Source organism: Halochromatium glycolicum (assembly GCF_016584085.1).
GTDB classification, from domain to species: Bacteria; Pseudomonadota; Gammaproteobacteria; order Chromatiales; family Chromatiaceae; genus Lamprobacter; species Lamprobacter glycolicus.
The window spans coordinates 57524-151127 of sequence record NZ_NRSJ01000007.1; the positions used below are offsets into that span (position 1 = coordinate 57524).

The 93604-nt window shown below is 65.8% G+C and carries 95 protein-coding genes and 2 tRNA genes; 59 read left to right on the forward strand and 38 right to left on the reverse strand.

Going from position 1 to position 93604, the window contains the following annotated elements; all coding sequences use genetic code 11:
* Nucleotides 1–511: 511 nt before the first annotated feature.
* The 8 genes from crcB (at nucleotide 512) to CKO40_RS05950 (ending at nucleotide 7790) form a co-directional block, all read left to right on the forward strand.
* Nucleotides 512–886, forward strand: a complete 375-nt coding sequence (gene crcB / locus CKO40_RS05915; RefSeq protein ID WP_200345276.1) for a fluoride efflux transporter CrcB — start codon at nucleotides 512–514, stop codon at nucleotides 884–886.
* Nucleotides 883–1284, forward strand: a complete 402-nt coding sequence (locus CKO40_RS05920) for a DUF190 domain-containing protein (RefSeq protein WP_200345277.1) — start codon at nucleotides 883–885, stop codon at nucleotides 1282–1284. Before crcB ends, CKO40_RS05920 begins: the two co-directional genes overlap by 4 nt.
* Before the next feature lie 144 nt (nucleotides 1285–1428).
* Nucleotides 1429–2718: a serine--tRNA ligase gene (serS, locus tag CKO40_RS05925; RefSeq protein WP_200345278.1), complete on the forward strand. Its 1290-nt coding sequence runs from the start codon at nucleotides 1429–1431 to the stop codon at nucleotides 2716–2718.
* A gap of 248 nt (nucleotides 2719–2966) precedes the next feature.
* Entirely contained in the window at nucleotides 2967–3320 is a 354-nt protein-coding gene (locus CKO40_RS05930; RefSeq protein ID WP_200345279.1) for a DUF4870 family protein, read from the forward strand.
* A 100-nt stretch (nucleotides 3321–3420) separates the two neighbouring features.
* Nucleotides 3421–4560, forward strand: a complete 1140-nt coding sequence (locus CKO40_RS05935; RefSeq protein WP_242476855.1) for an aminotransferase class I/II-fold pyridoxal phosphate-dependent enzyme — start codon at nucleotides 3421–3423, stop codon at nucleotides 4558–4560.
* A 74-nt stretch (nucleotides 4561–4634) separates the two neighbouring features.
* Nucleotides 4635–5366: a PD-(D/E)XK nuclease domain-containing protein gene (locus tag CKO40_RS25115; RefSeq protein WP_200345281.1), complete on the forward strand. Its 732-nt coding sequence runs from the start codon at nucleotides 4635–4637 to the stop codon at nucleotides 5364–5366.
* 192 nt (nucleotides 5367–5558) lie between these two features.
* A complete protein-coding gene (locus CKO40_RS05945) occupies nucleotides 5559–6032 on the forward strand; it encodes a Uma2 family endonuclease (RefSeq protein WP_200345282.1) in 474 nt (157 codons plus the stop codon).
* Nucleotides 6033–6230: 198 nt separating this feature from the next.
* Nucleotides 6231–7790 carry an ATP-binding protein gene (locus CKO40_RS05950; RefSeq protein ID WP_200345283.1) on the forward strand — a complete coding sequence of 520 codons (1560 nt, stop codon included), beginning with the start codon at nucleotides 6231–6233 and terminating at the stop codon, nucleotides 7788–7790.
* A 350-nt stretch (nucleotides 7791–8140) separates the two neighbouring features.
* Here the strand turns inward: CKO40_RS05950 and CKO40_RS05955 are convergent, their stop codons facing one another.
* The 4 genes from CKO40_RS05955 to CKO40_RS05970 all read right to left on the reverse strand — a co-directional run bounded on the left by CKO40_RS05955 (nucleotide 8141) and on the right by CKO40_RS05970 (nucleotide 11716).
* Nucleotides 8141–9469: a DUF72 domain-containing protein gene (locus CKO40_RS05955; protein ID WP_242476856.1), complete on the reverse strand. Its 1329-nt coding sequence runs from the start codon at nucleotides 9467–9469 to the stop codon at nucleotides 8141–8143.
* Between the two features lie 81 nt (nucleotides 9470–9550).
* Nucleotides 9551–10984 carry a DegQ family serine endoprotease gene (locus CKO40_RS05960; RefSeq protein ID WP_200345284.1) on the reverse strand — a complete coding sequence of 478 codons (1434 nt, stop codon included), beginning with the start codon at nucleotides 10982–10984 and terminating at the stop codon, nucleotides 9551–9553.
* Between the two features lie 21 nt (nucleotides 10985–11005).
* Nucleotides 11006–11224, reverse strand: coding sequence for a prevent-host-death protein (locus CKO40_RS05965; protein WP_200345285.1), 219 nt, complete (start codon nucleotides 11222–11224; stop codon nucleotides 11006–11008).
* A gap of 21 nt (nucleotides 11225–11245) precedes the next feature.
* Nucleotides 11246–11716 carry a type II toxin-antitoxin system VapC family toxin gene (locus tag CKO40_RS05970; protein WP_200345286.1) on the reverse strand — a complete coding sequence of 157 codons (471 nt, stop codon included), beginning with the start codon at nucleotides 11714–11716 and terminating at the stop codon, nucleotides 11246–11248.
* A gap of 165 nt (nucleotides 11717–11881) precedes the next feature.
* Between CKO40_RS05970 and CKO40_RS05975 the strand changes: the two genes are divergently transcribed.
* Nucleotides 11882–14149 (forward strand): polysaccharide deacetylase family protein, encoded by a 2268-nt coding sequence (locus CKO40_RS05975; RefSeq protein WP_200345287.1) that lies wholly within the window; start codon nucleotides 11882–11884, stop codon nucleotides 14147–14149.
* Between the two features lie 160 nt (nucleotides 14150–14309).
* On the opposite strand, the gene CKO40_RS05980 is transcribed toward CKO40_RS05975, so the two are convergent.
* Nucleotides 14310–14894, reverse strand: coding sequence for a Uma2 family endonuclease (locus CKO40_RS05980; RefSeq protein ID WP_338074129.1), 585 nt, complete (start codon nucleotides 14892–14894; stop codon nucleotides 14310–14312).
* Between the two features lie 396 nt (nucleotides 14895–15290).
* Here CKO40_RS05980 and CKO40_RS05985 point away from each other — a divergent pair, with 396 nt between their 5' ends.
* Both CKO40_RS05985 and CKO40_RS05990 read left to right on the forward strand, forming a co-directional pair.
* The gene (locus tag CKO40_RS05985) at nucleotides 15291–15539 is read left to right on the forward strand and encodes a UPF0175 family protein (RefSeq protein ID WP_242476857.1); all 249 of its coding nucleotides are present in this window, start codon (nucleotides 15291–15293) and stop codon (nucleotides 15537–15539) included.
* 8 nt (nucleotides 15540–15547) lie between these two features.
* Nucleotides 15548–16030, forward strand: coding sequence for a PIN domain-containing protein (locus tag CKO40_RS05990; protein ID WP_476702798.1), 483 nt, complete (start codon nucleotides 15548–15550; stop codon nucleotides 16028–16030).
* Between the two features lie 464 nt (nucleotides 16031–16494).
* Here CKO40_RS05990 and CKO40_RS05995 read toward each other — a convergent pair.
* From CKO40_RS05995 to rpsU, 5 genes are all read right to left on the reverse strand, one after another.
* A tRNA-Ile gene (locus tag CKO40_RS05995) sits at nucleotides 16495–16570 on the reverse strand.
* Between the two features lie 77 nt (nucleotides 16571–16647).
* The gene (rpoD, locus tag CKO40_RS06000; RefSeq protein ID WP_200345290.1) at nucleotides 16648–18453 is read right to left on the reverse strand and encodes an RNA polymerase sigma factor RpoD; all 1806 of its coding nucleotides are present in this window, start codon (nucleotides 18451–18453) and stop codon (nucleotides 16648–16650) included.
* Between the two features lie 225 nt (nucleotides 18454–18678).
* The gene (gene dnaG, locus CKO40_RS06005) at nucleotides 18679–20400 is read right to left on the reverse strand and encodes a DNA primase (RefSeq protein WP_200345291.1); all 1722 of its coding nucleotides are present in this window, start codon (nucleotides 20398–20400) and stop codon (nucleotides 18679–18681) included.
* Between the two features lie 42 nt (nucleotides 20401–20442).
* Complete coding sequence (locus tag CKO40_RS06010) at nucleotides 20443–20886, reverse strand: GatB/YqeY domain-containing protein (RefSeq protein WP_200345292.1); 444 nt, start codon at nucleotides 20884–20886, stop codon at nucleotides 20443–20445.
* Nucleotides 20887–20968: 82 nt separating this feature from the next.
* Nucleotides 20969–21184 carry a 30S ribosomal protein S21 gene (gene rpsU, locus CKO40_RS06015; RefSeq protein WP_200345293.1) on the reverse strand — a complete coding sequence of 72 codons (216 nt, stop codon included), beginning with the start codon at nucleotides 21182–21184 and terminating at the stop codon, nucleotides 20969–20971.
* Between the two features lie 304 nt (nucleotides 21185–21488).
* On the opposite strand from rpsU, the gene tsaD reads away from it, so the two are divergent.
* Nucleotides 21489–22550, forward strand: a complete 1062-nt coding sequence (tsaD, locus tag CKO40_RS06020) for a tRNA (adenosine(37)-N6)-threonylcarbamoyltransferase complex transferase subunit TsaD (RefSeq protein ID WP_200345367.1) — start codon at nucleotides 21489–21491, stop codon at nucleotides 22548–22550.
* A 118-nt stretch (nucleotides 22551–22668) separates the two neighbouring features.
* On the opposite strand, the gene plsY is transcribed toward tsaD, so the two are convergent.
* Nucleotides 22669–23361, reverse strand: coding sequence for a glycerol-3-phosphate 1-O-acyltransferase PlsY (plsY, locus tag CKO40_RS06025; protein WP_420827362.1), 693 nt, complete (start codon nucleotides 23359–23361; stop codon nucleotides 22669–22671).
* A 346-nt stretch (nucleotides 23362–23707) separates the two neighbouring features.
* On the opposite strand from plsY, the gene folB reads away from it, so the two are divergent.
* Complete coding sequence (folB, locus tag CKO40_RS06030; RefSeq protein ID WP_200345295.1) at nucleotides 23708–24073, forward strand: dihydroneopterin aldolase; 366 nt, start codon at nucleotides 23708–23710, stop codon at nucleotides 24071–24073.
* Between the two features lie 262 nt (nucleotides 24074–24335).
* Nucleotides 24336–24893 carry a 2-amino-4-hydroxy-6-hydroxymethyldihydropteridine diphosphokinase gene (gene folK, locus CKO40_RS06035; RefSeq protein ID WP_338074130.1) on the forward strand — a complete coding sequence of 186 codons (558 nt, stop codon included), beginning with the start codon at nucleotides 24336–24338 and terminating at the stop codon, nucleotides 24891–24893.
* Between the two features lie 195 nt (nucleotides 24894–25088).
* On the opposite strand, the gene CKO40_RS06040 is transcribed toward folK, so the two are convergent.
* From CKO40_RS06040 to trmB, 3 genes are all read right to left on the reverse strand, one after another.
* Nucleotides 25089–25886, reverse strand: a complete 798-nt coding sequence (locus CKO40_RS06040; protein WP_200345296.1) for an ABC transporter permease — start codon at nucleotides 25884–25886, stop codon at nucleotides 25089–25091.
* 184 nt (nucleotides 25887–26070) lie between these two features.
* The gene (locus tag CKO40_RS06045) at nucleotides 26071–26853 is read right to left on the reverse strand and encodes an ABC transporter ATP-binding protein (RefSeq protein WP_200345297.1); all 783 of its coding nucleotides are present in this window, start codon (nucleotides 26851–26853) and stop codon (nucleotides 26071–26073) included.
* Nucleotides 26853–27698 (reverse strand): tRNA (guanosine(46)-N7)-methyltransferase TrmB, encoded by an 846-nt coding sequence (gene trmB / locus CKO40_RS06050; protein WP_200345298.1) that lies wholly within the window; start codon nucleotides 27696–27698, stop codon nucleotides 26853–26855. Before trmB ends, CKO40_RS06045 begins: the two co-directional genes overlap by 1 nt.
* 128 nt (nucleotides 27699–27826) lie before the next feature.
* Between trmB and CKO40_RS06055 the strand changes: the two genes are divergently transcribed.
* Nucleotides 27827–28435 (forward strand): Uma2 family endonuclease, encoded by a 609-nt coding sequence (locus CKO40_RS06055; RefSeq protein WP_200345299.1) that lies wholly within the window; start codon nucleotides 27827–27829, stop codon nucleotides 28433–28435.
* 352 nt (nucleotides 28436–28787) lie between these two features.
* Here the strand turns inward: CKO40_RS06055 and CKO40_RS06060 are convergent, their stop codons facing one another.
* Together CKO40_RS06060 and thiS are read right to left on the reverse strand one after the other, a co-directional pair.
* Nucleotides 28788–29585, reverse strand: coding sequence for a thiazole synthase (locus CKO40_RS06060; protein WP_200345300.1), 798 nt, complete (start codon nucleotides 29583–29585; stop codon nucleotides 28788–28790).
* 692 nt (nucleotides 29586–30277) lie between these two features.
* Complete coding sequence (gene thiS / locus CKO40_RS06065; protein ID WP_200345369.1) at nucleotides 30278–30478, reverse strand: sulfur carrier protein ThiS; 201 nt, start codon at nucleotides 30476–30478, stop codon at nucleotides 30278–30280.
* A gap of 136 nt (nucleotides 30479–30614) precedes the next feature.
* On the opposite strand from thiS, the gene CKO40_RS06070 reads away from it, so the two are divergent.
* The 6 genes from CKO40_RS06070 (at nucleotide 30615) to CKO40_RS06095 (ending at nucleotide 37225) form a co-directional block, all read left to right on the forward strand.
* The gene (locus CKO40_RS06070) at nucleotides 30615–32435 is read left to right on the forward strand and encodes an AMP-binding protein (RefSeq protein ID WP_200345301.1); all 1821 of its coding nucleotides are present in this window, start codon (nucleotides 30615–30617) and stop codon (nucleotides 32433–32435) included.
* Nucleotides 32436–32595: 160 nt separating this feature from the next.
* Nucleotides 32596–32669: transfer RNA gene (locus CKO40_RS06075), tRNA-Gly, on the forward strand.
* A complete protein-coding gene (locus tag CKO40_RS06080) occupies nucleotides 32642–32995 on the forward strand; it encodes a putative signal transducing protein (protein WP_338074131.1) in 354 nt (117 codons plus the stop codon). The genes CKO40_RS06075 and CKO40_RS06080 overlap by 28 nt, the downstream gene beginning before the upstream one ends.
* Before the next feature lie 9 nt (nucleotides 32996–33004).
* The gene (locus CKO40_RS06085; protein ID WP_200345303.1) at nucleotides 33005–35569 is read left to right on the forward strand and encodes an AsmA-like C-terminal region-containing protein; all 2565 of its coding nucleotides are present in this window, start codon (nucleotides 33005–33007) and stop codon (nucleotides 35567–35569) included.
* A 251-nt stretch (nucleotides 35570–35820) separates the two neighbouring features.
* On the forward strand, nucleotides 35821–36948 hold the full coding sequence (mutY, locus tag CKO40_RS06090) for an A/G-specific adenine glycosylase (RefSeq protein WP_200345304.1): 1128 nt from the start codon (nucleotides 35821–35823) through the stop codon (nucleotides 36946–36948).
* Between the two features lie 4 nt (nucleotides 36949–36952).
* The gene (locus tag CKO40_RS06095; protein WP_200345305.1) at nucleotides 36953–37225 is read left to right on the forward strand and encodes an oxidative damage protection protein; all 273 of its coding nucleotides are present in this window, start codon (nucleotides 36953–36955) and stop codon (nucleotides 37223–37225) included.
* 160 nt (nucleotides 37226–37385) lie between these two features.
* On the opposite strand, the gene purU is transcribed toward CKO40_RS06095, so the two are convergent.
* Both purU and CKO40_RS06105 read right to left on the reverse strand, forming a co-directional pair.
* Nucleotides 37386–38240, reverse strand: coding sequence for a formyltetrahydrofolate deformylase (gene purU, locus CKO40_RS06100; protein WP_200345306.1), 855 nt, complete (start codon nucleotides 38238–38240; stop codon nucleotides 37386–37388).
* Nucleotides 38241–38300: 60 nt separating this feature from the next.
* Nucleotides 38301–38996: a lipocalin family protein gene (locus tag CKO40_RS06105; protein WP_200345307.1), complete on the reverse strand. Its 696-nt coding sequence runs from the start codon at nucleotides 38994–38996 to the stop codon at nucleotides 38301–38303.
* Nucleotides 38997–39499: 503 nt separating this feature from the next.
* On the opposite strand from CKO40_RS06105, the gene CKO40_RS06110 reads away from it, so the two are divergent.
* A complete protein-coding gene (locus CKO40_RS06110) occupies nucleotides 39500–40564 on the forward strand; it encodes a 3-deoxy-7-phosphoheptulonate synthase (RefSeq protein WP_200345308.1) in 1065 nt (354 codons plus the stop codon).
* 406 nt (nucleotides 40565–40970) lie between these two features.
* Here the strand turns inward: CKO40_RS06110 and CKO40_RS06115 are convergent, their stop codons facing one another.
* Both CKO40_RS06115 and CKO40_RS06120 read right to left on the reverse strand, forming a co-directional pair.
* Nucleotides 40971–41414: a tetratricopeptide repeat protein gene (locus tag CKO40_RS06115; protein WP_200345309.1), complete on the reverse strand. Its 444-nt coding sequence runs from the start codon at nucleotides 41412–41414 to the stop codon at nucleotides 40971–40973.
* A 44-nt stretch (nucleotides 41415–41458) separates the two neighbouring features.
* The gene (locus CKO40_RS06120) at nucleotides 41459–42283 is read right to left on the reverse strand and encodes an inositol monophosphatase family protein (protein WP_200345310.1); all 825 of its coding nucleotides are present in this window, start codon (nucleotides 42281–42283) and stop codon (nucleotides 41459–41461) included.
* 321 nt (nucleotides 42284–42604) lie between these two features.
* Between CKO40_RS06120 and CKO40_RS06125 the strand changes: the two genes are divergently transcribed.
* Both CKO40_RS06125 and CKO40_RS06130 read left to right on the forward strand, forming a co-directional pair.
* Nucleotides 42605–44578, forward strand: coding sequence for a transglycosylase SLT domain-containing protein (locus CKO40_RS06125; RefSeq protein WP_200345311.1), 1974 nt, complete (start codon nucleotides 42605–42607; stop codon nucleotides 44576–44578).
* Between the two features lie 96 nt (nucleotides 44579–44674).
* Entirely contained in the window at nucleotides 44675–45301 is a 627-nt protein-coding gene (locus CKO40_RS06130; protein WP_200345312.1) for a hypothetical protein, read from the forward strand.
* A 1-nt stretch (nucleotide 45302) separates the two neighbouring features.
* Here CKO40_RS06130 and CKO40_RS06135 read toward each other — a convergent pair whose 3' ends face one another.
* Entirely contained in the window at nucleotides 45303–46100 is a 798-nt protein-coding gene (locus tag CKO40_RS06135) for a sulfite exporter TauE/SafE family protein (protein WP_200345313.1), read from the reverse strand.
* Nucleotides 46101–46366: 266 nt separating this feature from the next.
* Between CKO40_RS06135 and CKO40_RS06140 the strand changes: the two genes are divergently transcribed.
* Complete coding sequence (locus tag CKO40_RS06140; protein WP_200345314.1) at nucleotides 46367–47269, forward strand: complex I NDUFA9 subunit family protein; 903 nt, start codon at nucleotides 46367–46369, stop codon at nucleotides 47267–47269.
* Here CKO40_RS06140 and CKO40_RS06145 read toward each other — a convergent pair.
* The gene (locus tag CKO40_RS06145; RefSeq protein ID WP_242476859.1) at nucleotides 47257–48480 is read right to left on the reverse strand and encodes a class I SAM-dependent methyltransferase; all 1224 of its coding nucleotides are present in this window, start codon (nucleotides 48478–48480) and stop codon (nucleotides 47257–47259) included. The genes CKO40_RS06140 and CKO40_RS06145 overlap by 13 nt on opposite strands.
* Nucleotides 48481–48631: 151 nt before the next feature.
* Here CKO40_RS06145 and CKO40_RS06150 point away from each other — a divergent pair, with 151 nt between their 5' ends.
* Nucleotides 48632–49414: a pteridine reductase gene (locus CKO40_RS06150; protein ID WP_242476860.1), complete on the forward strand. Its 783-nt coding sequence runs from the start codon at nucleotides 48632–48634 to the stop codon at nucleotides 49412–49414.
* A 41-nt stretch (nucleotides 49415–49455) separates the two neighbouring features.
* Nucleotides 49456–49944: a DUF2452 domain-containing protein gene (locus tag CKO40_RS06155; protein WP_200345316.1), complete on the forward strand. Its 489-nt coding sequence runs from the start codon at nucleotides 49456–49458 to the stop codon at nucleotides 49942–49944.
* A 549-nt stretch (nucleotides 49945–50493) separates the two neighbouring features.
* Here CKO40_RS06155 and CKO40_RS06160 read toward each other — a convergent pair.
* The gene (locus CKO40_RS06160) at nucleotides 50494–51171 is read right to left on the reverse strand and encodes a cysteine hydrolase family protein (protein WP_200345317.1); all 678 of its coding nucleotides are present in this window, start codon (nucleotides 51169–51171) and stop codon (nucleotides 50494–50496) included.
* Between the two features lie 194 nt (nucleotides 51172–51365).
* Here CKO40_RS06160 and CKO40_RS06165 point away from each other — a divergent pair, with 194 nt between their 5' ends.
* Both CKO40_RS06165 and CKO40_RS06170 read left to right on the forward strand, forming a co-directional pair.
* Nucleotides 51366–52337 (forward strand): SLAC1 anion channel family protein, encoded by a 972-nt coding sequence (locus tag CKO40_RS06165; RefSeq protein ID WP_200345318.1) that lies wholly within the window; start codon nucleotides 51366–51368, stop codon nucleotides 52335–52337.
* Nucleotides 52338–52454: 117 nt separating this feature from the next.
* Entirely contained in the window at nucleotides 52455–52865 is a 411-nt protein-coding gene (locus CKO40_RS06170) for a DUF6858 family protein (protein ID WP_200345319.1), read from the forward strand.
* A 288-nt stretch (nucleotides 52866–53153) separates the two neighbouring features.
* Here the strand turns inward: CKO40_RS06170 and CKO40_RS24200 are convergent, their stop codons facing one another.
* Nucleotides 53154–53624 (reverse strand): SprT family zinc-dependent metalloprotease, encoded by a 471-nt coding sequence (locus tag CKO40_RS24200; RefSeq protein ID WP_242476861.1) that lies wholly within the window; start codon nucleotides 53622–53624, stop codon nucleotides 53154–53156.
* A gap of 472 nt (nucleotides 53625–54096) precedes the next feature.
* Between CKO40_RS24200 and rimP the strand changes: the two genes are divergently transcribed.
* The 7 genes from rimP (at nucleotide 54097) to pnp (ending at nucleotide 63058) form a co-directional block, all read left to right on the forward strand.
* Nucleotides 54097–54582 (forward strand): ribosome maturation factor RimP, encoded by a 486-nt coding sequence (gene rimP, locus CKO40_RS06180; RefSeq protein ID WP_200345321.1) that lies wholly within the window; start codon nucleotides 54097–54099, stop codon nucleotides 54580–54582.
* Nucleotides 54583–54647: 65 nt separating this feature from the next.
* Entirely contained in the window at nucleotides 54648–56150 is a 1503-nt protein-coding gene (gene nusA, locus CKO40_RS06185; RefSeq protein WP_200345322.1) for a transcription termination factor NusA, read from the forward strand.
* Between the two features lie 15 nt (nucleotides 56151–56165).
* Entirely contained in the window at nucleotides 56166–58922 is a 2757-nt protein-coding gene (gene infB / locus CKO40_RS06190; protein WP_200345323.1) for a translation initiation factor IF-2, read from the forward strand.
* Nucleotides 58919–59371 (forward strand): 30S ribosome-binding factor RbfA, encoded by a 453-nt coding sequence (gene rbfA / locus CKO40_RS06195; protein WP_200345324.1) that lies wholly within the window; start codon nucleotides 58919–58921, stop codon nucleotides 59369–59371. The genes infB and rbfA overlap by 4 nt, the downstream gene beginning before the upstream one ends.
* A 23-nt stretch (nucleotides 59372–59394) precedes the next feature.
* Complete coding sequence (truB, locus tag CKO40_RS06200) at nucleotides 59395–60312, forward strand: tRNA pseudouridine(55) synthase TruB (protein ID WP_200345325.1); 918 nt, start codon at nucleotides 59395–59397, stop codon at nucleotides 60310–60312.
* Nucleotides 60313–60536: 224 nt separating this feature from the next.
* Nucleotides 60537–60806, forward strand: coding sequence for a 30S ribosomal protein S15 (rpsO, locus tag CKO40_RS06205; RefSeq protein ID WP_200345326.1), 270 nt, complete (start codon nucleotides 60537–60539; stop codon nucleotides 60804–60806).
* A gap of 149 nt (nucleotides 60807–60955) precedes the next feature.
* On the forward strand, nucleotides 60956–63058 hold the full coding sequence (gene pnp / locus CKO40_RS06210) for a polyribonucleotide nucleotidyltransferase (RefSeq protein WP_200345327.1): 2103 nt from the start codon (nucleotides 60956–60958) through the stop codon (nucleotides 63056–63058).
* A gap of 265 nt (nucleotides 63059–63323) precedes the next feature.
* Here pnp and CKO40_RS06215 read toward each other — a convergent pair whose 3' ends face one another.
* Entirely contained in the window at nucleotides 63324–63713 is a 390-nt protein-coding gene (locus CKO40_RS06215; protein ID WP_200345328.1) for a DUF3775 domain-containing protein, read from the reverse strand.
* 303 nt (nucleotides 63714–64016) lie between these two features.
* Between CKO40_RS06215 and CKO40_RS06220 the strand changes: the two genes are divergently transcribed.
* From CKO40_RS06220 to CKO40_RS06235, 4 genes are read left to right on the forward strand one after another with little or no spacing between them, the layout of a single operon-like run.
* Nucleotides 64017–64409, forward strand: coding sequence for a PepSY domain-containing protein (locus CKO40_RS06220; RefSeq protein ID WP_200345329.1), 393 nt, complete (start codon nucleotides 64017–64019; stop codon nucleotides 64407–64409).
* Complete coding sequence (locus CKO40_RS06225; RefSeq protein WP_200345330.1) at nucleotides 64409–65074, forward strand: response regulator; 666 nt, start codon at nucleotides 64409–64411, stop codon at nucleotides 65072–65074. Before CKO40_RS06220 ends, CKO40_RS06225 begins: the two co-directional genes overlap by 1 nt.
* A gap of 18 nt (nucleotides 65075–65092) precedes the next feature.
* A complete protein-coding gene (locus CKO40_RS06230; protein ID WP_200345331.1) occupies nucleotides 65093–65317 on the forward strand; it encodes a hypothetical protein in 225 nt (74 codons plus the stop codon).
* Nucleotides 65314–66795 carry a sensor histidine kinase gene (locus tag CKO40_RS06235; RefSeq protein WP_200345332.1) on the forward strand — a complete coding sequence of 494 codons (1482 nt, stop codon included), beginning with the start codon at nucleotides 65314–65316 and terminating at the stop codon, nucleotides 66793–66795. The genes CKO40_RS06230 and CKO40_RS06235 overlap by 4 nt, the downstream gene beginning before the upstream one ends.
* A 30-nt stretch (nucleotides 66796–66825) precedes the next feature.
* Here CKO40_RS06235 and CKO40_RS06240 read toward each other — a convergent pair whose 3' ends face one another.
* Complete coding sequence (locus tag CKO40_RS06240; RefSeq protein WP_200345333.1) at nucleotides 66826–67149, reverse strand: DMT family transporter; 324 nt, start codon at nucleotides 67147–67149, stop codon at nucleotides 66826–66828.
* A gap of 171 nt (nucleotides 67150–67320) precedes the next feature.
* Here CKO40_RS06240 and CKO40_RS06245 point away from each other — a divergent pair, with 171 nt between their 5' ends.
* The 6 genes from CKO40_RS06245 to CKO40_RS06270 all read left to right on the forward strand — a co-directional run bounded on the left by CKO40_RS06245 (nucleotide 67321) and on the right by CKO40_RS06270 (nucleotide 75249).
* A complete protein-coding gene (locus tag CKO40_RS06245) occupies nucleotides 67321–68106 on the forward strand; it encodes a cytochrome b/b6 domain-containing protein (protein ID WP_200345334.1) in 786 nt (261 codons plus the stop codon).
* Between the two features lie 269 nt (nucleotides 68107–68375).
* A complete protein-coding gene (locus CKO40_RS06250; RefSeq protein ID WP_200345335.1) occupies nucleotides 68376–69722 on the forward strand; it encodes a TolC family protein in 1347 nt (448 codons plus the stop codon).
* Between the two features lie 44 nt (nucleotides 69723–69766).
* Complete coding sequence (locus tag CKO40_RS06255; protein WP_242476863.1) at nucleotides 69767–71056, forward strand: efflux RND transporter periplasmic adaptor subunit; 1290 nt, start codon at nucleotides 69767–69769, stop codon at nucleotides 71054–71056.
* A complete protein-coding gene (locus CKO40_RS06260) occupies nucleotides 71056–74304 on the forward strand; it encodes an efflux RND transporter permease subunit (protein WP_200345337.1) in 3249 nt (1082 codons plus the stop codon). Before CKO40_RS06255 ends, CKO40_RS06260 begins: the two co-directional genes overlap by 1 nt.
* Before the next feature lie 182 nt (nucleotides 74305–74486).
* Nucleotides 74487–74789, forward strand: a complete 303-nt coding sequence (locus tag CKO40_RS06265) for a DUF3240 family protein (protein ID WP_200345338.1) — start codon at nucleotides 74487–74489, stop codon at nucleotides 74787–74789.
* Nucleotides 74790–74829: 40 nt separating this feature from the next.
* On the forward strand, nucleotides 74830–75249 hold the full coding sequence (locus tag CKO40_RS06270) for a hypothetical protein (protein WP_200345339.1): 420 nt from the start codon (nucleotides 74830–74832) through the stop codon (nucleotides 75247–75249).
* 72 nt (nucleotides 75250–75321) lie between these two features.
* Here the strand turns inward: CKO40_RS06270 and CKO40_RS25590 are convergent, their stop codons facing one another.
* From CKO40_RS25590 to CKO40_RS06290, 5 genes are all read right to left on the reverse strand, one after another.
* Nucleotides 75322–75588 (reverse strand): HVO_A0114 family putative DNA-binding protein, encoded by a 267-nt coding sequence (locus CKO40_RS25590; RefSeq protein ID WP_476702799.1) that lies wholly within the window; start codon nucleotides 75586–75588, stop codon nucleotides 75322–75324.
* Nucleotides 75506–75898: a type II toxin-antitoxin system VapC family toxin gene (locus CKO40_RS06275; protein ID WP_200345340.1), complete on the reverse strand. Its 393-nt coding sequence runs from the start codon at nucleotides 75896–75898 to the stop codon at nucleotides 75506–75508. Before CKO40_RS06275 ends, CKO40_RS25590 begins: the two co-directional genes overlap by 83 nt.
* 8 nt (nucleotides 75899–75906) lie before the next feature.
* Entirely contained in the window at nucleotides 75907–76161 is a 255-nt protein-coding gene (locus CKO40_RS06280) for a hypothetical protein (protein ID WP_200345341.1), read from the reverse strand.
* Between the two features lie 427 nt (nucleotides 76162–76588).
* Nucleotides 76589–77395, reverse strand: coding sequence for an HAD-IIA family hydrolase (locus CKO40_RS06285; RefSeq protein ID WP_200345342.1), 807 nt, complete (start codon nucleotides 77393–77395; stop codon nucleotides 76589–76591).
* A gap of 21 nt (nucleotides 77396–77416) precedes the next feature.
* Complete coding sequence (locus tag CKO40_RS06290) at nucleotides 77417–77848, reverse strand: hypothetical protein (protein WP_200345343.1); 432 nt, start codon at nucleotides 77846–77848, stop codon at nucleotides 77417–77419.
* Here CKO40_RS06290 and CKO40_RS06295 point away from each other — a divergent pair.
* Together CKO40_RS06295 and CKO40_RS06300 are read left to right on the forward strand one after the other, a co-directional pair.
* The gene (locus CKO40_RS06295) at nucleotides 77847–79658 is read left to right on the forward strand and encodes a sigma 54-interacting transcriptional regulator (RefSeq protein WP_200345344.1); all 1812 of its coding nucleotides are present in this window, start codon (nucleotides 77847–77849) and stop codon (nucleotides 79656–79658) included. The genes CKO40_RS06290 and CKO40_RS06295 overlap by 2 nt on opposite strands.
* Before the next feature lie 185 nt (nucleotides 79659–79843).
* A complete protein-coding gene (locus CKO40_RS06300; protein ID WP_200345345.1) occupies nucleotides 79844–80164 on the forward strand; it encodes an STAS domain-containing protein in 321 nt (106 codons plus the stop codon).
* A gap of 26 nt (nucleotides 80165–80190) precedes the next feature.
* On the opposite strand, the gene CKO40_RS06305 is transcribed toward CKO40_RS06300, so the two are convergent.
* Nucleotides 80191–80472: a DUF4242 domain-containing protein gene (locus CKO40_RS06305; protein ID WP_200345346.1), complete on the reverse strand. Its 282-nt coding sequence runs from the start codon at nucleotides 80470–80472 to the stop codon at nucleotides 80191–80193.
* Between the two features lie 533 nt (nucleotides 80473–81005).
* Here CKO40_RS06305 and CKO40_RS06310 point away from each other — a divergent pair.
* The 5 genes from CKO40_RS06310 (at nucleotide 81006) to CKO40_RS06330 (ending at nucleotide 84278) form a co-directional block, all read left to right on the forward strand.
* Nucleotides 81006–81731 (forward strand): PEP-CTERM sorting domain-containing protein, encoded by a 726-nt coding sequence (locus CKO40_RS06310; RefSeq protein WP_200345347.1) that lies wholly within the window; start codon nucleotides 81006–81008, stop codon nucleotides 81729–81731.
* Between the two features lie 129 nt (nucleotides 81732–81860).
* On the forward strand, nucleotides 81861–82991 hold the full coding sequence (locus CKO40_RS06315; protein WP_200345348.1) for a lactonase family protein: 1131 nt from the start codon (nucleotides 81861–81863) through the stop codon (nucleotides 82989–82991).
* A 333-nt stretch (nucleotides 82992–83324) separates the two neighbouring features.
* The gene (locus tag CKO40_RS06320) at nucleotides 83325–83645 is read left to right on the forward strand and encodes a type II toxin-antitoxin system RelE family toxin (protein ID WP_242476864.1); all 321 of its coding nucleotides are present in this window, start codon (nucleotides 83325–83327) and stop codon (nucleotides 83643–83645) included.
* Nucleotides 83587–84057 carry a PIN domain-containing protein gene (locus CKO40_RS06325; protein ID WP_200345349.1) on the forward strand — a complete coding sequence of 157 codons (471 nt, stop codon included), beginning with the start codon at nucleotides 83587–83589 and terminating at the stop codon, nucleotides 84055–84057. The genes CKO40_RS06320 and CKO40_RS06325 overlap by 59 nt, the downstream gene beginning before the upstream one ends.
* Before the next feature lie 2 nt (nucleotides 84058–84059).
* The gene (locus CKO40_RS06330; RefSeq protein WP_200345350.1) at nucleotides 84060–84278 is read left to right on the forward strand and encodes a hypothetical protein; all 219 of its coding nucleotides are present in this window, start codon (nucleotides 84060–84062) and stop codon (nucleotides 84276–84278) included.
* Nucleotides 84279–84427: 149 nt separating this feature from the next.
* Here the strand turns inward: CKO40_RS06330 and CKO40_RS06335 are convergent, their stop codons facing one another.
* Both CKO40_RS06335 and CKO40_RS06340 read right to left on the reverse strand, forming a co-directional pair.
* The gene (locus tag CKO40_RS06335) at nucleotides 84428–84814 is read right to left on the reverse strand and encodes a type II toxin-antitoxin system VapC family toxin (protein ID WP_200345351.1); all 387 of its coding nucleotides are present in this window, start codon (nucleotides 84812–84814) and stop codon (nucleotides 84428–84430) included.
* Nucleotides 84811–85266, reverse strand: a complete 456-nt coding sequence (locus CKO40_RS06340; RefSeq protein WP_207173433.1) for a ribbon-helix-helix domain-containing protein — start codon at nucleotides 85264–85266, stop codon at nucleotides 84811–84813. The genes CKO40_RS06335 and CKO40_RS06340 overlap by 4 nt, the downstream gene beginning before the upstream one ends.
* A gap of 274 nt (nucleotides 85267–85540) precedes the next feature.
* Between CKO40_RS06340 and relB the strand changes: the two genes are divergently transcribed.
* Entirely contained in the window at nucleotides 85541–85759 is a 219-nt protein-coding gene (relB, locus tag CKO40_RS06345) for a type II toxin-antitoxin system RelB family antitoxin (protein WP_200345353.1), read from the forward strand.
* 340 nt (nucleotides 85760–86099) lie between these two features.
* Entirely contained in the window at nucleotides 86100–86222 is a 123-nt protein-coding gene (locus CKO40_RS24860; RefSeq protein WP_276570787.1) for a hypothetical protein, read from the forward strand.
* Nucleotides 86223–86608: 386 nt separating this feature from the next.
* Here CKO40_RS24860 and CKO40_RS06350 read toward each other — a convergent pair whose 3' ends face one another.
* Nucleotides 86609–87037: an IS1096 element passenger TnpR family protein gene (locus CKO40_RS06350; RefSeq protein WP_200345354.1), complete on the reverse strand. Its 429-nt coding sequence runs from the start codon at nucleotides 87035–87037 to the stop codon at nucleotides 86609–86611.
* 399 nt (nucleotides 87038–87436) lie between these two features.
* Here CKO40_RS06350 and CKO40_RS06355 point away from each other — a divergent pair, with 399 nt between their 5' ends.
* The 4 genes from CKO40_RS06355 to CKO40_RS06370 all read left to right on the forward strand — a co-directional run bounded on the left by CKO40_RS06355 (nucleotide 87437) and on the right by CKO40_RS06370 (nucleotide 91081).
* Nucleotides 87437–89485, forward strand: coding sequence for a M3 family metallopeptidase (locus tag CKO40_RS06355; protein WP_200345355.1), 2049 nt, complete (start codon nucleotides 87437–87439; stop codon nucleotides 89483–89485).
* 163 nt (nucleotides 89486–89648) lie between these two features.
* Nucleotides 89649–89813, forward strand: a complete 165-nt coding sequence (locus tag CKO40_RS06360; RefSeq protein ID WP_200345356.1) for a hypothetical protein — start codon at nucleotides 89649–89651, stop codon at nucleotides 89811–89813.
* Nucleotides 89798–90730, forward strand: a complete 933-nt coding sequence (locus CKO40_RS06365; RefSeq protein WP_200345357.1) for a DMT family transporter — start codon at nucleotides 89798–89800, stop codon at nucleotides 90728–90730. Before CKO40_RS06360 ends, CKO40_RS06365 begins: the two co-directional genes overlap by 16 nt.
* 75 nt (nucleotides 90731–90805) lie before the next feature.
* On the forward strand, nucleotides 90806–91081 hold the full coding sequence (locus CKO40_RS06370) for a hypothetical protein (RefSeq protein WP_200345358.1): 276 nt from the start codon (nucleotides 90806–90808) through the stop codon (nucleotides 91079–91081).
* A 146-nt stretch (nucleotides 91082–91227) separates the two neighbouring features.
* On the opposite strand, the gene CKO40_RS06375 is transcribed toward CKO40_RS06370, so the two are convergent.
* From CKO40_RS06375 to CKO40_RS06385, 3 genes are all read right to left on the reverse strand, one after another.
* Nucleotides 91228–92235 carry an NAD(P)H-binding protein gene (locus CKO40_RS06375; RefSeq protein ID WP_242476865.1) on the reverse strand — a complete coding sequence of 336 codons (1008 nt, stop codon included), beginning with the start codon at nucleotides 92233–92235 and terminating at the stop codon, nucleotides 91228–91230.
* Nucleotides 92236–92327: 92 nt separating this feature from the next.
* Nucleotides 92328–92525 (reverse strand): hypothetical protein, encoded by a 198-nt coding sequence (locus CKO40_RS06380; RefSeq protein WP_200345360.1) that lies wholly within the window; start codon nucleotides 92523–92525, stop codon nucleotides 92328–92330.
* A gap of 396 nt (nucleotides 92526–92921) precedes the next feature.
* Nucleotides 92922–93604, reverse strand: a 683-nt coding sequence (locus CKO40_RS06385; protein ID WP_207173435.1) for an IS66 family transposase, incomplete at its 5' end; no start/stop codon positions are given.

Consider the following 93604-nt stretch of genomic DNA (forward strand, 5'->3'; position numbering starts at 1 on the left):
CGCATCGGGGGCACTTCTCAGAGAGCATGGACGGTTGAATCGAAGACAATGGACTTCGGAGCCACAGCTCCCGATAGCGGATAGGCTTCTAAGGACGGAACCAACAGCTGAGAGTAGCGATAGCGAACGGGGTGGTCAACGAAAAGCTCAGGCTGATCTTGGACGCTTTCATGGACAGGTTCTATCAGCGCGAGCCAACCCAGCAGGCGTCGAGACAGAGATTGAGCAATCATCATTGTTATACCCACCGCAAACCGATTGTCGGTTTTCCTCGACCGCTCCGGGTCGCGTCACGGCGCTGGGGGCAGTGATGGGGGGACGCCGTGAATCCCTCCCTTTAGGCTTGACGACGGCCTCCATGCCGCCGACACCCCCGCTCGCCGTCACCCGACCCTCCGCTCTGCCGTGCCGAGCATTGACGTGCTTTGGGTATATTTCGGCAGGAGGCTGGTCGGCGTCTCGAGCTCGGTTAAGATCCGATCAATCGTTGGGCAGACAGAGCGGAGCGGGGATGTTGCAGATCCTGGCAATCGCCGGGGGCGGTGCGCTTGGCGCGGTTGCGCGATTCGGGCTATCAAACGGCGTCTATCGCTGGCTCGGGCGCGACTTTCCTTGGGGCACCTTGACCGTGAATGCGCTGGGCTCTTTTATGATGGGCCTGCTGTTCGTGCTACTGCTCGAACGGGGGCCCTTGGCGCCAGAGCTGCGTGCAGCGGTGATCGTCGGTTTTCTCGGTGCGTTCACGACCTTTTCGACCTTTTCGCTCGAGACCCTGGTCCTGGTCGAGCAGGGCGAGCTCCTTCGGGCGTTGCTAAACATCCTTGCAAGCGTTCTGATCTGCCTGCTGGCTTGTTGGGGCGGCATCGTCATAGCGAGGCTGTTATGAGTGATCTTGACACGGGGCCCGCAGCAGAGACCGATCATGCGCAAACCGATCGTGAAAGGGGTAGCGAGAACAGGCTTGTTTGGGCGACGATGGTAAGGGTGTACCTCACCGAGTCGGACCGCGGCCTGAAGTCGCTGCTGAAATGCCTGCACGATGAGCTTGGCGTGCTGGGGGCAACGGTGACACGCGGCGTGGCGGGCTTTGGCGCGTCGGGGGTGGTCCATAGTGCTGGATTGATGGACCTCGCCACCGACCTTCCGCTCGTGCTCGAGTTCTTCGACCGGCCGGACCGGGCCCGGATCGCGATCGATCGCATCAAGGCGTTCGTTGAACCCAGCCACATCGTCTCCTGGAGCGTGAGCGTTGAATGCGATGATCCGGCTCGGGCTTCGCACTGATCAGGGGCAGAGGGCGCGCTGGCGCGGGCCTCGAGTGCGACGCCGGCGGCCGATGGTGAGCAGGACCTGTCGACCTTGCCCGGCGCCGGATGCGAGGTTGTCGGCGAATCGAGCCCCGGAAATCGACGAGTTGAAAACGACATCATGCTTGACCCGAAACTGCTCCGCGGCGATCTCGACCATGTGACCACGCAGCTCGCGCGCCGCGGGGTGACCCTCGATCGCGCCCGCATCGAGGCGCTCGAGTTGCGCCGCAAGGCGCTGCAGGGCGAGGTCCAGGAGCTGCAGAACCAGCGCAACGTCAAGTCGAAGGCGATCGGCAAGGCCAAGGCCGCCGGCGAGGACATCGAGCCGATCAAGGCCGAGGTCGCCGCCTTCGCCGATCGGCTGAAGGCGATGGACAGCGAGCTCGATCAGATCCAGCAGGAGCTGCGCGAGATCGCGCTCGGCATCCCGAATCTGCCCGATGCGAGCGTCCCGGACGGCGTCGACGAGCGCGCGAACCGGGTCGAGCGGACCTGGGGCGAGCCCCGCGCGTTCGATTTCGAGCCCAAGGATCACGTCGATCTCGGCGTGCCTGCGGGCTGGATCGACTTCGACGCGGCCGCGAAGCTCACCGCGTCGCGCTTCGCGGTGCTGAGTGGACCAGTGGCGCGGCTGCATCGCGCACTGATCCAATTCATGCTCGATCTGCACACCGGCGAGCACGGCTATACCGAGACCTACGTGCCCTATTTGGTCAATGCCGACAGCCTGCAGGGGACCGGGCAGCTGCCGAAGTTCGAAGAGGACCTGTTCCGGGTGCCCGGTCCGGAGCGCGACTTCTATCTGATCCCGACCGCTGAGGTCCCGGTGACCAATCTGGTGCGCGACCAGATCTGCGAGGCCGCGAGCCTGCCGCGCAAATGGGTCGCGCACACGCCCTGCTTCCGCAGCGAGGCCGGCTCCTACGGCAAGGATACCCGCGGCATGATCCGCCAGCACCAGTTCGAGAAGGTCGAGCTGGTGCAGGCGGTGCGCCCGGACGCCTCTTTCGACGCCCTGGAACAGCTGACCGGCCATGCCGAAACGGTCTTGCAGCGGCTCGGGCTGCCCTATCAAGTCGTTACCCTCTGCACCGGCGATCTCGGCTTCTCGGCGGTCAAGACCTATGATCTCGAGGTCTGGCTGCCCGGACAGCAGCGCTACCGCGAGATCTCGTCCTGCTCCTGCTTCGGCGACTTCCAGGCAAGGCGGATGCAGGCGCGCTGGCGCAACCCCGAGACCAATAAGCCCGAGCTGCTGCATACGCTGAACGGCTCCGGACTCGCGGTGGGGCGCACCCTGGTCGCGGTGCTCGAGAACTATCAGCAGGCCGATGGCAGCATCGCGGTGCCGGAGGTCCTGCAGCGCTACATGGGCGGGGCCAGCCGGCTGACGCCGGCAATTGGTTGACGGGCGGAGGCCGTGCGGATGCCGGGCGGAGGCCGGGCCGTTTGTGCGGCTCGGGCGCTCGGCGCCGAAAATTGATGGTCGTGCGCCCGGCTTGCGGACGCGATGAGTCCATCGGCGTCGATCGTTCAGGTAGGTTCCCTCTGGCGATCAGGTGGAACGGTGTCGCGGTTGGGAACTGGTGCGGGCTCTGATAGCCCAGCGGTCCGCAAACGCCGCGCAGTGCTCATCAACAGAACAGGAGCCAGACGATGAATCAGATCGAGCCGAGCACGTCCACGGCGTCCAATGCCAAGGTCGTCTACATCCTCTATCTGGTCAGCATCGTCGTCGGCCTGACCGGGCTGATCGGCGTGATCATGGCCTACGTCTACCGTCAGGATGCCGCCGACTGGCTGCGCAGCCATTATCGGTTCCAGATCCGGACCTTCTGGATCGGGCTGCTCTATGTGCTGGTTGGGATGCTGCTGAGCACGGTCTTCATCGGTTTTCTGATCCTGCTGTTCTGGGTGGTCTGGCTCATCATCCGGTGCGTCAAGGGCCTGCAGCAGCTCGAGCGCGGCGCGCCGGTCAGCGATGTCGAGACCTGGCTCTGGCCTAAATGACCCGAACGCAGCGGAGCGCGAGCCGGGTGAAAGCCACGGCCTGCGCAGGACTCGTTCCGCGCGGGGTGGCAGACTGATGCCGATGCCATTGGCTCAACGCATGGCCATGATCCAGCCCTTCCACGTGATGGAGGTGCTGGCCAAGGCCAAGGCGCTGGAGCAGGCCGGACACGACATCGTCCATCTGGAGATCGGTGAGCCGGATTTCCCGACCCCCGAGCCGATCGTCGCGCGCGCCCAGGCAGCGCTCGCCGCCGGCGAGACCCGCTATACCCCGGCGCAGGGCTTGCCCGAGCTGCGCGCGCTGATCGCCGAGCAGTATCCGCCCGCAGCCCGTCCGGCGCCGGCGCGCGTGGCGGTGGTGCCGGGCTCGTCGGCCGCCTTGCTGGTCGCCTTCGCGCTCCTGCTCGACCCGGGCGACGAGGTGCTGCTCGCCGATCCGGGGTATCCGTGCAACGCCAATTTCATCCATCTGTTCGGCGGCGTGCCGGTCGGCCTCCGGTGCGGGCCGGAGACCGGCTATCAGCCGACGCCGGCGATGATCCGGCAGCACTGGGGCGAGCGCACCCGGGCGTTGCTGCTCGGCTCGCCGGCCAATCCATCCGGCAGCGTCATCGCGCCGGAGGCGATGACCGCCATCGCCGCGGAGGTGCGCGCGCTCGGCGGGACCCTGGTGGTCGACGAGATCTACCACGGGCTGGTCTACGCTGCGCCGGTGCGCTCGGCGCTGCATGACGGCGACGACATCTTCGTCGTCAACAGCTTCTCGAAGTACTATGGCATGACCGGCTGGCGCCTCGGCTGGCTGGTGGCGCCGTCGGCCTATGAGGACGCGGTCGCCCGCCTGTGCCAGAACCTCTTCATCTCGGCGCCGACCGTCGCCCAGCATGCGGCCTTGGCCGCGTTCGAGCCCGCGACCCTGACTGAGCTGGAGCGCCGCCGCGAGGCCTTTCGCGCGCGCCGGGACTTCCTGGTGCCGGCGTTGCGTCAGCTCGGGTTTGATATTCCGATTCTGCCGGGCGGTGCCTTTTACCTCTATGCCGATGTGAGTCGTCTAACCGACGACAGCCAACGACTTGCCGCGGAGTTGCTCGCCGAGGCCGGGGTGGCGCTGACCCCAGGGCGCGATTTCGGCGCCTATCGCCAGGCTGAGCATCTGCGCTTCTCGTATGCGGCGCCGCTGGCGCGGCTGGAAGAGGGCGTCGATCGGCTGCGCCGCTGGCTCGAGCGGCGCGTTTGACGGCGTGCACAGACGCGCCCCGGTGAGCTGCGCATGTGTTTCCCGATCGCTGATTCTCGTATGTTCAACATGATGTGGCATCGCGGCGCCTGGATCGCACGAGCCAGGCTGGGATCATTCCCTGCCTCCGAGGCGAGGTTATCGTCATCCGCCCTGACTTCCTCCTGGCCATCGCCAGTGAAGAGCAGCTCTTCGGCGAGTTCCGTTACCGGCTGCGCTATCCGAGCCTCGAGTTCTACCAAAGCCTGAAGAACAGCCTGCTGCGGCGCTGGACCTCGGATGGGCAGCAGACCCTGGCCAACAAGACGCGGCTCGGCGAGTGCCTGCTAGCGAACGACTTCGCCGGCATGCAGGCGCTGTTCACCGCCTTCTTCGCCAGCATTCCGCACGACTGGTACCGCCACGACCCGATCGCCCAGTACGAGGGCTACTATGCCAGTGTCTTCTATGCCTATTTCGCCAGCCTCGGGCTGGACCTGACGCCAGAGGAAGCGAGCAACGCCGGGCGGCTGGATATGGCGCTGAGCTTCAACCTAGAAACCGCAGTTGGACTGCCGCCAGGGTGCGTTCCGCGTGGTGTCCAGCGAGGCACAACGAGGCGCAATAGTCATTCTATTGCGACGAGTTGTAACGACGCTGGGCGCCGCGCGGGGCGTGCACTGGTGGTCGTAGCGGCCATCACCCACGGGTGCGCCTCAAAAAAGCGCCAGAAGTCTTTTTACTTCAGAAGGTTGCGTGATTCGGGAAGCGGCCAACTGCGGTTTCTAGGTTCAACGGGCAGGTCTACCTGTTCGAGTTCGAGGTGATCGAGCTGCGCCGGAGGGTCGCGCGCTCGAGCAGCTCCAGGCGCGCGGCTATGTCGACGGCTCCTTGAGCGATTCCCGAGCGGACCATTCGAGGCTAGGATGAGGAGCTGATCGTCGACGCCAGTGGTTTCGCTATACTCGTCATCTTCGCACCAGGTAGCCACTTCGCAGCCTCTGCTGGATCTGTAAGCGATGCAATGGTCCGATGTCCTCAATGATCCAAGCCTGCGCGACCTTCCTTACAAGATCGAGCTCGACGCGCTGGGAAGGATCGTGATGAGTCCTGCCTCAAACCGTCACGGCATCCAGCAGGCCAAGCTCGTTCAACTGCTTTCGCGGACGTTCGCCGAGGGCGAGATCGCCACCGAATGTTCGATTGGCACCCACGTCGGGGTCAAGGTCGCGGATGTCGTTTGGATGTCCCCGGAATTCTCGCGGCAGCACGGTGATACCACGCCCTATCCCCAGGCCCCCGAGCTCTGCATCGAGATCCTGTCACCATCGAATTCGCCAACCGAGATCCAAGACAAGGTCCGCATCTACCTAGGCTATGGCGCCCAAGAGGTTTGGACTCTGGCTGAGGATGGCCGGATCAGCCTGTTCGGTCCAGAAGGGCAACGCCCAGCCTCCATCTTCCCGGGCGTGACGGGAGACTTGCGCCTCTAGCCAACCGGCCATCCATTCACCCAAGGGTGAGCATCTGCGGATCTCTTATGCGGCGCCGCTGGCGCGGCTGGAGGAGGGCGTCGATCGGCTGCACCGCTGGCCCGAGCGGCGCGGTTGACGGCGCGCTCCGCGGCGCTGCGAGCATCGCGGCGCAAAGGCTAGACTTGGGTCAACTGCAATCCACCGACTCAACGGATCATGCCCCGTCAGCGCCTGCCGATCGGTATCCAGACCTTCCGCGAGATCCGCGAAGGCGGCTACTACTATGTCGACAAGACCGGTTTCGCGCTGCGGCTGATCGACGAGGGCAAGTACTACTTCCTGTCGCGCCCGCGCCGCTTCGGCAAGAGCCTGTTCCTGGACACGCTCGCCGAGCTGTTCAGCGGCAGTCGGGAACTGTTCGCGGGGTTGGAGGCGGATGCGCGCTGGGATTGGTCACGCCGCTATCCGGTGATCCGCTTCAGCTTCGGCGGTGGCATCGTGCACGACCCTGCTGAACTCGAGGACAAGATCCGCGAGCAGCTCGCGATCAATCAGCAGGCGCTCGGCCTGCACTGCACCCAGACTAGCGTCGGCGGCTGCTTCGCCGAGCTCATCCGCACCGCCCACGCCGAGACCGGCGAGCGCGCGGTGGTGCTGGTCGACGAATACGACAAGCCGATCCTGGACAACCTGAACGAGCCCGACAGCGCCCGGGCGCTGCGCGACGGACTCCGCAACCTCTACTCGGTGATCAAGGATTCCGACGCCCACATCCGTTTTGCCTTCCTCACCGGGGTCTCGAAGTTCTCCAAGGTCAGCCTGTTCTCGGGGCTGAACAATCTCCAGGACATCACCGTCGATCCCCGCTACTCAGCGCTGTGCGGCTATACCGAGACCGATCTCGACTGCGTGTTCGGGGCCGAGCTCGACGGGCTGGATCGCGACCAGATCCGCGTCTGGTACAACGGCTACAACTGGACCGGCGAGGCGGTCTACAACCCATTCGACGTGCTGCTGTTGTTCGATCGGCGCCAGTTCCGCGCCTGGTGGTTCGAGACCGGCTCGCCGAGCTTCCTGATCGAGACCCTGACCCGGCGTGAGACCTGGCTGCCGCAGCTCGGGCAGCTCGAGACCGATGCGGCGCTGATGTCGGCCTTCGATGTCGAGCACATCAGCACTGAGGCGCTGCTGTGGCAGACCGGTTACCTGACCATCGCCGAAGAGGAATTGCTCGGCGCAAACTATTTCTACCGGCTGCGCTATCCGAACCAAGAGGTGTACCAGAGCCTCACCAACGCACTGCTCGAGGCCTGGACCGACAACGGCCAAGTGCCTAGCGCGGCGGTGCGCAACCGCCGATCGCTGTATCGACGACTGCTCGCCAACGACTTCGCCGGTCTCGAGCAGCTGTTCACCGCCTTCTTCGCCAGCATCCCGCACGACTGGTACCGCAACAACCCGATCGCCCAGTACGAGGGCTACTATGCCAGTGTCTTCTATGCCTATTTCGCCAGCCTCGGGCTCGATCTGACGCCAGAGGAAGCGAGCAACGCCGGGCGACTCGACCTGGCGCTGCGCTTCAATGGGCAGGTCTACCTGTTCGAGTTCAAGGTGGTCGAGCTGGCGCCGGAGGGTCGTGCGCTCGAGCAGCTCCAGGCCCGCGGCTATGCCGACAAGTACCGCGCCGCCGGCCAGCCGATGCACCTGATCGGCGTCGAGTTCAGCCGCGAGCAGCGGCTGGTGGTGGGCTTCGAGGTCGAGACGCTGGGTGGATGACGCGGCCGACCGACCAATGCAGGGCGCGAACCGATCCCCTGATGCGGTCGCGCTCGGAGCGAGCGCTTCGGCGTCGCGCAGGGCTCCGGCAACTCGTTCAAGACAGCGCAAATCCCGAGACCGATTGTCGCTGCCCGCAATGGTGGTGGTAGGCGCCGGCTTGCGGGCGCTCTTCGCTGCCGCAAGCGCGGCGTGGTCGTCCGCACAAGGGCTCCTACAGCGCTGAGAGCGCGTTGGCAGGGAAAGGGCCTCGGTATTTCTGACGCGATGTATTCTAGAAGCATGCGCCCTGACTTGCGGACAGGACGCGCCCTTCGGCACTGATCGTTTCGCTGCGTTCTGCTCAGCGGTCAGGCGGAATGGTTACGGACGTCCGCGAGCTGTCGGGCCAATTCGATCAACGTCAGCGGCGCCGAGCCCTCGGCCTTGTTGTTGGCGATGACGAACACCGGACGCCGCTCGCCGAGCGCTGCGATGACTGCATCGGCAAGGTCGTGCCGAGCGATCGGATCAGGCTCGCACAGGCGGTCGAACGGGGCATAGCGCTCGCGCGCCTCGGCGTAGCGACGGTTGCGACGCAGCAGCCAGCGCACCACCAGCGGGCCATCTGCGCGATAGGCGTCGAATAGGCTCAGCTGCGTCGGCAGTGGCGGCAGCCGCGGATGCAGTGCGAGGCTCGGCACCGCACCACCGTGGTGGAGGGCGGCCGCAAGATCAGGTGTGAGCAGCGGGCGGTCGCGCAGTTCGACCGCATAGGTCGGCCCCTTCGGCAGTCGCTTCAGGAAGCGATAGAGCGCCTCGGCGAAGCGCCTGGGCTCTGTACTCCCGTCGCGGCCGACCGGCGGAAACTGGAACAGCAGCACGCCGGCCTTGTCGCCGAGCCCCTCGAGAAAAGGGCCAACGGCGATGTCGAGCGCGTGCTCGGCATCGAGGAAGCTCGGGTTGGTCCCGGCCGGCCGGCCATGCGCGGCGCGCCGGAAACGGTCCGTGATCAGCGCCGGGGCCTTGACCAGGAAGCGGAATCCCGGCGGCACCTGGGCCGCCCATCGGGCCAGACGTGCGCTGTCCAAAGGGGCATAGAAGCCGCTGTCGACGCCGACGCTGCGCAGCAGCGGATGCTGCGCATAGGCCGGCAGGCCCTGCTGCGAGAGGTTGCTCTTGCCGCTCGGCTGCCCGTAGATCAACCCCGACCAGCCTGGGAAGGACCAGGACGAGGTGCCGAGGTAGAGCGCGTTCTCCAAGGCGTGGGCCAGCGACTGCGCAAGCGAGCGGACATCGGGGCTCGGCGTTGCTGCTAGGATCGAGGCGGGCAGGGTGCCCGGCGAGGTCTCGCTGTGAGACCGTTCAGACTCCGAAAGTCGGTCTGACGTCGAGCCTTGAACCAAGGTCTGTGTCGCAATGAAGTCCGCACCGTCGAGCAGGCTCTTCCGGCCCGAAGGACGCATAATGGCCTGCGCGAAGGGGCGATCGCCTGCGGCACTGGAGGCGACGCGGGATTGCGCATAGCCGCCATCCGTAGCGGCCCTGAGCCGCGAAGAGCCATCGGCTTCGGATAGTCCTGGCGGCGAGCCCGCAGCTGGCGCCTCACCCAGGGTAGGCCGCCCGTGCTCGCGCCGGGCGCTGTCGACCTTCGCTTCCTCTGGCTCGTCGCTGGTGTCGAACAGGCTCAGCTGGCGCATTGCGGGGCAGTCACTGGTCGCAGCCTGGATGCAGCATTCGGGCCATCAGTGGGCGATCGATTAGGTGCACCAATGGGCGCCTCAGCGCCTTGCGAGCAGCAGGAGCTGGCCCTCGCGAAAGACCTGGGCACTGTAGAGTCCGCCGGCGCTGCGCAGTGCGCCCTTCAGGTCGCTGAGCGTGGCGACCGGCTGGCGGTTGGCCTGCACGATCAGATCGCCCTCGCGCAGCCCGTTCTGCCAGGCGGGGCTGCCGGGGCGCAGCGGGCCGACGATCACCACCCGGGTTCGGCTGCGGTTCGAGCGGCGCACGCCCTCGCCGATGAGCGCGCCCTCGAGCGCTGGGCTCAGCGTCTCGCCATGGACGAAGTCGGCATAGGGGTCCTCGATCACCGCCTGCAGCTGCCGCTCCCTGCCGTTGCGGATGATCTCGAGCGCGATCTCGGTGCCCGGCTGCAGCAGCCCGATGCGCGAGCGCAGATCGCCGGCACTGGCGATGGCGCGGCCGTCGACCGCGGTGACGATATCGCCGGGCTTCAGGCCGGCCTCGGCGGCGGCCGAGTCCGGCTGAACGTCGGAGACCACGGCGCCGCGGAAGATCTCGACCCCGAGCGCGCCGGCGAGCTCCGGTGTCATGTCCTGGGCGCTGGCGCCGAAACGGCCGCGCCGCACGGTGCCGTGCTCGAGGATCTGCTCGACGACGATCTTGACCATGTTGGTCGGGATCGCGAAGCCGATGCCGACATTGCCGCCGCCCGGGGCGAGGATCGCGGTGTTCAGCCCGACCAGCTCGCCGCGCAGGTTGACCAGTGGCCCGCCGGAGTTGCCCGGATTGATCGATGCATCGGTCTGGATGAAGCTCTCGTAGCCCTCGATGCCGAGCCCGGTACGGCCAAGGGCGCTGACGATGCCCGAGGTGACCGTGTGCGCGAGGCCGAACGGGCTGCCGATCGCGACCACGAAATCGCCGACCTGCAGGGTGTCGGAATCGGCGAGCGGGACTTCGGTCAAGGGCACGTCCCGGTTCACGCGCAGCACCGCGATATCGGTCTCGGGGTCGGAGCCGACCAGCTCGGCGTCGAGCCGGCGGCCGTCGTCGAAGGTCACGCGGATCTGATCGGCGGCGCGCACCACATGGTGATTGGTCAGGATCAGCCCGCGCGCAGCATCGATCACGACCCCGGAGCCCAGGCTCTGGCTCTCGCGGCTGCGCTGGCGGCCCGGGATATCGAAGAAGCGGCGGAAGAACGGGTCGCGCAGCAGCGGGTGATCATCGGCTGCGACCTCGCTCACGGTCGAGACATTGACCACGCCGGGTACCGTCTTCTCGAGCATCGGCGCGAGCGACGGGAGCGGCTCGCCGTCGACCTCGGCTGGGAGGGCTGCGAGGCCCGGGGTCGGTATCTGGGCTGCAGCGATCGCGAAGGCAAAGGCGAGGAGGCGCCGTCGCCCGAACTGCCCGAGCACGCCAAACGGCTTGAATCGGCTCCTGGAGCGAAGATGACTGAATACCGACATCGGGATCAATGGGATGAATCTTCAACGGGTACGCGACTCGGCGACGGCATCGAGGATGTCCTGGGTCGTGGCCGCGGTGTCGATTCCGGGCACGTCGAACGGTGACCGCGTCGAGGGTTGCTTCACTGTCAGCGAGAAGATGGTACCATCCCGACGGCGAATCTCGACCTCCTCCTCGCGCGCGGGATCGAGCAGCTTGGCGAGGTGCTGGCGAGCTTCGGAATAGGTGAAGACCTTCATCGTTATTCGTTTGCGGTGTGATCAATCCATTAGCGGGATCGGCAACTCGGCTGTCACTTGGCGCATGCGCCCAGCCAATGTCAGGAGTGGAGCGGGCACGGACCGGGCGCACTGCAGAACGTAGGCATCGTAGGGGAAGAGTCCAAAGTCAGTTGCCGACTGCAGCGCGTCGGCGATGTCGACGCCGAGCAGCCTGACCGGAATCGAGCGCGCCGCCGCGAGAGCGGAGCAAGCTTGCGCGGCGCTCAAACGCTGCCGCTCGACCATCGCCGAGAGGGCGTTACCGATCTCGTAGGGCAGGAGCTCCGGCGCAAAGAGCTCGGCGCCAGCCGTCATCTTCAGGATACGCGGCTTCTTGGGCTCGTTCAGGGCAACCGCGAGAAAGACGTTGGTCTCTGCGACGACATGGATTTGTACAATTGTGCAGACGCGAGCCGTCCAAGCAAGTCGCTCAACCGAGTGGCCGACCAAGCGGCATGCCCGCTCTGGCATCCATCGACTGTTTTCGACGCACCCGGAGCTTCGGACAGCGTCCGCTTTGATCCAGTCCGTTGCGGAGCGTCAGCCTGGCCGGCAGGATGAAAGACTGTAGCGTTCTGGCGCTTAACTGCTCGCGCCAGCCGATGACCGATCACACCGATCGAAGGATCTCTGTCCATGCCCGTCTTCAGCCGTTTCCTCGCCATCGATTGCCCATCACAGCTCGAGGTCGCCGCGGATGGCGGCTATCCGGGGTTTCGCGTCGCGTTCAGCGCCGACGGCGAGATCCCGTTCCCGCAGGTCATCGTGCGCGCCTCGGGCCGGGAGACCCTGCTTAATGGCAACGCGATCCAAGTCATCGCGTCGGGTCCGGAACGCTGGGACTACCTCGCCGAGGTGCCGGCCGAGCGCAGCCCGTCCAACCGGCTCGAGGTCCAGATCGAGGGCTGCCGGCGCGCCGAGATCGACCAGGCCGGTGGCGGCGATTGGATCAAGGCGTTCCGCAGCATCGCCCTGCAGCGCCCCGCGGTTGGCGGTTCCGCCCGGCCCGGCGCGGCGGGCGCGCACGGTGAGCCGGTGCGCGCCGCTGGTCAGAACGGCGATCAGCACGGCGATCAGCAAGGCGGCCAGCCCAGCGTGCAACCCGGCCTTCAACCCGGCCTGCAACCCAGCGGGCGCCCGGCGCCGGTGCAGCCGGCCATCGCGAACGGGGCCGAGGTCAAGGTCTACTTCGGCATCCACAAGCACATGCACCAGCCCTACTACAACACCACCGATCCGGATGCCTGGGATGGCGAGAAGGATGACATCTTCGGCTCGCGCGGCGGCAACTACACCGATTTCGTCCCGGCCGCGGTGCGGCAGTACATCGACGGCGGCCTGCCGCACGCCGGGCTCTCGACCAGCTGGAGCGGGACCCTGATCGAGCAGCTCGAGCGCTGTGCCGAACTCGGCCGCTGCGGTGGGCGCTTCAGCGGCTGGAGCACGGCGCTGCGCGGCATGGCCGACGCCAAGACCGCGCTCGGCAACCCGCGGATCGCGTTCTCGGCCTTCGGCTTCTACCACCCGCTGATGCCGCTGATCCCGCACCGCGACATCGTGCGCAACATCGCGCGCCATCGCGCGCTGATCGAGCGGGTTTTCGGCGCCGAGCCCTCGCGGGTGCTGTTCCCGCCTGAGACGGCCTTCCATGTGCGGATGATCCCGGCGCTGCGCGAGGCCGGGGTCGAGGCGGTGATCTACGACTCGATCCACCGCTTCCGCGCCTGCAAAGACTATCCCTATGCCGGGATCGAGGAGGGCATGCTGCCGCCGAACCCGGCCGATCAGGTCAATCCGCCCGTCGATGATTGGCTGCAGCTGCACAACATCTGGGCGGCATCGAAGATCAGCCCGAGCCTGCTGCGGCCCGAGACGGTCGGCTACGAGGATGCCGACGGCGAGCTGCACACCATCATCGCGATCCCGGCCGAGCGCTACATCGGCAACGAGGACGCGCGCGGCGGCTTCGGCGCGCTGCAGTATCCGGACGTGCTCGGCCAGCTCTATCAGCAGATCGTCGAGACGGGGAATTTCGATCCGGCGCATCCGCCGTTCTTCCTGCTGCACTCCGACGGCGACAACCACGGCGGCGGCGCCGACAGCTACTACCATCACAACACCGGCCAGCTGGTCGAATGGCTGCAGCGCGATCCGCGCTTCGAGCTGACGACGGCCGAGGACTATCTGCAGCGCTTCCCGCCGGACCCGACGCAGATCGTCCATATCGAGCCCGGCTCCTGGGCCGGCGCCGACAACGGCGATCCGCAGTTCATGAAATGGTTCAGCCGCTACGACCAACCCTACTCGCCGGACCTGAACTCCTGGGCGGTGCTCACGGCCTTTCAGGACCTGGTGCACACGCTCGAGGATAGCGTCCCCGAGCATCCGGCCCTGCCCGAGGCGATCCGGCTGCTGCTGACCGCCGAGACCAGCTGCTACTGGTACTGGACCGGGCAGACGGTCTGGGACCAACAGGTCACCAATGCCGCCAATCTCGGCCACCAGCGCCTCAAGGGCGAGATCGATGCGCTGCTCGCTGCTGGCCGCGACCGCCGCGGGCCGACTATCTTCCCGCCCTGGATCGTGCCCGAGAATCCGGGCGGCAAGCGCTGGGGCCAGGGCTGCCTGCTCGACGCCCCGCGCGAGGCGGTGGTGCACAGCTTCGTCGCCGACTGCTCCGGGCTCAAGCGGGTCGAGCTGGTGCTGCGCAGCGACGCCGGCGAGCGGCGCCTGCCGATGACCGATCACGGCCCCTATCGGACGCAGACCGGTGCCACGCTGATCGCCAACTACTTCACCGCCCAGCTGCCGGTCGGCGCCGGCGATATCCGCTACTACATCGAGGCCGAGGACCAGCGCGGCAATCTCACCCGCGGGAGCCTGGAGCGGATCTTCTTGGCGTGATGGGCAAAGATCGTGCTCGAGACATTGCGCCCGAATACCCTCGGTCCCCGCGCCGCAAGCGCCAGGCACAAAGCGGGTTAGCAACTCCTGACGACGGACTCCCGCCAGGTCTTCGACGAGACGGCCGGTGCTCTGGGTCGCCTTGGCCTGAGGTTGGCGGTCACGTCTGCTCGAAGACGACCTTATCGTAGACCTCGTCCAGCGCGAGGCTGCAGCCGATACTCTCGAGCACGACCTGATCGGCCGAGTCCTCGAACGCACTGAGGACCCAGCGGCCGTCGCTGCCGCGGGTATAGAGCTCGACCAGTGGGCGATGCTGAGAGACCAGCAGATACTCCTGCAACGACGGGATGCGCCGGTAGAGCGCGAACTTCTCGCCGCGGTCGTAGCCCTCGGTCGAGTCGGAGGGGACCTCGCCGATCAGGCTCGGGTTGAGCAGCAGGTCGCGTCGCTCGTCATGGAACCGCTGCTCACCGCAGAGTGCCATCAGGTCCGGGTACTTGCCGGCATTGGCGTGCTCAATGTGGAGCCTCATCCGAGCCGTGTAGACCCAACCGGGGCGCCCCTTCATCTGCGTCCAGAGCTGGCCGCTGGTATTGGTGAGAATCGCATTGTGCTCGGCAGTGCCGCCGCTCATCGCGAACACCTGACCGGCCACATACTCGGTGCGCTCGTCGAGGCTGGCGCGCTCCCCCGCGAGCCAATCCTCGAAGCTGATCTCCGGCTCGGCTGCTGCTTGCGACATCATCGGCTCGTCTCATGCTGAGAAGATAGGCAGATCATAGACCAGCAGGGCCGTCTCCATGGCCCACGAGTCGCCAGGGTTCCATCATGATGAGCGGCGCTGTTGCCCTGAAGCTGATCGTCGTCGAAGACGGCTTGGCATCCAACGTCCCGCACATCCGCAAACCGGCGCGAACGCTTGAACACCAAAGACGAGAGCCACCATATCCAGAACTATGCAACCAAGGCAAGCTATCCTCAGGTCAAGCTGGATCTTGACGGCCGCATGACCCCCCTTCTTCTTCGCCCACGGTTTACGTTAATGATCGCGGCGAGGTTCTACCAGAGCTGGGAGGCTCGGAATCAGGCGAAGGTCCGGCAGCCATCGCGATCCAACACCTTGGGGGAGGAGTAAGCCATGAGCACCATGACCATCGACTACCCGGATTTCCTGCCGGCCCTGACGAATCAGTCAGTGGCGGAGTTTGAACAGGAGAGCCGGCTGGCGCTGGCGATGAAGATGTACGAACTGGGTCGCTGGTCCTCAGGGCAGGCAGCCCGCGTGGCCGGGATTCCGCGCGCCCGGTTTCTGCTGGAGTGCCCGCGCTTTAAGGTTTCGACCGTGAGTTGGGATGACGAGGAAATCGAGGCCGAGTTTGCTGACTGATCAGCGCCATGAGACGCGATGCCATTGTCGCGAATACCGGCCCCTTGATCGCCTTGGACGGGATTGGGCAGCTCGGTCTCTTGGTTCGCCTGTTCGATCGGGTCCTGGTGCCGAAGACCGTAGCCGAAGAACTGACGGCGAAGCAGGATAGCCAAGCCACGCGGTTGCCCAATGAGCTTGTGACCGTTGGACCGACGACTGCGCTCGATCCACTGCTGACCGAGATGCTGGACCCTGGCGAGGCAGGCGTCATTCACACCGCCCTCGCAGAGCGACTCCTCCAGGTTCTGATCGACGAGAGAAAGGGGCGCAAGTTAGCCAGGCTCTACGGCTTGCAAGTGTTTGGCACCGCCCGGCTGCTTGTGGAGGCCAAACGGGGCGGGCTACTGGCGTCGGTGACGCAGAGCATGGAAGCGATGCGATCCAATGGCTACTGGATCGATGACAAGATTCTGGACTGGGCCGCGACGGTTGCCGGCGAGAGGACGTGATGGTTGAAAGCAGGTTCAATCGAGGCTGGTCCCGTCGTGGTTTCGCGTGGCTATGGGACGCCGAGGCCCAGTACGGGCAGGATCGCCGTGGGAAGGTGCATGGCAACCGTTGCCGGCGTTTTTTCGACGAGTACAGCGTAGACCACAACGCGGCTCAAACAGCAATTTGGGCAGGCTAATCGGCCCGCAGCGCCTGACAGACTGGGCACCGGTTGCTGACAAACGATGACGACGTTGCCCAGGCCGTTCAGGAACGCACCACGCAGGTTCAGAGCGGGCTCGTTTAGACCTAGATGTCAAGAAGCGTCAACGGATATCGGCTAGGCGAGGAGCCTGACGAGATGGTGTCGGCATTCATCTGTGCCCCAACAGCGCAGCGGCCACTGCAGGGAGCAATACGGTAAGCGAACGGGGTTGATTTAAGCGACTGACGCGCCGCCATGCGACGCTAAGTCCTTGAAATATGGTGGGCCGTGTAGGATTCGAACCTACGACCAAGGGATTATGAGTCCCCTGCTCTAACCGCTGAGCTAACGGCCCGGGCGGAGGCGGGAGCGGCAGCGGGGGGGGCTGCCGCGGGGTGCGCGTCCGTGCGCGATCGGCCAGGGGGAGGCCGATCAATCGGTGTCGAGGAAGCTGCGCAGCTTCTCGGAGCGGGTCGGGTGGCGCAGCTTGCGCAGGGCCTTGGCCTCGATCTGGCGGATACGCTCGCGGGTGACGTCGAACTGCTTGCCGACCTCCTCCAATGTGTGGTCGGTGTTCATGTCGATGCCGAAGCGCATCCGCAGCACCTTGGCCTCGCGCGAGGTGAGGCTGGCGAGCATGTTCTGGGTGGCCTCGCGCAGCCCTTCGGAGGTGGCCGAGTCGACCGGCGAGATCACCGCGGCGTCCTCGATGAAGTCGCCGAGGTGGCTGTCCTCGTCGTCACCGATCGGCGTCTCCATCGAGATCGGCTCCTTGGCGATCTTGAGCACCTTGCGCACCTTGTCCTCGGGCATCTCCATGCGCTCGGCAAGCTCTTCGGGCGTCGCCTCGCGGCCCATCTCCTGCACCATCTGGCGGCTGATGCGGTTGAGCTTGTTGATGGTCTCGATCATGTGCACCGGGATACGGATGGTGCGCGCCTGATCGGCGATCGAGCGCGTGATCGCCTGGCGAATCCACCAGGTCGCGTAGGTCGAGAACTTGTAGCCGCGCCGGTATTCGAACTTGTCGACCGCCTTCATCAGGCCGATGTTGCCCTCCTGGATCAGGTCCAGGAACTGCAGCCCGCGGTTGGTGTACTTCTTCGCGATCGAGATCACCAGCCGCAGGTTGGCCTCGACCATCTCCTTCTTGGCGCGGCGGGCCTTGGCCTCGCCGATCGACATCTTACGATTGGTCTCCTTGATCTCGCCGATCGTCAGCAGGTTGGCGCGCTCGATCTCCTGCAGCCGCCGCTGCGCCCGGCGGACCTCGCCTTCGTAATCCTTCAGCCGTTCCTGCCACGCCTTGCCCGAGCCGATCTGGCTGTCGATCCAGTCGGTATTGGTCTCGTTCTCGGGGAAGGAATCGATGAACGCCTTGCGCGGCATGCCGGCACCGTCGACGCAGAGGCCCATGATCTGGCGCTCCTGCGAGCGGATGCGCTCGATGGTCTCGCGCAGCATCTCGACGAGGCGGTTGAAGACGCCGGCGACCAGCTTGAACTGCAGGAAGTCCTCCGAGACCTGTGCCAGTGCAGCCTGAGTGTCCGGGTGGTCGCGGCCTTGCTCCTCGAGCAGCGTCACGAAGTGCTGGTAATGTTCGCGCAGGGCGGTGACGCGGCGTGAGACCTCCTCCGGGTCCGGGCCGGTGTCCACGGCCTCTTCCGCGTCCTCTTCGTCCTCCTCGGTGCCGTTCTTGATCGTCGGCTCCGGGACCGAGTCATCATCATCGCGGAAGCCGCTGATGATCTCTCCGATGCGCATCTCACCCTGATTCGCCTTCTCAAACAGACCGAGCAGTTCTTGAACCGTGCTCGGATAGACCGACAGGGCGGTCAGGACCTGGTTGAGACCCTCCTCGATGCGCTTGGCGATACGCAGCTCACCCTCGCGCGTCAGGAGCTCTACCGTGCCCATCTCGCGCATGTACATCCGCACCGGGTCGGTGGTGCGGCCAAACTCGCTGTCCACCGATGCGAGCGCCGCCGCAGCGGCCTCTGCTGCTTCATCGTCGGCAACCGCTGAATCATTGCTCAGCTGATCGATCTCGGCTGGGGGCGTCTCGTGGACGGTGATCCCCATGTCGTTGATCATGCGGACGATGTCTTCGATCTGGTCCGCTTCGACGATACCGGGCGGCAGATGGTCGTTGACCTCGGTATAGGTCAGGAAACCCTGCTCTTTGCCTTTTGCGATCAGCTGCTTGAGCTGGGATGACTGCTGCTGTTCTTGGTCCATGCAGATACCCGTACGGCGAAGTCGAGAGGTCAGAGGGTGTGCGCCTGGGGCGACAAATGTGCCGCCAAGCAACAAACCAGTATATCACTGATTTGGTCTATTATTCAACTATTGAGTTCCCTTTCGGGAGCCCGGCTCGATCGCGACGGCCGATCCGGCGCAGTCGCGGCGGACAGCTGCTGATCCTGTCCGGATGGCAAATGGTCTTCGGTAGGAGCCGCTCACTCATGGGGAGCGTTTCAATGTCCGACGCAGTTGCGCTTGCTCATCGGTCGATAGCCCTTCGGAGCCGGCTTTGGCAAGGAGGCGTTGACGCAGCTTCGAGAGCCCTTCGCGATTGAGCCGTTCGATGGCGCCGGTCAGCTCTTCTCCCCGTCCTTCTGGGGGAATGTGGGCAAGCAGGGCGGAATTCGAGAGCTTCGCGACGATCGCGCCCCGATCCGTCTCGCGCCATTGCTCGCAGAGGGCGACCGAGGAGATGTCGGGCTGTCGCGCGATGCAATCGAGCAGGTCTGCGAGCAGTTGTGTGCCGGGGTTGTCCAGCTCGCGCCAGTCCTCGGGCTCTGCGCGTATTTGAGCGGCTCGCTGCGGGTCATCGAGCAGGAGCGCGATGGCGCGTCGCGCCGGTGTGAGCTGGATCGGAACCGGCGCTCGGGGGGCCGGTGCGCCGGAGCGCCGGCGTGCGGCGCTGGGCGAGCCGGTCACGCGCGCGAGCCGCCGCTCGAGCAGGTCGCGGAAGGTGCCCGGCGGCATCGAGCGTAACAGCGGCTGTGCGGCGGCATCGAGCGCCGCCCGGCCTTCGGCGCTGTTCATATCGCGGTCGGCCTGAAGCTGATCGAACAAGAAGTCCGACAGCAGCGTTGCACCGTCCAGGCGCTGCTCGAAGGCCGCTTGCCCTTCCTGGCGGATCAGGGTGTCCGGGTCTTCGCCTTCGGGCAGGAACAGGAAGCGGATCGTTTGCTGGCCGGTGGCCTGCGGGAGCACCGTCTCGAGCGCCTTCCAGGCTGCGCGGCGCCCGGCACGGTCGCCATCGAAGCAGAACAGGATCTCCGGCGCGCTACGCAGCAGCCGGCTCAGATGCTCAGGCGTCGTGGCCGTGCCCAGGGTCGCCACCGCATAGGGAATCCCGAACTGGGCGAGCGCGATCACGTCCAGATAGCCCTCGGTGACGATCAGGCGCGTCGGTTGCCGGTTGGCCTGCTGCGCCTCGTACAGCCCGAACAGCTCGCGTCCTTTATGGAAGACCGGACTTTCCGGTGAGTTCAGATACTTGGGCTCCGTGTCATCGAGCACCCGCCCGCCGAATCCGATCACGCGGCCGCGGCGATCGCGGATCGGGAACACCACGCGATTCCGGAAGCGGTCATAGCGGCGCCCGTCGCGCTCGATCACCAGGCCGGCCTGCTCTAAGCGGGCCTGCTCCTCGCGGGTCGTTCCCATGCGCTTGAGCAGGAAGTCCCACCCCGGCGGGGCAAAGCCGAGTCCGAAGCGCGCGGCGATCTCGCTGCTCAGCCCGCGGCCGCGAAGATAGTCGACTGCCTGGCGCGCCTGTGGGTGCTCATGCAGTTGCTGGCGGTAAAGCGCTGCGGCCTGATCGAGGATGGCGTAGAGCGGCTTGAGATCGGGGCCGGCCTGGACCGCATCGCCATCGCTCGGCACCTCGAGACCGACGTGCTGCGCAAGCTCTTCGATGGCTTCGCGAAACTCGAGCCGATCGTGCTCGATCAGGAAATCGATCGCATTACCATGCGCGCCGCAGCCGAAGCAGTGGTAGGTCTGCCGGCTTGGCGTGACGACGAACGAAGGCGTCTTCTCGGAATGGAACGGGCATAGGCCCTTGAACAGACCGCCGGCCTTCTTGAGCTGCACGCGCGCGCCGACGATCTCGGTGATCTCGATGCGATCGAGCAGCTGGGCCCGGAAATCGGGCGGAAACTTGCCGGCCATCGGTGCTCAATCGCCCCGTTGCGGCAGCATGAAAGCGGCGTCTCAGCCGGACAGTCTCGTCTTGACCTCGGCGCTGACGGCGGTCATGTCTGCCCGCCCTTGCAGCTTGGGCTTGAGCAGGCCCATTACCTTGCCCATGTCCTTCATGCCCTCCGCCCCGGTTTCGGCGATGGCGGCATCGATCAGTTGCGCGATCTCGTCGTCGCCGAGTGCTGTGGGCATGTAGGCTTGACAGACCTCGATCTCGAAGCGTTCCTGCTCTGCCAGCTCCTGACGGCCCGCCTCTAGGTACTGCTGCATCGAGTCGCGCCGTTGCTTGAGCATCTTGTCGAGGACGGCAAGACACTGCGCGTCGTCGAGCTCGGTCCGCTCATCGACCTCACGCTGCTTGATCGCTGCGTTGATCAGCCGAATGACGCCGAGACGCGCCTTGTCGCCCGATTTCATCGCGGCCTTCATGTCGGCCTGTAAACGCTGTTTCAGCATTGCAGCTCGTGACCTGACTGAGAGGGAGCAGCCCGGCCTGTCTGGAGTGGCCGGCGCCGGGGGCGGACACGCCTCGGTCCGTTCAGTATGCGCGTTCCCAACGCCGCGCCTCGCGGGCGAGCTTCTTGTGATGGCGCTTGACTGCAGCGGCCTTCTTACGCTTACGCTCGCTGGTCGGCTTCTCATAGAACTCGCGACGACGAACCTCGGCGAGGACGCCGGCCTTCTCACACGAGCGTTTGAAGCGGCGGAGGGCGACCTCGAATGGTTCGTTGTCTTTGACGCGGACGCTGGGCATGTAGACTCCCGTTGCTCTCTATCCAGGGGTGGGCCAGGGGTTAGGACGATCAGGCGATGCCGCGCGGACGGCTGGACGCTCAGCCCAGTGCCGGGCCGAGTCGGACCAAGCGGAACACCGGTATGGGCCTACCCAGGCGGCTGAACGCGCGGTGCGATGATCAGTTAGACTTCAGATAGTCCACCAGCATAACGTTTGAGGGAATGTTGATGCAACAGCCAATGCGCTTGTCAAGCTCTTCCGTGCGGTACCCGGTCGTGCATTGGTCAGTGGTTGCCGCACCGTCGGCGAGGGCCTGATCGCGATGCTGGTGCTCGGAATCGAGACATCCTGCGACGAGACGGGGGTCGCGCTCTTCGAGGGCGGGCCGACGGGGCGCGGCCTACTGGCACACGCGGTCTACAGTCAGACCGCGATCCACGCCGAATACGGCGGTGTGGTGCCGGAACTGGCATCGCGCGACCATATTCGCAAGCTGCTGCCATTGATCCAAGAGGTCCTAGATCAATCCGGGGTGGAGGCGGCAAGCGTCGAAGGTGTCGCCTATACCGCCGGCCCTGGTCTGGTCGGGGCGTTGCTGGTCGGCGCCGCGCTCGGCCGCAGCCTGGCTTGGGCTTGGGGTGTTCCGGCGATCGCCGTGCATCACATGGAGGGGCATCTGCTCGCGCCCTTGCTCGAAGACCCGGCGCCGGCCTTCCCGTTCGTCGCCTTGCTGGTTTCGGGCGGGCATACCCAGCTCGTCGACGTGCAGGAGATCGGCCGCTACCGCATCCTGGGCGAATCGGTCGACGATGCAGCCGGTGAAGCCTTCGACAAGACGGCCAAGATCCTCGGCCTGCCGTATCCGGGCGGTCCGGCACTGGCACGGCTAGCCGAGCAGGGTGATCCGCAGCGTTACCGCTTCCCGCGGCCGATGACCGATCGGCCCGGGCTGGATTTCAGCTTTAGCGGCCTGAAGACCTTTGCGCTCAACAGCTGGCAGACCGTTCGCGCTGAGCGTGAGGATCTCGAGCAGGCTCGGGCCGATATCGCCCGCGCCTTCGAGGAGGCCGTGGTCGAGACGCTGCTTATCAAGTGTCGGCGTGCGGTCGAGGCCGCCGGCGTGGAACGCTTGATCATGGCCGGGGGCGTCAGTGCGAACCGCCGGCTGCGCTCGCGCATGGACCAGGAGATGGCAGCGCGCGGGGTCAGTGTCTTCTATCCGCGGGCGGAGCTTTGCACCGACAATGGCGCGATGATCGCGCTGGCCGGGCACGAGCGCCTGGCAGCGGGTCAGCAGGAGGCGCTCCGCTTTGGTGCTCGTCCGCGCTGGGCGTTGGAAGAGCTGGAGCCGATCGTCGCGCCCGCCCACGAGCCCGGGGCCTGAGGGCGCTAGGGCACTCGGGCGCCGCGCTGTGGTCTGGCGCTCAGCGGCGCCTCACACCGGGTCTTCCGAGGCCGGCGCGAGCGCGCGCTGAGATCGGCAAGGGACTGCTCAGGGGCGGCTAGCTCGTGGTGCCGGGACTGGGCTCGTCGGGCCCCCGATCGTCACCGATCCGGCCCTCGGTGCCGGCAAGCAGGTTGCGGATATTGCTCCGATGGCGCCAGAAGAGGATCAGGGTCATCAGCGTCTGCATGCCGACCAGCACTGCAGTGCCCTGCTCGGCATGCAGGGGCCAGAGCAGCCAGACGAGGAGGGGGGCGAGGGCCATCGAGATCAGTGCCGAGGCCGACGAGACCTTGAGCACCTTGGCGACGAACAGCCAGATGGCGGCGACTGCGGCGCCGAGCGGCAGTAGCAGGCCGAATTGCACGCCGAGCGCGGTTGCGACGCCTTTACCGCCCTTGAACCCGAAGAACACCGGGTAGAGATGGCCGAGGAAGGCCGCGAGTCCGACGCCGGCCAGAAGCCAGGCGCTGGCGTCTACGATCCCGGTGGCGCCGAGTAGGTGCGCTGCAAACATCGGCAGGAAGCCTTTGAGGCTATCGCCGAACAGCGTGATCGCGGCGGCCTTGCGCGCCTTGGGGCCGCCGATACGCAGCACATTGGTGGCGCCGGGGTTACCTGAGCCCTGTGTGCGCGGATCAGGGAGCCTCATGAGCCGGCAGACGATGATCGCGCTGGAGATCGAACCGAGCAGGTAGGCGGCTGCGACGAGCGTGAGGTCGAAGAGCAAGAGCGTATTCATGGGCGGCATTGGACGGTGTTGTCGGACTGCGGTCAAGCGCTGCGCGGTGGATGTCTCGTTGGCCGGGGGGGGCGTCGCCCGGTTGTTGAGCCGGCCAGACTCTCCTGTTGGATCGCTTGGAGACCCAATCAAAACGGCCGCTTGACTCGCGCAAGTTTCTGTTTTAAATGGCTTTGTAAACGATTCTATTATTGCGCCTCAGGGGCCGAGGCTCGTCGGCGCATCAGACGGTTACCTGCTTGCTGAAGTGTGCAGCGGCCGTTTCCGGCTTGCAAACACCGCACGAGCCGCCATGATGCGGGCAGACTTGACCCGGCCACCGCGTGTTGACGCGCAGTAGTTGAGCACGACAGGCATGGATATCGTATTCATCAAGGCGTTACGGATCGAGACCGTCATCGGCATCTACGACTGGGAGAAGGCGATCCGGCAGCCGGTCGTGCTCGACCTCGAGATGGCCAGCGACGTCGACCGCGCAGCGGCCAGCGATCGGATCGCGGATGCGCTCGATTACAAGGCCGTCTCCAAACGCTTGAAGCAATTCGTCGGCGATGCCCGGTTCGAGCTGGTCGAGACCCTGGCCGAACGGTGCGCAACCATCGTCCGGGAGGAGTTCGCGGTGCCCTGGGTGCGGTTGACCCTGAACAAGGTCGGCGCAGTCTCCGATGCCGAAGGCGTCGGGGTGGTTATCGAGCGGGGCGAGCGGCCAGCGGCGGGTTGAGCGCAGCCCCGCTCTTATGATCGTGTGATCGTGGCGCGCGAGGCGTGGACGCGAGGTCGGAGCGCCCTATGCCAAGAGAGCCACTTGAAGTCTGTTCAGAGGTCGAATTGATTCGAGCAGTCAGTCCTGTTGGGAGCGCCCTGCACCAGAAGGGGGCGCTTGAGGTTCGCTCAGAGGTCGAATTCACGCAAACGGTTGCTCCTGTGGGGAAGCGGTCGATCGCCGTTGCTCGTGCAAGCAAGCACTGCCACCAGCGAGAACGATGAGCCACGCGGACGCTAGCGCTGGGGAGTCTTTCGCCGCCGGGTCTTCGGGCGATCATCTACAGCCGTTGCAGCGCTGCTGGGTGAGCCTGGGCAGCAACCAGGATCGCGAGCGCTCGCTGCGGGCCGCCGTCTCGGCGCTGGAGCAGGAATTCGGCCCTTTGGTCCTGTCGCCGGTCTATGAGTCCGAGGCCGAGGGCTTCGATGGCGCGCCCTTCTTGAATCTGGTCGCAGGCATCCAGACCCGACGCGGGATCGGCCAGCTACGCGCATTGTTAAGACGGATCGAATCCGAGAATGGCCGGGAGCGCGGCGGCGAGCGCTTCGCGCCGCGTACGCTTGACCTCGATCTGCTTACCTGGGGCAACTGGTCCGGTGAGATCGATGGCTACCGCATCCCGCGCGACGAGATCCTCCGCTACGCCTTCGTGCTCGGACCACTCGCCGATGTGGCCCCCGATGAGCGTCATCCAACCGATGGTCGTACCTATGCCGAGCTCTGGGCCGAGCTGGGGCCAGGCTGGGCGCCGCTGCGCCCCTGTCGGTTGGACTTCTAGAACGATCCGTTCTGGCGGTTGCTGTCTGGAACGGGAGCTGTATCGTCACTTGCCCTGGTTTCCGTACACGCTGAACCCATCGGTGCTGACTGTTCCGGCGCTTTCTGTCCGGCGATCACGCGGAATGGCTATAGATCGATTGGCTCGATTCTCAGACGGCGGGTTATCCCGATTAGGAAACAACGGGGGCCAGCATCAGACCGTGCGCAGTCGCTCGAGCCGCAGTCGATGCCGTGAATCGAACAGCCGCCGGGCGCCGATCCAGACTGCGGCGACACTGCCGAGCCCGGTGCCGCCGGCGATCAGGAACATGATCAGCAGCTGATACTTGGCCGCCTCCATCGGCGGGCTGCCAGCCAGGATCTGGCCGGTCATCATCCCTGGCAGGCTGACGATGCCAGCGGTGGCCATCGCGTTGGTGATCGGGATCAGTCCGGCGCGCAGCGCATCGCGGCGGATATCGGCGATGGCCTCGTCCCAGGTGGCGCCGAGCAGCAGCCGCGCCTCGATCTTGGCGCGGCCCTCCCAGGCCTGGCGGCTGAGCCCGTCGAGCGCGACCGCGATCCCGTTCATCGTGTTGCCGAGCAGCATGCCCAGCAGCGGGATCAGGTATTGCGGCTGATACCAGGGCGTGACGCCGATGAACAGGGTGAGCGCGAGCACGGTGATGCTGAACGAGGACAGGAACATCGAGAGCGCGCCGATCCCGTAGCCCCAGGCCCCGCGAAAGCGCCGCCGTTGGCGCGCCATCACCTCCCAGCCGGCAACCGAGAGCATCATCAGCGCGAGCAGCCCGAGCAGCAGCGGGTCGGTGGTCGCGAACAGCACCTTCAGCACCAGCCCCAGCAGGACGAGTTGGACCGTGCTGCGGGCGGCAGCGATCAGGATGCGGCGCTCGATGCCGAGATGCAGCCGCCATGAGAGCCAGGCCAGGAGCAGCACCAGGCCGGCGGCCAGGGCTAGGTCGAGCGGGCTGAGCGAGATCAGGTCCATGGTTCGACGATCTCAGCGCGGGCATGGGGCTCTGAGGCCAGCCGTCGCGTGACCGCGCCGGCCCTTTGGGTCGCCGGACGAGCCCTTATGACCGAGCAGCCGACCAAGTCGGCCTCGGGGCTCGGTTTGCGCGCTGGGCGAGTCGAGCGCTGCATCTTGGTCACTCTGACTGCAGGCGGCTTGGTCACTCTGGCTGCAGGCGGCCGGCATCGACGACGAAGCGGCGGCCACCGATTGCCGGCGCCAAGCGCTCGCGCTGATCCGGGTCATGGCTGGCCCAGAGCACGGCCGCGTGGTGGTTGCGGCGGTAGGCATCGATGAGTCGTTCGGCCCGCTCGCGGTTGGCCGGGTCCAGGTTCGCGGTGGCCTCGTCCAGTAGCAGCACCTCGGGCCGATTGGCCAGTAATCGGGCCAGCGCAAGCCGCTGGCGCTCGCCGGTCGAGAGCCGCAGGACGTCCCAGTCGAGCACGTCGGGCTCGAAGCCGAGCTGCGCGAGCAGTGGGTGCAGCGGGCTGGCCTGCGCGCGCTGTCGATCGGCTGCGGCGGCCGTGGGCTCGGCAACGGCTGCGACAGCCGTTTCGGCAGCGACGACGGACGCTGCAGGCTGCGACGCTCCAGGCTGCGCGGAATCGCGGGCATGAGCACCGGTCTCGCCCGCGATGGGCACGCTGGCGTCGTCAACGCCGGGCGCCATGAAGTGCGCGCCGACCCGGTCCGCCCACCAGCCGCTCTCGGCGGGCAGCAGGCCGACGCGCCGCCGCCACTCGGGCGCGGGCAGCCCCGAGCGCGGCTGCTGGTCAAGGAGCACCTCGCCCGCGTTCGGGTCGAGATCGGCGATCGCGCGCAGCAGCAGGCTCTTGCCGGCTCCGGATGGGCCGGAGATGAAGACTAGCTCGCCGGCCGCGAGCTGCAGGTCGATCGGTTCGAGCCGCAGCGGCTGCAGCCGTTTGAGCGTCAATGCGGCCATCAGCGGCGGCGATAGAGCAGGTCGTGCACCGGATGGCCGAGGCGCTGGCCGCGGCGCTCGAACTTGGTGATCGGCCGCGATGCCGGGCGCTCAGCATAACGGCCGGGTCCGGCTTGGTTGACGAACAGCTCGGGGGCGCCGTCGAGCATCGCCAGCATCCATTCCGCATAGGGCGGCCAGTCGGTGGCGAGGTGAAAGGTCCCGCCTGGCCGCAGGGCGCGCGCGACCGCGGCGATGAAGTCCGGCTGCACGATCCGCCGCTTGTGATGGCGCTTCTTCGGCCAGGGGTCCGGGAAGAACAGCTGCACGGTCTCCAGGCAGCCGGCCGGCAGGCCGGTGCTGAGCAGGGCGCTGGCATCGGCGCGCAGCACGCGGACGTTGTCGAGCCCGAGACGCTCGAGTGCGAGCAGCAGGTGGCCGATGCCGGGCCGGTGGACCTCGAGGCCGATGAAGTCGCGTTCCGGCGCGGCCGCGGCCATCGCCGCTAAGGATTCACCGTCGCCGAAGCCGATCTCGAGCGTGATCGGCCGTGCGCATGGCCGCCGGGCCTCGGCCTGCGTCGTCGCGTGCTCGGCGCTGGGCCTCGCGGCCTTTGTCCGCGGCTGTGCGCCCCCGAACAGCGTGCATGGGTCGAGCACCCTGTTCGGCTGCCAATCGACGCCGAAACGCGGCCAGAGCTCGCGAAAGGCGCGCTCCTGGGCGGCCGTGAGCCGCCCCTCGCGCAGCACGAAACTGCGGATCGGCCGATTTGGAGGGTGACTCGGCTCGGCTGCTTCCGCCGCGCGCACCGAGCGGGCGGCTGCATCGCTCAGGTCGGGGTTGGCGAGGGTCAGGGTCTTGGTCATCAGGGACGGAGGTTCTCTCAATTGCCGGCAATCAGGCTGAATGGCGCTAGAATCGATCCGCGGGCATCGATGCTGATGCCTGCCGTGATCCTGTCTCGATCCACTGGTCGGCTCATCAGGAGGTCATCATGTCCAATCTTGCGTTGCCATCGTTCATCACCGTCGACGATTATCTCGCGGGCGAGGCCGAGTCGCCGATCAAGCACGAGTATATCGATGGCGAGGTCTTTGCAATGGGCGGCGCCAGCGACGCGCATGTGACCATCTCGCTGAATCTCGCATCACTGCTGCGCGCCCATCTGCGCGGTGGCCCGTGCCGGGTCTATATCACCGATATGAAGCTGCGGGTGGAGCGGGCCAATGCCTTTTTCTACCCTGATGTGCTCGTCACCTGTTCGGCGGCCGATGCGGCCGAGCCCGACTTCAAGCGCGCGCCGACGGTGGTCATCGAGGTGCTGTCGAAGTCCACCGAGGGCTATGACCGCGGCGACAAGTTTGCCCGCTACCGCCTGCTCGATAGCCTCCAGGAATATGTCCTGATCGATTCGCGCCGGCGTGCAATTGAGGTCTTTCGGCGTCATGCCGACGGCTGGCTGCTGCAGCCAGTGGCCGAGGCGGGGGCACTGAAGCTGCAGACAGTGGATTTCGCCTGCACCATGGACGAGGTCTACGAGGATGTGACCCTGGAGCCGGAGTGCGATGAGCGCGAGTGCGATCCATCGCCGGAGGCGCATTGAGACGGAGCGAGTGTCCCGCGCACGACCCGCGCACCACCCTGGCCGGCAGCGCATCGGGCGCGAGCTGACGCTGCCCTCCCACGGCCGCGGGATCGCCGCCTGAGCTTATACAGGAACTCAGCACGGCGGCCCGACTAGTGCAAGACAGCGGAACTCCCGAGACCGATGGTCGCTGCCGCCAATGGTCGTGGGGTAGGAGCCCGCTGGCGGGCGATTGTCGCAGCCGTGAGCGCGGCCTGATCGCCCGCAAGCGGGCTCCTACAGCGCTGAGAGCCAGATGGCAGGACAAGGGTCTCGGCATTGCTGACGCGATGCACTAGAGGATGTCCAGACGCGGCTCAGGCATCGGTCTTCAGAAGAAGGTGCCCTCGATCGGCGATGAGGCCGAGGCGTAGCGCTTCGCGGGCATGCGTCCGGCTAGGTAGGCCTCGCGGCCGGCCTCGATGCCCTTGCGCATCGCGCTGGCCATCAGCACCGGGTCCTTGGCGGCGGCGATTGCGGTGTTCATCAGCACGCCGTCGCAGCCGAGCTCCATTGCGATGGCGGCATCGGAGGCGGTGCCGACGCCGGCATCGACCAGGACCGGCACGCTGGCGTTCTCGACGATGGTCAGGATGTTGAGCCGATTACGGATGCCGAGCCCGGAGCCGATCGGGGCGGCCAGCGGCATCACCGCACAGCAGCCGATCTCTTCCAGACGCTTGGCGATGATCGGATCATCATTGGTGTAGACCATCACCTCGAAGCCGTCCTTGATCAGTTCCTCGGCCGCGCTGATCGTTGCGACCACGTCCGGGAACAGCGTCTTCTCGTCACCGAGCACCTCGAGCTTGACCAGGTTGTGACCGTCGAGCAGCTCGCGCGCGAGCCGGCAGGTCCGTACGGCGCTGTCGACGTCGCAGCAGCCGGCCGTGTTGGGCAGGATGGTGTAGCGGCTCGGCGGCAGCAGGTCGAGCACATTGGGCTCGTTCGGCGACTGGCCGATGTTGGTGCGGCGCACTGCCACGGTGACGATCTCGGCGCCGCTCGCCTCGATGGCGGCGGCGGTCTCATCGAGGTCCTTGTACTTGCCGGTGCCGACGAGCAGGCGTGACTGGTATTCGCGGCCGGCGATGGTGAAGCTGTCTGGAGTGCGGGTTGCTGCGGTCATGGGTCTCTCAGGGAATCTCAAACGGATGTCAAAACAGGGTGGTCAAGAGGGCGCAATCAGGTGCGGCCTCGGCGACTGGACCAAGAGGCCCGATCAGCGCGAGGGCCGAGGCCGCAAAATGGTGCTGCGGTGCGATGGTCGAAGTCTCACGATCGACAGTCCTTGATCATGCTTGGTGACGCCGGGCGAGCGGTGATGCGATCTGGGCTTTGATGCGATCTGGGCTTTGGCGACGTCGGCGACTGCGAATCCCCCAGGCTCACCGTGAATCACGCGGGATTCATCGTCCGGCGTGGCGCCGTGCCATGAACGTTAGCCTAGGCGCGCCGCCAGGCCCAGTCGGATCGACTCCTTCTGATTCCGCGTTCCTTGGGCCTCTGATTGACCATCGACCTCGGCCGACGGTTTCGGCACATAAGGCGATTTCTGTCAAGGCTCATACCGCCTTGCTGGTCTTTTCGCTCGCCTTCTTCGTCGCGCCGCCGGTCACATAGCCCGGCTATGCTCCCGGCGACGCTCCTCGAAGGCAAACGACAATCCTGCGCAATTCGGTACGAGCTTTTCCGGCAATCGCCTAAGGTCTTGGCTGCGCCCGGCCATGGCGCATTGGCAGGCCATGCTGATGAAACCATAGCGGATGTTCACCGACTCTGGCGCTGCGGATTGTCGAGCGCGGTCGTGAAGACGGCGCATTAGCCGCCGCCGACAGCGTGGATGATCTCGACGCTGTCGCCGGTGCGAAGCTCGTGCTCCGAGAACTGGCTGCGCGGGACGAGCTCACGGTTCACCTCGACCGCCAGCCGGCGGTCGCCAAGACCGAGCTGCTCGATGAGTCCGGACATGCTGATACGCTCCGGAACGTCGGTGGGGGTACCGTTGACGATGATCTGCATGAGCTGTTGACTCCTGGCGATGCGGTCGTGCTGCTGCATCGATGTGTGAAATGGCGGTTCCTGTGAGCGCGGTTCCTGATCTAGACTGCGCCGCTGAATCGAACGAGAGCTAGCGCCTAACACGAGGACTCGTCAAGTGAAAGGATGGTCCGAGGACCTGATCTCAGTCGAGCACGCGCGAACGCTGGATGGACTCTTCTACCAGCGTGTCCACCGGTCGTCCGACCGCACCGCCTACCATTGGTTCGACCGCGCCGATGGGTGCTGGCGCACCCTGACGTGGCGAGAAACGCTCGAGCAGGTCGCGCGCTGGCGTGCAGCGCTGCAACGGGAATCGCTGAACGCCGGTGATCGGGTCGCTGTGCTGCTGCGCAACTGTCCCGAATGGGTCATCTTCGATCAAGCCGCCCTGTCGCTGGGCCTGGTCACGGTGCCGCTCTATACCGACGATCGCGCCGATAACGCCGCCCATATCCTGCAAGATGCCGATTGTAAGGTGCTGTTGATCCAGGACGCCAATCGCTGGAAGCGGCTGGCCCCGGCGATCGGTGAGGCGGTCTACCCCGAACGTGTGCTGATCCTCGAGGACAACGAGCAGACGCGGCGCGTGAGCACCGACGACGAGCGCGTTGCACTGGTCTCGCAGTGGCTGCCAGCGCAGGGCCAACCCTGGTCGCAGCGCGATGCCGATCCGCAGTCGTTGGCAACCATCGTCTACACCTCGGGCACCACCGGCCGGCCCAAGGGCGTGATGCTGAGCCATCACAACATCCTCGCCAACGCCCATGCCAGTGTGACCATGCTCGATGTCTACCAGGAGGACCTGTTCCTGTCCTTCCTGCCGTTGTCGCATACGCTCGAGCGCACCGCCAGTTACTACCTGCCGATGATGACCGGCTCGACGGTCGCCTACGCACGCTCGATCAACCAGCTCGCGGACGACCTCCAAACCATCCGTCCGACCGTGATCATCGCGGTGCCGCGCGTCTTCGAGCGTGTCTATCAGCGGCTCAAGGATCAGCTTCAGGATCGGCCGAAGCCGCTGCGTAAGCTGTTCGAGCTAGCGGTGCGTATCGGCTGGATCGACTTCGAGCGGCGCCAGGGCCGTCGCGGCTGGCATCCGGCGCTGCTGCTGTGGCCGCTGTTGCGCCGGAAGGTCGCGCGGCCCGTGCTCGAGCGCCTCGGCGGCCGTTTGCGCGCAGCGGTCAGTGGCGGTGCGCCGCTCCCGTTCGAGGTCGCACGGCTGTTCATCGGGCTCGAGCTGCCGTTGGTGCAGGGCTACGGGCTGACCGAGACCAGCCCGGTGGTCGCAGTCAATCCGCTCGAGGACAACCGGCCCGACAGTGTCGGGATCCCGTTGCGGGGCATCCAACTGCGCATCGGCGCCGATGACGAGCTGCAGGTCAAGGGACCCTGCAACATGCTCGGTTACTGGAACAATCACGCGGCGACGGCGCGCATGTTCACCCCGGATGGATGGCTGCGCACCGGCGATCAGGCGCGTATCGCCGATCGCCATGTCTTCATCACTGGGCGCATCAAGGACATCCTGGTGCTGTCCAACGGCGAGAAGGTGCCGCCGGCGGACATGGAGATGACCATCGGGCTCGATCCGCTGTTCGATCAGGTACTGATCGCCGGGGAGGGCCGCTCCTACCTGTCCGCCATCCTGGTCTTGAACGCCGACCTCTGGCCCGGGCTGGCTGGCGAGTATGGCTTGGACCCGGACAGCCCCGAGAGTCTCGCCCACCCGCCGTTGCTGCGCGACATGCTCAAGCGCATCCGCGACGCACTCGCCAATTTTCCGGGCTATGCCAAGGTACGCCGCGCCACGCTGACCCTCGAGCCTTGGTCGATCGAGAACGGGATGCTGACCCCGACGATGAAGATCAAGCGCAACCGTGTGCTGGAGCATTATCATGCCGCGCTGCAGCAGATGTATGCTGAGCACCTCTAGTGATCAGGAGATCAGGAGATCAGGGGATCAGGGGATCAGGGGATCAGGGGATCAGGGGATCAGGATGACTGCGGTGGCTCGCCTTGCTTCAGCATGGGGTCGTCGGTAAGCCGTTCGGACTTGCTGCGGCTGCTTGCCGGCCCTAGAATCGCGATCTTCGGCGGGCGTAGTTCAATGGTAGAACAGGGGCTTCCCAAGCCTCTAATGTGGGTTCGATTCCCATCGCCCGCTCCATCTTCAAGCGTCTCATGCAGCAACTCTATCAGGCAGCTGACCGGATCGAGGCCCAGCTGCTCCGCGATCTCCTCGACCGTCATCGTATCCAGGCGGCGGTCTTCGGCGATTACCTCTCAGGTGCGGTCGGCGAGCTGCCGGCGGACGTCTATCCAACCGTCTGGGTGATCGAGGATCGCGACCTCCCCCGCGCCCGCACGGTGCTGCAGGACTGGCAGCGCGAGAATGCCAATCGGGCTTCGGCGCGCTCTTGGGTCTGCCATGGCTGCGGCGAGCTGCTCGATGGCAGCTTCGATCTCTGCTGGCGCTGCGGGCGGGAGCGCTGAGGGCGTGCGATGATGCCTGCCTGGGCCAAGTTGACTCTCGCGCTTGTGCTCGGCCTGCTGCTGCTAGGGGTCGGTGGCGCAGCGCTCGCGCCGTCTCTGCTCGACAGGGAGTGGCTGCGGGCCGAGATCGAGGCCGAGATCAGCGCAGCGCTCGGCTATCCGACGACGATCGATCGGATCGCCGTGCTGCGGTTGCTGCCGGCCCCTCGGGCACGGCTCGACGGCATCCGCATCGTCCAGCCGGGCGCGGCTCCCTTGCCCGAGTCCGTCGCAGCAGCCGATGATCGCCAAGCCCAAGCCCAAGCCCAAGCCCAAGCCCAAGCCCAAGCCGGCAGTGAACCGGGCCAGCTCGCAACGATCGACGCAGTGGAGCTCCATGCAGCGCTCTGGCCGCTGCTGACCGGTGAGCTGCGGCTCACCGAGGTCCGCGTCGCGCATCCGGCGCTGTGGCTGCCCCTCTCGCAACCCCTGCCGTCGGCACAGGGGGTGATCCCGCCGCAGATGCGCGACGGACAGCCTCGGCAACACCCGACAGAGGTCATGCCGAGGCCGAGTCCGCGAGCACTCAGCCCAGCCAATCAAGACGGATCGAGGCCCGAGGAACCCTCTGCTCTCGGCTCCAACGGTCGAGGCGAGGCCGGTCAGCCCGTTGCCAATGCCGACCCCGCATCCGCTGCAGTCTCATCCAGGCCGATGCCTGATGACGGAGAGACGTCTCGCCCCAACGCGGCGGACCAGAGAACGGATGCTGAGGAGCAGCAGCGCAGTGCGCTGAAAGCGGATGGCGTCGATGCGGCAGAGCAGGAGAGGGCTGAGCCAGGCGACGCTGAGCCCACCTTCGATGCTAGGCCCCCGTCTACTGCCAACCTACCCGTGATCGAGCGTCTCATCGTCCGCGACGGCGAGCTGATCCTGCCGCTTCAGCCTACAGATGAGAGAGTGCGGGTCAGCGCGTTAGACCTAACCGCAGCGCCCATCGCGATCGGCCAGGAGGGCCGCCTCGAAGGCCGCTTTAGGCTCGATTCACCGCATTTCCCGGACGAGGTGCCCGGCACCCTAGAAGCCGACCTGAGCCTGCCGGAGCCCCTGTCGCGCTTGATGTTGTGGCCGTTGCGATTGCACTTGGGCATCGATGACTCCCTCCGAGCGCCTGCGATCGACGCTGAGGCGGCGGTGACGGTCGAGCTTGCCAGCGGCCGAGTCCTGCTCGATGACCTGCAGCTGGGCGCCGGTGCGCTCCAGGTGCTGGGCGATGCGGAGCTCGCATCCGCCCCCGAGGGCGCGGCACTCGTTGGGCGGCTTCGGGTCCCATCCTTCGATCTGAGGGCCTGGCTCAGCGAGGCCTTCGGACTCGCGCTCCCGGGCGATGGCGGGACCTTGCGTCAGACCGCGGTCGCATTCTCGCTGCGTCAACAGGGCTCGATCCTGGCGCTCGATGAGGTCGAGCTGGACCTGGATGCGATGCGCGCGCACGCTTGGGCGCGGGTGGACCTCGCGGCGGCGGCCGGCCCAGTGCCGGCGGGCCGCATCGCTGTTTCACTGGATCGGCTCGCGCTCGACCGCTATCTGTTTGCTGGCGCGGCGTCTGGTGACGCGAGCGGTACGACCGCCGGTACCACGGGTTCCGAGCCGCCGGGTTTGCCGACGGTCGCTGAGGTCCCGAAACGGCCCGATGCACTGGTGCTGAGGCTTGACGCGCGACTGATCGAGATCGGGGGGCTGCGCTATCGAGCCGTTACCTTGGACGCCGCGGCTGATCAGCGCGGACTCGTGGTCGACGCGGCGGCAGACCTCTATGGCGGTGCATTCGCAGCCAGCCTCCGTGCGCCCGGTCTAGGTGCCGCTGCGCCTGCTGCGCAAGCCGTAAGCCCCGCCCCTGCCGCTGATCTGCGGCTCGATGCGAGTGCGCAAGGGGTCGATCTTGGCGCGTTGCTCGCCGATCTGCGCCAAGTGCCGGGCGAGCAGGCACCGGTGAGTGGCACCGCGGAGATCGCGCTCTCGCTGCAGGCGCCTGCGCTGTCGTTCCCCGCGCTCGAGCCCGACTCGCTCCGCGAGGGCTTGGGCGGCGAGGTCAGCTTTGCCGTGCACGATGGACGCCTGACCCTGGTCGACCTCCGCCAGCTCCTGACGGGCACCTTGGGGGCGCTGGGCGCCTCGCGCGAGGATATCGAGCAATTGACGCGTTTTGGGGTCTTGAGCGGCTCGGCCACTGGTGCGCAAGGGCGTTTCCAGAGCAACGACATTCGGCTGCTCTCGCCGTTCGTCGAGGTCGACGGAGGTGGCGCGTTCGACCTGCCCCGCGAGCAGCTGGCGCTGAACCTCACCGCCGTCCTGGTGGACCCGCCACAGGGTCGCGGTATCAAGGAGCTGGAGGGCCTCCCGATCCAGGTCCGAGCGCGCGGTGATTGGGCTGATCCACGTTGGGAGGTCGATGCGGAGCAGGCTCTGAAGCAGGCTGCGCGGCGCTCGCTCGAAGACGACAGCGGCCTGTTCGATCAGCTCGAGGAGCGAACCGGCATCGAAGGGCTCGGTGATGGTTTGCGGCAGATCCTGCCGGGCTTGCTGGGTCACTAGCTGGGTCACTAAGTGGCTGTCCATTTTCTACTTCCCGATGATCGTCCAACAGTGTCCCTCAAATCGGGAAGACGTTGATGGACGGTTTCTAAGGGTGTCGCGATTCCAGCTCGCGCAGCCGCCGAGGGCCGATAAGCATTTAGAAGCCCTAGCAGAATGCCCTTTACAGGTTTAGAAATCGGTCGCTTGTTCAGGCGGGTCGGGCGTTTCGATCGGGGTGCTTCATGAAGCAGCGGAAGATGTCTTCGCAGATGCCAGTGAACCCTGCGTTCGGTCCGGAAGACGCACAAGACTTTGCGCAGCGGCTGCTCGCCTGGTTCGATCTACACGGGCGCCATGACCTGCCCTGGCAACGCGATGCGACGCCGTATCGGGTCTGGGTCTCGGAGATCATGCTGCAGCAGACCCAGGTCGCGGTGGTGGTGCCCTACTTCGAGCGTTTCATGCAACGCTTTCCGGATGTCGCCGCCCTGGCTGCGGCCGAACAGGACGAGGTGCTGCATCTTTGGTCCGGGCTCGGCTACTACGCCCGCGGGCGCAATCTGCACCGGGCGGCGCGCATCGTCGCGACCGAGCACCAAGGCCGCCTGCCCGAGTCCATCGAGACCCTGCAGCAACTGCCTGGGATCGGTCGCTCGACCGCCGGCGCCATCCTGTCACTGGCCTGCGGTCGGCCTCATCCGATCCTGGATGGCAACTGCAAACGGGTCCTCGCTCGCTGCTTCGCCGTGCCGGGCTGGCCGGGGACGCGCGCGGTCTCGGACCGATTGTGGTCGCTCGCCGAGACCTTGACCCCGGTCGAGCGCGTAGCAGCCTTCAATCAGGCGATGATGGACCTGGGTGCGACCCTCTGCACCCGCTCGGCGCCGGCCTGCGATCGTTGTCCGCTGGCGGAGCGCTGCGCCGCTTATGCCGAGGGCTGCCCGAGCGCCTATCCGGCGCCGAAGCCGCGCAAGCAGGCGCCGCTGCGGACGGTGCAGCTGCTGCTGATCCGTGACCCCGAAGGCCGAATCATGTTGGAACGGCGCCCACCCGCCGGGGTTTGGGGCGGTCTCTGGACACCACCAGAGCTGCCGGTGAGCGTCAATCCACAAGACTGGTGCAGCGAGCGCCTGGGCCTCTCGGTGGAGCAACTTGAAATGTTGCCGCCGCGTCGACATACCTTCAGCCACTTCCAGCTTGCGATGCAGCCGGTGCTGGTTCAGCTTGCGACGGCCCCCATCCGGGTTGCTGATGAGTCCGGTTCGGCCTGGGTCGAGCCGGGCAAGCCGGGGAATCTCGGCCTGCCGGCGCCGATCCGCAAGCTGCTCGATGAGCTGATTTCCGATGGACCCCGGCTGCAGGGCGGGGTCGACCCTGACAATACACGACAGGAGTAGTGCGATGAGCCGTACGGTCAACTGTGTCAAGCTCGGCCACGAGGCCGAGGGGCTGGATCGGCCGCCTTACCCCGGCGAGCTCGGCCAGCGTATCTTCGCGAGCGTCTCGAAACAGGCCTGGGCCGACTGGCTCAAGCACCAGACCATGCTCATCAACGAGAACCGGCTCAGCCCGATGGACCCGAAGGCGCGCACCTTCCTCGAGGAACAGATGGAGAAATACTTCTTCGGCGAAGGTGCTGAGACGCCCGAGGGCTATGTGCCGCCGAAGCAGTGAGGCGGCTTCGGGCGGGCGAGGGTCGGTGGTTGAGCGTGGCAGGTTGAGGATGATCTGTTGAGCGTGGGAGGGGGATGAGCGCCCGCAGCCCCCCGTTTCCGGTCCGGTGATTCCAGCCCGATGGTTCCAAACCCGATGGTTCCAATCCGGGCAACGCGAATCAGGCGAAGACGACGGTCTTGTTGCCGTGCAGCAGCACCCGGTCCTCGAGGTGATAGCGCAAACCGCGGGCGAGTACCGTCTTCTCGACATCGCGGCCGAGCCGCACCATATCCTCGACCGTGTTGTGATGGCCGACCCGGACCACGTCCTGCTCGATGATCGGTCCAGCATCGAGCTCGCTGGTGACATAGTGACAGGTGGCGCCGATCAGCTTCACGCCGCGCGCCGACGCCTGGTGATAGGGACGGGCGCCGACGAACGAGGGCAGGAAGCTGTGATGGATGTTGATGATCCGGCCCGGATACTGCTCGCATAGCTCCGGCGGCAGGATTTGCATATAGCGGGCCAGTACGATCACATCGGCGCGGGCGGACCGGATCGCCGCATTGACGGCCTGGAAATGTGGCGCCTTATCGATTGGATTGACCGGGAGATACTGGTAATCGATCCCGTGCCAGGCGACGTAATCGCGCAAGTCCTCATGGTTGGAGAGCACGCAAGGGATATCGAATTCGAGCTCGCCGCTGCGCCAGCGATAGAGTAGGTCCGAGAGGCAGTGCGCCTGCTTGCTGGCGAGTAGGACCACCCGGCGATTGACGCCGGTGTCGGTTAGGTACCAGTGCATTGCGAAGCGAGTCGCGATCGGCTCGAATAGCGCTCGGAAGCGGTCCTCTCCGAACGGCAGCGAGGCCGCCCGCACCACATAGCGCATAAAGAACCATTCGCTCTCCGGGTCCGAGTAGTGGTGCGCCTCGGTGATCCAGCCCCCGTGCTGGGCGATGAAATCACTGACGGCGGCAACGATGCCGACCTGATCAGGGCAGGAGACGACGAGCCGATACGAGCGTTCCATGATGGTGAGGTGCTCCAGGTTTGCAGAGGTGTCGGAGTATCATCGGGGCCTGCTGCCGCTTCAAACCTGACCGCTTTGATGCGTGCGCTCGAAAGCCTGGGCTGGAAAGCCTTTGGCCTCGAACTCATCGAGCCAGCGTTGGATGTCGGCCTGCGCCGGGTTTGGGTCGCGCGCGAGCACCCAGCCGCGGCGGCGTGAGGGCTGCCCGACCAACGCGTACTCGTAATCGGTGCCAAGTCCGATCACCCAGTAGTCGTCCCAGAGCACGTGCACGCCGTAGAGCATCCGAAAGCTGATCTCCAGCCGGGTGTTCGCTGTGGAATCGACAGGCCGCGCGATGGCCTGGGCGGTGCCGATGCCGCCGTCGGCGTGGGTGCAGCGGTTGGTGACGTAGACCATGCCGTCGTCGCCGAGCCGATAATCAGCGTGCACGTCCTGGGTGCAGCGGCGCTGGGTGAAGTAGGGTAACCGCGCGATCTCGTACCAGCGGCCCATATAGCGCTCCAGGTCCATGCGCTCGACCGTGCTCGGTGCGGTCAGGTACACCCTAGGCTTGCGCAGCCGGGTGCTGACCGTGACCCGGGCGTCGACATCATCGCGCTGCTGATTCCGCGGTGGTGCGGTGTAGATCTCCTCTGCCCAGTCGGAGAGCGGCTGCTCAGGGCGATCGTCAACCCCCGCGTTGGGGCGCTTGGCGTTTGAGCCTGGGCGTTGGATGCCCGTCGTTCGCCTCTTCGGAGGCAACCGGTCAGTCATGGCCACACCCCGTCGGTCTCGACCCTGTGGACGGGTCTCACCAATGGCTTGGCGCGCCGGGTGCGGGCGGACGGCCTGCTCCACCCGCGGCGGCTTAAGGATGGAGGCCGTTGCGGGTGCTCAAAGCGGGGGCCATGGACTGAGTTGGAGCGGTTCAAGGTCATGCGGAAGTGCTGTTTGGGTCTGAGATCGGGCCGCAAGGTGCGCCGTGCAGTGCGAAACGGCAGGCGGCTTACGGCGTAAGCAAGAAGCAAAAATTGGGCCGAAAGGTTTGGCCGCAACCGGGCGGCCTCGGCGAAGTACGAGCGAGGAGCGCGGATTCTACCGATGGCTGGACCATTGCGCTGCATGATCGTTCATTGACGTCGCCGCCGATCTGCGGGGTCGGATACGCTCGCGGTGGCCGCGCCGGGTGCCGAATGCATGGCGGTGCGGTCTGAACCCCGGGCATAATGGAGCGTTGACAACGACAAAGGTGCAGTTCAGTTGCACCACGGCTAAGCATGCGTTACGAAACAGACGATCTGCGCATTCGCGCTATCAAAGAGGTCATCGCACCGAAAGACCTTCACGTCCAGTTCCCGATCACGGACTCGGCAGCGAAGACGGTGCATGACACGCGCCGAGCGATTCAGCACATCCTGCATGGGGAGGATGACCGGCTGCTTGTGGTGGTCGGCCCTTGCTCGGTCCATGATCCTGCCGCTGCGCTGGAGTACGCCGCGCGGCTGGTCGAGCTGCGCGAAGCGCTCAGCGATGGGCTGCTGATCGTGATGCGGGTCTACTTCGAGAAGCCGCGGACCACGGTCGGCTGGAAGGGGCTGATCAATGATCCGAACCTGGACGGAAGCTTCGAGATCAACAAGGGGCTGGGGCTCGCGCGCCAGCTGTTGCTGGACCTGAATGATCTCGGGGTGCCAGCCGGCACCGAGTTCCTGGATCTGATCAGTCCTCAATACATCGCGGATCTGGTGAGCTGGGGCGCGATCGGTGCGCGGACGACTGAAAGCCAGGGCCATCGCGAGCTGGCATCGGGGCTGTCGTGTCCGGTGGGCTTCAAGAATGCGACCGACGGCAGCGTCAAGGTCGCGATCGACGCGATCCATGCGGCAGCGCGCCCGCATGTGTTCATGTCCCTGACCAAGGAGGGGAACTCGGCGATCTTCTCGACCACTGGCAATGAGGATACCCACATCATCCTACGCGGTGGCAGTCGACCGAACTACGACACCGAGAGCGTCGACATTGCGGCCAATGCGATCCAAGACTCGGGTCTGGTGCCGAAGATCATGATCGACTTCAGTCACGCCAACAGCCGTAAGCAGCCCGACAAGCAGACGCGCGTCGCCGAGGACGTCGCCGGTCAGGTCGCCCGCGGTGAGACGAGGATCTGTGGGGCGATGATCGAGAGCAATCTGGTCGGTGGGCGACAAAACCTGACCGCTGGCGGCGATCTGGTCTATGGTCAGAGCATCACCGATGCCTGCATCGCTTGGGAGGGAACGGCGCCGATACTGGAGCAGCTCGCCGAAGCCGCCCAGCGTCGGCGGCAGCGCCAACAACGCTGATCGGCTGGTCGGCGCTCGCTGTTGGCGCTGCCGTCAGTCGAGGCCAGTCCAGCATCGGCCTCCAGTAGCTGCCTTCAGCAGCTGCCTCCAGACGCTGCCGCGAACGGTAGCCTCGGAATCCGGGGCTAGCGTTCAGGGGGACACTGCAACCCGGGACGATGAATACCCTGTCATTCACGGTAATCAGTGACCAAGCACTTGATCCATGGCGGCCGGGCTGCGTCGGCCAATCATCGGCGGCGAGGGGCCGACAGCTTGCTATTCGCTGGTCGGCTCGCGTTGGTTGAGAGCCCTCCGGCTTGAACCCCGCTGATTGAGCCGGATTCCTGCTGAGATCCGCTGTGGGCCTTGCGGGGGATTGGCTGCAAGGCAGGGCCGCCGGCTGTCGTTCAGGACCGTGGCGCAGCTACTTGTCGTCGAAGCCCGCCATGCGATACCAACGGCGCGCCTCCTCGGGATCTTTCTCGACGCCGCGTCCCTCCTCATACATCATCGCGAGGGTGGTCTGGGAGCCGGCAAGCCCTTGTTCGGCAGCCTTCTTGAACCAGCTCACGGCCTTCGCTGGGTCCTTGTCGGCGCATTCGCCTTCCATATACATGAAGCCGAGTCCGTGCTGTGCGACGCCGAGACCGGACTCGGCTGCGGCCCGCATGTACTTGTAGGCCTGTAGCGGGTTTTCCACCATGCCAAGACCGTTTTGCGCCATGATCGCGACCCGATACTGGGCCTCCGGATCACCGGCCTCGGCCAGTGGGCCCAGCAGCCCGACGGCGCGGGAGAACTGTTTGGATTCAAATGCAGCGATTCCGCTGCTCAGGTCCATCTCTTGGTTGGAGAATGCATCACTCATCGGTTGTCCTCGTCGTCAAAGGCGTGATTGTGCAATTGGGTGTTTCAGCTGTTGTCCAACGGCAGTTGAACGCGGTTGAGCCACTGCTCGAGGAGTTGCTCGTTGGCGGCGCCGACGGCGACGCGCTTCTCGAGCGACAACAACGTCGACGGCTCGGTGGCATCACGCGCGAAGAGCTGCGTTGCCGCGCCGGCCTCGCTGGCGATCAGCCGGCCGGCGGCATGATCCCAGAGCCCCTGGCCGCCGTGCAGATAGAGCTGGAAGCGCCCGGCACCAAGCCAGCACCATTCCAGTGCAACGGCGCCCAGGTTGCGTTGGGAACGAAACGACTCGGGGCCGAACAAATCGGGCACGCGCGCAGGCGGAAGCCGCTTGAAGTCGATCACCGCCAGGCAGTCGCGCAGGCGCGCACCCGGCGCATAGGGCGCGATCGGCTGGCCGTTGAGGTAGGCGCCTCGGCCTTCTGCAGCACTGAAGCACTCGTCGCGTACCGGGTCCAGTACCAGGCCGAGCTCGACGCGCCCGGCCCGCAGCAATGCCAGCGAGATGCAGAATCCGGGGAAGCCGCCGGCGAAGTTGCTGGTGCCGTCGAGCGGGTCGAGGCACCAGAGCCCGGCCTCTGCTTCGGCGAGTCGTCGTGCCTGGTCGGCGGCCGACATCTCCTCGCCGAGCAATGGAATCGCTGGCCAATGACTGGCCAACGCTGCGCCAAGCCGCTGCTGCACCGCCGTATCGGCCTCGGTGATGAGGGAGCCGTCGGCCTTCTCGCTGGAGCCGAGCCGCCCGAAGCGCGGGAGCAGCTCCTCGCGAGCGGCGTCGCGCAGTAGTTCAGTCAAGCGGTCGATGTCGGGGCTTGCAGCGGCAGTCATGGGAATTCAGCTGGCTCAGCGTGGGCTCGTTACGGTGCGCAGATGAACGCTTTTTGCGACAAATCAATCGGGCCAGAACGGTCGACGACCAGATCATCCCTCGTGTCGCGGCGCAGGCCCTTCCTCGGGCTAGCGCTCGACTCGGCTCTGTACCGCATGCGCATGTGCTGGCACAGCGACCCGCGCGACCCCTGCCGGAGCCTGGGGGGCTGTCCAGCTTCGCTTTGCCGTGACCGCATAAGCACGATCGGGAACAGTCGCAGCCGCCAATATCGCCAGAGACCGCGTCGCCTCACCATGAGCGGCCAAGGATTGCCTGGCGTGAGGCGTCGGTACGGTCAGCCGTACCGTCTCGCATTGGCGGTGCTGCTGTGGGTCGGGATTGCGCTGGCCTTTGGCTCGACCAAAGCCGGTGCGCAGACGGCGTTGGAGCAGCCGCCCGCCGCGCGCTTCGAGGCCGCGCAAGCGGCCCTGGAGGCCGGTGATCGCACGCGGTTCTCGGAACTGGTCGAAAGCCTGCAGGGGCATCCGCTGCAGGCCGAACTGCTGCGTGCTGAGCTGCAACAACGTCTCGGCGCGGCGAGCGCAGACGAGGTGCTCCGCTTTCTCGATCGTCATCAGGGTACAGCGCCAGCCGAACGCTTGCGGCGCGACTGGCTCAAGCGATTGGCCCGCGAGCGGCGCTGGACCGACTATCTCGCTGCCTACGTCGATAACGGCTCTAAGACGCGTGCATGCTGGTACCGGCGCGCGCTGCTCGCGAGCGGGCGCCAACAGGCGGCCTTTGACCGGCTCTCCGAGCTCTATCTGACTGGCCGATCGCTTCCAGCCGCCTGTGATCCGTTGTTCGCGGCCTGGTCGGATGTCGGCGGCTTGACCGCTGAGCTGGTCTGGGAACGCATCGAGCTGGCGCTCGAGCGCGGCAACGCGGGAGTGGCCGAGTTCCAAGGGCGCTATCTGCCTTCGCCCGAGAGACCCTGGCTCGACCTCTTGCTCGCTGTCCATCAGCGGCCTGCGCTGCTGTTGGAGCGGCCGATCACGGCCGAGCTGGTGGCGGACCCTCGCCGGCGTCAACAGATCCTGGTGCACGGGCTTGAACGTCTTGCGCAGGACTCCGCGCAAAAGGCGCTGTTGCTCCGGGCCTCGCTCGAGGCGGCGGAGAAGCTGACGCCGGTGCTGGCCGAGCGCGCGGATGCGGCGATCGGCATGGCGCTCGCCGAGGCGGGCGATCCGGCCGGTCTGGATTATCTCGACAGGCTGCAGCCGCGAGCGGACAATCTCGAGCTGCAACGTGAGAGGTTGCGGTTGGCGCTTCGGTTGCGGGCTTGGGCGCGGCTCGCGGACTGGGCTCGCGTGCTGCCCGATGCGGCTGATCCGCTGGGCAAATGGCGCTATTGGCTGGGCAAGGCGTTGATGCGCGTTGCCGGAGCCGACCCGGCCGCGCGGAAGGCAGCCGCTCATGCGTTTGAGTCTGCTGCTGCTGAACGGACCCTCTGGGGGTTCCTCGCGGCTGAGCTGATCGGTCGCGAGCCCGCGCTCGACCACCGACCGGTGCCGGTCGACGTCGAGGCCGTCGAGCAGTTGCTCGCCTCGGCGACGATTGCCCGAGTGCGGGCGCTGCGGGATCTGGGTCGCCAGACCGACGTGCGCCGCGAGTGGCGTGAACTGACCCGGTTACTCGGGCGCGATGAGAAGCTGGTTGCCGCCGCTGCGGCGGCAAAGCTCGGCCTGACCAACGAGTCGATTCTGACACTGGCGCGTGCCGCCTACTGGGACGACATGGAGCTGCGCTTCCCGCTCGCTTACGCGCACCTCGTCGATGCGGCGGCCCAAAGGCAGGACTTGCCGCCGGACTGGGTCTACGCGGTGATCCGTCAAGAAAGCGCATTCGATCCCGATATCGCCTCTCATGCCGGCGCGATAGGTCTGATGCAGTTGATGCCGGCGACCGCACGTGAGGTCGCTGGAAAGCTTGGCCGCGATGAGCCCGAGCGGATCGAGCTGATCGATCCTGCGCTGAACATCGTCCTCGGCAGTGCCTACCTCGCAGAGATGGCCGAGCGTTTCGACGGCCATCCGCTGGTCGCCAGTGCGGCCTACAACGCCGGGCCCACTGCGGTCAGCCGTTGGCTGCCGGACGAGCCGATCCCCGGTGATCTCTGGCTAACCGACATCCCCTATGCCGAGACGCGTCAGTACGTGCGCCGGGTGCTGACCTACCGGGTCTTCTACCGGGAGCGTCTCGGGCTGCCGCCGCTGCGCATTGGCGCCATGCTGCGCCCGGTGCGCGGCTAGCGGAGAGGCGCTGCCGGAATCATCGACTGCGTCTGTTATCCTGCTCCGCCGAGATCGTCCTGCCGCCTGTCCAAGTCCGAACGCCTTCTCGCTCCGATGCATTTCACGTTTATTGTCGCCCTCTTCCTGGCGCTTGCGCCGCTTCGTCCCGCGAGCGCTGGCGGGAGCGATGCGGCCGAGACGATGGCCGAGGCCATGGCGCGCATGATGGAGGCGATGGGGATGCTGGACGTGGATGACCGGGCCAGGATGCCGTCGATGCCCTACATGATGCCGGGCATGGGTGGCCTCGGTTATGGTCAGATGCCCTGGACGCAGATGCCATGGAGCCAGATCCCGGGGTACGGCGCCTTTAGTGATCCGATCAAAGCCTTCGGCATGCCAGGGTTCGCCAACCAGATGGGCAGCGCATCAGCCTGGCCTTGGGGCGGTGCGGCCGCCGGTATCCTCGACGGGGTTTGGGAAGGACGCGACGGCGGTCTGCTGATTGTGCGCGGCCAGCGTTTTCGTTTGCAGGCCGCTCAGGGCGGGCATATCGAGGGGTTGATCCGTCGTCGCGGCGACCGGCTCGTCCTCTATGAGCCGACCAGCGAGACGACCAAGGCCTACGAGATGGCGATGCAGCAAGGCCGCATGGTCCTGCGTGATGACGCCGGCTATACCTACCTCTACCGCCGCCTTTGGCTCGATGAGCCCGCCTATGGCGCTGGTCATGCTGACTGACTCAGCCGCGCAGCAGGGCGGCGGCGACCAGCAGTAGCATCACGGCGAAGACCCGTTTGAGCGTCTGAGTCGGCAACTGGTGCGCCAGACGGGCACCGACGTTGGCCATGGGCATACTGGCAGCAACGATCGCGAGTGCCGCCGGCCAATAGACGAAGCCAAGGCTGTAGGGTGGCAGATCGGGCCGCTGCCAGCCTGCGACAATGAATCCGACGCTGCCTGCAGCGGCAATCGGCACTCCGCAGGCGCTGGCGGTGCCGACCGCCCGCCGCAGCGTGACGCCATGGCGGGCAAGAAAGGGAACGACGAGGATGCCGCCGCCGACGCCGAGCAGTGCCGAAACGCTCCCAAAACCGATGCCGGTAACGCTTAGTCCAGCGGCGCCTGGCAGCGGGCGCAGCGCCCGCATGCGCCGTTGCAGCAGCATTCGGATACCGGTGTAGAACAGAAAGAGCGCGAACAGGCGCTGCAGCCACACCGATGCGATCTGGCCGCCGATCAGGGCGCCGAGCATTGCGCCAAGCAGCAGTCCGCTGCCGAGGACCCGGAACAACGGCCAATCGACCGCGTTGCGCCGATGATGGCTATAGGCCGAGATCGAGCCGGTGGCGATGATCGTGACCAATGAGGTCGCGATGGCCTGGTGTGCGGTCCAGTCTCCCTCGAGATGCAGCGCGCCGAAGATGGCGATCAGCGCTGGTACGATGATTGCCCCGCCCCCAACCCCCAATAGGCCGGCGAGCGTGCCGGCGATGCTGCCGGTGACGAGGAAGGCGATCAGCGCGAGAAAATGGTCCAAATGGGGAGGAAAACGGCTGTGTGCGCTCCTGGGTCGATGCGCAAGGGACGGTGTTCAAGACCGGCTGCTGCCTGCAGCCTCGATTGATCGGGCATAATACGCGGCTCGAACGACCATTGGCCTGTTCGCTGAGCCCGGAGTCGCCGTTTGTCTGCGCTCAGGTCTCTGCCATCAGGGCCAGACGACGCGCTCATGGTGCCTTGCGGTGGCGATGGCGCAGCCACAAGGCGCTGTGGCTCAGCACAGGATAACGAGTTGGGAGTCCGATGAGAACCAAAACAGTCTGTATTCTCGGCGGCACGGGTTTTGTCGGTCAGCACTTGGTGAGCCGACTGGGACAAGCAGGCTGGCACAATCTGGTGCCGACACGCCGCCCGCATCGGCATCGCGATCTGAAACTGATCCCGCACCTTGAGCTGACCGCCGTCGACCGCTTGGATGCCGCCACCCTGGCCCCGCTCTTGGCCAAATGCGATGCGGTGGTCAACCTGGTCGGCATCCTCAACGAACAGGGCGAGACGACCTTCGAGCGCGTTCACATCGAACTGGTGCGCGAGCTGACCGCCGCGGCAGCACAGGCGGGTGTTGAGCGATTCGTACAGATGAGCGCGCTGAACGCCGATGCCACCGGTGGCGGAAGCGCCTATCTGCGCTCCAAAGGGGCCGGCGAGGATCTCGCACACCGTGCTGAGGGACTGCAGGTCAGCAGTGTCAGGCCCTCAGTAATCTTCGGCCGCGGCGATAGCTTCTTCAATCGTTTTGCGTCTTTGCTCGAGATGAGCCCCGGCCTGTTCCCGTTGGCCTGTCCGGATGCACGCTTCGCCCCAGTCTGGGTCGGCGATGTCTGCGAGGCAATCGCCCGGCTGCTGGATGATCCGAGCACGGTGGGCCGCCGTTACGACCTCTGCGGTCCGCGTGTCCTCACGCTGGAGGAGTTGGTCGCGCAGACCGCGGACTGGATTGGCCGGCGCCGCCTGCTCATCGGACTCAACGACCGCGCCTCGCAGTGGCAGGCGAAACTGTTCGAGCGCCTGCCCGGTAAGCCGTTTACGATGGACAACTATTGGTCGATGCAGACCGCGAGTGTCTGCGCAGAGCAGAACGGGCTGCTCGAGCTCGGCATCCATCCGAGCGATATCGACACCATCGTGCCGACCTATCTTCGCTGAGCCTCGGTCCCTGACAGCGCGAGCCGATCGCGCAGATCACGAACCTGAAAGCCGCTGAGCTCGTCGTGATCGGCGAGGCCGCGGCTCAGGCCCATGATCTGGAAGCGCTCACCCATGCGGCTCGGCAGCAGCAGCTGCTTGGCGCCGGCGCTGAGGTCGGCGAGCTTCATCGGGTCGTCACCGGCGGCCTCGGCGATGACTGTGTCGATCCCGCAGCCGATCAGGAAGTTGGACTGGGTGGTATAACCGGCCAAGGCCAGCCCGGCATCGCCTGCGGCTTCGGCCAGCGCGGTGAAGTCGACATGGGCGGTGATATCCTGCAGACCGACATCGCGATAGGGATCATCGTGCGCCCGGTGCCGGCTGTGGCACATCAGGGTGCCCTGGCTGCGCTCGGCGCGGTAATACTCGGGCCGCGGGTAGCCGTAATCGATCACCAGGATCAGCCCGGTCTCCAGCGGCGATGCGATGGCCTGAGTCCAGGGGCCCAGACGCAGGTTGACCTCCGAGCTGTAGCCCGGCTGGGTCGCGAAACCCTGTCTCTGCAATCTGTCGACCGCTGACTTCAGCTCGGAAGAGACGGTTGCGCAGGTGTCGGCGAAACCGGTGTCGCTGCGCGTGACGCCGATCTCGTCGACCGCGCCAGCCTCGTTGATGCGAAAACGGTGCACCGGCATGGCGTCGAGCACCTCGTTTGCGAGGACGACCCCGCTGAACCGCTCCGGCAGCCGCGCAAGCCAGTTGCAACGTTCAACGAGCGCGGGGGCTCGGCGTGCAATGGTCTGGCGCTGGCGTTCGGCCAGGTCCGGGCTCGGCTCGAGGATCAGGTAGCGGTCCGGTAAAGGGCCTTCCGCCGCCAGTGTCGTCAGCAGCTCTGCAGCAAGCGCTCCGCTGCCTGCACCGAGCTCCAGCACATCGCCGCCGCCGAGCTCGCCGAGCACCTCGCGGCAGGGGGAGGCGAGGCAGCGCGCGAAGAGCGGCGAGATCTCCGGTGCGGTGACGAAGTCGCCTTCGGCACCGAGCTTCTCGGCGCCGGCGACGTAGTAGCCGAGCCCGGGCGCATAGAGTGCGAGGTCCATGAAGCGGTCGAACGACAGCCACCCGCCGGCCTCATCGATGGCGCGTCCGATCAGCTCCTCGAGCTCGGCGTGATGGCGCTCGGCGGGGTCGCGGTTGGCCGTTGTCTGGCGAGACGGAGTCATATGAGGCATTGGCGCTTCTGGGCCTGGCCCTGGAAAAACTGGCGAGGGGCTGTATGTTGACACATCTGTGCAGGCGTCAAGACGAGGTGAGCCTCGTCTTGAGGCTGTTGAACGCCAAGCTGATCGAGCCATGGTTGCTCGAGCCATTGTGGAGGATTCGTTGACCGAGCAAGCCCCAAACGCCCCGTCGGGGTCCGATCTGGCCTCGATCGCCGGCAAGGTGGCGTTGATCACGGGCGGTGCGCACCGTATCGGCGCCTGCATCGCGCGGCTCTTGCATGCGCAGGGCGTGAACCTGACGGTGCACTACCGGTCCTCGGAGGCTGATGCCGTTGCGCTGCAACAGGGCCTGGAGGCACAACGGCCGGACTCGGTGCAGCTGCTCCAGGCAGACCTCGCTGAACTGGAGCGGCTGCCGGCGATGATCGATGCGGTGCAGGCGCGATTCGGGCGACTGGACCTGCTGGTCAACAACGCCTCCAGCTTCTATCCGACACCGCTGGACCAGGCCAACGAGGCGCAGTGGGATGAGCTGATCGGCTCCAACCTGAAGGGGCCCTTCTTCCTGACCCGCGCCGCGGCGCCGTTGCTGCGCGCGAGCGGTGGCGCGGTGGTCAATCTCGTTGATATCCACGCCCAGCGGCCGCTGAAGGATCATCCGATTTATTCGATCGCCAAGGCCGGGAATGCGATGATGGTGCAAACGCTCGCCCGCGAGCTCGGCCCCGAGGTCCGCGTCAACGGTATCGCACCGGGCGCGATCCTATGGCCGGAGCAGGGGTTGTCCGATGCGCTCAAGGACGAGATCCTTGCGCGCACCGCATTAGGGCGTCCCGGCTCGCCGGACGATATCGCGCGCACACTGCTGTTTCTGTTCCGGGACGCGGACTACATCACCGGACAGATCATCGCGGTCGATGGCGGCCGCACATTGCAGCAGTGATCGCGCGGCCCTCCCCGCCCACCGATTCACTCAGGAACCGCATGACCGACGAAAAGAAGTCCATTCTTCATCAGGGTGCTGATCACAGCTCGCCCTATCCCGTCAGCCGGCTCGCACCGGCCTTTCAGGCGCCGGACCTGGCCGAAGAGGTCGAGCGCGCAGAGTCGATGCTCAGCGCGCGCACCAGCGCTAAGCTGCGCGTGATTGCCGACCAGATCAAATCGCTCCAAGAGGAGGCGCGCAAGGTGCTCGACGAGGCGCATGACGAGCATGCGCTGACTCATGCCGAGTGTGCCTTCAAACGGCTCCCCGGCAAGGTCTATCACCTCTATCAGCGCGCCGATGGTCGACAATACTTCTCGATGCTCTCGCCCGATGACTGGCGCGGCGAGCCGCCGCATCCCTATCTGGCCTCCTATCGGCTCGAGAACGACTACTCCTGGACCCCGCTCGAGTCACTCGACCAGGCCGATGACACCGGCGACCTGGTGCAGCAGCTGTTGCGGATCGATGGTCTGGGCGGTCGCTGAGTGCGCGATGAATCAGGCGCCTGCGCGAGTCAGGCGGCCGTTTTGATGGAGCCATTACGGCACCCTGACAGAATGCCTCCTGTAGCCGGATCGATCAGGGGTTGCGCGGATCAAGCGGCCGTTTTGATCGGGCCTCTAAGGCGATTGCCGGAAAAGCTCGTACCGAATTGCGCAGGATTTTCGTTTGCCTTCGAGGAGCGTCGCCGGGAGCATAGCCGGGCTATGTGACCGGCGGCGCGACGAAGAAGGCGAGCGAAAAGACCAGCAAGGCGGTATGAGCTTTGACAGAAATCGCCTAAGAATCCGCGCTGGGCTCTGGATACGACGCGTCTATCGGCGCTGATTGGTCCGCGGCGTTCGGTCACGCCGATCAGACGAAACAGCGATCATGGCAAGACCCGGTGCTAGAGCATGAGGCTGCTGGTCTGCCTGTGGACCGGGCCATGTGGTCGGCGCCGGCGCCGAGCGCTTCCATTCGGTCGCCCAGTCGGCTGTCCAGTCGGTCGTCCAGCCGGTCGTCCAGCCGGTCGCCTTTCTGGGAGGCGCCCTTCAGTCGTCGAGCCCCATGAGTGCGAGCAGTTCCTCACTGGTCATCACATGGCAATAGATCATGTTGATGATTGCCAGCTCCTGTTGGTGCAGCGCGTCGGTCCCGGCGGCGCAGCAGTCCTCGAGCAGGATCACCTGGAAGCTCTCATCGGCGAGGCTGCGCACCGTCGATGAGACGCACTGATCGGTGTAGATGCCGGTCACGATCAGCGTGCGGATGCCCATGTTGCTCAGCAGCAGCCGCAGGTTGGTGCCGGTCAGGGCGCTGTCGGTGGTCTTGGTGACCACGATCTCGCCAGGCTCCGGCGCGAGTTCCGGGATGATCTGCGATTCTTCGCTGTCCTTCGGCATCAGCAGGTTGTTCCAACCCGGCATCTTCTGACTCAGCGAGCGGTCGCGCCCGTCCTCGAGCTGACAGGCGATGCGGGCGTGGATCACGTCCACTCCCTCGGCGCGAAAGCGCTGCTGCAGCGCCTGCAGCCGCGGGATCACGGTGCCGCGCATCCGCGCATGGAACGGCGCCCAGCGCTCGCGCTCGGCGGGGTCCTCATGCAGCACCATGCCGTAGTTCTGCACGTCGATGCAGAGCAGGGCGGTCTCGTCGCGTTTGAGCACCGGGTCGGCCGGCTCCGGGGCACCTTGGTAGTAGAACGAGCGATGCGCGGTCTTCCAGCTCATCGAGATCGGCTCCGGTCAAGGGTGGGTCGGATCGCCACGCCGAGGTGGCAACGGCTGAGGTCGGAGCTTCACTTTGCCAGACCGGCCCCGCGGCGTCATCCAACGCTGTTGCGGATCTTCAATGCCTTATCGGGCTCAATCCATAGAATTTTCCTCAGTATTGGTTCTGATCCCTCGATGAGGGGAGCTCTTTCATGTCTCAGCCTGATGCCGACCCGCGTCGGCTTCCAAACCTGCCGGTCGCGTTCTTCGCCGTGGTGATGGGGCTCTCGGGCCTGACCATCGCCTGGGAGAAGGCGCAGCATGCGTTTGGGCTTGATCTGGGCATCAACCCCTGGATGGCCGGCGTCACCGCAGCCGTACTCGCCCTGTTGGTCGGGCTCTATACGGCCAAGCTGGTGCGCTACCCAAAGGCCGTGCTCGCCGAGCTGCGTCACCCGGTCAAGCTCAATTTCTTTGCGGCGATCTCGATCAGCCTGCTGTTGCTGTCCATCGCATTCCTGCCGGTCAACCCGGATCTGAGCCGGCCTCTCTGGATGACGGGTGCGGCACTGCACCTGATCTTCACGCTCTACGTGGTCAGTGTCTGGATCCACCATGAGCACTTCGAGGTGCACCATATGAATCCGGCCTGGTTCATCCCGGCCGTCGGTAACGTGCTGGTGCCGGTGGCGGGCGTCGCGCTCGGGTTCGAGGATATCTCCTGGTTCTTCTTCAGCATCGGGATGCTGTTCTGGGGGATCCTGCTCGCGATCATCTTCTATCGGGTGCTGTTCCATGACCCGATTCCGGAGCGCTTCATGCCGACGCTGTTCATCCTGATCGCGCCGCCGGCGGTCGGGTTCATCGCCTATGTGCGGCTCGTTGGCGAGCTCGACCCGCTCGCGATGATCCTCTACTTCAGCGCCCTGTTCCTGACCCTGCTGCTGTTCACTCAAGCCCGCTTCTTCGCCCGCCTGCGGTTCTACCTCTCCTGGTGGGCCTACTCGTTCCCGCTGGCGGCGATCAGCATCGCCAGCATGCTGATGTTCGAACAAAGCCAAACCGAGACCTATCGCTGGATCGGTGCCGGCCTGCTCGCGATCCTGAGCCTGGTCGTCGCGTTCCTGCTGGTTCGGACTGCGATCGCGATCTCGCGCCACGGCATCTGTGTCCCCGGACACTGACAACCAGGGTATCCCGCACCCGTTCTCGCTTCCGATTCTCGCTTCCGATTCTCGCTTCCGACGGGTGCCGGTCTGCCGACGTCTTCACCCCGCATCGCTATCCAGCAGGAGAAATCGATGAAACAGACCCTACTGCAAGAGAAATACCCGATCTACACCCTGGAGGTCTTGAAGGACGAGACCCGTTTCCCCAGTGCCGATGCGATCATCGCCTATCTCAAGGAGTGCATCGAGGCGCATGAGATCGCGCGCTACATCGGCGAGTTCGATCATATCGAGCATACCCAGGCGTTGGCCGCGGGCGAGATCGCGAGCGGTATCCAGGCTGCCAAGCACGTGCTCTTCTGCTTTGGGACCAAGCTCCCCGATGCACAGGTGATGGCAGTCAGGCCGCGCTCGATCGGCGTCGTCGATCAGGGCGACCGCTTCATCGTGACCTTCCTCGAGGCGCCGATGCCGCCCGCCAACGAGGCGATGGAGCGCTGGGTCAAGGCGATCGTCGAGCAGCCAGAGCCGGCAGCGGCCTGACGGCGCAGGAACGCTGGGCCCGCCAAGGCGGCGGGCCGCCAGCGTCTGGCCGGTGGGCGTGCCATGGGGGCGTCGCGCGACGCGCCCATGGGTGAGTGCCAAGCGGCTACAACCCCCCAGTCAATCCAAGCCGTTGTTTGATCGACGCAACCCTCGACTGCCGTCTCGACGGTCAAGGGCAGCGGCAGCGGCTTAGACGTCCTATCAAAATGCCCGGCTAGTCTACACAAACTGCTGATTGGTTAGGCCGTAGAGGGCATTCTGCTAGGGTTTCTAGAGCCAGTGATCCTAGCGATCTCGGCGGCCGCGGCGCAGCGGCTCACCGCAGCGCCGGCAATAGTAGCGCTGGCCCTTGACGATCCGATTGTGCCGGATACTGGTTAGGCAATGCTCGGCACAACTGCAGTGGTAGTCGAAGCGCTGCAGGCGGCGCTGACCGAGGTCGGTCACGTCATAGTTGTGACAGCGGCTTGGCTCCGCTCCGAGCGTCCGCATGATCCTCTGCCACTCAGGGCCGTGGGGGCGGATCATCGGTCCGAAGCGCTCATGCGCGACGACGTGCGCAACCTCATGCGGGACAGTTCGCTCGAGAAAGTCTGCCCCGCCCCGACGGAGGAGCTCGGGGTTGTAGCGGATCAGATAGTCGCCGCGCGAGCGGATACGGACCTGCCCGGCCGTCCGGCCGCGCAGATCGAAGCGGAGTTCGATCCGAAGACCTGTTCCTGCGCTTCCGCGCTGATCGAGTGTTTGCCTAAGCAAGGCATGAGTCCGTGCCCGTGCCGCCGCGATCAGCTGTTCGAGGCCCGCCGGCTGCGGTCTTGGGGGCTGCGCTGGGCATTGCGTCGATGCCGGGGTTGACTTTAGGTCTGCGCTTGGGTTTTGCGTTTCGCTCACGACGGCGTTATCATCCGGAGGCTGAGAGATAGAGAGGTGGAATTGGGCGATGTCCCGCCCAGTGCCCCTGGCGCGATGGCCCCGGTCTCGGGGCTTTTTTATCCGCGATCCGCTGCAGACCCCATGCGAGGCTGCTTTCGGCAGAGTCTCGTTTGGTGCTGCTCCGAACAAGGGGGGCCCTCGGCCCTCTTTTTTGTTTGTGGCTCCTGCGTTTGCGGGGTGGGCTTCGGCTCCGGCCTCGCTGCGGGCGATCGTCGCCAGGTCTACGACCTGTTTGGCGGAGGCAGGCAGGGGGCAGGCATTCCGATGGGATGATAACAGTGGTGCTGGCTCGGTGATGAGACAGGCGAACGATCGACTGACAGCCTTGGTGAGAACGGCGGTCGAGCCCATGGGATACGAGGTGCTCGGTGTCGAGCACGTCTCCGCCGGCAGTGCGCAGGCGGCGCTCCGTGTCTACATCGATCACGGCGATGGCATCACGATCGAGGACTGCGAGACGGTCAGCCGGCAGCTGAGCGGCGTCCTCGACGTGGAGGACCCGATCAGCGGTCAGTACGACCTCGAGGTGTCGTCACCGGGCCTGGATCGGCCGCTGTTTACGCTCGAGCAGATCCTGCGTCATCGTGGCAGTCGTGCACGGGTCCGGCTTGACCGCAAGCTGGAGGGGCGGCGCAACTTCGAGGGCGAGATCCTCGGCGCGAGCGCCGACGGGGCTTGGCTGGAGCTATCACTCGACGGGGCATCGGTGCAGCTGCCGGTGGATCAGATCGAGCGCGCTCACCTCGTGCCAGCGCTCAACTTTTCACAATCCGCTCGCTGACGCACCGGATGGCGGACGGGCCGGGTACGACCGACATCAGGGCCGACATCAGGGGAAGAGAGCCGATGAATAAAGAGATATTGATGGTCGTCGATGCCGTCTCGAACGAGAAGGATGTCCCCAAGGGCATCATCTTCGAGGCGATCGAGGCCGCGCTCGCCTCGGCGACGCGCAAGAAGCACGGTGGTGATATCGAGGTGCGCGTCGCGATCGATCGCACCACCGGCGACTACGAGACCTTCCGTCGCTGGGAGGTGGTCGAGGACCCGGAAGACGGGCCGCTCGAGGCGTCGGAGCGCCAGATCACCTACTCGGCAGCGCAGGCGCTCGATCCTGAGCTGCAGCTCGGTGATCATCTCGAGGAGCAGATCGAGTCGGTCCTGTTCGGCCGCATCGCGGCCCAGACCGCCAAGCAAGTCATCGTGCAGAAGGTGCGCGAGGCCGAGCGCGCGAAGATCGTCGAGCTGTTCAAGAGCCGCGAGGGCGAGCTGGTGACCGGCATCGTCAAGAAGGCGGATCGCGGGACCATTGTGCTCGACCTGGGCAATAACGCAGAGGCCCTGGTGCCGCGCGACCAGGTGATCCCGAAGGAGACCGCGCGTCCGGGCGATCGCCTGCGCGGGCTGCTCTACGAGGTCGCCTCCGAGCCCAAGGGTCCGCAGCTCTTCGTCAGCCGGACCTCGCCGCAACTGTTGATCGAGCTGTTCAAGCTCGAGGTGCCGGAGGTCGGCGAGGGCACGATCGAGATCCTGGGCGCCGCTCGCGATCCGGGCACCCGCGCGAAGATCGCGGTGCGGACCAATGATCCGCGCATTGATCCGGTTGGGGCCTGTGTCGGGATGCGCGGCTCAAGGGTGCAGGCGGTCTCGAACGAGCTCTTCGGTGAGCGGGTCGACATCATCCCTTGGGATGAGAACCCGGCCCAGTTCGTGATCAACGCGATGCTGCCGGCCGACGTGGTCTCCATCGTCATCGACGAGGATGCCCGCAGCATGGACGTCGCGGTCAAGGAGGAGAACCTGTCGCAAGCAATCGGCAAGGGTGGCCAGAACGTCCGGCTGGCCAGCCAGCTCACGGGCTGGGACCTGAACGTGATGAGTGAGGAGGCGGCTGCGGCCAAGAGCGAAGAGGAAGGTCGGCGCCTGATCGAACGGTTCATGACCGATCTCCGGGTGGACGAGAACGTCGCTGCGGTGCTCGCCGAAGAGGGCTTCACGACGGTCGAGGAGGTTGCCTATGTGGCCGAATCGGAGCTGCTCGCGATCGCGGATTTCGACGACGAGCTGGTCGGCCTGCTGAGGCAACGCGCGCTGGATGCGCTGGCTGCGCAAAGCGCCGAGAGCCCGGAGGACCCGAACGCGGTGCCCGGCGAGGATCTGCTCGCAATGCCGATGATGGACGAGGCCCTCGCTCATCGGCTGGCTCGGCGCGGCATCAAGACGATGGCCGACCTAGCCGACCAATCCGTGGACGAGCTCCTGGATATCGAGGGCATGGAGCCGCAACAGGCGGCGAGCCTGATCATGGCCGCCCGCGAGCCCCTATTTGCTGGCTCGGAGAACGACTAGTCATCGGAGGTGCGAATGAGTACTGAAGTCACGGTCAAGCAACTCGCGACGACGGTCGGGATCCCGGTGGAGCGGCTGATTGCCCAGCTCCAGGAAGCGGGCATCTCGGCCCACGCCGAAGATGCCACCATCACCGAGGGCGAAAAGATCCAGCTGCTGCAACATCTGCGGCGCAGTCATGGCAAGAAGGACGAGGCCGCCGACGCACCGGTCGAGGAGGCCAGTGCCCGGCGTCGGCCTGCTGCCGATACGCGGACGCAGCGGCCGTCTCGGCCGACCCCGTCGCGCGGTACGACATCGACCCGCGGCGGCGCGGCGCGCACTGGCAAGTCGGTCAATGTCGAGGTTCGGCGCAAGCGCAGCTTCGGCAAGCGCTCGGCGGAGGCCCCCGCGGCCAGCGCAAAGCCGGCGCCGCGGTCCGAGCCGCCGCCACAGGAGACACGCGTGCGGCGCGCGCCGGTCGATGATCAGCGCAGGCGCGCCGAGCTCGAGGCGCGTCGGGCCGAGGAAGAGGCGCGGCGGCTGGCCGAGCAGGAAGAGCTCGAGGCGCGTCAGCGCGAAGAGGCCCGACGCAAGGCCGAGGAAGAGGCACGCCGCAAGGCCGAGGCCGAGGCGGAGCAGCGCCGGCAGGAACGGGAGGCGGCCGAGAGCAAAGAGATGGCCGCCGAGGCCGAAGAGACGTTGCCGATTGCTGAGTCTGAGGCGCCCGAGGCCATCGAGGAGGAGACCGAGCAGCAGCGAGAGGATCGCAGGCGGGCTTCGAAGAAGCATGCCGAGAAGGAACGGGCTGAGAAAGAACGCGCCGAGAAGGAGCGCGCCGAGAAGGAGCGCAAGGCTGCACGGAAGGAGAAGGAGCCAGGCTGGTCGAAGAAGCGTGCTCCGGTCGAAGCACTCGATGAAGAAGGCGGCGAAGAGGCCGTGATCACCCGTCCATCGGTGCGCCGGCGCAAGAAGCCGAGCAAGCCCCAGCTGCAGGACAAGCACGGCTTCCAGCGTCCGACCGCGCCGGTGGTGCGCGAGGTCGAGGTCCCCGAGACGATCTCGGTCGGCGATCTCGCCGCACGGATGTCGGTCAAGGCCGGTCAGGTCATCAAGGAACTGTTCAAGCAGGGCATGATGGTGACGATCAACCAGACGCTGGATCGCGATACCGCGATGCTGGTCGTCGAGGAGATGGGCCACAAGGCGATCGAGGCCAAGGAGGAGGACGCCGAGGATGCGCTGATGGCCCTGCTCGAGGAGGAGGTCGGCCAGGCCGAGGCGCGGCCGCGGCCGCCGGTCGTGACCATCATGGGCCACGTCGATCACGGCAAGACCTCGCTGCTCGACTACATCCGCCGCGCCAAGGTCGCTGCCGGTGAGGCCGGCGGTATCACCCAGCATATCGGTGCCTATCACGTTGAGACGGACAAGGGCATCATCTCGTTCCTGGATACGCCCGGCCATGCCGCCTTCTCGGCGATGCGCGCCCGTGGTGCCAAGGCGACCGATATCGTGATCCTCGTGGTCGCGGCCGATGACGGCGTGATGCCGCAGACCATCGAGGCGATCCAGCACTCGAAGGCGGCCGGGGTCCCGGTCGTCGTCGCCGTGAACAAGATGGACAAGCCCGATGCGAATCCGGACCGGGTGATGCAAGAGCTGACCCAGCATGAGCTGGTGCCCGAGGAGTGGGGCGGCGACACCATGCTGGTCAAGGTCTCGGCCAAGAGCGGGGACGGCATCGACGACCTGCTCGACGCCGTGCTGCTGCAGGCCGAGGTGCTCGAGCTGACGGCGCCGGTCGACGGGCCTGCGCATGGGACCATCGTTGAGTCGAGCCTGGAGAAGGGCCGCGGCACGGTTGCGACCGTGCTGGTGCAATCGGGTACGCTCCGTGCCGGCGACATGATCGTCAGCGGTGCCGAATATGGTCGGGTCCGGGCGATGTTCAATGAGCTCGGTCGCCAGGTGAAGAGCGCAGGACCGTCGATCCCGGTGCAGGTGCTCGGTCTCTCCGGGTCGCCGAACGCGGGCGACGATGTGATCGCCGTGACCGACGAGAAGCGCGCCCGCGAGGTCGCCGAGCTACGCCGCGAGCGCGATCGCCAGACACGCATGGACGAGCAGCGCGGCGCGAACCTGGATCAGCTCTTCTCGCAGCTCAAGGAGGGCGACCTCAAGAGCGTCAACATCATCCTCAAGGCCGATGTGCAGGGCAGTGTCGAGGCCATCAAAGAGGCCCTGGTCAAGCTCAGCAACGACGAGGTCAAGGTCTCGGTGGTCGCCGCCGGTGTCGGCGGCATCACCGAGTCGGATGCGAACCTGGCCGTGACCTCGAACGCGATCATGCTCGGCTTCAACGTCCGGGCCGACGGCGCAGCGCGGCGGGTGATCGAGGAGCAGGGGCTGGACCTGCGTTACTACTCGGTCATCTACGAGCTGATCGACGACGTCAAGAAGGCGATCTCCGGTCTGCTGAGCCCGATCGTCTCGGAGGAGATCATCGGTCTGGCCGAGGTCCGCGATGTGTTCCGCTCGTCGAAGTTCGGCGCCATCGCCGGCTGCATGGTGGTCGAGGGCGTGATCCGGCGCAACAGCCCGATCCGCGTGCTGCGCAACAACGTCGTGATCTACGAGGGCGCGCTGGAGTCACTGCGCCGCTACAAGGAGGACGTCAGCGAGGTCAAGAACGGAACCGAGTGTGGCATCGGCGTCAAGAACTACAATGACGTCCAGCCAGGGGATCAGATCGAGGTCTTCGAGCGCAAGGAGCGGGCACGGGAGCTATGAGCCGTGCCTCACAACGCGGCTTTGATCGCGGCGAGCGGATCGGGGCGGCCCTGCTGCGAGAGCTGACCCAGCTGTTGCGGCGGGCCAAGGACCCGCGGCTGGGCGATATCACGCTGCACGAGGTCCGGGTCAGTCGGGATCTTGCCCACGCCAAGGTCTACTTCACCTGCTTCCCGGCGGACGAGGACGCTGGCGAGCAGGGGCGCCTGCTCAACGGCGGTTTGTCCGGTTTTCTGCGTCATGAGCTTGCGCGCACCGCCCGGCTGCGGACGGTGCCTCAGCTGCATTTTGTCCATGACGAATCGGTCCGCCGCGGCGAGCGTCTGTCCGCATTGATCGAGTCCGCGGTCGGCCAGGCGGGCGATTCGCACGACACCGAAACAGACACCAATGGCGGCGACGGCCACCGAGCAGACGAGGCAGCCGATGCCTCCAACGCCGGCCGCTGATCCCGCTCTCACTTTGGAACACCATGGGTAGACGACGCAGACGGGGCCGCGAGGTCAACGGCATCCTGCTATTGGACAAGCCGCTCGGGATCTCATCCAATCATGCGCTGCAGCGCGTCAAGCGGCTCTATGACGCGCAAAAGGCCGGTCATACTGGCAGCCTTGACCCGCTTGCAACCGGGCTGCTGCCGCTGTGCCTCGGCTATACGACCAAGTTCTCGGGCTTCCTGCTGGACGCGGACAAGCGTTATCGGGTCCGTGTGCGGCTGGGTGAGACCACTGAAACGGCCGATGCCGAGGGTGAGGTGATCGCGACCGAGCCAATCGGCGACGGGGTCACCGAGGCTGCGGTCAGCGAGGTCATCGCCGGCTTCGTCGGAGAGATCGAGCAGCTTCCACCGATGTATTCGGCGGTCAAGCACGACGGCAAGCGGCTCTATAAGCTTGCCCGTGAGGGCAAAGAGGTCGAGCGCACACCGCGTCAGATCAGCATCTACGGCATCGAGCTGCTCGAATTCAGGCTACCGGATATCGAGCTCTTGGTGCACTGCTCCAAGGGCACCTATGTCCGGACCCTTGCCGAGGACATCGGTAAGCGTCTCGGCTGCGGCGGGCATGTCGCAGCACTGCGCCGCACCGGCGTCGGACCCTATGTCGAAGGTGACACGGCCTTCGTGACCCTGGCCGAGGTCGAGGCGGCCGCCGAGTCGGGAGTCGAGGCGATGGACGCGCTGCTGCTCCCACTGGAGTCGACCCTTGGCCACTGTCCAGCGGTGCGGCTGTCGGCGAATGCCGCCTTCTATCTGAGCCAGGGTCAACCGGTGCTGGTCCCGCAGGCGCCGACCGAAGGGCTGGTGCGCCTCTATGACGTGGGCGATTGTTTCCTCGGGGTTGGGGAGATCCTGGAAGACGGCCGGGTGCAGCCCAAGCGATTGGTCTGAACCGTCACCCGCCGACCGGCTGATCTGGATCTGGCGCGCGGGCAGCTTTGGTTTCAAAGTGATGACCGAGGCCGTAGAATCGCGGCCGTCGCGGCTCGCTCCGAGGCGCCGGCGGTCGCGCAAGCCGCTACAGTTCAATGCCTCGACCCTGAAGTCATTGTTGGGGTTGGGGGCCATCAACAGACGCCGTCTCGAGGCGTCGTGATCGAGTTGGGAGAAGTCCAATGACAATGACCGCAGACGAGAAACGCCAGATTGTCGAAGAGCACGGGCGCGGCCCGAACGACACCGGGTCGCCCGAGGTGCAGGTCGCATTATTGACCGCCCGGATTAAGCAATTGACCGAGCATTTCACCGAGCACAAGCAGGACCATCACTCGCGCCGCGGCTTGGTGCGGATGGTCAATTCACGCCGCAAGCTGCTCGACTATCTCAAGGGCAAGGACCTCGATCGGTATCGGGCCTTGATCCAGAAGCTCGGTCTGCGCCGTTAGATGCACTCCGATCCCGATGGCGGTGCCGGTCGCCGAATGCCGGTGCTGGCCCGCCTCACCCATACGCCTCGGTGCGTGCCCGCTGCGACGGTATTCCCGGCGCGGGTCGCACTCCCCCCGTCGTGGGGACCACCCAGAGGACCGTCCTAGTGACCCCTATCCGCAAGACCTTCCAATATGGCGATCAGACGGTAACGCTCGAAACCGGTGAGATCGCCCGCCAGGCCGACGGCGCCGTCATGGTCAATGTCGATGATACCGTCGTGCTCGTTACCGTGGTCGTCGACAAACGGGCGACCGAGATGAAGGATTTCCTGCCGCTCACGATCGACTATCAGGAGAAGACCTATGCCGCCGGCCGCATCCCCGGCGGCTTTTTTCGTCGTGAGGGACGGCCGAGCGAATCCGAGATCCTGACCGCGCGGCTGATCGACCGACCCGTACGGCCGCTCTTCGCAAAGGGCTTCGGCCGCGAGGTGCAGGTGATTGCCACGGTCAAATCGCTGAACCCTGCCGTCAATCCTGAGATGCCGGCGATGATCGGGGCGTCGGCGGCGCTCTCGATCGCAGGGCTGCCATTCAACGGCCCGATCGGCGCGGCCCGGGTTGGCTATAAGAATGGAGAGTACCTCCTGAATCCCGCAGTCGTCGGACTCAGCCCGGACAGTGACCTCGATCTGATCGTCGCCGGCACCGAGAGTGCGGTGCTGATGGTCGAGTCCGAGGCGCGGGGTCTGCCGGAGGATGTGATGCTCGGTGCAGTGATGTTCGGCCACGAGCAGATGCAGGTCGTGATTCAGACCATCAAGGAGCTCGCCGCTGAGGTCAACAAGACACCGATCCCCTGGGAGCCGCCCGAGGCCGATCCGGAACTGACCGCTGCTGTTGCCGATGCCTGTGCTGATCGGCTCGGTGAGGCCTATCGGATCAAGGAGAAGATGGAGCGCTACGCCGCGCTGGATGCGATCCGCAGTGAGGTCTTCGAGAAGCTCGCGGGCGAGGATTCCCCCTGGCCGCAGCCGAAGGTCTACGGGGCGGTCGAGAAGCTCGAGAAGGAGATCGTGCGCGGCCGTATCCTGGCCGGCGAAGAGCGTATCGACGGCCGAGACACCCAGACCGTGCGCCCGATCTCGGTGCGCACCGGTGTCCTGCCCCGGACTCACGGCTCCGCCCTGTTCACCCGTGGCGAGACCCAGGCGATCGTCGTCACGACGCTTGGCACCGAGCGCGACTCGCAGATCATCGACGCCCTCGAGGGCGAGCGCCGCGAGCCGTTCATGCTGCACTACAACTTCCCGCCGTTCTGCGTCGGCGAGACCGGCCGCGTCGGCAGCCCGAAACGGCGCGAGATCGGCCATGGCCGTCTGGCCAAACGCGGCGTGCTCGCCTCGATGCCGAGCCTCTCCGAGTTCCCGTACTCGATCCGGGTCGTCTCCGAGATCACCGAGTCCAACGGCTCGAGCTCGATGGCGAGTGTCTGCGGCACCAGCCTGTCGTTGATGGATGCCGGTGTGCCGATCAAGGCGCCGGTGGCCGGTGTTGCGATGGGGCTGATCAAGGAGGGAGATCAGTTCGCGGTCCTGACCGACATCATGGGCGACGAGGACCATCTTGGCGATATGGACTTCAAGGTCGCCGGACCGGCCGACGGCGTCAACGCCTTGCAGATGGACATCAAGATCGAGGGCATCACCAAGGAGATCATGGAGACCGCCCTGGCGCAGGCAAAGGACGGCCGGCTGCATATCCTTGGCGAGATGAACAAGGTCATCGATACCCACCGCGCCGAGATGTCCGAGCATGCCCCGAGGATCATTGAGTTCAAGATCCATCCGGAGAAGATCCGCGACGTGATCGGCAAGGGCGGGGCGACCATCCGTGCGCTGACCGAGGAGACCGGCGCGACCATCGACATCAGCGACGACGGCCTGGTCAAGATCTTCTCGGTGCAGAAGAGCGCCGGCGAAGAGGCCAAGAAGCGCATCCGGCTGATCACCGCCGATGTCGAGGTCGGCAAGGTCTACGAGGGCAAGGTCGCGCGCCTGATGGACTTCGGCGCCTTCGTGACCATCCTGCCCGGCCGCGATGGCCTGGTCCATATCAGCCAGATCAGCGACGAGCGCGTCGAGCGGGTCAGCGACAAGCTCAGCGAGGGCGATGTCGTCCGCGTCAAGGTGCTCGAGGTGGACAAGCAGGGCCGGATCAGGCTCAGCATGAAGGCGGTCGGCAGCGAAGACCTGCCAGAGACCTGAAACAGCGCGGATTCTTGGTCGGGCCGCCTGAGGGGGCTCGGCCGAGGGGGCCCCCGGCCGAGCCCCAGCCGAGGGAGCAGGCCAAGTCAGTGCGCGCCCTCAGCAGCCCGGGGTTTGCAATCGGCGAGGCTTGAGCCGCCCCGCGGCTTGGTGGCATTGCCCTTTTCGGCCACATCAACCTTGAATAGGGGGTTGCGGCGCAGCAAGGACCGATCGCCCATGAACGGCGGTCGTCTCCTCTGGCAATGACTGCGCCCGTCCGTCGTTACTCCTCGCAGGACAGCTCAAAGGCGATCATGCCCTCTTCGAGGTGATCCGAGAGCATCGGGTGCGCGAGCACATAGGCGGCCGCGCGGATACTGAAATCGCCCCAGGCCTCGTCGACCGCCTCTTCCCATTCGTCGGCACTGAAGTCGCCGCGTCCGACCCACATCAGCGCGATCAGCTCCGAGCGTTGTCGCTCGGACATCTCGTTGACGATACCCTGGAATTCGGTGACATTGTAGTCGTCGCCGTGGTCGGCCAACACCTGCATCGCCCAGTCATCGGTCGGGCTGGAGGGGACTTCCGGGAAGACCACCTCTTCCTTGGCCTGGAACTCGCGCGCCAGGTCGATCAACGAGCATAGGGTATCCAGCGGGATGTGCAACCGCACCTCGGCCTCCTAGTGCCCCGTGATTCGGGGACTGATTTATCGTCGTCCTCGCAGTGTACTACGCTCCGTTCCGCCGGGTTCCTGACCCGGAACAAGCAGGGCGGAAACGGGTCGACGCGTGGCGATCAGCGTGGTCCAATCATGGTGAAGGTCAGTCTGGTCGTGTGGCTTGGTCGTGTGGCTTGACAGGCTCCGTGCGTAAACTTCTGAGACTCGGCCTTGGATATCGGCCGTTACGCTTCACCGGTCAGGCAAACGCTTGGAGCTTACCCGTGATGCTCGACCGCTACGGTTGTCTCTGGGATGACGCCTGAGATTGGGCAGTGTCATGAATCGCGCGCCGTCGCGGCGCCTGTCCACAGCGGACGCCGTGGCTGCAAGCTGCGGCGGCTTGCGCGGCTGCTGATCGTCCTGCTGCCGATGGCGGCGCAAGCCGATGCGCCCGATGCCGAGCTGGCACGGCGCCTGGTCGAGTCCGGCCGCATCCTGCCGCTCGAGCAATTGCTCGAGCGTGTTCGAGCCATCCGTGCCGGGGTGCTGCTCGAGGCCGAGCTCGAGTACGAATCCGATCACCAGACCTATGTCTACGAGATCGAGCTGCTCGATGACGCCGGCCAGGTCTGGGAGCTCGAGCTCGATGCCGAGACCGGCGAGCTGATCGAGCTGGCCCCGGAGCATTCGCAAGGGTCGCCCTGATGCGTCTGTTGCTGATCGAGGACGATCGCGCGTTGGGCAGCGGCCTGCGTCGCGACCTCACCGCAGCCGGCTTTGCGGTCGATTGGGCGATGGATGGGCTGGAGGGCGGCTTCCTCGGGCAGGATCAGGCCTATGACGCGATCGTGCTCGATCTCGGGCTGCCGAAACGGCCGGGCCTGGAAGTTCTGCGCGAGTGGCGCAGTAACGGGCTGCGCACCCCAGTGCTGATCCTGACCGCGCGCGATGCCTGGCACGAGCGCGTCGACGGCCTCAAGGCCGGTGCTGATGACTACCTTGGGAAGCCCTTCCATCTGCAGGAGTTGCTGGCCCGACTGCAGGCACTGCTGAGGCGGGCCGCCGGGCAAGCCGAGGCGCGTCTGCAGGTGGCCGGCCTGCAGCTCGATGAGGGGCGTCAGCAGGTGGTGCTGCCGGATGGCAGCCGCCTGGAGCTGACCGGCACCGAGTTCAGACTGCTGCGCTACTTCATGCGCCATCCCGATCAGGTCCTCTCGAAGGAGCGCCTGCATGCGCACGTCTACGACCAGCACGCCGAGCACGGTAGCAATCTGATCGAGGTCTATGTACGGCGCCTGCGCGAGAAGATCGGCCGCGAGCGGCTGCGAACGCAGCGTGGTCAGGGCTATGTATTTCCCTCGCAGCCCTAGCCTGCTCGAGAGCGCCAAATGCTTGCGGATCAGCCGAATGTCGTGTGCAGCGCAGCATCAGGGCGCGTCGGTCTGAGGCGCAGCCGCGCTGGCGTCCTGAACCCGGATCGGACGGCGACGGCCGCCGCTGGGGGCGTCGGGCAGCCGTTCATGGCCTCGGTTCAGCGCCCTGTGCCGGATGCCGGCAGCGGTCTCGCGAGGGCGATTGCGACCGCGCTCGAGCGCCGCGAGCGCCGGCGATGAGATCGCTCGAAGCGCGGCTGCATCTGGGCCTGGGCATCAGCCTGACGTTGGTGATCGCTGCTGCATGGTGGCTCGGCCATGCCGCGCTGCACCGCAGCACCGAGGCCTATGTGCTGTCACGACTGCAGCACGATGCCGAGGCCTTGCTCGGCACCCTGTCGCAGGGCGATCCGGCGGCCCCTTCGTCCTCCGGGGCTCGCCCTTCGCCAGATGCGCTCGGGCCCATCTATCGGCAACCGTTCTCCGGCCATTATTACGAGGTCATTGGCGCCGAGGGCTCGCGCCGCCTGTCACGCTCGCTCTGGGACCAGCGCCTGGCCGCCGAGCCGCTGCCGGCGGGCCGCGTGATCGACTGGGAGACCCGCGGTCCGCTCGGCCAGCGCCTTCTGGTGCGCAGCGCCGGCTATCGGATCGGCGAGGCGACGGTGACGATCGCCGTCGCCGAGGATCTGAATCCGCTGTTGGCCGAGCTGCAGGCCTTCGAGCATCTGTTTGCGGTGCTCGCCATCGGCGGGCTCGTGCTCATGCTCTTGGTGCAACGGCTGATCGTGCGGCGGGCGCTGCGCCGACTGCAGCCCATCTACCGCGACATCGAGGCGCTGGAGCGCGGCACCGCCGAGGCCATCACCGAAGCCGTGCCACTCGAGATCCTGCCGCTGGTGCGCAAGTTCAATGCGCTGCTCGCCGTCTACGGCCAGCGCCTGGAGCGCTCGCGCAACGCCGCCGGCAACCTGGCGCACGCGCTCAAGACGCCGCTCAACCTACTGCTGCAGCAGCTCGAGCGCCTCGATGAACCGCCCGACCCGGCGCAGCACCAGCGCTGTATCGAACCGCAGCGCCAGCGTTGCATCGAACAGGTGCAGCGCGTGCAGGCGCTGGTCGAGCGCGAGCTGAAGCGCTCGCGCATCGCCGGCGGTGTCACCCCAGGCTCGACCTTCGATGCCAGCGCCGATCTGCCGGTGCTGATCGAGCTGTTCGAGCGCATGCACGCGGACAAGGGCTTGACCGTCCGTTGCGACAACGCCCTGACGAGACCATTGATGGTCGATCGCGAGGACATGCTCGAGCTGATCGGCAACCTGCTCGACAACGCCTGCAAATGGGCCGACAGCCAGGTGCGCTGCCGGCTCGAGCCCATTGCTCAGACCAGTGCCCAGACCAGTGCCGAGGGCGTCCGCCTCTTGGTCGACGACGATGGACCGGGCTGCAGCGAGGCCGAGCTCGCCGCGATCGGTGCGCGCGGGGTGCGGGTCGACGAGCGCGTCGACGGCCACGGCCTCGGCCTCTCGATCGTGCGCGAGATCCTCGATCTCTACCACGGACGGCTCATGCTCGGGCGCTCGCCCAGCCTCGGCGGCTTTCGTGCCAGCGTTGAGCTGCCGCTCGCGCCGCCTGCCGATTCGGCTGCTATTCCGGCCCATGCGGCATCGGCAATCGCGTCGGCCTCCGCAGCGAAGGCTCGCTCCAGCGCCTCATAGGGCACTGGCGGTTCGCCCGGCCGGTCTGGCTCAAGGCGACGCCAGCTTGAGGCCGATGATGCCGACGAGGATCAGGCTGACGAAGAAGAACCGCGCCAACGTCGCCGGCTCGCTGAAGACCAGAAGGCCGATCACGAATGCGCCGACAGCGCCGATGCCCGTCCAGACCGCATAGGCCGTGCCCATCGGGATGGTGCGCTGGGCGATCAGCAGCATGGTCCCGCTGCCGATCATCGATGCCAGGCTGAACCCCAGCCAGCCCCACCGCAGATCCTGGTCGGAGAAACCGAGCTTCAGCCCGAGCGGCCAGCCCCATTCGAAGATCCCAGCGATGATCAGCGCAGTCCAGGCCATCTCGGTCGAGTCCTCTCAGCCAGGGGGTGTTCCCGATCAGGTTTGCTTTCAGCTTGGTTTCAGGTCCGCCCGGTAGGCTCTCGCCATTCCTGTTCATTGCGAGTGCCGTGCCGTCGACGCGCAGCGTTCCTGCGGCCGCCACGCACTCGCCGAGACCGAGCGAGATGCTGCATGTCCGAGCAACCTGAGACAACCCACCAGGCAGACGCCATTCATGTCTGGGATGCCGTCGTCCGTGTCTTCCACTGGAGCCTCGCAGTCGGCTTCTTCGTCGCCTATCTCAGCGAGGAAGTGATGTGGCTGCACGTCTGGACCGGCTATCTAGTCGGCGTGGTGATCCTGATGCGCATCGTCTGGGGCTTCATCGGGCCCCAGCACGCGCGGTTCAGCGACTTCGCGTTCCCTCCCAAGGCCGTCCTAGCCTATCTCGTCGACCTCCTCCGCTTCAAAGCGATTCGTCATCTCGGCCATAGCCCGGCCGGTTCGGTGATGGTCTGGGCGTTACTCGCCGGCGTCCTCGCGATCGTCGGCTCCGGACTCGTCCTCTACGCACTGGAGGAGGATGCCGGTCCGCTCGCCGGTTTCGTCAGCACCGAACCGGCCGGGGAATCGCTGCCTGGGGAATCGCTGGTGGACCCGCTTGGGGAACCCCTTAGGAAGACGGCCGCGCAGGACGCTCCGCGCTTTGCCCTGATCGCGCCGGCGCAGGCCGACGAGCACGGCGACGAGCGGGAGGATCACGACGCGTACCGTTGGGCGGACTCTGGCGAGCGCGAGGAGCACGAGGAGCATGAGGGCAGCGAGGAATTCTGGGAGGAGCTGCACGAGGTGCTGGCCAATCTGGTCTTGGCACTGGTGGTGCTGCACATCGGCGGTGTCGTCTTCGCGAGCCTCGTGACGCGCGAGAACCTGCCGCGCAGCATGGTGACCGGCCGTAAGCGACCGCTGGACCAATGATGCAGCGATTCTATAGAGGTTATGCGGAGCGAGAGGTCCCGCTCATTGCGCGTTCGATTGCGGCCGTTACAGATAGACGCGCGCTTGGCCGAATCGGCCGCATCTCCATCTGTTCGGCTGGGTGCAGACGCCCGCTCCGCCGTGCCGCAGCGCTTCCAGCAGACCGGCTTCTGATGCCGGTGCTCGCCGCGCTCTGCATTCTGGCGCAGGCGCCCGCCGCCACTGCAACCGGGACCGCGCCGGCTGCTCAAGGTGCGAGCTCAGCGCCCGTGACTGGACCCCTGACCCTGGCCGAGGCGGTCGCCGGGGCCATGGAGCAGGCCGGTCAGCTGATCCGGACCGATGCACTGCGCGGCGAGGCTGATGCGGTGCGCCGTCAGGCCGGCGCCTGGACCGCCGATGATCCGGCATTGCGGCTCAAAGGGCTGTCCGATCGCTTCAACAGCGACGACGGCGCCTATGAGCTCGAGGCCTTCGTCGATCTGCCGCTTTGGCTCCCAGGCCAGCGCCGTGCCCGGCTGGAGCTGGCGCGCTCGCTCGGCATGGGCGCCGATGCGCTGACGCGGCTGTTGCGCTGGGAGGTCACCGGCGCGGTGCGCGATGCGCTATGGCGAGCCAAGCTTGCCGAGGTCCAGCAGCAACAGGCGCGTGCCGCCTACCAGGCCGCTACAGCGCTGGAGGCGGTGGTCGCGAAGCGCTTTGACGCCGGCGAGCTGGCTCGGCTCGATTTGCTGACGGCCGAGCAGGAAACCCTGGCCCGTCAAGCCGAGCTGACCGCGGCAGAAGCCGCCTGGGAGCAGGCGAAGGCAGACTATGTGCAGCTGACCGGCCGGCTGAGTTTGCCGGAGCCGGCGAACTGGCCGAGCCGGGCGCCGAGCCCTTTACCTAGCCCTTCGTCGAGCCCTTCGTCGAGCCCTGCATCGAGCGCACCATCGAGTTCAGCGCCCGGCACAGCACCTGTATCCGGCGTCGCATTCGGCTCAGCACCTCGATCGGCGTCCAACCGAGCGCTCGGCCCAGCGCTGGGCCCAGCGCTGGGCCGAGCGTCAGGCAGGAACGACGCATCCCAGTTGATGCTGCCTGACGACCATCCACTGCTGGCCGAGGCCGATGCGGCGCTTGCGCGCGCGCGCTCGGAGCGCGACCGCGTCGCGAGCGATCGCCGCGGCAATCCGGTGCTGAGCCTCGGCGGCCGGCGCTCGCGCGACGACCGGGCGTTTGGAGCCGATACGGCCCTCCAGCTCGAGGTCTCGATCCCGTTCGGCTTGCGGAGTCAGTCGGCGCTCGAGCTCGCCGCCAGCGAGCGGCAGGTGACCGAGCGTCTTGCCGAGCTGCACCGGCTGCGGCGCGAGGCCGAGCGCGAGCTCGCCGGGGCGGTGCTCGGCCGCGCCGGTGCGGCCAAGGCGCTGCAGGTCGCCGAGCGCCGCGCCCGCTTGGCCGCTGACGCACTCAAGGTCGCCGAGCGCGCGTTCGAGCTCGGCGAGACCGATCTCGCCGACCGTCTGCGCGCCGAACGCCGTGCCCGCGAGGCCCATCTCGATCTGGCGCTGCGCCGAGCCGAACAGGGCCAGGCGCTGGCGCGTCTCAATCAAGCCTTGGGGATCATCCCGCAATGATTTGGTCAGTCTGTAACCGCCGATGGCGACGGTCGGTTGCCACCTTGGCAAAGCTCGTCCTAGCCGCCGCCTTGCTCGCGCTGAGCGCGACCAGTGCGGCCGCGGCCGACCGCATCCCGCTGACAGCGGCCGAGCAGCGCAGCTTCGGCATCGCGCTGGCATCGCCGCAGCCCGCTGAGGTCACACTGAGCCGCCGCTATCCGGCGCGCGTCGCGGTGCCGAATCCGCAGCTGCGGGTGGTGGCCGCGCGCAAGGCCGGCGTGGTCGAGACCCTGCTCGTCGCCGAGGGCGAGACTGTGACCGCCGGCCAGGTGCTCGCGCGCCTGCAGAGCCCGGACCTGGTCGCCGCCCAGAGCGATTATCTCGAATCCCTGACCCGGCTGGCGCTGGCCGAGAGCCAGGTGACGCGCGACCGGATGCTGCAGCGCGAAGGGGTGATCGCCGAGCGCCGGCTGCTCGAGAGCCAGGCGCGCCGCGACGAGCACGCGACCCTGGTCGAGCAGCGCCAGCAGGTGCTGGAGCTGGCCGGGATGTCCACGACCGATATCGACGCCCTCGCCCGCAGCCGCACGCTGACTACGAGCCTGCCGGTGCGCGCTCCGATCGGCGGCGTGGTGCTGGAGCAGATGGTGAGCACCGGCGAGTCACTGACGGCGGCGACTCCGCTGTACCGGATCGCCGACCTGAAGCCGTTGTGGATCGAGGTCCATGTCCCGGTCGACCGGATCGAGGGCCTGGCGCCGGGCGCCCGCGCGCTGTTGCCGGAGGTCGGCATCGAGGGCCGCATCATCACCATCGGTCGCCTGGTGCACCGCGAGGATCAGGGCGTGCTGGTCCGCGCCGAGGTGAGCGCGGGCGCCGAGCAGCTGCGGCCCGGGCAGTTCATCGAGGTCCAGCTGGCGGCGGCCGCCGAGGCGGGCGGCCGCTGGCGGGTGCCGGCGGAGGCGATGGTGCGTCATGCCGGGGCGGCCTATATGTTCGTCGCCCGTCAGGGCGGCTTCGAGCCGGTCTCGGTGCGGCTGATCGCCGACGAGGAGGGCGAGAGCGTGGTCGCCGGGCCGCTCACGGCAGCGGACCGGATCGCGGCCAAGGGCGTGGTCGAGCTCAAGGCCGCCTGGCTCGGGGCTGGGGCGGATATTGGGGCGGATATTGGGGCCGATGTTGGTGCCGAGCCTGCAGCCGATTGCGAGCCCAAGCCCGAGTCCGGCTCCAATGCCGCGTCCAATGTGGCGCCCAATCCCGAGCTCGGCCGCGAGCCAGACGGCGAGCCGAATGCCGGGGCTGATCTCAAACGCGAGACCATGCCCAACCGCCAGCAGGGAGCGGGCCGCTGATGTTCGGCCGGCTGATCGGTTTCGCGCTCACCCAGCGGTTGCTGATGCTGCTGCTGGTGCTGGGCCTAGTCGGCGCGGGCTGGCGTGCGTTCCAGCAGACCCCGATCGACGCCTTCCCCGACGTCTCGGTGCCGCAGGTCAAGGTGGTGATGAAGGCGCCGGGGATGACGCCGGAGGAGATCGAGACGCGGATCACCAGCCTGATCGAGATCGAGATGCTCGGCATCCCGAATCAGACCATGCTGCGCTCGATCGCCAAGTACGGGCTCACCGACATCACCGTCGACTTCGAGGAAGGCACCGATATCTACTGGGCGCGGCAGCAGGTCGCCGAGCGGCTGGCGGCGATCCGCGGCGACCTGCCGGACGGCATCGAGGGCGGCATCGCGCCGCTGACCACGCCGCTCGGCGAGATGTTCATGTTCAGCATCGAGGGCGATGCGCTGACCCTGGCCGAGAAGCGCGATCTGCTCGACTGGACCATCCGCCCGGCCCTGCGCTCGGTGACCGGGGTCGCCGATGTCAATTCGCTCGGCGGCTTCGTCACCACCTTCGAGGTCGAGCCCGACAACGCGCGCATGGGCGCCTATGGGATCAGCCTGGGTCAGCTGCGGGATGCGATCCAGGCCAACAACCGCAACGACGGCGCCGGCCGGCTGAACGAGGGCGAGGAGGTCCTGCTGGTGCGCAGCGAGGGCGCGATCCGCACGCTGGATGATCTGGCGGCGATCGTCGTCGGCGGCGATGCCGGCCAGCCGGTGCGCGTCGGCGATGTCGCCGAGGTGCGGCGCGCGGCGCTCACCCGCTATGGCGCGGTGACCCGCGACGGCGCAGGCGAGACCGTCGAGGGGCTGGTGCTCGGTCTGCGCGGCGCCAATGCGCGCGAGCTGGTCGCGGGCGTTCAGGCCAAGCTCGACGAGATCGCGGTGAGCCTGCCCGAAGGCATCCAGATCGACGTCTTCTATGACCGCGGTGTGCTGGTGGATCGGGCGGTCTCGACGGTCAGCATGGCGCTGGTCGAGGCGGTGGTGCTGGTCGTGATCCTGCTGGTGCTGTTCCTCGGCGACCTGCGCGCGGCGCTGACGGTGGCGCTGATCCTGCCGCTGGCGGCGCTGGCGACCTTCGTGCTGATGCGCTGGTTCGACCTGTCGGCGAACCTGATGTCGCTCGGCGGCCTGGCGATCGCGATCGGCATGCTGGTCGACTCGGCCGTGGTCGTGGTCGAAAACGTGGTCACCCAGCTCGCGCGCCAGGGCGCTCAAGGGAGCGGCGGTGCGAGTGCGGCTGCTGACGGAAGTGCTGAACGGGGCGCTGAACAGGGCAGCGGGGTCAGCGCGGGCGCGCGGGCGGGCGCTGGCTCGGGCGCTGGCTCGGGCACCGAGGGCAGTGCTGGCTCGGGTACCGATGTCAGCGCCGGTGCAGGCGCTGCGGTGGCCGCTAAGGTCGGCGCGCGCCGGCTGCCGCGGCTACATCTGATCTATCGCGCGACGCGCGAGGTGGCGGTGCCAGTCGCCTCCGGCACCCTGATCATTGTGATCGTGTTCCTGCCGCTGCTGACCCTGCAGGGACTCGAGGGCAAGCTGTTCGTGCCGGTGGCGCTGACCATCGTGTTCGCGCTGGCGAGCGCACTGCTGCTGTCGCTGACGGTGATCCCGGTGCTGAGCTCCTATCTGCTCGGCCAGGGCGGCGCCGGCGAGCCCTGGGTCGTGCGCCAGACCCTCAAGGTCTATGCCCCCTCGCTGCGCTGGGCGCTCAAGCGTGAATGGCTGATCGTCGGGCTCGCCGTCACGCTGCTGGTCGGTGCCGGGGCGCTCTATCTGCGGGTCGGCAAGACCTTCATGCCGACCATGGATGAGGGCGACCTGATCGTGCAGCTGGAGAAGCTGCCGTCGATCAATCTGGAACAATCGCTCGACATCGACCTGCGGGTGCAACGGGCGATCATGGAGGCGGTGCCGGAGGTGCGCGGCGTCGTTGCCCGCACCGGCTCGGACGAGCTGGGGCTGGACCCGATGGGGCTGAACCAGACCGACAGCTTCCTGATCCTGGCGCCGCGCGAGGATTGGCGTTTCGCCACCAAGGATGCGCTGATCGACGCGATCCGCACCGTGGTCGAGGGCTTTCCGGGCCTCGACTATGCGTTCACCCAGCCGATCGAGATGCGCGTCTCGGAGATGCTCACCGGGGTGCGCGGTGATCTGGCAGTCAAGGTCTTCGGTGGCAACCAAGATGAGCTGAACCGAATCACCGACGAGATCGTCGGCGTGCTGGAAGGACTCGACGGCGCCGAGGATGTCTTCACGCCCAAGAACGAGGGCGCGCAGTACCTGAACCTGGTCGTCGACCGGCTCGAGGCCGGGCGTCTCGGGGTCGATGCCGATGCGCTCGCGGCGATGCTGCGCGCCCAGATCGAGGGGCTCGAGGTCGGCACGATCTATCGCGAGGGCAAGCGGCGGCCGCTCGTGATCCGTGGCTCCGAGGCCCTGCGCACCTCGCCGGCGCGTTTCCGCGGGCTGCAGCTGGCCTTGCCGAACGGCCGCTCGGTGCCGGTCGAGAACCTGGTGCGGATCGAGCGCGTCGAGGGGCCGGTGGTGCTCTCGCGCGAGCTCGGCAACCGGATGGCGACCGCGATCGCGAACGTCGGCAGCGGCCGCGATCTGGTCGGCTTCGTCGAGGAGGCGCGCGCCGCGGTCGCCGAGCAGGTCGCGTTGCCGATCGGCTACTGGATCGAGTGGGGCGGCGAGTTCGAGAACCAGCAGCGCGCCGCGGCGCGGCTGGCGCTGGTGGTGCCGGTGGCGCTGGTGCTGATCTTCCTGGTGCTGTTCTCGACCTTCGGCTCGGTTCGCCAATCGCTGCTGGTGCTCTCGAACATCCCGTTCGCGCTGATCGGCGGCGTGGTCGCGCTGGCGGTGACCGGCGAGTACCTGTCGGTGCCGGCCTCGGTCGGCTTCATCGCCCTGCTCGGCATCGCGGTGCTGAACGGCGTGGTGCTGGTGACCTGGTTCAACCAGCTGCGCGCGATGGGCCGGCCGCTGGACGAGGTCGTGATCGAGGGCGCCAAGCGCCGGCTGCGCCCGGTGCTGATGACCGCGACCACGGCCGCGTTCGGGCTGGTACCGCTGCTGTTCGCGACCGGCCCCGGCTCCGAGATCCAGCGCCCGCTGGCGATCGTCGTGATCGGCGGGCTGGTCTCCTCGACGCTGCTGACCTTGGTCTTGCTGCCGATCCTGTATCGGCGCTTCGGCTGATGGCGACCGCCCGTTTCACTGATGACGCGCCGAGTCCGGGCCATTTCCGCCCGGCGATCGAGCGACGGGAAAGAACCGGTGCGCTGAACAGTGCTGTAAGAGCGGGGCAGTGCGCCGTTGCCCGTCCGAATCGACGGGACGCCGCAGCCCGGCCAAGTGCATGAACCGACGCGAGAGCAACTATGACGGAATGCCTGCTGCACCTGATCTGCTCGCCCAAGCTCGAGGACAGCCTCTCCGAATGGCTGCTGGAGCGGCCCGACGTGCCCGGCTTCACCAGCCTGCCGATCGCCGGGCACGGCTCCTCGGAGCACTCGATGACGCTCGCCGAGCAGGTCGCGGGGCGCAGCCGGCGGGTGATGTTCCTGCTCGAGCTGAGCGAGGAGCGCGCGCAGGCGCTGATCGCCGATCTGGCCGCGGCCTTCGGCGGTAGCGGCCTGCATTACTGGCTGGTCCCGCTCAGCGCGGCCGGTCATATCGATTGACCATGATTGAGAGGCTCGACAAGGCCTCAGGAGTGATGAGATGAAACAGGAACGAGTCCCGACAGCCCTGGCCGCGTTACTGGCCGGCATGCTTGGTCTGAGCGCTGCGGCCTGCGCCGCGGCGCCGGTCGCGAGCAGCGATGCTGAGCCGCGGATCGACGACGGGCTGCGGATCGAGGAGGTCGCCTCGAGCCGCTTCGAGATCGAGCGCGTCCGCATAAGACGCAGCGAGGGTGCGCTGAGCGTCAGCGGCGACGTCTCGCGGGTGATCCGCAGCCGCGGCTTCATCCCCGGACGGGTCGAGGTTCGGCTGCTCGGACCCGACGGCACCGTGCTGGCCGAGGACAACGCAACGCCGATGCGGCGCAACCGGCAGGCGCGCTCGGCCCACTTCTTCGTGCGACTGCCGGTGCAGGCTCCGGCCGGAAGCACCGTGGAGATCGTTCATCGGCGTGGTTAGCCGCCGCTCCTTGTCGTCCGGGCGAGGGTCGATGCCGGCCTGCGGACACATGTCGGCCTCGGACTCAAGCAGCTACGCGCCAATCCCGATCAGCCTCTGCACATCCGCATGCACCGCTCGCAGATCGCGTTCGAGACCCCGCGCTAACTCGCGCACCCCGATCGGGCCGGCGCCACAGAGGGCTTTGAGGGTTGCTGTTGCCGCCCGAGCCACAAACGAGACAATAGTGAAAGCCGCGCTCCGCTGAAGTCCGACGTCACGGCCTCTCCCAGTCTTCCACGCGCAGTCCGACCACGCGCGCGAACGCGTCGACGTTGTTGGTGGTGACGACCAGATCATGCACGCGGGCAATGGCGGCAATCATGAGATCGTTGCTGCCGATGGGGGTGCCGCGGCGGGCGAGATCGGCGCGCAGCATGCCGTATTCGGCGGCACAGGCATCGTCGAAGGGCAGGCTCGGCATCGGCGCGAAGAAACGCTCCAGACGCCTGATGTTGTCTGCGACGCGACGGCTCTTGCGGGCGCCATAGAGCAGCTCGGCCTTGACCACGGCGCAGAGGGTCAACTGCCGGGGCGAACAGGCGCGGAAACGTGCGATGACAGGTGCCGAGGTGCCGTTCAGGATGTGGATGCAGGCATTGGTGTCCAACAGCCACGTCATGAACGGCCCTCCAGGAAGAGCAGTGTCGTTTCAGCCTCAGGCTCGTCCGGAGGATCATCCGTCGGCTCCTCCAGCGGGTCGTCCGCACAGCAGCCGATGACCGCGGACAAGTAGTCGTCCGGCCAAGCCTCCTGCACCTGCTCGCGCACGAGACGAGCCAGGTATTTGGACAGCGGCAGATTTTCGTCGGCGGCGCGACGGGCCAGCTCGTCGGCCAGCGGACGATCGACGGAAAAGTAGAGCTGCGGCATCGGTGGATTCCGTGTCGAGGCTTACATGGTTCAAAGTATGTAGCCTACATGCTTGCCGGTTGCAAGCATCGAGTGGAAGGCAAGGTGCACGGCTGAACCATCTGAGATGCCTTCGACCGCGTCTTCCTCGGGATGCTCGCCGTTGGTTATACCCAAAGCACGTCAATGTTCGGCACGGCAGAGCGGAGGGTCGGGTGACGGCGAGCGGGGGTGTCGACGGCATGGATGCCGTTGTTAAGCCTCCACGGATGGATTCACGGCGTCCCCCGAGCGCCGTGACGCGACCCGGAGCGGTCGAGCAAAACCGAAAACCGATTTGAGATGGGTATATCCGGCCGGCGTGCTCGCGATCGTCGGCTACGGCGTTCCGGGGATCTTGACAACCAGAACCTCTCGGGTGTCCCGGGCGCGCGCTCGAGGCCGTGCCTCAAGGCAGCCAGGGCTCGAGCATCCGCAGCAGATGCGGCAGATCGGGCGCGTCCCAATGCGGCCTCGGCAGGGAATCGGGCCAAGCGGCTCCAGGCCGGAAGCGGCCCGAACGCACCAAGGCCGCGCGCATGCCGACCGCGAGCGCGCCGGCGATATCGGTATCGGGTCGATCCCCGATCATCAGGCAGTCCGCCGGCTCGCAGCCGAGCCGGGCGCAGGCCATCTCGAACAGCGCCGGCTCCGGCTTGCCGATGACGAGTGGCTCGACCTCACAGGCGACGGCGATCGGTGCGACCAGCGCGCCGCCGCCGGGTAGGACGCGGTGCGCGCCCTCGTGGTGGTCATCGACGCTGGCATCCGGATTGGTAACCACCAGCCGCGCGCCCTGCTTGAGGATCAGGTTGATCGCGGTGGTCAGATTGTCGAAGTCGATCCCCAGGCCTTCGCCGACGACGACGAAATCGGCCCGCCGCGGATCGTGCTGGCCGCCGGCTGCGGTGAGCGCCGCTTCGAGCCCGCCTTCACCGATCGCGAACCAGCGGAAACCCGGCTTGAGCCGGGCCAGATGCGCGGCGGTAGCCAGCGCCGAGGTCAGGACCTGGCTCGGGTCGGGGCGGGGTAGACCTATCGCCGCGAGCCGAGCGGCGATCGCCTCCGGCGTGCGCCGCGGGTTGTTGGTCAGGAACAGATGCGGGATACCGCTGAGCCGCTCCAGCAATGCCTGCGCGCCCGGCAACAGCGTGCTGCCGTGGTAGAGTACGCCGTCCATGTCCAGCAGCAACGCGCGGATTGGGGTATCCAGCATGGTAAGGGTCCACCGTCGTAGTCATAAGCGGAGTTCGTCGGCTTTTTGACGCTGGCGCAACCCGAGAAATGCGCTAAGGTCAGCACGCGTTAGGTCGAAGGCGACGAACGGGTCGCTGAGCTGGCCGAGCAACTGCCGCAGATGCCCCAGGTCGACATGGGCAATCGCGAGTCGGACATGCTCTAGCTGATGGTGCAGGCGCACGACAGCGGCCATACGGCCGATGGCCTGCTGCGTTGCCAACATCATCGCCCTCTGACGGGGGTGGCATGGTACCGCCGCGAGATAGCTGCTTAATTCGTAGGTGGTGTGTCCCAAGATTCCGCTCCCACAAGGACCGTGCAGCACTTGTGGAATGGTCCGTCTTTCCTTCACTATCTTTCGATGGTGCGGATCTGGCAACCGAAACACCAACTGTTGACCATGTCGCGACAAATCGATGGCCATTCTCATGGACCCGTCCGAACAGTATCGCTGGCTGTTCAACCTCTGCCCGAACGCAATCCTGATCCTTGATCCGGCAGAAGATCGGATCATCGATGCCAACCAGCGCGCGGCTGCGCTGTGCGGGCAGCCGGTGGATACGCTGCGGTCCCGCCCGCTGAGTGCGCTGCTACCTTCGGCGCTGCCGCAACTCATGGCCTTTCTCGCGAACCCAGCTGACTGGCAAACGCGCCGGCTCGGCTGCACACACGCCAGCGGCGCCACGCTCGAGGTCGAGATGCACCTGTCGTTGATGACTCTGGCGGGTAATACCTCCACACCCTCGCCGGAGCCGCCTAAAGGCCGCGGCCTGGGGGCAACGTCGGCATGCGGGGCGCACCTGATTGCGATATTGCGCGACACCGTTGCACAACCATCGGGCGAAGTGAGTCCGGGGCAGCAGCAGGCTTGGCTCGGCGCGATCATCGACTCGGCGATGGATGCCGTGGTCGTCATCGACGACCAACGTCGGGTAGTGCTCCTCAATCGCGCCGCGGAGGCGGCTTTCCAGGGGGGTGGCGACACCCTGCTCGGGCTCGGACTCGATCGCCTGTTGTCCGGCCGCTTCCGCGAGTTGTTGGCTCTCACCCTGGAGGAATTCGATCGTAGCAACTGGAATCAGCATTTTATGTGGGCCGAGGGCTTGACCGCCTTCCGCACCGACGGGGAGCCGTTTCCGGTGGACACATCGCTGGCACCGTTCGTCGTCGATAGTCAACGCTATGTCACGCTCATCCTGCGCGACGCGAGAATCCGACAGCGTGCGGAACAACGCCTCGCCTACCTACAGCATCAGAATGCGCGTTTGCAAGCGCAGCTCCGCGCCGAGGTTCCGAGTGCCGACATAATCGGCCAGTCGGCACCGATGCAGCGATTATTCGCGAACCTGGAGCAGGTGGCTGATACCGATGCCAACGTGTTGATTCTCGGTGAGACCGGCACAGGCAAGGAATTGATCGCTCGCGCAGTGCATCGACTAAGCAAACGCAAGGACGAGATCATGGTGACGGTCAACTGCGCGACGCTGTCCGCTGGCCTTATCGAGAGCGAGCTGTTCGGTCACGAGAAAGGGGCCTTCACCGGCGCATTGGCGCGCAAGCTCGGGCGCTTTGAGCTAGCTGATCGCGGCACCCTGTTTTTGGATGAGATCGGGGAACTGCCGCTTGACCTGCAGGCCAAGCTGCTGCGGGTACTTCAGGAGGGGGAGTTCGAGCGCGTCGGCGGGGTCTCGGTGCGCAAGGTGGATGTGCGCCTGATCGCAGCAACCAATCGTGACCTGGGGCAGGCGGCAGCAGCAGGCAGCTTCCGCGAGGATCTCTATTACCGGCTCAATGTGTTCCCCATCGCAGTGCCACCGCTGCGCGAGCGTGCCGGCGACATCGCCTTGCTTGCCAATTACTTCACCGCTCAGCACAGCAAGAAGCTCGGTCGCCCGATCGAGACCATTAGTCCACAAGTGCAGGATGCTCTGGCAGCCTATCATTGGCCAGGAAACGTGCGGGAGCTCGAGCATGTCATCGAGCGTGGGGTGATCCTGAATCAGGGGTCGCGGCTGGAGGCAGGGGATTGGCTGCCACGCGCGAATCGCGTCATCACCAATCCGCGCGTCAAGACCCTGGATGCCTGGGAGCGCGAGCATATCCAAGATGCGCTGCAATTAACCAACGGGCGGGTCAGTGGGCCCCAGGGCGCCGCCCGACTGCTTGGCCTCAAACCAACCACACTCGACGCGCGGATGCGTAAACTCGGCATCAAGCGGGCCACGCGAAAGGAAGATTGAGCGGCCCGTTCGCCAATCATTGCGAGCGCTCAATTCACCTAAGAATCGAAAGAATTGGCATTGAAGATGCCTTAATGAGATGCGTCCGCGTGGCGGTGTGGTCCATCGCCGCAACCACGAATTGGGAGGATGACGGATAGCAAGTGATGATCAGGGCCCAACTATCAGTCCCCAGATAGCAGGGCTTGATCGATCAGACCGATTATCAAACAAGAAACAGGTCGCTCAACACCATGCTACGCATTACCCCCCGGGCCGATGACGATGGCGTCACCGTCCTTACCCTCGAAGGGCGCCTGACCTCAGACCTTATTGTGATTCTCGAACAGGCACTTGCAGCCGCAAAACTGCCATCAAGGCAGCTAGCCCTCGACTTGAATGATCTGAGCTACGTTGATCAAGCGGGGGCCGCCGCCTTGCGCCAGCTGCTCGCGAGCGGTGTCGGCATCGCCCGCAGCTCGGACTGGCTTAGGCTGCTGTTAGGCCAACCGCCAAGCATTGGCTAAAGCCGTCACCGGCGTTCCAAAGGACGTCAGCCGCCGTTAACGGCGGCTGACGGCTCCAGCATCGAGGTCACTTCGGAAACGCGCGCGACCGGAAATCCTGCTGCTTGCGAACGCTGGCGCAGGACTTCCTCGTCAGGCGCGAGATAGACACAGTAGGTCTTGTTCTCGGTGACGTAGCTGTAGAGCCACTCAATGTGGCGAGCCGGGTCATGCAACTGCTCGAAGGCCTTGCATGCCATCGCCTGCAGCGATTCCGGCGACTGGCTGCCAACACCCGCGATCTCTCGTTCAATCAGGAATTGGGGCATGGGTCAGTACCTATAACAATGGACGGGATGGGTGTTTCTGTCAAGCCGTTGGTGCCGTCAATCGGCGCCGGAGCCATAGCATAGCGCGATCGCTCAAGGCGGCAGTTACTTTCGTTCGATCGCTTGCCGCTACGTCCACCGACCGCGGCAAGTTCCAATATATTGGAAATCCCAAAATGTTGGAACGTTCCTCACCATCGATCGGGCACCTGCCACCCTTTCTTCAATCTCTCAAAGCGCCATCGCGCTTCTAACGGCATCAGTGTGTTGCGTGGGGATCACCAGCGTTCACGCGTCTATGGCACAGCCATTGCTGACAGGCTAGTCGAGCCCGCTATCCACCCGTCGCGCATTCCTTCATTAGCCGTGAATCGAGCGACCTCATCAAGGCGATTGAAAAACGGTCATCGGTTTTGCGCCCATAACCTGCGAAATCTGGAGAACTCACAATGCGAATCTTGACCATCGCGTGCTCCGTGTCGACAAGCAATGCCTCACCCTCGACGGAGACTCGGCCGAGGCCCGTTCCACCTATGTGTCATTGGTGGCGGACGGTCGGCATTACCGCGCTGACCCTGATGTTCATGACTGGTGCGCAAATCCGCATCGCCCGGGCGGCGCCAGTTTTCTACAACGAAAGCAGCGCTTTCTTCACAGCCATCTCCGACGCGGAGCCTCGCCTGGGTTCCCTATCGATCATCGATTTCGACGATGTGAACGCCGGGGCCTCTATCCAGGAAGGTAGTGTTTTCGGCGGGGTGCGATTTCGCTCTAACACCATCGACGGTCTGGTCGTCACTGATCATTTCCAGACAACCTCCGGTTTGAACTATTTGGGTCTCGACGACGGCTTCTCCAATGAGTTCCGCTCTGGCGATGAACTGCGCTTTGGCTTTCCCGACCCCGTGCTGGCCTTTGCGCTCTCCATCATCGGCAGTCCATCGGGACTGTTGGCAAACGACCTGCAATTGGTCGCTGCCGGCGGCAATGTATTCAACCTGGGTACACCTGAGCGCGTTTTCCAAGACGGGGGGGAGTTGTTCTTCCTTGGCGTCATTGCGCCCGAGGCGTTCAGCGCTGCGCAATTGATCAGTTTCGGCGACCCCACTGACCCGTTCTTCAATTTCAACATCGATGACGTTACCACCGTCGCTGTGCCGCTTCCCCCCACCCTGGCTCTCTTTGGGCTAGGACTGGTTGGACTCGGTGCACTACGCCGGATCAGGCCCACGGCTGCCGGCAAATACGCGCTGACCTGAGCATTTCGCCGCGGTGATCCGTGCAAGCAATCGCAGGACGCGGGCTTCCTGATTGCGATCACCGCCTGACCCGGAACCCTTGGTTCCAATACCCGAGCCCTCACCAGCAAAATCAATCGGAGACCGACGATGAAACGATTCCTGAAGCCTATCCAGCAACTCGCGTCAGCGGCGATCCTCACCGTCAGCCTCGGGGCCAGTCTGCCCGCGGCGGCGATCGTCTACACCGCAAGCAACGAGGTCGCCGGCAACGACGTCATCGCCGTCGATATCGACAGCCGGGGCAACTTGAGCGAGATTGGCCGCTTCCCCACGGGGGGCACCGGCGTGGGCGCCCCTCTTGGGAATCAGGGTGCATTGGCCACCGACGCCAGCGACCGTTGGCTGTTTGTCATCAATCCCGGCGACGGCACCTTGACTAGCTTCCGGCTGCAGGATGATGGCCTGCAATTTGTCGATCAGCAGGACACCGGCGGTTTTCGACCGCTTAGCGTCACGGTATTCGGAACCTTGGTGTATGTCTTGAGTGAGGGGGACGGTACGAGTGCGGAGCCCACCCTGCGCTACGATACCATTACCGGCTTTCGCTTCACCGCTGGGGGCCTTCTCGAGGCGATCCCAAACTCCACCCGCATCATCGATAACACGCAGTTGACCGCGCCAGCACAAATTGGCTTTAACAAGTCCGGAACCGTACTGCTGATCACCGAGAAGGCGACCAATCAGTTGACAACCTATGTCATGCAACCGGATGGCACGCCCGCTGCCAATCCATTGAAGCGCACTTCGGCGGTGCCGACGCCGTTCGGTTTTAGCTTTGGTGACCGAGACTTCGTGTACATTACCGAGGCCAATGGCGGCGGTCTCGGCGTGACCGCATCTTATCGCATCGATCGTGAGACCGGCGCTGTATCCGCGGTGGTCGACATCATCGATCAGGGTAATGCGACCTGCTGGACCGTACTCTCGAGCGACCAGACCGTCGGCTACGCCACCAACACCGGAGACGGCACCGTCTCCCTTTATCGCGTCAACTTCGATGGCACCATGGACTACTTCTTCCCCGGGGATATTGACACGCCGATCAATACAGGCAGTGCCGTGCGCGACGCGATTCTGACCCAGAACAACCAGTTCCTTGTCACGCTGAACAACGGTGATGGAGAGGTCCGTGGCTTCTGGGTCAACCGTTCTGGCGCGATCGCTCCACGCAGTACCGTTAGCGTTCCAGGCAGCAGCACGGGGCTGATCGCACGCTAGAAGCGGACGTCGGGCATCGCTGCAGGCCAGCGGGCGCACCTCGGTGCGCCTGTTCGCATTCGGGTTGTAAGTTCGGGACCCTATCCCGGACAACCGCTTTAAACTACTGAAAGGCAAAGTGGGAATTGCTGGGATAGGGGCGACAAGCGTCCCAGCATCGGCTTGCTTATGCTGGCACCCCCGGCGCTCGCGGGTAAGGTCACCTCCTGTCGTTAAGCTGGTAGACGCGGCGCCGACCCGCGCTGCGTCGGCGCCGCTGAGCGCGAAATGGTAATCCATTCCATCGCCTCATCCCTGGGGCGCTCGAGCGCCATGAAGGCTCGGTGCCGTTCGATGACTACCTCGCCCATGCGGATTGAGGTGCCCAGGAGTGCGATCAAGGATCTGCAACAGATCGGTAGTCCCCAAGAACAGCGTCTGCATGAGACGATCGGGAGGCTCGTCGACTTTCCGGATGTACCCAGTCTGAAACGACTGACGAGTTTCGAGCCAGCCTATCGGCTTCGGGTCGGCGATTATCGGGTCAAGATGACCGAGATCGAGTTCAAGCGTCTGATGTTCGACGTGCGCGATCTAGAGGGGAAAGCGAATGCCAGTGAAACCCAAGGTCTATCTCGAAACCTCGGTTGTCAGCTATCTCACTGCCTGGCGTAGCCGCGATCTTGTCGTGGCGGGCAACCAGGAGACGACGCGCGAATGGTGGGAGCGTCGGGATGATTTTGAGCTCTTTATCTCGCAGTTCGTCCTCGAGGAAGCCGCAGCTGGCGATCCAGGCGCTGCGCAACGGCGTCTGAGTGTTCTCGACGGTATACCCGAGCTTGACATCACTGACGCAGTCGAGCGCATGGCCGAAACCCTGTTGAGCCAAGTCTCCTTGCCGCCAACGGCCGAGCTCGATGCCTTGCATATCGCCATGGCCGCCCTCGGCGGGATGGATTACCTGCTGACCTGGAACTGCGCGCATATCGCAAACCCGGCGCTTCGTATCCCCATTAACCTGACGATCCAGGCGCTCGGATACGAGCCACCGATTATCTGTACGCCGCTGGAGTTACTGGAGGTCTAACCATGTCAACTGACCCGATCATTGCCGAATTGCACGCCATTCGCCGCGAATACGCCGAGCGGTTCAATCAAGATCTGCACGCTATCTGCGTCGATGCGCGTCGCAAGCAGGGTCAACAGGGCCGGTGCGTCGTTGCGTCAACACCGAGAGCGCGCGTCGAACGTCCGACTCAGAGCGCGGACGCGCCATCAGACAACCGCCCCCGGGCGCAGGGGCGGTGACAGCACCTCGCTGTTTCATCATGAGCTGATCAAAAAGCCGTTCCGCGCCGGCGATGAGCAACGCTGGGTGCGCTCACTGCGCAGGCGCCATTGCTTGCTGCTTCCCGGCGGCAACATCGAGCGGTGTCGTTGTCTGGGATTGTCGCGCCTCAGTCCCCTGCTATCGGGGCAAGCCGAAGCCCCATCGCTTGGAAGGGAAGAAAGTCACCTTGATTCAGTGTGAGCAGGCTGGCTCCTGCTCGGATTGCACAGGCGGCAATGAGTGCGTCCGTCTTTAATCTGCGCTTGCAGCCTGCGGTGTTGTAGAGGTCCGCCGCCAGCCGTGCATCATCTCGGTCGATAGGGACGATGGCGCCGCGCAGGAAGGCCTGGGCCAGCCGGATTTCAGATTCGTCCACCGGTCCAATCAGAAACTCGTACCAGACCAGGCTGCAGACGGCCGCGGGCTGGCCGGCGGCGATCCCTTCGATGACAGGGTGGCCCTGTTCCGCCCAGTGCGGCAGTGCCATCAAGGCATTGGTGTCGAAGTGGATCAATCCTGCCGGCCTGTGCGTCGGCGATCGTCGGCTGCGCGCGCTTGGCGCAGTTGTTCGGTGATCTGAAGCGTCTCCTCCCAACTGCGCGGCGCACCCTGTTCACGATAGTGGGCGAGGACTTCCGCGGGTGTCGGCTCATTCGCCTGTTGTTCCATGGCAATCCGCACGGAACGGCGGATGGCCTCCGCTTGCGAGACATTCCAGCGCTTTGCCAGCGCGCGAATCGCCTGGGCCGTCTCCGTGTCGAAGGCGTAGGTGGAGCGAATAGTCATGGAAGCCATGGGAAGACGCAGACTCCGAAAATGATGGTATGGCGTGATGGTATGCTTCTCGGAGGTCTCGCACAAGGCATCGCCTCTCGGCCAGGATCGATCGAGGGACTGCGAGCCACGGGCAAGGGCCGGCAGACGGGCGTCAACCAAGCGCTGCGCGAATGGCGGCAGCAGCGTCACGGTCAATGAGCGCCGGGGTGCGCGGGCGGCAGACCGTGGCGACATCGCCGGCGGTCAGCGACTCCAGCACCTCCAGGTGCCGTGCAACCAGTTCCGGCAGCTTGGCCGCGGCCTCGGCATCCCGAAAACCAAATCGATCATCTGGTCGATATCGCCACCCGCCTCGGCGAGTGTGATCGCCTGGTGACCTTCGATCCGGCGCCGACAGGCGCGACATCGCCAGCCCACCCCGGATTCGAGCTTGGATAATCCGTTGACCCGATAGGTGCTTACTATGCTCGTGCTGAATCCGGACCTCGAACAACGTTTGAACTCGACTGCAAAAACATTAGGCGTTTCCGCCCAAGACCTGCTGGATAAGGCCGTCAATGAGTATCTGCAGGACCTGCAGGATACGTGGACTGCCGAGGAGGTTTGTCGACAACTCGATTCTGGCGAGGAAGTGACAACGCCCTGGCCTGAGGTGGAAAAGCGCCTTGGCCTGGCAGATTGAGCTGACCAAACGGGCGCAACGCGATCTCGAGGGCTGGACGCTTGGCGCAAGCAGCCGTGGAGGCGATGCGCAAGGCGGGCTTGGTCGACTCGGCCAGCAAGGAAGCGTGCCGGTGATAACGCGCTGAAGACCGGGCAGGCGGTGCCGATGGGCAAGGGCGAGATCAACTACCCGGTGGGCCGCTGCACCGAGTTGGCCAAGCAAGCGAGCGACGAGAAGGCCGTGACACCATCTGCTCTCGCCTGATGAGGACATCGGCTATGCCTTTCATGCGCTGCTCAGCTCGGCCTTTGGTGAGTTGGCTCCCAAGCCGTTTCTTTATCTTGGCGCCCAGCAAGGAGTGCTTGCGTACACCGATCAGCTCGCCGAGACCCTGCATGAGCACGCGGTGCTGGCAACGCCGGACGTGGCGCAGGCGCTCGGTCTGGATGCCTTGATCATCGTTTCACCCATTACCCTGTGACTTACTCAACTTTTTCGATCTTACGATCGAAAAATCAGTGATTTACGAAGCTTCTGGTAGAGCTGAAACAGCGGGTGGACGAACCGATGATCAATGCCTCCGCAGGCAAACCGTCATCCCCGCGATGATCGACAAGATCAAACAGGTGGTTTGGCTGAAGCTTGTTGATGTCGATGGGTTGGGTCTAGCTCGAAGGTCGTTATAGGCGGGCTCTTTTACAATGTGATCGATTCGTCCGTTTTCTCTTGCAGCCTATGGGCTTAACTGCAAGGAATTCCCCCGCGCTAGCGGGGATAGGCCATCGTTCAAGAAACGCGGTCCGCTCGAGACCGGGTGCCGGGGCGGGGCCTCGGCACCCGCTGCGCCGATGTTTGCGCGGCCCCGGTTCACTCCTCGAGGTGTGGATACTGCTGCGGTCGCTCGCCCTGTTCGGCGATTAGCTGCGGGTACTCAACGCCGGGCGCGGGCTCGTAGGGCTTGTGCCGGGTGCGCGAGACCTGAAAGCGCCAGCTGTCGCCGAAGTCGAACAGGTAGAAGAGCCGCCGACCCTTCGGCAGCGGCAACAGCGACTCAATCGCGCGGCTCCCGAGCTCGCCGCCCGTCAGGTTCTCGTCGTTAAAACGGACGCGCTTGCGACTATAAGGGGTGCGGGCGATGTAGAAGTCGTAGAGATGGTCGTTGTCGAAACGTACCGCCCGTTGGATAGCCAGATGCAGGTCCTCCAGCGTCGATGCGGCGTCCAGCGCGATGGTCGCCTTCCACGGTGGGGGCATCTCGGGTGCCGGCAGCAGCTTGATGTCGAATGTCAAGATCATGGTTTATGGCCTCTCCGGTGAGCAGATGGTGCAACTGGATGGTAGCTGTGGCGTCCCGAGCCCTGCAGAGGGCGGACCTGTCGCGCGGGCTTGGCGGAGGCGCCGGCCGTCACGCGGCTCGGGCCGAGGCGTCGACCGGCCCGCCGCCGCTGCCTCGTCGGCGGGAGTGCAAGCATCGAACAGGCGGCGGAACAACCAGAGCGGGGTAGGGCCGCGAGTATCAGCGACACTTGGGGCCGCGTCGCGAAGGTCGTGCATTTCGCGACCTCGAGCCCGTGATCCGCGACTTCGGCAACCTAACGAAAATTGAAACGCTGCGGAGCGGCACCGACCCTACAGATCTCAATGGCGCCTCTTTCGTGCCGCAACTCCCGTTTACCGACCTCAGGCCGATCTCCGATGGACAACCCGCTACTCGACGCCCCCCCGCTTCCCGCCTTCAGCCGTATTCGCCCCGAGCATGTGGAGCCGGCCATCGACCGGCTGATCGCCGACGGTCGCGCGTTGGTTGCGGCGCTGACGGAAAATGCCGACCAGGTCACCTGGGAGAACTTCGTCGAGCCGCTCGAGGCCGAGGACGACCGGCTCTCGCGGGCCTGGTCGCCGGTCAGCCATCTCAATTCGGTGATGAACAGCGACGAGCTGCGGGCGGCCTACAACGCCTGTCTGCCGAAGCTGAGCGATTATGCCACCGAGGTCGGTCAGAACCCGGACCTCTATCGGGCCTACCAGCGGGTCTCGGAGCAGTCCGGACTGGACCCTGCCCAGCGCAAGATGCTCTCGAACACCTTGCGCGATCTGCACCTGGCCGGCGTCGATCTGCCCCTGGAAAAGAAGGCCCGCTATCGGGCGATCGCCCAGGAGCTGAGCCAGCTCACCAACAAGTTTGCCGAGAACGTGCTGGATGCCACCAACGCCTGGCATAAGCACCTCACCGACGAGTCTGCCCTCGCCGGTCTGCCGGACGCCGCCAAGGCCCTGGCCCGCCAGCACGCGAAGGAGCGGGAGCTGGACGGCTGGGTGCTGACCCTGGACTTTCCGTCGTTCGAGCCGGTCATGCGCTATGCCGACGACCGGGCCCTGCGCCGCGAGGTCTATGAGGCCTTCACCACCCGGGCCTCGGACCAGGGTCCAGATGCCGGTCGGTTCGACAATGGCGAGGTCATGGAACGCCTCCTGGCCCTGCGCCACGAGCAGGCGCAGCTCTTGGGCTTCTCGAATTTCGCCGAGCTGTCGTTGGCGCCGAAGATGGCGCGATCCACCGGCGAGGTCATGGCCTTCCTGAACGACCTGGCCGAGCACTCGGTCGACCGCGCCCGTGCCGAATTGGACGAGGTCAAGACCTACGCGCTCACCGAACATGGCTTCGACGACCTGCAGCCCTGGGACCTATCCTACTATTCCGAGAAGCTGCGCCAGCACCGCTACGCCATCAGCGACGAGGAGCTGAAACCCTACTTCCCGTTCGAGGGTGTCGTCTCCGGGATGTTCGCCGTTGCCGAACGGCTGTTCGATGTACGCATCGAGCGCGCCGAGACCGGCGCCGACGGCAGCCCGGTGGATCTCTGGCACCCGGACGTGCGCTTCTACCGGATCTTGGACGAGGCCGACCGGGTCCGGGCCGAGTTCTACCTCGATCCCTTCGCGCGGCGGCGCAAGCAGGGCGGGGCCTGGATGAACGGCGCCGTCAGCCGCATGCGCATGGCCGGGCATCGCCAGCACCCGGTGGCCCATCTGGTCTGCAACTTTACCCCGCCGGTGGATGGTCATCCGTCGCTGCTGACCCACCGCGAGGTCGAGACCCTGTTCCATGAGTTCGGCCACGGCCTGCATCATATGCTCACCCGGGTGGACTTTCCGCCCGTGGCGGGCATCCACGGCGTGCCCTGGGACGCGGTGGAGCTTCCGAGCCAGTTCCTGGAGAACTGGTGCTGGGAGCGGCAATCCCTGGACCTGTTCGCGGCCCACCATGAGACCGGCGCGCGCATCCCGGACGACCTCTTCGAGCGCATGACCGCGGCCAAGAACTTCCAGTCCGCGATGCAGATGGTCCGACAGCTCGAATTCGCGCTGTTCGACTTCCGTCTGCACCTGGAATACGACCCGGCCGCGGGCGGGCAGGTCTACGAGGTCCTGGACCAGGTGCGCGACCAGGTCGCCGTGCTGAAGCCGCCGGCCGCGAACCGCTTCGCCCACGGTTTCTCGCACATCTTCGCCGGCGGCTACGCGGCCGGCTACTACAGCTATAAGTGGGCCGAGGTCCTGTCCGCCGACGCCTTCTCGCTGTTCGAGGAGCGCGGCATCTTCGACCCGCCCACCGGCCACGCCTTCCGCGAGCAGATCCTCGAGCGCGGCGGCTCTGCGGAGGCCATGGACCTCTACGTCGCCTTCCGCGGCCGCGAGCCCACCGTCGACGCCCTGCTGCGCCACTCCGGCATCGCCGCCTGAGGCCGCTGCACAGCCCGCGGCTCGCCAACAACCAACCGGCATCGCGCGTCGAAAGCGGGATCGGGATCGACACCGGGATCACCGGCTTTCTAGCCAGCTCCGATGCCGGGGGCTCGGTGCCACCCGGCGCGCGAGAGCGATGCCGCGGTATCGCCCTCACGTCATGCCCGAAGGCCCTGAGATCCGCCGCGCCGCTGACCGCATCGCCAAGGCGATCGACGGCCAGCGGCTCGCCGAGGTCCGCTTCGGCCTGCCGCGGTTGCGTCCGTCAGCCGCGATAGCGGATCATCGGCCCTGCGCGTTGGAGAGGGCATGCTGCTCGGCCTGATCGGCGTGACCGCGTTCGGGCTTACGCTGCCGGCGACGCGCTTCGTCGTGCCCTATCTCGACCCGCTGTTCATCGGCCCGGGACGCGCCGCCCTCGCGGCCCTGTTCGCGGCCCTGATCTTGCTGCTGACCCGGCAGCGCTGGCCGAGCCGGCATCAGCTCATGCGACTGGCCCTGGTCGCGCTCTGCGTGGTCGTCGGCTTTCCGCTCTTCTCGGCCCTGGCCATGGAGCGGGTGCCGGCGGCCCACGGCGGCGTGGTGCTCGGAGTGCTGCCGCTTGCGACGGCGCTGGCCGGTCGGCTGATCGCCCACGAGCGGCCGTCCGCCGGGTTTTGGCTGGTCGCCGGGCTTGGGGCCGTGCTGGTGGTCGGCTATGCGGTCTCCGAGGGCCTCGGTCGGGTCGGCATGGGCGATCTGTCCCTGCTCGGGGCGCTGGTGGTCACCGCAGTCGGCTATGCCGCGGGCGGCCAGCTCTCCAAGACCCTGGGCGGCTGGCAGGTGATCTGCTGGGCGCTGGTGCTCGGGCTGCCGGTGGTGTTGCTGCCGGCCCTGATTTGGGCACCCATCTGGGCCGTCGACGGGCAGTTGGCCCTGGATTGGGGTCGGGCCGCAGCGATCCCGGCCCAGGTCTGGCTGGTGTTTCTCTATCTGGCCCTGGTCAGCCAGCTCATCGGGTTCTTCTTCTGGAACGCGGGCCTGGCCCTGGGCGGCATCGCCCGGGTCGGGCAGACCCAGCTCCTACAGCCCTTCATCACCATCGCCGCCTCGGCCTGGCTGCTGCACGAGTCCATCGACGGCAAGACCCTAATCGTCGCGGCCCTGGTGGTTGTCACCGTCGCCATCGGCCGGCGCATGTCGGTGGCCGTGCCGGACCCGCCGGAAGGTCCCGGATGGGGTCGCCGCGACAACGGGCGATGACCTGGATCGGCGAATCCAGCGCGCCGACCATGTTACTGATCACCCATCCTTTACCGAAGCAACCGGAGCGCAACCATGTCCCCGAGAACCACCATCAGCATGCTTCTTGCTCTCACGACCTTGGGCCTCGTCTCCTGCGGCCAGCAGCAGCCGGCCGCGGAGATCGACCCGGCCCTCGGCAGGGCCTGCTTCGACGCGCACCTACCGACGTTGCCGCCCGGAAGCCAGTACGAGGGCATCGCGGGCGGCACGGCCGAGCGCATCCGGATTCGCTCGATGACGGGCACCCGCGTCGAGACCTTCGATTGCAGCCTTGGCGCGGAAGGCGAGGTCGAACCAATCGACAGTTGAGCGCAGCTCTGGCGCCGGGACCGCCGGTCTTTCAGTAAGGAGAGGACTAAAATCGGCGCGCCCGGGTAGGGTCTCGCGACGCCCGCAGTGATGCACGGGTGCGGCGGTCGCGGAGGTTCAAGCTCCCGGGCGTCGCCGGGCGGCGCCTAAAAGACGGCATGCTCGCCACGCTCAACGGTGTCCGCGCCCTCGACGACACGGCGGTAGTATTCGAACAGGGTGTCCTGGCCGGTCTCCGGGGTGGCGTCGGCGTCGTAGCGGCCGGTGGCGGGATCGAGCACGAGCATCGATTCCGTGGCGTAGTAGTGGCCGATGCGGGCCAGTTCGGCCTTGACCGCCAAAGGCGGGATCACCTTGCCCGCGGCCCCCAAGGCCGCCGCGATGCTCTTGATTAGCGCCACGGGCACCTGTTTGAAGCGCGGCTCGCGACCGAGCAGGTCGAACAGAAACTCACCCTGCTCCAGGGGCGTGATGGCCGGCCCCGGGCCGCCGATGGGCAGGATCCGGTTCTGCAGCGTGGCGTCGTCCAGGCAATCGGCCAAGTAGCCCGCGAGGTCTCGATCGCTGATGGGCTTGCAGGCGGTGAGGCGACCATCGCCGAACAGCAGGTAAGGCTTGCCCTGGCGCACCCGTTCGATCTGTCCCGACAGGGACTTGAAGAAGGCCGTCGCGCGGACGATGGAGTAGGTCAGGCCCGAGTCCGTCAGGGCTGCCTCGAACGCGAGCTTGGCCTGTTGAAAGGCCAGTCTGGGCCGCTGCACGCAGATCGCTGACAGCAACACCATCTGCGTCGCCCCCGCCGCCTTGCCCTGCTGCAGCAGGCTCAGGTTCGCTTGGTGGTCGATGGCCCAGGCATCGCGGGGCTCGCCGGTCCGCGAGGCCAGGCAGGAGACGATGGCGTCGAAGCGCTCGTTGCGCAGGCCCTGCTCGCGCAACGACACCGGATCGGTGATCTCGCAGAAGCGCACCTCGACGCCTGCAGGTAAACCAACCCCGCGGACTTGATCGGCAGGTGCGCGATGCTTCGGCTCGGAGTTGGGCCGAGAAGCGGCCTGCTTGCCGGGACGGGGCCGAACGAGACAGACGACCTCATGCCCACGCGCCACGAGGGTGGCCACAGTGGCGCGCCCGATGGTGCCGGTGCCGCCGGCCATCAGGACGCGGCGAGGCCGCGGTGAAGTGAACTCGGACCGCGGGAGGTCGTTCTGGTTGCGTGGCGGTCCGTCGGATGGCGCGGGAGAACCCATTAGTCGCGATGCGCGGCGGGCCGCAGTTGTTCGGCGCCGGCAAGCTTCCCGACGAGTCGCCCCGGGTCGTGAATCAGGATCGGCAAGTGCTCAGGACAGGTCCATAGCGGTGCGCCCCGATACTCAAGTCGCATCAGCGGTACAAGGTCGGACCCGCGCTCGCAGGTCACACAGAATGCCGCGTTGTCTTCGGACATCTCGCCTCCGTTTCTCAGTGTTGTGTCGCTCGCAAAGGCAAGCCGAGCCTTGGCGCGTTGCTCCAGCGTGCCGGGGAGACACCGAGGGATCAATCGACCGGGCCGACTATCGGTCAGAGCCGGGCCATGCGGTCTCTCGTCTTCATCATGTGTGGCGGCTTGCGTCGCTGAACATGACGGGCCGCCATGGCCGGCATCGGAAATGCCCATTGCTCGCCAGTTTACCGTTCGCCGCTGGACAAACGCAGATTAACGCAAGAGAAGGTATACCCGGTCAGATCCCCTCGGCTGCTGCCCGGATATGGGTGCCAGCGCGTTGCCAATGTGCTAATCGCCTGGGTAAGCGTTCAGATCCCCCCACCCAGACACCAGCCTGAAAGGCGGGCCAACGTCGGCTCAAGCGGCTGCGGGCAACTGCGGAGCAGGCTGAGCGCGCCGGCGCTCAGTGACGACCTGCGTGATGAAGTCCCAAGGCGAGAGGCCGCGCTTGCGGCAGGTCTCGATCACACTGGCCAGGACGGCCACCGTGCGTGACCCCTGCGCGGTGCGGGTGCCTTGACTGATACGCCGAGCGATGACCCAATGACGCAACGCTCTTTCGGCTTCGTTGTTCGTCAGCGGCAGCTCAGGGTGATCAAGCGTCACCCAGAAGGTGTCGAAGTCGTTGAGCAACTCGCGCGCGAGCGCACGTGTCTTCGCATGCGCGGCATCGACCTGCGCCAGAGACAAGCACCATAAGGCGTTGAGCTGCTCGGCATGGTGTTGACGCAAGTCCATCGGCGGCGGCCCCTCACGGGCGGCGTAAACACTGTCCATGACCGCCTTGAGGCACCTGTTAACCGCCTCCCCAAAGGCGCGGGCTTGGCGATCCAAGCTCTCCTCTAAGCCGCGGGCTTTGCGCTGCACATGCGCCAGGCAGCGCAGGCGGTTGTCAACGTCACGATAGGCCCAGCAGCAATTCCCGCCATCCTCGGAGATGGCAGCTGACAAGACACGGAGACCGGCATTGAAGATCTCTGGACGCATGGACGCCTCGCTGCAGAGCAACGCTTTGATGAAGCTGGCTTGTTCTCCCCTCA

What these genes read in the sequence shown, in the direction of transcription:
- CKO40_RS06230 (WP_200345331.1), top strand. Translation starts at nt 65,093, where the DNA reads ATGCTTGCGGATCAGCCGAATGTCGTGTGCAGCGCAGCATCAGGGCGC.
- CKO40_RS06240 (WP_200345333.1), bottom strand. Translation starts at nt 67,149, where the DNA reads ATGGCCTGGACTGCGCTGATCATCGCTGGGATCTTCGAATGGGGCTGG.
- CKO40_RS06290 (WP_200345343.1), bottom strand. Translation starts at nt 77,848, where the DNA reads ATGAGAATGGCCATCGATTTGTCGCGACATGGTCAACAGTTGGTGTTT.
- CKO40_RS06280 (WP_200345341.1), bottom strand. Translation starts at nt 76,161, where the DNA reads ATGCCGCAGCTCTACTTTTCCGTCGATCGTCCGCTGGCCGACGAGCTG.
- plsY (WP_420827362.1), bottom strand. Translation starts at nt 23,361, where the DNA reads ATGCCGCCCATGAATACGCTCTTGCTCTTCGACCTCACGCTCGTCGCA.
- CKO40_RS06085 (WP_200345303.1), top strand. Translation starts at nt 33,005, where the DNA reads ATGATGCCTGCCTGGGCCAAGTTGACTCTCGCGCTTGTGCTCGGCCTG.
- CKO40_RS25590 (WP_476702799.1), bottom strand. Translation starts at nt 75,588, where the DNA reads ATGATCTGGTCGTCACCACCAACAACGTCGACGCGTTCGCGCGCGTGG.
- CKO40_RS06055 (WP_200345299.1), top strand. Translation starts at nt 27,827, where the DNA reads ATGTCCAATCTTGCGTTGCCATCGTTCATCACCGTCGACGATTATCTC.
- CKO40_RS06285 (WP_200345342.1), bottom strand. Translation starts at nt 77,395, where the DNA reads ATGCTGGATACCCCAATCCGCGCGTTGCTGCTGGACATGGACGGCGTA.
- CKO40_RS05950 (WP_200345283.1), top strand. Translation starts at nt 6,231, where the DNA reads ATGCCCCGTCAGCGCCTGCCGATCGGTATCCAGACCTTCCGCGAGATC.
- folB (WP_200345295.1), top strand. Translation starts at nt 23,708, where the DNA reads ATGGATATCGTATTCATCAAGGCGTTACGGATCGAGACCGTCATCGGC.
- mutY (WP_200345304.1), top strand. Translation starts at nt 35,821, where the DNA reads ATGCCAGTGAACCCTGCGTTCGGTCCGGAAGACGCACAAGACTTTGCG.
- CKO40_RS06160 (WP_200345317.1), bottom strand. Translation starts at nt 51,171, where the DNA reads ATGAGCTGGAAGACCGCGCATCGCTCGTTCTACTACCAAGGTGCCCCG.
- CKO40_RS06060 (WP_200345300.1), bottom strand. Translation starts at nt 29,585, where the DNA reads ATGACCGCAGCAACCCGCACTCCAGACAGCTTCACCATCGCCGGCCGC.
- CKO40_RS05945 (WP_200345282.1), top strand. Translation starts at nt 5,559, where the DNA reads ATGCAATGGTCCGATGTCCTCAATGATCCAAGCCTGCGCGACCTTCCT.
- CKO40_RS06095 (WP_200345305.1), top strand. Translation starts at nt 36,953, where the DNA reads ATGAGCCGTACGGTCAACTGTGTCAAGCTCGGCCACGAGGCCGAGGGG.
- rpsO (WP_200345326.1), top strand. Translation starts at nt 60,537, where the DNA reads ATGACAATGACCGCAGACGAGAAACGCCAGATTGTCGAAGAGCACGGG.
- CKO40_RS06140 (WP_200345314.1), top strand. Translation starts at nt 46,367, where the DNA reads ATGAGAACCAAAACAGTCTGTATTCTCGGCGGCACGGGTTTTGTCGGT.
- CKO40_RS06360 (WP_200345356.1), top strand. Translation starts at nt 89,649, where the DNA reads ATGCCCGAAGGCCCTGAGATCCGCCGCGCCGCTGACCGCATCGCCAAG.
- truB (WP_200345325.1), top strand. Translation starts at nt 59,395, where the DNA reads ATGGGTAGACGACGCAGACGGGGCCGCGAGGTCAACGGCATCCTGCTA.
- dnaG (WP_200345291.1), bottom strand. Translation starts at nt 20,400, where the DNA reads ATGGCCGGCAAGTTTCCGCCCGATTTCCGGGCCCAGCTGCTCGATCGC.
- CKO40_RS06225 (WP_200345330.1), top strand. Translation starts at nt 64,409, where the DNA reads ATGCGTCTGTTGCTGATCGAGGACGATCGCGCGTTGGGCAGCGGCCTG.
- CKO40_RS06310 (WP_200345347.1), top strand. Translation starts at nt 81,006, where the DNA reads ATGTGTCATTGGTGGCGGACGGTCGGCATTACCGCGCTGACCCTGATG.
- purU (WP_200345306.1), bottom strand. Translation starts at nt 38,240, where the DNA reads ATGGAACGCTCGTATCGGCTCGTCGTCTCCTGCCCTGATCAGGTCGGC.
- rpsU (WP_200345293.1), bottom strand. Translation starts at nt 21,184, where the DNA reads ATGCCCAGCGTCCGCGTCAAAGACAACGAACCATTCGAGGTCGCCCTC.
- CKO40_RS06355 (WP_200345355.1), top strand. Translation starts at nt 87,437, where the DNA reads ATGGACAACCCGCTACTCGACGCCCCCCCGCTTCCCGCCTTCAGCCGT.
- CKO40_RS05955 (WP_242476856.1), bottom strand. Translation starts at nt 9,469, where the DNA reads ATGCGCCAGCTGAGCCTGTTCGACACCAGCGACGAGCCAGAGGAAGCG.
- CKO40_RS06315 (WP_200345348.1), top strand. Translation starts at nt 81,861, where the DNA reads ATGAAACGATTCCTGAAGCCTATCCAGCAACTCGCGTCAGCGGCGATC.
- CKO40_RS06155 (WP_200345316.1), top strand. Translation starts at nt 49,456, where the DNA reads ATGACCGACGAAAAGAAGTCCATTCTTCATCAGGGTGCTGATCACAGC.
- CKO40_RS05920 (WP_200345277.1), top strand. Translation starts at nt 883, where the DNA reads ATGAGTGATCTTGACACGGGGCCCGCAGCAGAGACCGATCATGCGCAA.
- serS (WP_200345278.1), top strand. Translation starts at nt 1,429, where the DNA reads ATGCTTGACCCGAAACTGCTCCGCGGCGATCTCGACCATGTGACCACG.
- rimP (WP_200345321.1), top strand. Translation starts at nt 54,097, where the DNA reads ATGAGACAGGCGAACGATCGACTGACAGCCTTGGTGAGAACGGCGGTC.
- CKO40_RS06170 (WP_200345319.1), top strand. Translation starts at nt 52,455, where the DNA reads ATGAAACAGACCCTACTGCAAGAGAAATACCCGATCTACACCCTGGAG.
- CKO40_RS06235 (WP_200345332.1), top strand. Translation starts at nt 65,314, where the DNA reads ATGAGATCGCTCGAAGCGCGGCTGCATCTGGGCCTGGGCATCAGCCTG.
- CKO40_RS06295 (WP_200345344.1), top strand. Translation starts at nt 77,847, where the DNA reads ATGGACCCGTCCGAACAGTATCGCTGGCTGTTCAACCTCTGCCCGAAC.
- CKO40_RS06040 (WP_200345296.1), bottom strand. Translation starts at nt 25,886, where the DNA reads ATGGACCTGATCTCGCTCAGCCCGCTCGACCTAGCCCTGGCCGCCGGC.
- CKO40_RS05990 (WP_476702798.1), top strand. Translation starts at nt 15,548, where the DNA reads ATGAGACGCGATGCCATTGTCGCGAATACCGGCCCCTTGATCGCCTTG.
- CKO40_RS06270 (WP_200345339.1), top strand. Translation starts at nt 74,830, where the DNA reads ATGAAACAGGAACGAGTCCCGACAGCCCTGGCCGCGTTACTGGCCGGC.
- CKO40_RS06245 (WP_200345334.1), top strand. Translation starts at nt 67,321, where the DNA reads ATGTCCGAGCAACCTGAGACAACCCACCAGGCAGACGCCATTCATGTC.
- CKO40_RS06145 (WP_242476859.1), bottom strand. Translation starts at nt 48,480, where the DNA reads ATGCCTCATATGACTCCGTCTCGCCAGACAACGGCCAACCGCGACCCC.
- CKO40_RS06260 (WP_200345337.1), top strand. Translation starts at nt 71,056, where the DNA reads ATGTTCGGCCGGCTGATCGGTTTCGCGCTCACCCAGCGGTTGCTGATG.
- CKO40_RS05965 (WP_200345285.1), bottom strand. Translation starts at nt 11,224, where the DNA reads ATGAAGGTCTTCACCTATTCCGAAGCTCGCCAGCACCTCGCCAAGCTG.
- CKO40_RS06330 (WP_200345350.1), top strand. Translation starts at nt 84,060, where the DNA reads ATGTCAACTGACCCGATCATTGCCGAATTGCACGCCATTCGCCGCGAA.
- rbfA (WP_200345324.1), top strand. Translation starts at nt 58,919, where the DNA reads ATGAGCCGTGCCTCACAACGCGGCTTTGATCGCGGCGAGCGGATCGGG.
- CKO40_RS06045 (WP_200345297.1), bottom strand. Translation starts at nt 26,853, where the DNA reads ATGGCCGCATTGACGCTCAAACGGCTGCAGCCGCTGCGGCTCGAACCG.
- CKO40_RS05930 (WP_200345279.1), top strand. Translation starts at nt 2,967, where the DNA reads ATGAATCAGATCGAGCCGAGCACGTCCACGGCGTCCAATGCCAAGGTC.
- CKO40_RS06115 (WP_200345309.1), bottom strand. Translation starts at nt 41,414, where the DNA reads ATGAGTGATGCATTCTCCAACCAAGAGATGGACCTGAGCAGCGGAATC.
- tsaD (WP_200345367.1), top strand. Translation starts at nt 21,489, where the DNA reads ATGCTGGTGCTCGGAATCGAGACATCCTGCGACGAGACGGGGGTCGCG.
- CKO40_RS06350 (WP_200345354.1), bottom strand. Translation starts at nt 87,037, where the DNA reads ATGATCTTGACATTCGACATCAAGCTGCTGCCGGCACCCGAGATGCCC.
- CKO40_RS06265 (WP_200345338.1), top strand. Translation starts at nt 74,487, where the DNA reads ATGACGGAATGCCTGCTGCACCTGATCTGCTCGCCCAAGCTCGAGGAC.
- folK (WP_338074130.1), top strand. Translation starts at nt 24,336, where the DNA reads ATGAGCCACGCGGACGCTAGCGCTGGGGAGTCTTTCGCCGCCGGGTCT.
- crcB (WP_200345276.1), top strand. Translation starts at nt 512, where the DNA reads ATGTTGCAGATCCTGGCAATCGCCGGGGGCGGTGCGCTTGGCGCGGTT.
- infB (WP_200345323.1), top strand. Translation starts at nt 56,166, where the DNA reads ATGAGTACTGAAGTCACGGTCAAGCAACTCGCGACGACGGTCGGGATC.
- rpoD (WP_200345290.1), bottom strand. Translation starts at nt 18,453, where the DNA reads ATGGACCAAGAACAGCAGCAGTCATCCCAGCTCAAGCAGCTGATCGCA.
- CKO40_RS05960 (WP_200345284.1), bottom strand. Translation starts at nt 10,984, where the DNA reads ATGTCGGTATTCAGTCATCTTCGCTCCAGGAGCCGATTCAAGCCGTTT.
- CKO40_RS06165 (WP_200345318.1), top strand. Translation starts at nt 51,366, where the DNA reads ATGTCTCAGCCTGATGCCGACCCGCGTCGGCTTCCAAACCTGCCGGTC.
- CKO40_RS06010 (WP_200345292.1), bottom strand. Translation starts at nt 20,886, where the DNA reads ATGCTGAAACAGCGTTTACAGGCCGACATGAAGGCCGCGATGAAATCG.
- CKO40_RS06365 (WP_200345357.1), top strand. Translation starts at nt 89,798, where the DNA reads ATGCTGCTCGGCCTGATCGGCGTGACCGCGTTCGGGCTTACGCTGCCG.
- relB (WP_200345353.1), top strand. Translation starts at nt 85,541, where the DNA reads ATGCTCGTGCTGAATCCGGACCTCGAACAACGTTTGAACTCGACTGCA.
- thiS (WP_200345369.1), bottom strand. Translation starts at nt 30,478, where the DNA reads ATGCAGATCATCGTCAACGGTACCCCCACCGACGTTCCGGAGCGTATC.
- CKO40_RS06370 (WP_200345358.1), top strand. Translation starts at nt 90,806, where the DNA reads ATGTCCCCGAGAACCACCATCAGCATGCTTCTTGCTCTCACGACCTTG.
- CKO40_RS06220 (WP_200345329.1), top strand. Translation starts at nt 64,017, where the DNA reads ATGACGCCTGAGATTGGGCAGTGTCATGAATCGCGCGCCGTCGCGGCG.
- CKO40_RS06130 (WP_200345312.1), top strand. Translation starts at nt 44,675, where the DNA reads ATGCATTTCACGTTTATTGTCGCCCTCTTCCTGGCGCTTGCGCCGCTT.
- CKO40_RS05980 (WP_338074129.1), bottom strand. Translation starts at nt 14,894, where the DNA reads ATGTCGCAAGCAGCAGCCGAGCCGGAGATCAGCTTCGAGGATTGGCTC.
- CKO40_RS06320 (WP_242476864.1), top strand. Translation starts at nt 83,325, where the DNA reads ATGACTACCTCGCCCATGCGGATTGAGGTGCCCAGGAGTGCGATCAAG.
- CKO40_RS06105 (WP_200345307.1), bottom strand. Translation starts at nt 38,996, where the DNA reads ATGACTGACCGGTTGCCTCCGAAGAGGCGAACGACGGGCATCCAACGC.
- CKO40_RS05985 (WP_242476857.1), top strand. Translation starts at nt 15,291, where the DNA reads ATGAGCACCATGACCATCGACTACCCGGATTTCCTGCCGGCCCTGACG.
- CKO40_RS06375 (WP_242476865.1), bottom strand. Translation starts at nt 92,235, where the DNA reads ATGGCCGGCGGCACCGGCACCATCGGGCGCGCCACTGTGGCCACCCTC.
- CKO40_RS06110 (WP_200345308.1), top strand. Translation starts at nt 39,500, where the DNA reads ATGCGTTACGAAACAGACGATCTGCGCATTCGCGCTATCAAAGAGGTC.
- nusA (WP_200345322.1), top strand. Translation starts at nt 54,648, where the DNA reads ATGAATAAAGAGATATTGATGGTCGTCGATGCCGTCTCGAACGAGAAG.
- trmB (WP_200345298.1), bottom strand. Translation starts at nt 27,698, where the DNA reads ATGACCAAGACCCTGACCCTCGCCAACCCCGACCTGAGCGATGCAGCC.
- CKO40_RS05975 (WP_200345287.1), top strand. Translation starts at nt 11,882, where the DNA reads ATGCCCGTCTTCAGCCGTTTCCTCGCCATCGATTGCCCATCACAGCTC.
- CKO40_RS06120 (WP_200345310.1), bottom strand. Translation starts at nt 42,283, where the DNA reads ATGACTGCCGCTGCAAGCCCCGACATCGACCGCTTGACTGAACTACTG.
- CKO40_RS05970 (WP_200345286.1), bottom strand. Translation starts at nt 11,716, where the DNA reads ATGCCAGAGCGGGCATGCCGCTTGGTCGGCCACTCGGTTGAGCGACTT.
- CKO40_RS06380 (WP_200345360.1), bottom strand. Translation starts at nt 92,525, where the DNA reads ATGTCCGAAGACAACGCGGCATTCTGTGTGACCTGCGAGCGCGGGTCC.
- CKO40_RS05935 (WP_242476855.1), top strand. Translation starts at nt 3,421, where the DNA reads ATGGCCATGATCCAGCCCTTCCACGTGATGGAGGTGCTGGCCAAGGCC.
- CKO40_RS06305 (WP_200345346.1), bottom strand. Translation starts at nt 80,472, where the DNA reads ATGCCCCAATTCCTGATTGAACGAGAGATCGCGGGTGTTGGCAGCCAG.